The sequence below is a fragment of the Pseudoalteromonas sp. 20-MNA-CIBAN-0454 genome (assembly GCF_040308685.1).
Lineage (GTDB): Bacteria > Pseudomonadota > Gammaproteobacteria > Enterobacterales > Alteromonadaceae > Pseudoalteromonas > Pseudoalteromonas nigrifaciens.
On sequence record NZ_JBEOOB010000004.1, the window covers coordinates 1 to 115,343 of the forward strand.

A 115,343-nucleotide genomic window follows, 5' to 3' on the forward strand; every position below is an offset into this window, starting at 1 on the left:
GTGATGATGATTTTACCGACCTAATGCCGTGGAATGTGCAGCTAGACTTCGATTATAGCTAAGCGCACTGCTTAAATGCGCGCTTACGGAATAAATTTAATTTTTTAATGTCTGCTATTCGCTCATATAGTGAAATAGATTGCATTGCATAATTAAAGTTTTTATATTGAACGACAATATTTTATTAGGTATTAATAAAGCACTGTGTGCAAAGGAAAGCATGTGAATTATAAAAAAATATACTACCCAGTTAAAGGACTTGCTGTTTTATCTTTAGTTGCTGTTGCGATTAAATACTGGATGCCAACTGAAATTGGCTTTGCGTTTATGCTATTGCCTTATTTGCTTTTATATTTTTTAGCTAATGCTAAGAACTATCAAAATAAACGGCTCATTATTATTAGATTTATAGCTGCATTATTTACTATTATTTTAGCGCCAGTACTCATTTTTGGTATTGAACCTGACCCTCAGGCTGGAATGGGTATTATGTTTTTACTGATAATGCAGCTAGCTGCAATTAGTGCCTCTGAATTTATTATATTATTCTTTTATGTTGATAATGATTAAAAGCAAACTACTCATTTAAAGCTGTTACAGTGTAGTTGCGTTGCGGTTTGAAAAAACGAAGGGGTCAAACCTGACTTCATACATCACAATTTTTGACGGTCCGCTTCTCGCTCATACCCGAATTTTTTTGTAGCAAGCTAAGCTTAAAACTCCATAAACACCGGAGTACAACTAATGCACCAGTTAACTATATATCAGCCTAAAGAGCCTTGGAATAAAAATAAGCTTGTAGGACAAAAGTTACCTTTAAAATTACAGCAAATATGGGCTATCCGAATACGACTAGAACTTTTTCATAAAATAAGAGATCTAGCACTATTTAACCTAGCCATAGATAGCAAACTAAGAGGGTGTGATTTAGTTTCACTAAAAGTTAATGATATCGCTCATGGTAAAACAATCCAATCAAGGGCAATAGTCGTTCAAAAAAAGACTGGTATGCCTGTTCAATTTGAAATTACTGGAAATACAAGGAAATCAATTGTGGCGCTCATAGAGCAATTTACTCTCAATTCTTATGATTACTTGTTTAAGTCACGAATTCATTCCTCTGAACACCTTTCAACCCGTCAATATGGACGTATAGTTGATTCTTGGGTCACCTCAATTGGATTAGATAAGACTCAATATGGCACTCATTCTATGAGACGTACCAAACCATCACTAATTTACAAAAAAACTAAAAATTTAAGAGCCTGTCAGCTTCTACTTGGCCATAGAAAACTAGAGAGCACTGTCAGGTACTTGGGAATAGAAGTTGATGATGCGTTAGAAGTATCAGAACAGATCGATGCTTAAATTTGAACCTAAGCCAGACTCGAAGTTAGAGTCTGGCACGTATCAATTGTTATCACTCAGCAACGCCTAAATTTAGCGTGAGAATTCGCTCAGAGGGTTAAAGTCACGCCAGCGCTATTTGCTGGCGATAAGATTTGATTGTTAGCTGTATTACTTTACAGGCTACCTGATGACCATCTATTTTTTGCTTAGCTTCAAGTCCGTATTTTGCTCCTTGATCTCAGCGATAAAAATTGAATTATTGGCGACAGCCAGTTCCAGCGCACGCTCAGATGCAATTAACGCATCAGGTAAATTCTTATTCAAACTGTAAGCTGTTGCTAAACTATCCCACAGTATCTCTGAATTAGGAAAAGTCTCAGTACCTTTTTCCAAAATTTCAACGCCCCATGCTGGCTTATCTTCATACGTAGCTTTGAGCCCATAAACATTATACTGATGTGCCGATAAAGGGAATGCATAACCGAACTCTTTAGCTTTATCCTCATAAAATTTTATTAGGTTCGACAGAGGCATGATATCAATCTCAGGTACCGCATTCCAATCAGAAAAAATAGCTTGTAACCCTTTTGCCATTCCTACTACGGGAGTGGTGTCGTGTGTTTCATCGGGGAACCTTGCGTACTTATAATAAAGCCCTGATTTTGATTTTTTTTCCAATGCCAATAACATGCGATCAAAAGCTTCGGGCATTTCGTTCGGCTCACTTGCCATACTTAGAAACCATCGAAAAGTTTTTGCTCCACTGGTTGAGTGCTTCTTTTCAAAGTCTGTAACTATTGTAGCTTCATCCCACCAAAGACTTGGGCTAATGGATATCGCAGCATTAAATTTAGTATTACCTTTAACTGCAAGGTAACTGGTATATAGACCAGAAAGTGAGTGGCCTGCGATAACATAATAAGGCGCAACTCTATATTGCTTATTAAGTTGGTTTAATAACTCTTCTTGTAGGAAACGCGTGAGTAAGTCAGCTTTACCGGCTCGACCGACAAATGCTTCAGGCTCAGTATGAGTAAAAAATGCTAATCTATTTTTTAGACTTACACCTACAACAATCATTTCCGGTATTGCTGCATAAGTGCTGTAAAAATGCGCGCTAGCTGCCGCGTGATTGAATTGAGTGGCGCCATCTAATACAACTAGTACAGGGTATGAAAAGTTATCAGAATGTCGATAAGTGTCTGGTAACGATATCTGAACGGTAACGTCTTTTCCTAGGAACTCAGAATTTAGACTCAAGCGGTCATACTGCGCAAGAGCTTGAGTAGAATTTAAAAAAAATAAAACGATTAATATAAATCTCATTGGATACCTTTAAAGTTAACGGCTTATTCAACACCATTTAGATGGTTTATAACACACGAAAACAGCGGTTAATAATGTTATCAGACAAAATTAGGCTCCTACTCAAAGAAGTAGGAATAAATTTAACTTTTTCAGTGTCTGCTTTTCGCTCTAAGCTGACTATCAACGCTGCTAATTATGGGTATTTAGCTTCTAATCAGAGACTTCAAGATTGCAGGCTAAATTTAGCCTACAACTTATTAATTACGTGCTTAGCAACAGCAAGTGGCCTGCCAACTTTGCAACCCCCACCAAATCAAGTATTCAGTGATTGCTCGTTTTACTATGGGTCCTTCGCCTCGCACCTAAAATCACATCATCATCCACACTACAAATGCTACAGAAAAACCGACTAAGTACAGCAATCCTACCCAACTTAAGCTTTTAAGTAGTACGCCGTGTTTAATGCTGGGCTCGGAGCGCACTAGGCTAAAGTTAAGCCATGCAAATATAGGGGTGGTTACAAATGACAGTGTCATGGCAAAGGTAAGCATAGGGCCTAAGGCTGATTCAAAAAATAAAATAACCGCCATACCAGCAAGTGCTTGCAGTATTAGCCATGTATTTAAGCTGTGTTTTGATTGCTTAAAACCAAGTAATTTATGCGATTCGTTTAAAGTACGCGCATAACCATCTAGTACCGTTAATGTGGTGCCAAACATACATAAAAAAGCGATGGCTGATACTAGCGGCCTTGCCCACTCGCCAATGGTAAGTGCGTACATATCAATAAGCTGTTTGGCAAAAGCGACCCCACCGAGTTCTATATTACTGCTTTGCCCGTATTGCACTAATACACCTAAGCTAAAAAACACCAGCGCTAAGCCTGCGGTTAACCAGTAACCCACGTTAAAGTCGAATAAGCCTTCGCGTTTAGATATTGTTTGTTGTGTTTGTTTTTCTTTTAACCACAGTGAGCTAAGTGCGGATATTTCAATGGGGGCGGGCATCCAGCCCATTAGTGCCACCATAAAGCTAAGCATGGCTAACTCATACGGCGAAGGGCCTACATAGTCAGCAGGTGCCATTGGGCCATTACTAAAGGCAATAGCGAGTGCTATTAATGTTGCTAATGTAAGTAGCCCCATAATGCCTTTTGCCACGTTATCTAGCGCTTTAAAGTGCCCTAGCAAAAGTATGGTTAAGCACACGCCAAGTAAAATCCAACACAGCAGTGTTATTTCTATTGTGATAGGTAGTGCGTAATGCAACAAGCTTGCGGTGAGTAATAATACGCCTGCGGTATTAACGATAGCGGCAACAACATTTAGGACAATGAAGCTGTAAAAATAAAATGGCCCTTTGCTTTTATAACCCTCTACTAGGCTATTTTTGGTAGCGAGTGTGTACTCCATGCCAAAGCGAAAAAATGGGTACTTTAAAACGTTTACTACTAAAATAAGCCAAAATAATTGCCAGCCAAATATGGCTCCCGCTTGGGTTGATGCCACTAAATGTGAACCACCAATTGCAGCGGTTGCCATTAGAATTCCCGGCCCCAATGCATTTAAGCGAGTTTGCCAATTTGATACTACAGAGCGCATGTGTGTACTTACTGTTTATTTATAATAATGAATAAATTACAGAGTTTTAACGCAAAATGAAAGCTGAAAAGTATTAATAAATGAGGGGGTAAAACGAAGCTAATAAATAATGGTTTTAGGCCCTAAAAGTTAGGGCCTAAACTCTAAAAACGTTAACGAAGATCCATCTCTTGGATGATTTCGTGTGCAATTTCTGGGGTTGTTATTTCTGGTTTTTCATGCAAATTAGCTTTAATTTGCCCTTTGCGATGTTTTAGTGACGTATCTAGTTTTTTTGCGGCACTACTAATTGCTGGATACAGCACTTCGTTTTCGCCCTTAACCGATATACGTGCACCTTCGTAAATAGTGCTAATTTCCGCTTGAAGCTTGTTGTGAACTTTAGAAAGAATAATGTCGAGCGCGATCAAAGATGGAAAGTGATTCGCTATTTTTGAAAACTTTTCGTTTACGTGTTCTCTAATTGAATCAGTAACGTCAACATGGTGACCTGTAAGATTAATTTTCATTTTATATCCTTTTATGTGTTACTTCATAGTTAGTATTGGGGGCAATATGAATTAACACAAGGAGAAATGTAACTATTTAAGCAAATATTTGTTAGTAAAGCTGATTTAGATCACTCACTGAGCATTAAACATGCAAAAGCCCGCATTATACGGGCTCTTTAAGCGGTTAAATAACATACTAACCGCGTTGTATTTGTGCTATTAATCTGTGTATGAACAGCAATAATCAGCAAAATCGCTTACTTTTACCTTAAAGCTTACGTTTGCATCAACATTAAATGATTCGCCCGCATTAAATGTTTTCCACTCGCTTTCACCTGGCAATAAAATATCCCACTGCCCTGCTAATAATTCCATACATTCTTTTTGGTTAGTGTCGAACACAAACTCACCTGGTTGCATAAAGCCTAATGTTTTTGCTTCACCACTGCCTAATAAAACGGTTCGGCTTGACACTTTGCCATCAAAATACACATTGGCTTTTTTAATTACACTAACATTTTCGAACTTTGACATATTTAGCTCCTGCTAATAATTTAAGATTTTTATTTATAAATTTTATCGCACTACCTTGCCTGATAGCTTACTTTCTTGCAAGGAAAGCAGTATTGCTTTAAGTGAAGTTGTTTCATATTCGTGCATAAAAAAACCCGCAACATATGCGGGTTTTTCAATTGCTTACTTTATTTAATCAAAGGCGATTAAAAAAGTTCGTTTGCTTTGTTTACTATGTTCTCAACAGTAAAGCCAAAGTGCTCAAACAGCTCACCTGCAGGCGCTGACTCACCAAAGGTAGTCATACCTACTACTGCGCCATTTAGGCCAACGTACTTGTACCAGTAATCAGCAATACCTGCTTCTACTGCTACGCGGCGTGAAACAGATGCTGGCAATACACTTTCTTTGTATGCTGCGCTTTGCGTTTCAAAAGCATCAGTACACGGCATAGATACAACACGTACCTTTTTACCTTGCTTGCGTAGTTCGCTTGCAGAATCTTGTGCTAGTTGCACTTCAGAACCCGTTGCAATGAAAATAAGCTCTGGATTGCCGTCGCAGCTAAGGATGTAACCACCCTTTTTAACGTCGCTCAGTTGCTGTGCGTTACGTGCTTGTTGCTCTAAACCTTGGCGAGTAAAGATTAGTGATGTAGGACCGTCTTTACGCTCAATAGCTTGTTGCCATGCAATTGCCGACTCAACTTGGTCACATGGACGCCAGTTGTATAAGTTAGGCGTTAAACGCATGCTTGCAATTTGCTCTACTGGTTGGTGAGTTGGACCATCTTCACCTAAACCAATTGAATCGTGCGTGTATACAAAAATGCTTGGTTGCTTCATTAATGCAGCCATACGTACGGCATTTTTTGCATATTCAACAAACATTAAGAACGTAGCACCGTAAGGAATAAAGCCTTTATGCAGCGCAATACCATTCATAATTGCCGACATACCAAACTCACGTACACCGTAATAAATGTAGTTACCGCTTGCATCGTCGCGTGTTAAGCCTTTAGAGCCATCCCAAATTGTTAGGTTTGAGCCAGCTAAATCGGCAGAGCCACCCATAAATTCTGGTAATAACGGGCCAAATGCGTTTAATGCATTTTGCGACGCTTTACGAGACGCAGGGTTTGCTGGATTTGCTTGCAGCTCTTCAATGTATGCTTGAGATTTTTCAGCCCAATCGCCTGGCAGTTCGTTGTTAATACGACGCTTGTATTCTGACGCTAGCTCTGGGTATGCTTTTGCGTATGCTGCAAATTTTTCATCCCAGCTTGATTCAAGCTGTTGACCTTTTTCTTTGCTATCCCATTGTGCATAAATGTCTGCAGGGATTTCGAATGCATCGCCAGTCCAACCTAAAAATTCGCGAGACGCTTTAATTTCGTCCTCACCAAGTGGTGCACCATGGCAGTCGTGGCTACCCGACTTATTAGGTGAGCCGTAACCAATAATTGTTTTACAACAAATTAGTGATGGCTTATCGGTAACACTTTTAGCTTCTGCGATTGCAGCACTTATAGCATCGCTGTCGTGGCCATCAACACCACTAATTACATGCCAACCGTATGCTTTAAAGCGAGCTGGCGTATCATCGGTAAACCAACCTTCTACTTCGCCATCGATTGAAATGCCGTTGTCATCCCAAAATGCAACAAGTTTACCTAGGCCTAATGTGCCTGCAAGTGAACCAGCTTCATGAGAAATACCTTCCATTAAGCAGCCGTCGCCCATAAATGCATAGGTAAAGTGATCAACAATATCGTGACCTTCACGGTTAAACTGTGCAGCTAGCGCTTTTTCGGCAATTGCCATACCTACTGCGTTAGTGATCCCTTGACCTAACGGGCCGGTAGTAGTTTCGATTCCTGGTGCATAACCGTACTCTGGGTGACCAGGTGTTTTTGAATGCATTTGACGGAAGTTTTTAATTTCGTCTAACGGTAAATCATAACCCGTTAAATGTAATAAAGAATAAATAAGCATTGAACCGTGGCCGTTCGATAATATAAAGCGATCTCGGTCAGCCCACTCTGGGTTTGTTGGGTTATGTTTTAGATAATCGCGCCATAATACTTCTGCGATATCTGCCATGCCCATAGGGGCTCCAGGATGACCAGATTTGGCCTTTTGTACTGCGTCCATTGACAAGACACGAATAGCATTTGCAAGTTCTTTGCGAGATGGCATGAATTCTCCTACCTTAATATATTTTTGCGCGGGTATTTATGTATTCGATTATGCCGCCGTATAACTTGGCGACTAGTGTATAGTCCATTCTTACTTATTGTAGGGGCGGTGTGCAATTAAAAACCCATAATAATAGGTCATTATGAATATTTTTTGAGACCGAAAAGTTATTAAATATTTTATTTAGACGTCTAGGCGTAAAAACACTATGCAAGGTGTTTTGTTTTCGATAAAATACGCCCCTTAATTTTTAAGCGCTAATACCGACGTTTGTGAAGCGCAATATTTGTGAGCAGAAATACAATGGCAAAACATTTATTTACTTCTGAATCTGTTTCTGAAGGTCATCCGGATAAAATCGCCGATCAAATCTCTGATGCGGTACTTGATGCTATCCTTGAGCAAGATTCTCATGCCCGAGTTGCGTGTGAAACTTACGTAAAAACCGGTATGGTTATGGTTGGTGGTGAAATCACTACTAGCGCATGGGTTGATATCGAAGAAATTACACGTAAAACAATTCGCGACATTGGCTACACTAATTCAGATATGGGTTTTGATGCAGATTCATGTGCAATTTTAAACACTATTGGTAAACAGTCTCCTGACATTAACCAAGGTGTTGACCGTACTAGCCCAGAAGAGCAAGGCGCTGGCGATCAAGGCTTAATGTTTGGTTACGCATGTAACGAAACTGAAGTACTAATGCCTGCTCCTATTACCTACTCACACCGTTTAGTGCAGCGCCAAGCACAGGTTCGTAAAAGCGGTGAGCTTAACTGGTTACGCCCAGATGCAAAATCACAAGTTACGTTTGCATACGAAAACGGCAAGCCAGTAGGTATTGATGCTGTTGTACTTTCTACACAGCACAGCGAAGATATTTCACAAAAAGATTTAATCGAAGCGGTGATGGAAACTATCATCAAGCCGGTACTTCCTGCTGAGCTAATTACTAGCGCGACTAAGTTTTTTATTAACCCAACAGGTCGCTTTGTAATTGGCGGACCAATGGGCGATTGTGGCTTAACCGGTCGTAAAATCATTGTAGATACCTACGGCGGCATGGCTCGTCACGGTGGCGGTGCTTTCTCTGGTAAAGATCCATCAAAAGTTGACCGTAGTGCTGCCTATGCTGCACGTTATGTTGCTAAAAACATTGTTGCTGCTGGCCTTGCTGATAAGTGTGAGCTACAAGTATCGTACGCTATTGGTATTGCAGAGCCTACGTCTATAAGCGTAGAAACCTTTGGTACCAGCAAACTAGAAGAAAGCCGTTTAATTGAGCTTATTCGTGAGCACTTTGACTTGCGCCCTTACGGTTTAATTAAAATGCTTGATTTAGAGCGCCCTATCTACCTTCCAACGGCGGCTTACGGCCACTTTGGTCGTGAAGAGTTCCCTTGGGAGCGTACTGATAAAGCAGAAGCACTTCGCGCTGCTGCTGGCCTTTAAGCCAACATACTATTAAAAATATAAACGGCCCTTTTAAGGGTCGTTTTTATATCTAAAGCTTATTATTCAAGCCGTGAAACATAAATCACTCTCGAATTGTTTTGCACTTTCGGTATATACTCGTTTTACTATAAAAGCTTAGGGAATTAAAAATGGCCGACAACTTTCGTGTTACCTTTGTAGGACTCGCTGAGGGCGTTGACAGCAAAGCTGTTACTGCCATGCTTGCTACAAAATTAAAAACGTCAGATGAAAAAGTAGCTCTTTTTTTTAAAGGTAAGCCACTGTTTGCGCCAAGTAATAAAGACAAAGCCCTAAAGCAAGCCAAACTACTTGCCAGCTTAGGTATTAAAAGTAAGCTGCAGGCTGTTACCAACCCTAATAAAAATACTCAACTGACAAGTGCAACGAGTAGCCAGCGCGATGACAGAATTTTTGATGCGCTTGATTACATTACCAGTAGCTTAATTCGCCTTGAAGAAAAACTAGACGAGCTTGAACAGCGCCTACCCGAGGTTGAAGCCACAGCAATTACCGATGAACACATAGAGTGGCAAGACGATGATCTTATGCTTGATGATGAGTTGCTCACGCCACTGCAAAAACGCAGTAATGTGTTGTTATATTCACTCATAGCAACTGTGGTTACTTTGCTTATTTTATTAGCAATATATTTAACCGTCCCTAACTTATTCTCTTTTTAATTACGGGGTGAAATCCTAAAGTGAGCAATAAACGTGCAACAATAAGAGCGTCTGTCCGCGAACTGCGTAATAATTTATCAAGTAACCAACAATTAATTGCCGCCCAATCGCTAAAAGTGAATTTTATTCAATACTTAAATGGCAAAAAAAACACTAAAAAAGAGCATGTTGCCATTTATTTTAGTAACGACGGCGAGTTAGATACCTCATTGTTAATTAATGAATTATGGGATAAAGGGCACACCCTTTACCTACCTGTAATCCACCCCTTTAACGGGGCTAGTTTACTATTTCAGCGTTATGAAAAAAACTCACCCATGAAGGCAAACCGCTATGGTATCTTGGAACCTAAGCTCAATTGTACTCAAATATGCCCGTTACCAGAGCTTGATTACCTACTTATGCCATTAGTGGCATTTGATAACCAAGGTAATCGCTTAGGAATGGGGGGTGGGTTTTACGATCGGACATTGGCGCGGCTACACCAGCAACACTGGCAAAAGCCGCAACTTATTGGTTTAGCACATGAATGCCAAAAAGTAACAGCTTTACCCATAGAATCATGGGATGTGCCACTTAAAACAATTATCACCCCAAATAAAACCTACTGTTGGTAAAGCGTTACTTTGTATACCAGCAGAAATTTTTGACATAAATGAGCATAAAACAATGACACAAGACGAATTAAAAAAAGCAGCTGCTTGGGCAGCGTTAGAGTTTGTAAAAGAGAACATTATTGTAGGCGTAGGTACAGGCTCAACGGTTAATCACTTTATTGATGCACTAGGCTCAATAAAAGACACCATTAAAGGTGCGGTTTCTAGTTCAGAAGCCTCAACTGCTCGTTTAAAAGCGCTAGGCATTGAAGTATTTGAACTTAATGACGTTGATGTTTTAGATGTATACGTTGACGGCGCTGATGAAATTAACGCCCATAACGAAATGATTAAAGGCGGCGGTGCAGCCCTTACTCGTGAAAAAATAGTAGCAGCGGTAGCTAAACAATTTGTGTGCATTGTAGATGACACCAAATTAGTAGCAACCTTGGGTGGTTTTCCACTGCCGGTTGAAGTTATACCCATGGCACGCAGTTACGTAGCACGCGAATTATTAAAACTTGGTGGTGATCCTGTGTATCGCCAAGGTGTAGTTACCGATAACGGTAACGTTATTTTAGATGTACATAATTTAAAAATTACCCAAGCTAAACAACTTGAAACACAAATTAATCAAATTGTTGGCGTAGTTACCAACGGCCTATTCGCAGAGCGTGGCGCTGATAAAGTGATTATCGGCACTAAAAATGGGCCACAAATTAAATAGGATGAGGTTATGAGTAAGGTATCGTTGGCAAAAGACAAAATTAAAATTCTTTTGCTTGAAGGTGTTCACCAAAGCGCTGTTGAAACGCTAAAACGTAACGGTTATAGCAACATCGACTATGTTAAAACATCCTTACCTGAGGACGAGCTAAAAGAACGTATTAAAGACGTACACTTTGTGGGGCTTCGTTCTCGTACTCATATTAACCAAGCTGTGTTAGAAGCTGCTGAAAAGCTCGTTGCGGTTGGCTGCTTTTGTATTGGCACTAACCAGGTTGACTTAAATGCGGCGCGCGAACGTGGTATCGCAGTATTTAACGCACCATTTTCTAACACCCGCTCGGTTGCAGAGCTTGTACTTGGTGAAATACTGTTGCTATTACGCGGTATTCCACAGCGTAATGCTGCTGCACATCGTGGCGGCTGGTTAAAAACCGCAAACGGCTCGTTTGAAGCTCGTGGTAAAACATTGGGTATTATTGGCTATGGCCACATTGGTACCCAGTTAGGTATTATGGCCGAAAATATTGGTATGCATGTTGAGTTTTACGATATTGAAGATAAGTTATCACTTGGCAACGCTAAGCAAGTACATAATTTAACTCAGCTATTACAACGCTCTGATATTATTACTTTGCATGTACCTGAAACCCCACAAACTAAGAACCTTATTGGCACTGCCGAACTTGCGGTTATGAAACAGGGCGCTATTTTAATAAACGCTTCACGCGGTACTGTGGTTGATATTGACGCATTGGCAGAAGCGCTTACCGACAAAAAACTCAGTGGTGCAGCAATCGATGTATTCCCGATTGAGCCTAAATCTAACGATGAAGAGTTTGTATCGCCACTGCGTAATTTTGACAATGTTATTTTAACGCCGCACATTGGTGGTTCAACTCAAGAAGCACAAGAAAACATTGGTATTGAAGTAGCTGGAAAATTAGCTAAATACTCAGATAACGGCTCAACTATTACTGCTGTTAACTTCCCTGAAGTATCACTACCAGAGCTTGCTAATCGTAGTCGCTTACTGCATGTACATCACAACCGCCCTGGCGTATTAACACAAATAAACCAAGCGTTTGCACAGCACGGTATTAACATTGCCGCGCAGTACCTACAAACTGATGAATCAATTGGTTATGTAGTTATTGATGTAGATACCGACCACTCAGAAGTTGCCCTTAAAGAGCTAAGCGCTGTTGAAGGCACGATAAGAGCACGTATTTTACACTAACTAATTTAAGCTTTAGAAAATTTTAAGCCGCGTTTACTTTATAGTAAACGCGGCTTTTTTATTCCCCTGCTTAGCGGTAAAACTAATTAAAATAGGAATATATTTTAATTTTGATTAACTGCCTGCTCTATTCTTTTATCAGGCACTAACCATAGCAGCGCCACTGCCACATATATTACTTGTGCTAACCACGGTGCTACAAATGCTACACCAACTGCCGATAAGTAAAGCGCCATAGACACTTTGACTTTCCAATCTGCGCCGATTGCTTTGCGTAAAACAGAGCTGCAGCCATCTGTTGCCATTATGCTGCGTTGTAAAATATTATACGCAATCGCCGCCATAAACAGCACGGCACCATAAGTCGCGGTAGGTAGCGGCTCAAAGTGATTACCTCCCATCCAACTGGTCGAGAACGGGAATAATGATAACCAAAAAAGTAAATTTAAATTTGACCACAATACCCCACCCGAAACACTGCCAGCAGCGTGTAATAAATGATGGTGGTTATTCCAGTAAATTCCTACGTATACAAAACTTAAAACATAACTAAAAAAGTTAGGGAGCATAGGCACAAGTGCTTCAATTCCTGCGCCTTCAGGTATTTTTAGCTCCAATACCATAATGGTAATAATAATTGCCAACACACCATCACTAAAAGCTTCTAATCGACCTTTTCCCATCTGTAACCCCGTTCAACTTTAAGTAATTAGTTTGAGCCTTAATGGCTATTTAATACGATAAATAACAGCTTTTATAGTAATGAATACTAACGATTAAATAAGTACCGGTAAACTAATTGTTAATTCTTGAGCGTTAACACCTAGTATAAACGTAAAATTTACGCATAAAAAAGCGCGAGTTAAACTCGCGCTTTAATTATGTGCGTCGTACTATTATTTTTAACTGATAGCACGATTGCTAGAGCGACTTTTAGTCGCCTTTAACTTCTAAATTAATGTACTCTACAAGTTTTTCAGGCTGGCCTATTAGCATCATTATTTGTTGGTTAACTTCCATCATAGTTTTGCCTTCAGGTAGTTTTGCCGACACGCTAAATGAATTTAAACCTTTTACAAAGCCGCTAATCGCCTCTGCAATCTCTTCGGTTACTGGCGCTTGCTGTAGTTGCTGCTCAACCATCATTTGCATTTGCTCAACATTCATACCTTGCTTAACAAGCTCACTTTCTAGCAACGCTTTAAGCTCGCCTTGGTTATTAAGTTCAAAGTTAACACTGCGCGGCTCTAACTTACTCATGGCTTTCATTATTAGCGTTTGCTGCTGTAATTCTTGCTCATAAGTTAAAGGCTGGCTGCCCGCTGCTTGCTGCGCTTTACTAATCGCAAGCGATGCATCCATAAGTGCTTGTGTGTTTGCCAGTCCCATATTCATATTAAAGCTAACAATGTCTTTTGCATCTAACTTAACAACCACATCGCTGTCGCCCGACTTTTCATCGTAATCAAGTGATGAATGTAAATCGTAACTGGCCGACGCTAACATAGTATTTGTATCGGCTGGTAATTTAGCCACAAAGTCTTTATTAAATTGAAAGCTTTTTACATCAAATGTAGTGTGTGGTGAAATTTTATCGGTTTCGTAGCCTGTCACTTCAATGCTTTGAATACTGGCAACATTATCGCCTTCAGAACTAATGACTTCCATATTGCTAATTTCTACACTATTGGAAATAACACTAGCCGATAAGTCTGCATACTTAAATGTAGCGCCGGTTTGCTCGCTCACTAGTGCTAGTTGCTTATCTATTTCTGCACGTACTTCTTTAGTGGCTACGTGATTTGCATAACTTACGCCACCAACACCGGCAGCTACAATTGCTGCAGCTATAACTAACTTTTTCATGTTATTTCCTTATTTAAGTCTTTATATAAATTGTTTCAGCTCAAGAGTAACATTGCAGAACATCACCGATAAGCGTTTTTGCTAATTAATTAAACTAAGTAACTCATGTACTGTTTTTATCGGGGTGATCTTAGCGCCCAGCCCTTCCATTGATTTATGGTAATTACGAAATGGAATAAATATTTCCGTAAAGCCATGCTGCGCAGCTTCTTTAACGCGCGGTACGCCACTGTCTATTGGGCGTACGTCGCCATTTAAACTCAGCTCTCCCATAATACAAGTGGTACGTGGCACCACAAAATCATTTAAGCTGCTAAGTAGCGCAGCAACCAACGCTAAATCTATACAGGTTTCTGATTCATCAATTTTTAAGCCACCCACTATATTAAAAAACGTATCGTGAAATATTTTAGTTTTTGTGTGCTTACGCAGTATGCCGGTGAGCATTTTTATTCGGTTCATGTTTAAACCAACGCAAACACGCTGCGGAAATTCCGCCTCAATCTCAGTGGTTAAACATTGAATTTCGAGTAATAAATTACGATTACCTTTACGAATACACGTAATTGCAGAGCCAGGTGAATCTGTAGTTGAGCCTGATAAAAATATTTCGCTGGGGTTATCAACGCTGAGCATACCGCGTTCGCACATTCTAAAAATACCGACTGTATCTATATCACCAAAGCGGTTTTTATTTGCTCGTAAGGTACGAATTTGCCCATCGTTAGTATCTATATGCAATAGAGCGTCAACTATATGCACCAGCGTTTGCGGACCAGCTATTTCGTTGTTTTTATTTACATGGGCAATAATGAACATAGTGACATCATTTTGCTTACAGTATTGCGTAAGTGCTTGCGCGGCACTTTTCACTTGCGAAGGCGAGCCTGGGCTACCGTTAGCTGTGTCGGTGACCACTGCTTGAATGGAGTCTATTACTGCAAACTTAATTTTATTTTTATCGAGTTCTTCAATGATGGTTTCAACACTGGTTTCGGAAAGTAAATAAAGCGCATCAGGGTTATAGTTTAGCTTTAAGCGATTTACTCTGTTTTTAAACTGCGATAAAGATTCTTCTGCGGTACAGTAAAGTGAAGGCATACGTTGTGACATTCGCGCCACTAAATCAGATAACAAGGTTGTTTTACCGGCCCCAGGATCGCCTGAAATTATATTAACTGATCCCGTTGTTACACCGCCACTTAAAACACGATCGAGCTCGCCAATTTCAGTGAGCTGTTTTTCGGTTTCTGCGGTAGCAATATCATTAATTTTTTTAGAACCGCCACCAATCCCCCCAGCATAACCACCTACACTTACGCGTGCCGATGCTTTTTTACTTTGCCCTGCTGACGGTTTAAATTCTGCTAATGTGTTCCATGCACCACAGCGGCATTGACCTTGCCAACGTTGGTAGTTCATGCCACATTCGGTACAAACAAACTCTACTTTTGCCGCTTTAGCCATTTATAACTTTACCTACTATTCTTTAATTTTAAAAATACTTAATGTTAAGTGCTTATTTTATCATTTTAAACTTTCGCCTAACAATGAGTCATGCCAACAAGATAATTTAGCACTACTATTATTATCTATAAATGCTGTTTTCTTTTTTACTATACTTTAGGGCATACTTATTGCTTGAATAATAGTTTAAAGTAACTTGCCAATAAATTGGTATTTAACACATAATAACAAGCGCTAAACTGTAGTTACTCGAATAATCGTACCTATATTAATAACAATAACACGATACGACATTTATTGAGTTTTCTAATAAATGGATTTAATAGTATACCTACTTTTTTAATTAGACGGTGATGGTTTTATAAATGGCTGAAGACATACTGCTCAAGCACGAAGATCTTATATCTGAATTAAAACATTATTTAGGCAACCCTAAATTTGATTTAATTTTTAAGTCTAAAATAGCTGGGCTTACAAAGCCTGAACAGTTTTTAATGAAAATGGAAATGACACGCTTATCTCAGCCGATAGCGCGCTTTATTGACTTACGTGGTTTGGTGACTGGGCAGGTAAAGCCTTATGATCACAATGGCAAACAACATTTCATGGATGAAACAGCGATTGAAGTATTTGAAGCTGCGCTAAAACAACACGGTGGTTATACCCTTGCCGTTTATGAGGCAGTGATGAACACCGAAAATAATCATCGGGTGTTACAACGCAAAACCACAGAAAAAATTGCAGAGCAAGCCATTGATGACTCCCTTAATACAAATGTTATAAAGTTTGCCTCTTATGAAAGCCGCTCTGAAGAGCGAATGAACTATTCAATTAAAGTAACGGTTGAATACAACGACAAAAAAAGTATTGCTGCTAGCACTTCCGATATATCCCTCAGTGGTTGTAAAATAAAGCTAGCCACTCGTTATGTGCTAAAAAAAGGACATTTAATCGCCTTGCGTTTGGTAGGTTTAGAGCAAGACTTTGAGCTAGGTTTAAAAAATGGCATTCAGTATGAGGTTGTCGCCGTAGAAAATATTTCTAAAGAGTTTAATCATATTCGTTTAAAACGCACCTTTATTGAAAATAATGAAGCGTTTGATAATTTTTTAGAAAGCTTTATCCACGGTAATAAACGTCGCTATAAAGTAAACCTTGATAATACGCTCGATGCTGTGGTTTCTAAGGGTTACGAGCAATACTATATTCCACGCGTCACCTCTTTATATGTGTTTTTAAGTAAAAAAGACAATGTACTTTATCCTAGCTTAAGTCTAACCACCGAAAACAACATTTTTATTCAACGTTACTTTACCGATGAACGCCAAACCCCTTGTTTATACAGTGTGCTTAATGAGCAACGCATTAATGCATTACTTTTAAAACAGGCTCCAGTTAAAGAAGATTATTTATATACTTTTACTCATATTTCAGCGGGCAAAATTTATTATTATTCTGCAACACGTAATGAGCTTGAACAAAACCCTCAGCTAAAAAACTTATTTTTAGGTTTTGGCAGTCAAAAAGACACTTGGCAGTGCTTTAAAATACAAATTATGCCAAGCCATCCAGATGACTCATTTATTCCTTTATCGTTACCAAACACTGTAAGTAAAAATATTGAAAAGCTCAATAAGCCGCCTTCTCCTCGGGTAGAAGGGTTAGTGAAAAATGTAAAATATATGGTGGTACTAACTGCTATTGGTAATAAAACTGAACAGCAACACTATCAGCAATTAAATTACGATAAAGCTTTGATTAATCAATTGAAGAATTTTGGCCATAGCAAAAGTAAGTCTGCGCCTTATTTAGATATTGTACCTTTAGAGTATGTAAATCTTCGCTCTGATAAGCGCTACTTATATAAAACGAATGTGTCGATTAGCGTAAACGATGAGGTAGTACATGGCCTTACTCGCGACTTTTCGGTTATGGGCTTGCAGCTTGAATGCAAACAACCAGTAAGCTTAAAAAAAGGCGACATTGTTTTACTCTCGTTTCCTGACTTACAAAAAATAACCAAAACATATCAGCTTAGTGAGCTAAAGTACGAAGTGATGGCTGTAAATAAGTCGTTCACTATTATTAATTTAAAAGCCAGCCGAGTTGCCGACTTACCCCATGCTGGAGTGCTGTTTTTTACGCAGTTAATTAACAGTAATAAAGATAAACTAAAAGTGTCAGAAGAAGCGCCTAAAGTGCCAGGGCTCTCTACAGCACTTAGAAATATGGTAACTAAAAGCGTTTGCCAGTTCCCACTTTATTTACATAAAGAAGGAGCGCACTTTAAAGCAGGTGCAATTGGCTTTGGCTTATACCCTAGCCCACTACATGTGCTTTTACAAAACTTTGGTTTGTTGGGTAATAAAACCGATTTATCGAGCATTATTACTGATGAGCAAATCGTTAATGTGATCACCCCACAGATAAAAGATCTTAGCCGCCAAGATCCGCCAAGCGCCTTTACACTTGTGATTAATTTTGATCCCCGTAAGGGCAGTATTTCAGAGTCTACTACCAGTTATTGCATAGCAGGTGAGGATTATAATGATTTTCAGGAACAAATAAGCAAAGGCTTAAAGTCGAATCTTATTTTTGTTATGCGCTTGTATATATCACGTACTGGACGCCCAGATACCGATTATTTATCTAACGAACTAAAATATGTGAGTCAATATGCGCTGCATAAAGCAAGGGAATTAGAAGAGGCATTGTGGTCTGTAGCGGGTGTCGGTGATATTGTCGATATCACCGAAGAAGCCTTAAGCCATTTAAAACTTGAACAGCAACAAGTTGACCAAATGGGTCGCCGCAAACTACTTTGGCTAAACCGCCTGCGTTAAACAGTAGCCACACTATTTAATGGTATAGCTAGCATATACAGTAATTGTAATAACGAGCCTTGGCAAATAGCTGCTTGGGCTTGCTCAACCACTTTTGCTTTACCATGTACTGCTACACCTAGCCCTGCTGTTGCCATCATTTTTAAATCGTTAGCCCCATCGCCAATCGCCACTGTTTGCGACTTTATTAATCCCAGCTGTTGCTGTAATGACTCTAAAATAACGGCTTTTTGCTGTGCATCTACAATTGTTCCTAATACTTTACCTGTGAGCTTATTATCTTTAAATTCAAGCACATTAGCGTGTACTTCATCTAAATTGATTAACGCTTGTACTTGCTCTGCAAAGGGTACGAAACCACCCGACGCAATGGCTAAGTGCCACTGATGCTGTTTAAGTATTTGGCAAAGCATTTTAATACCCGGCATTAAAGGTAAATTATTTTTTAACTCATCTATTAAGCTTTTTTCAATTCCGGTAAGTTTAGCGACGCGCTGATTTAGGCTTTCACTAAAATCAAGCTTACCAGCCATTGCCAGTGCAGTTACCGAAGCAACCTCATCGTATACGTTAGCTAAGCGTGCAATTTCATCTATGCACTCAATAGTAATAGCGGTTGAATCCATATCCATTACCAATAAACCTGGCTCATACAAGTTGGGTGGGCAAGCTATTTGCACTAGCTGAAAATCAAGTGTGCTGGAAAATTGTTGTAATACTAGCGGGTTAATCGGCAGCTCTGCTTGCTTAATATAAAAACACAGTGCCGCTGGTAAACTTAAGTCGGGCTGATACTGGCAAAGCCCTGTAACGGTTTGATTATGCTTCGCAAAAAAATCTATTATGGCTTTAATATGGGTAATACTAAAATTGCCAGCAAAGGCAATACTAAATAAACCTTGGTGTTTATTAGGTAGGTTTTTTAACGGTAAAAACACCTCATCCTGATAGCTAAACCATTTATTTAATACTAACTGCGTTAATGGTTGCTCAGCACCAGGCTGTGCCATGTTCGTTTGCGACATGGATTCTCCGTGAATTTTTTTGTTATCCTGATAGCTACTTACAAAATGTTAAATATATTACTTGCGCTAAATTCGCCATCAGGTGGGGTTTAAGGTTATAGTATACCCAAACAACTTGGGTATAGCATTTGTAACATCAAATCAAAATGCTGTCAGTAGTATATACGGTGACTATGAAAAATAACCATCTTAAAAACCCTATCACTGCCTCACAAAAAAAACGCTTAGTGCGTTTATTGCTTGCTACTGCCTGCTTAATATTACTGAGCTGGGTGGGCGTTAATAGTAGTTTTCAAAGCCATCAATTACTTTATGACAGTGCCGATAGTACTGCAAAATCGCTTACCAAATTTATGGCATTAAATGCTAAAACCCCGTTAATTGAAAAAAACAAACCGCAACTTAATGCACTATGTAACAACATAAGCAAAGATGAGTTTGTACTTTCAGCCACAATTTACGACCAGCAAGGCATGCTTATAGCCAGTAGCGATAATTGGCAATCGTTACATATTAGCGGCCAGCTATCTGAATCAACTCCTGGTGTTAGCAAACTTAAAACACCATTTATAGAACCCGTCGTAAGTGACGACGACAGACCCGTTGGTTTTGTATCTGTTACTTACTTAACCCGTGCAGCAGTTACATCTAGTCATAATCATTTTCATGACTTAGGTCGCCAAGTGTTATTAATGTTAGTAATTGCATGTATTTTTACTTGGCAACTTGGTCGTGGCTTAAAAATATGGCAGGTTAATCGTTATATACAAAAAACATCACAACATGAGTCGTAAAGCTCTGTAGCTAGTTGCTCTTTGTGTTGTTTGGGCTTTAACTCACACAATACATCAAATACCCGCACTATTTGCAGCGGCGTATTGATCTCCCCTTGATAACCACATAGCGGCATTGATGGTGAGTCGGTTTCAAGCACTAGGTGCGATGTATTTATATTGGCAATTACATCGCGCGTTTTAACCGCTCGCGGGTAGCTAATAACACCGCCTACACCGAGCTTAAAACCTTGCTTAATATAATATTGAGCTTGCTGAAGTGATCCCGAAAACGCATGAATAACCCCTCCATACTTAGGCTTACAACGCTTAAACGACTGCGCTATTAAATCATGGCTTTGCCTATGATGCACAATTAACGGTAACCCTAGCTGATTAGCCAGTGCTATTTGTTGTTCAAATAAAAAGGTTTGTTTGGAGAGGTTTTCAATACTTCGATCTAGACCGCATTCGCCAATTGCCACCAGCTGGTTTTTATTGGCTGTAGCAAATGTAAATAGCTGTTCTATGTGTGATTCTTGGTGTTGATTTAAAAAGTAAGGATGCAGCCCTGCAGCTATTTTTACGCCTGCAAAGTTAATTTTAAATTCAAGTAATGCACGCGATTGGGCCAAACTAATACCGGGCACCACAAACTGCTCAACTCCCTTTGCTACACACTCGCTAATGAGTGACTCGCGGTTTGAGTCAAACTCTGTAAAGTCGAGGTGGCAATGAGAGTCAATAAATTGCATTGTTACTTACTCATCGATTTATTAAGGATTTAAGCGTGTAATTTGCCAGCTGTTGTCTGCTTGGCGCTGATACATAAAGCGGTCGTGCAGGCGGTGTGCCCCACCTTGCCAAAACTCAATTTTTTGCGGTACAACACAATAGCCACCCCAAAAGTCAGGTAAAGGAATTTCACCTTTAGCAAACTTGTTTTTCATATTGGCAAAGGTTTCCATCAACACTTTACGCGATGAAACTGGGCGACTTTGTGCTGATGCCCACGCTGCTAGCTGGCTTTCTTTAGGGCGAGATAAAAAGTACTTAGCCACCGCAGAAGTAGGTAAAGGTTTAGCCTCGCCATACACAATTACTTGGCGTTCCATAGGGTGCCAAGGAAAGTGCAGCGATATTTTATTATTACCTTTAAGCTCCTGCGCTTTGCGCGAACCTGTATTAGTAAAAAACACAAAACCATCATTATCTAAATGCTTAAGCAATACAATGCGCTGCGAAGGCTGCCCGGTATCATCAACTGTCGCCACTACCATAGCGGTTGGATCAGGTAAATTACTTGCTACAGCGTGCTCAAGCCAAGTTTCAAACTGTTTAAACGGATCATCAAGCAAGTTATCTTCGCTTAACGCGTTTTGCAGGTATTCACGACGGATATCTTCGAGTTTCATAATAAATCCTTTAAATAAAGCGTTAGAAAAGAGCTTAGAGTAACGAGCTTAAATAGTGATGCTAGTAACAACAAACATCAAGCTTTAGGTATATTCGATACCGGTAAACACAAAATTTTTAGTGTATGCGATAGCAATAAACATCGAGCTTTAGGTATATTCGATAGCAATAAACACAGAGTCTCAAGTTTATGCGATAACAATAAATACAGAGTATCAGGTGTATCGTTGGGTTTCGTTTCACTCAACCCAACCTCGGTGTAAAGCGTTACATCTGCAAGTGTAGGAGTGCTAGCAAGGCGGTAAAACTATTTATGCCAAGGAGCATACGGTTTGTATGTGACTTAGGCTAAATAGTTTTATCAACGCAGCTAAAGCGAACTACACGCAGCAGAAGGTGATTACATTTGCTCCATGACTTCAATGCCAAGTAAGTCTAATCCCGTCTCTAACGTTTTAGAAACCAAATTACATAACACTAAACGGCTATCACGTACGTTTGGCTCTACGCCTTCTTTAAGTACTGGGCAGGCTTCGTAGAACGTCATGTATAAGCTTGCTAGTTCATATAAGTAACCACATAGTACGTGTGGTGTGGCTTCAGTGATCATTAAATCAAGTACTTCTTCAAGCTGCAGTAACTTAAGCGCTAGCGCTTTTTCTTGCGGTTCTACGATAGTAACGTTTGAATTTAGTGTAGCTGCATCAACGCCTGATTTACGAAAAATACTGCGTATACGCGTATACGCATATTGTAAGTAAGGTGCTGTTGCGCCTTCAAAGCTTAGCATGCTGTCCCAGTTGAAAATATAATCACTGGTGCGGTGCTTAGAAAGGTCGGCATATTTAACTGCGCCAATACCTACTTTGCGGGCAATTTCGCTGCGCTCTTGCTCTGATAAATCAGATTCACGCTCGGCTAATTTTATTGCTGCGCGATTAATCGACTCTTCGAGTAAATCGGCAAGTTTAACTGTGCCACCGGTACGGGTTTTAAATGGTTTGTTGTCGGCGCCCATCATGGTGCCAAACGGGCAAAACTCATAGCTAGTTTCATCGCGTAAAAAACCAGCTTTACGTGCTGTAAGCTCTACTTGGTTAAAGTGCAGGCTTTGGCGCGCATCAACAAAAATTAAGATACGATCGGCACCCAACTTATTTGAGCGGTAATCACATGCGGCTAAATCTGTAGTTGCATATAAAAAGCCGCCACCCGATTTTTGTACAATAAACGCCGATGGTTCGCCATCTTTGTTTGCTAGTTCATCTAAAAATACTACCTGTGCGCCTTGCGACTCCACGGCAATATTTTTATCTTTTAATAAACTAATAATGTCATTTAGCTCAGCGTTGTATGCGCTTTCAGCCATAATATCAGCTTGTGTAAGCGTTACATTTAAGCGCTTATATACTTCTTCAGAGTGCTTAACTGAAGTGGCAATAAAAAGCTTCCACAGTTTTTCACAATGCGCGTCGCCGCCTTGTAATTTAACTACATAATTACGTGCTTTGTCGGCAAAGCCTTCTTCATCGTCAAAACGTTTTTTAGCGTCGCGGTAAAAGGTTTCTAAATCGGCAAGTGCTACTGTATCTAAATCTACGCCTTGGCTAATTTGATCTTCTAAATGCGCAATCAACATACCAAATTGTGTGCCCCAATCACCCATGTGATTTTGACGCACAACGCTGTCGCCTCTAAATTCAAGCGCACGCACAATCGCATCACCAATAATGGTTGAGCGTAAATGGCCTACGTGCATTTCTTTAGCAAGGTTTGGCGATGAGTAATCAACAACCACTTTTTGTGGATTAGCGTGTTCATTAACCGCTAATTTTGCATCACTGTTCGCCGCTTTAACGCTTTGTGCTAAAAATTCAGGCTTTAAATGAATATTTATAAACCCTGGACCCGCAATTTCAGTTTTTTCGGCAATGTCGCTTACATCTAGGTTATCAATAATTTTTTGCGCAAGCTCTCGTGGGTTGCTTTTCATTTTTTTAGCCGCGCCCATGGCAGCATTAATTTGGTAGTCACCAAATTGTGGACGAGTACTTTGTGTAACTGCTGGGTTAGTATCTGCTGGTAAGCCTACAGTTGTCATAGCGGCAATGGCTTTTTCTACTAAAATAGTACGAATGTTCATATTTTTTACCTTAATAAGCCCGCCAAAGCAGGCTTTTAAAATTTTACTAAGCTGGCTTTAGTTTTCGCGTGTATGGCTAAAGGTGACTTCTGGATAGCGCTCTACTGATAAATTAAGGTTTACACGGCTTGGCGCTATGTAAGTTAAATTATCGCCGCCATCTAAGGCTAGGTTGCTTTCACATTTACGCTTAAAGTCTTCAAACTTTTTAACGTCGTCGCTACTTACCCAGCGGGCTGTATTTACGTTAACCCCTTCGTAAATTGCATCTACGTTATATTCTGCTTTTAAGCGCGCTACAACCACATCAAACTGAAGTACACCTACTGCGCCTACAATTAAATCGTTGTTTATTAGCGGTCTAAATACCTGTACAGCACCCTCTTCTGAAAGTTGTACTAAGCCTTTTAATAACTGCTTTTGCTTAAGCGGATCACGTAAACGAATACGGCGGAATAATTCCGGTGCAAAGTTAGGAATACCACTAAACTTAAGCTTTTCACCTTGGGTAAAAGTATCACCTATTTGAATCGTACCGTGGTTATGTAAACCAATAATGTCGCCAGCGAATGCATCACCTGCGCGCTCACGATCGCCAGCCATAAATGTAACCGCATCAGAAATACTTACTTGTTTGCCAATTCGCACATGATTCATTTTCATGCCTTGGCTGTATTTACCCGACACTATGCGCATAAAGGCAATTCGGTCGCGGTGTTTCGGGTCCATATTGGCCTGAATTTTAAATACAAAGCCAGTAAAGTTCTCTTCAGTGGCAACTACTTGGCGGTCTTCTGTTTCACGTGGCAATGGCGTTGGCGCCCATTTAGTTAAGCCGTCAAGTACATGGTCAACACCAAAGTTACCTAGTGCTGTACCAAAATAAACTGGCGATAGTTCGCCGGCTAAAAACAGCTCTAAATCAAATTCATTTGATGCGCCAATAACCAGCTCTAGCTCATCGCGTAATTGCGCGGCAAGATCGTCACCAATAGCATCAACCAGTTCTGGGTTATCTATCCCTTTAATGGTGCGCACGTCTTGAATTTTATGACCTTGGCCAGTTTTATATAAAACCGCTTCATCGTTATGAATATGATAAACGCCTTTAAAGCCTTTACCACTCCCAATCGGCCAAGTAATAGGCGCACACGCTATTTTAAGCTCGGTTTCAACTTCGTCAAGCAGCTCCATTGGGTCGCGTATATCACGGTCACATTTATTCATAAAAGTAACAATTGGCGTAGTACGCAGGCGTGTTACTTCCATTAATTTACGCGTACGGTCTTCTACACCTTTGGCCGCATCAATAACCATTAAGCACGAATCGACTGCTGTTAGGGTACGGTACGTATCTTCTGAGAAGTCTTCGTGTCCAGGTGTGTCGAGCAGGTTAACCAAGGCGTTTTTATATGGAAACTGCATTACTGAGGTAGTAACAGAAATACCACGCTCTTTTTCCATGTCCATCCAGTCAGATTTAGCATGCTGGTTAGAGCCACGGCCTTTTACTGTACCGGCTTTTTGGATAGCTTGTCCGAATAAGAGTACTTTTTCGGTGATGGTGGTTTTACCCGCATCTGGATGCGAAATAATCGCGAAGGTACGTCGTTTATTAATTTCACTGAGGAGATTTTGCTCTGCCATTAAAAAAGTTCTTTTAGTTTGAATACGGACATTTATGTATGCTGACGTTTCAGAGCTAATATTGCTCAACCCCGAAAGCTCAACACACCCTAGGAAGAACCCAATTTGGCTCCTCACACGCGATCCGTTATGTTAATCGTAATTGAAGACTATTTTCGCTGATCTTCACTCTATAAACAATCAATGCTTAGTTATTAACTGATTCTTTTTTTATTAACTCTCCCAGAGCGCGTATTTACTCAATTATTGTCCTAAATTGTGCTTAGTTATAAATATTACCAGCACAATAAACAAACGCTAAGCTTGAGTAATATAGCTGTAAAACATATTATTACTAACATTACATGGAGGATGTGTTGTTTGGTAATGAAAACCAGTAAGTTAAGCATTAGGTTATTATGGTATATAACGCCGTTAGTTATACTTCCGCTGTTATTTTTAGGTGGTTTTACGCTAACTAATGTAACCAACTCAACACAAAAACAAGCTGATTTAATTATGAGCCGGTTTGTTGAACAACAACAACAAAAAGTATTTAACTATATTGACTCATTTCAATCCACTGCCAAGCTATTATCCACCTCACCCGTATTGAACGATTTTTTAGCTAACGATTTACATGCTGATGGTGGCTACACCTATCGCCTAGGTGCGTTAATGGATGTATTTGCCAGTTATAGCGAGGCCTATCCCGATATTATTAGCATTAACTTAATGTCGGTAAATGGCAAAAGCGATGCCTACTACTCAAGTAATTTAAGCATAGCGCCAAAATCGTATCCTTTTTTTGACAAAATACAGCAAAGTAATTTAAGCCAACAGCAGTTTATGATGCAAAAAGCAGATGGCACCACCAGCTTGTATTTTATTCAGCGTATTTATAGCATTGACTACTATCTTAAGCGCCCACAACAGCTTGGTTTTATAGTACTGCATATTGATCCTTCTATTCTTAACACCAGTATTTTAGAAGCCCCCTACAACAACACTCTCAACTTACTCGTTAGTAATGAGGGGAAAATTTTATTTAGTTCCGATTATAATATTCGTGGCCAATATATTAGCGAATTTGAGCTCAACCAAGTACATAACTTAGCCGACATTGGCTCTTTATCAACCATAGAGCTTTCGAGTATAGATAAAATAGAGCGGATGATTTTTGCGGTGCAAATGAGCGGTGGTTATTATGTATCGACTATTCCTAAAGCCGTTTTGCATCAGTCGGGTAAGGCTATTAGCTTAATTACCGGCTTAATTGTTATTATTTCGGTTATTACGCTGCCAATACTTATTTTTATTGTAGTGCGTAATTTATTACTTAATCCTATTGAGCTATTAGGTGCAGCTAGCCACCGTGTAGGTGATGGCGATTTAGGTGTTTCACTGCCCGCGCACACCGATGATGAAGTAGGCATATTGTTTAACGACTTTAATCACATGGTTAATCAAATTAGGCATTATCAAGAGCAGTTAGAAGAATATAAACATCACCTCGAAGACAAAGTAGAAAGCCGCACCAAAGCGCTAGAAACCATGAACAGCCAGTTAGAGCTTGCGATTGGCCAAGCAGAGCAAGCAAATCAACTTAAAAGTCGCTTTTTGGCTAATATGAGCCACGAAATTCGTACCCCACTCACCGCAATAATGGGCTTTACCGAACAGCTTTTACATAACGATAAAATCACCAACAACAAACAGCATTTAAGCACTATTTTACGCAACTCTAAGCATTTACTAGAGTTAATAAATAACATTTTAGATTTGTCTAAAATTGAAGCCGAAAAAATTGCTGTAGAGCGAGCCCCACTAAATGTAGTGCGCTTAATTCACGACATTGAGTCAATTATTGAACCGCTGGCACAACAAAAAAAGCTAAAGCTCAGTATTAATTATCAACTCCCGTTACCACACACTATAAACAGCGACGAAACCCGCTTAAAACAAATACTGATCAACATTGCCAGCAATGCAGTTAAGTTTACCGAGCAAGGCCATGTATCTCTAACGGTTCATTACCTACCAAGCCAAAAGCTGATGTTTGTAATACAAGATAGCGGAATTGGTATGGTTGAAAGTCAAATTAAGCGCTTATTTACTCCTTTTGAGCAAGCAGACGCTACCACAACCCGTCGCTTTGGCGGCACCGGGCTTGGGCTATGTATTTCAAAAAATTTAGCACAACGTCTTGGCGGTGATATAACCGTTAAAAGCGAATTAGATGTAGGTAGCTGCTTTACTATAACCATAGCCTGTAATTTACAAACGCCATTAGCCGACAACCTGTTTTTAGAGCAATCCAATCAACTCATTCCAGAAAAAGATCCGCTGCTTTCCTTCGCTAGTAATAATTTTGATGCACATATTTTAGTGGCCGAAGATAACCCCGATAATCAATTATTAATAAAGCTGCTGCTGCAAACTTGGGGATTAGAACCCGACATAGCAAACAATGGCGCTGAAGCGGTAGAAATGGCGCTAGTAAACGACTATCAGTTAATTATTATGGATATGCAAATGCCAGTAATGGGTGGCCTAGAAGCGACTAAAATATTACGCCATGCAGCATACGACGGCCCTATAATCGCACTCACTGCGAATGTAATGAACCATGACGTAGATACATATATTGCTGCAGGATGCGACAAGGCTCTGGCGAAACCTATAGATAAAGATGCCCTAGAAAGCGTATTAGTAAGTTACCTACACCTTGAAAAAGACAATCAAAATAAATGGGACGACATACTCAAAAGTGAAAAATTCCAACAAATAAATGCAAATTACGTCGCTAACCTGCCAACTTATTTAGCTGAAATAAAAAGCTTACAATTTTCGGGTAACTTAGTCGCATTACGCGCATTAGCACATAATATAAAAGGCAGTGCTGGGTGTTTTAACTTTGATGATATTTATCACTGTGCTGCGCGTTTAGAAGATCATTTAAAAAGCGATAGCAAAGCCGCGTTAAACGAATTAACAGCTAACTTAATTAACGCTATTGAGCAGGTTATTAGTGAGCAAAGTAAGCCGGTATAAGTTATCGGCTTACTGCAACAATATTCTTTATACAGTTATCACTGCAAACTCTTCACTACAAAATATTATTGAAAGTTTAAGCCCAGTGCCATGCCCATTAAAATAGCGTCTTCAAATCCGTTTTTAGCAGGATTGTCGCTTGGGTAATAGTTTTTACGCACTGACATTTCTATAAAGCCTGCATTTTCGTAGAGCTTTATTGCGGGGATATTTGATTCGCGTACTTCTAAAAATAAATTTTCAGCATTTTGCTGCTCACCATAATCAATAAACTGGTTCAGTAGCTGTTTTGCAATGCCTTTTCCTTGCTCGCTTGGGGCAATGCAAATATCCATCAAGGTAAAGTCGGGCCCGGCCTTTTCGCCAATATAAAAACCTACCATGGTACCGCCGTTAAACGCTGCTAAATTAAAATAGCGCCCACCAATACATGAGCTCATGGTATTTAACGTCCACGGGTGGCTGTGGCATGCGGTTTCTATAGCCATTAATTGCGGTATAGCGGTTGCGTCTACTGATTTAAAGTTTATCAAGATGGTCACTCATTAAAGCCCATAAAGCACGTTTATCGGCAGTACTGAGCTGTGAATTTGTTAAAACTAACTGATCGCCATGTAATTGCAGTTCCGTGCCTTGTATTACACTATTGATGGTAATGGGGGCTATGGCACGCTTTATATCTGCAAATAACTGGCTTGTGAGCGAAATAGGCTCAGGCGCGACGCTGTCTGCTTTAGTGTCAGTTGCTTTATTATTTATTGGCTGGTTATTAACCGTTTGATAATGCTGATTTAATTCGAGGTTTTCTATACCAAAAACAGCTGCGTAACGTGAATGCATAACGACTCGATGAAATTAGTAAGTAAGGTAATATAAGAAGTAATAAATTCGATGTAAAGAAGAAATGGCAGGGGCGGAGAGATTCGAACTCCCAACCGTCGGTTTTGGAGACCGCTGTTCTACCAATTGGAACTACGCCCCTGCAATACCGACGAATTATAGAGACCTTTGGCCAAAGGTAAAGAAAAAAATCATCTTTTTGGTTTGATTGCCTTTTAAATAAACAAAACGACGAATTAGCAGGCTAATTCTTCATTTTTTAATTACTTAGACTCAGGCAAATATTAATAGCCGAGCACTAAATTAATTATTTTTACGTTTTGTGAATAAAAATATAATAGCAATAAAGTGCTGTCGCTTACTTTATCTCACTGTGCTGATACTACTATTTGTTGTGGTTCAATAAAACTAGGCACTAATTTAGATAGTTTGCTAATAACTTACTGATAATTTGCTGATAATTTGCTGATAATTTGCTGATAATTTGCTGATAATTATTAGATGGTTTCTAGGCAGCTTTTAGATACTTTTTAAATAGTTTTTACAATTTGAATAACTCAAGCTCCCTGCCTTACTAATTTTAGCATGCTCTTAAATCTTCGCTATTCCCTTTAAACTTGCTCTTGTAGCTAAATTATCACCTTCAAACCATATTGATACCAACGAAGCGTACTACTATTCCGACCCCCTTTGGCTATCGCCTTTTGGCGCATTTTTAGAGCCATGCTGGTGATAATATTACCGGTTACACAAAATAAAATGTAAAGCCGATAGCATTGACACAGAGTCGGTTCCTCCTTACCATTGGAATAATAGACCAGTCGTTATAATTTGAGGTGTTTTAGTTATGAGTGAAAAAGTAAAGCCGAAAGACGTTCTAATTGAGACGGCATCACGCTTATTTAGAGTGCGCGGATATTGCGGAGTGGGCCTAAATGACATAATTGAAGAAAGTGGCGTACCTAAGGGCTCCTTGTATTACTACTTTCCAAAAGGCAAAGAGCAGTTGGCGACTGCTGCAATTAACAATACTAAAAGACTTGTTATGGAAGATATTCAAAAAAACTTTGCGGGTGTATCCAATCCAATAGATGCTTTTCAAGCTTATGTTTATGAATTATCCAGAGTGTTTGGACAAGGCGGAACCCCTCTTGGCTCTCCAATTGGCACTATTGCTGGAGAAAAACATTCCACTAGTGAACCTATTCGCTTGGCGTGTGAAGCTACCTTTAAAAGTTGGCAATCTATTTATACTGAAAAGTTTCTTGAAGCAGGCTACACAGAACAACAGTCCACAAGTTTAGCTACTGTTTTTCATGCGCTAACTGAGGGCGGTATTCTCTTAGCTTTAACAATGAAAACGGGCAAGCCGCTTGAAACAATAGCAGAGCAAATCCCCTCATTACTTATTAAAAAGTAAATTTAAAAAGTAAATAAAGTATCAACCAACACAGGTCAATTTAGTTAATCAGCGAAGAGAGTTTTAATGTCTACAATTGCATATGAACAAGATAAAACAGTTATAAGACCAGTCCCTATTCTAATATCCTTTTTAATTGCCGGATTCATTGGCTTATTTAGCGAAACAGCTTTAAATATGGCACTTGGCAATTTAATGAGTGAATTAGATGTTGTTTCCTCTACCGTGCAGTGGATAACAACAGGTTACTTACTGACTATGGGGATCCTTATTCCCGTTTCTGCACTATTAATACAATGGTTTAGTACTCGGCAATTATTCGTTGCTTCGTTACTTTTTTCGATTATTGGAGCGATAGTTTCCGGTATAGCCCCCTCTTTTAGTGTTTTGCTGTTAGGTCGTATTATTCAGGCAATCGGAACCGGTTTATTAATTCCCTTAATGTTCCATACAGCCCTCATCATTTTCCCTGTTCATAAAAGAGGCACTATTATGGGGTTAATTGGCCTTGTTATGATGACAGCACCGGCTGTTGGACCAGCTACTTCGGGGCTAATTATTGAGCTGTTGAGCTGGAATTGGATTCTTTGGTTACTCATTCCGTTTCTTGTTTTTTCATTAGTATACGGGCTGGCTTATGTGCAGAACGTTTCTGTTTTGAGTAAGCCTAAAATAGATGTGCTGTCAATTTTGTTATCGACTGTCGGGTTTGGTGGCATTGTATATGGATTTAGTATTGCAGGTGAAAAAGGATGGGGGAACTTACTGGTAATTAGTACCATTATAATTGCGCTAATCTCTCTTATTATATTTTCGTTAAGACAGTTTAAACTCGATAAACCAATGTTAGATTTACGTACTTTAAAATACCCAAAGTATACTTTAGGTTTATTGAGTGTATCTGCCACATTCATGATTATTTTATCAACCATGATTCTTTTGCCTTTATACTTACAAATTGGCCTTGGATTAACTGCGCTTACTGCTGGCCTTGTGCTTATGCCAGGTGGAATAATAAATGGGGCTTTGTCTCCGATCGCGGGGCGCATATTTGATAAGTTTGGCTCTAAGTGGCTACTTACACCTGGCTTTATTATTATGATTATTACGCTATGGAATCTGTCGAATGTAACCACAGAAACCTCTATTGCAATGGTTATCTTTTTGCATTCATCTCTCATGATTGGCGTAACATTAATTATGATGCCTGCGCAAACAAATGGTTTAAATGAGCTCCCCAGAGAACTATATGCTGACGGGACCGCTTTAATAAACACTTTACTGCAAGTATCAGGCTCAATTGGCACCGCCTTGGCGATTACAATCATGTCGGCTTCTCAAAATAGTTTTTTGGAAAACGTGGCCGATCCATCAGCGCCCTCTGCAGTAAGTAGCTCATTAACAGCGGGTGTACAAACAGCGTTTATTTTGGGAATTGTACTTGCGATTAGCGGGTTAATTATGTCGTTCTTTATAAAGTCATCTAAAAATACTTAAAGTAATATTAGCAACAAAAAAGCCCATGAAATCATGGGCTTTTATTTTTATATACTGCTAATACTAGCTAGTAGCTAACGCGCGATTATTCCCACTCAATAGTTGCAGGTGGTTTACCCGAAATATCGTAAACAACACGCGAAATACCATCAATTTCATTAATGATACGGTTTGAAACCACACCTAAAAATTCATATGGTAAATGTGACCAGCGCGCGGTCATAAAGTCGATAGTTTCCACGCAGCGCAGTGATACAACCCAATCGTATTTACGCGCATCACCCATAACCCCTACCGATTTAACCGGTAAAAACACAGTGAACGCTTGGCTTACTTTATGGTAAAGCTCTGCTTTGTGAAGCTCTTCGATGAAAATAGCATCGGCGCGACGCAGTAAATCACAGTATTCTTTTTTAATTTCGCCAAGTACACGCACACCTAAACCTGGTCCAGGGAAAGGATGACGGTAAAGCATATCGTACGGTAAACCTAGCTCTAGGCCAATTTTACGTACTTCATCTTTAAATAACTCACGTAGTGGCTCAACTAGGCCCATTTTCATGTCTGCTGGTAATCCGCCCACATTGTGGTGCGATTTAATTACGTGTGCTTTACCGGTGGCAGATGCCGCAGATTCAATTACGTCTGGATAAATTGTACCTTGCGCTAACCATTTTGCATTTTTAAGCTTTTTAGCTTGCTCATCAAATACATTAATAAACGTGTGGCCAATGGCTTTACGCTTATCTTCTGGGTCTGACTTACCAGCAAGGTCATTTAAAAATTGCTCTTCGGCTTCAACTTTAACAATGTTTAGGCCAAACTTATTACCAAACATGTCCATAACTTGCTGGCCTTCGTTTAAACGAAGTAAGCCGTTATCAACAAATACACAAGTTAGCTTTTCGCCAATTGCACGGTGAATAAGCATAGCCACAACCGATGAATCAACACCGCCCGAAAGACCTAAAATAACTTCGTCATCGCCAACCGTTTCTTTAATGCGCTCAATGGCATTATCGATAATTTTTGCTGCAGTCCATAATTTTTCACAACCACAAATATCAATAGCAAAACGCTCTAATAAACGCTGCCCTTGATGTGTGTGCGTTACTTCTGGATGAAACTGTACGCCGTAAAAGCGTTTTTCTTCATTCGACATTGCCGCATGCGGACACGTAGATGTTTTAGCTGTGGTTTTAAAGCTTTGTGGAATATCCATTACTTTATCGCCATGGCTCATCCATACATCTAGTACGCCATTGCCGCCGTCGGTGATATGATCTTCTATCGCATCAAACAACGCACAATTACCCACTTTTTCTACTTGGGCGTAACCAAACTCTTTTTTATCAGAGCTGTGTACACTGCCGCCAAGCTGAGCTGCCATAGTTTGCATGCCGTAGCAAATACCTAGTACTGGCACACCAGCATTAAATACATATTCAGGAGCGCGTGGGCTGTTTTCAAGTGTTGTCGACTCTGGGCCACCAGAGAGAATAATACCTTGTGGGTTGAACTCGCGAATTTGCTCTTCGGTCACATCCCATGCCCACAGTTCACAGTAAACACCAATTTCGCGCACACGACGGGCAATTAATTGAGTGTATTGTGAACCAAAGTCTAAAATGAGAATTCGTGAATCGTGAATGTCTTTGCTCATGGAGTATCTCGTAAAGTCAGATGCTAAATAATGCTACTGATATAGTGAGTAGCTATTTAAAAAGGGCTAGTAAAACTAGCCCATAAATTGATGTAATTACGGCTGATTAGCCTAAACGGTAGTTAGGTGCTTCTTTAGTGATTTGCACGTCATGTACATGCGACTCACCCATACCAGCTGAAGTAACACGTACAAACTGTGGTTTGGTGTTTAGCTCTTCAATAGTGGCACAACCGGTTAAGCCCATTGCGCTGCGCAGGCCGCCCACTTGCTGATGGATAATAGTTGCAATAGGACCTTTGTACGCTACGCGACCTTCAATACCTTCTGGTACTAACTTGTCGGCTTCGTTTGACTTTTGGAAGTAACGATCTGATGAACCTTCTTTTTGATCCATCGCGCCTAACGAGCCCATACCACGGTATGATTTGTAGTAACGGCCTTGGTAAAGCTCTACTTCGCCAGGTGCTTCTTCAGTACCAGCAAGCAAAGAGCCCACCATTACACACGATGCACCAGCAACAAGTGCTTTTACAATATCGCCAGAAAAACGAATACCGCCATCGGCAATTACCGGAATATCGCGGCCTTTTAAGCCATCAACAGCATCTGAAATAGCCGTAATTTGTGGCACACCACAACCCGTAACAATACGCGTAGTACAAATAGAACCTGGGCCTATTCCTACTTTAACCGCATCGGCTCCAGCGTCTGCAAGCGCAACAGCGCCTTCTGCTGTTGCTACGTTACCAGCAATAATTTGTAAGTCTGGGTATTCTTTGCGGGTTTTCGCAACGCGGTCAATAACACCTTGAGAATGGCCGTGCGAAGTATCGATAAGTAATACGTCAATACCTGCTTCTACTAATGCAGCAATACGCTCATCAGTACCTGCGCCAACACTCACAGCAGCACCTACACGCAAACGACCTTGGTCGTCTTTACAGGCATCTGGTTTTTCTTGTGCTTTTTGGTAATCTTTTACGGTGATCATGCCCTTTAGTTTAAACGCATCATCAACCACAAGAATTTTTTCAATGCGGTGTTCGTGCATTAAGCCTAAAATCTCTTCGCGCGCAGCACCTTCGTTTACAGTAACTAGCTTGTCTTTTTTAGTCATAACAGTAGAAACAGGCTGTTCAAGCTTAGTTTCAAAGCGCATATCACGCCCTGTTACAATACCAACAAGATTGTTATCGCTATCAGTTACTGGAAAGCCCGAAAAACCTTTTTCTTGCGACAGCTCAAGTGCATCTGCAATGGTTAAATCGGCAGTTACTGTAATAGGATAAGTAACAATACCCGCTTCATAGGTTTTAACTTTACGAACGTTTTTCGCTTGTTCTGCAATAGTCATGTTTTTATGAATAAAACCAAGACCACCTTCTTGCGCAAGGGCAATAGCTAAACGAGCTTCGGTAACAGTATCCATAGATGCTGAAACAAGCGGCAAGTTAAGTTTGATTCCACGCGTTAAGCGAGTTGAAATATTTGCCGTATGTGGCAAAACAGTAGAATGACCAGGTACTAAAAGTACGTCATCAAAGGTAAGAGCTTCTTTAGCGATTCTAAGCATTTTGGCAACTTCTCACATGGTGGATCTAAGATAAGGAATTGCGGCCAAATTTTAACAGCGTTGCTGGCACTAGTAAATCATATTTTGTAAATATTTATGATAAACTAGGGTTATAAATAGTTTTTGGTAGTTTTTTATGTTTTCGAAGCCTTTGCAAACGATTTACACCGTGTCACGCCTTAATAGAGAAATACGCGCCCTACTCGAGCAAGGCTTTGCCTCGCTGGTACTAACTGGCGAAATTTCGAACTTTATTACTCCGGCATCTGGGCATTGGTATTTTTCGTTAAAAGACGATAAAGCACAAATAAAAGCAGCCATGTGGCGCGGCAATAATCGTAACCAAAGTTACCGACCCATTAACGGTGCGCAGGTAACGGTAAAAGCGCGCGTTTCACTTTATGAACCACGCGGCGACTATCAACTTATTGTTGAACATATGGAACCTGCTGGCGAAGGACAACTTAAGCAAGAGTTTGACGCCCTAAAAATGCGTTTAGCCGCTGAGGGGCTATTTAGCTCGGTTTATAAAAAACCTCTACCGCAAAACATTAACCGTATCGGGGTAATAACCTCTGCAACTGGCGCGGCCATAAAAGATATTTTAACCGTACTAAAACGCCGCGCACCGCAGTTAGAAGTTATTATTTACCCTGCTATGGTGCAAGGTAAAGACGCACATCTGCAGTTAATTAAACAAATAGAGTTGGCTAATATTCGCAGCGAAGTAGACGTGCTTATTTTAGGGCGTGGTGGCGGCTCTTTAGAAGATTTATGGTGTTTTAACCATGAGCAACTTGCACGCGCTATATTTAATAGCCAACTGCCTATTGTGAGCGCGGTAGGCCACGAAATCGACACCACTATTAGCGACTATGTAGCCGACGTACGTGCAGCTACGCCTTCTGCGGCGGCAGAGCTGGTAAGCCCTAATACGCAAGAGTTACATAATAAAGTAACTCAGCTAGTTAACCGTCTTGCTAATGCGTTTAAACACGATATGAGCGAAAAGCGCGCTCAAGCATTACAACTACAGCACAGGTTAAATTTATGCCATCCGCGTAATCAGTTAAATCAAAAAGCGCAGCGCTTGGATGAACTAAGCATTGCACTACAACAAGCTATGCGTAATAGTTTATATCAACAAGAGCGCACCCTTAATAATTTAACGCCTAGATTAATGCGCCAATCACCCGACAAAAAGCTCACTCAAGCAAGTCACCAACTCGCACAATTACAAACTCGGCTTAACCAAGCAATACAGCAGCAATTACAGCAAGCTAATAACAGCTTAGCACTGCAGGCAAGTCGCCTAGATTCGGTAAGTCCACTTAATGTATTAGCGCGAGGCTATAGTATTACAAAAACAGATAAGCAAAAGGTGGTTAAATCGGTAGCGGATGTAAAAGTCGGAGATACTTTAATTACTGAACTGGTTGACGGCACGCTACACTCGCAAGTACTAAGTTAGCAGCGTTTTACTCTTTAGTACTCACTATAAAATCTATCTGTTCATCGGTTGAATTTGACGAAGTGAGCTTAAATTGCTGCCACCATGGCATTAGCGCTAATTTATCGTTCAGCTCGCGCCACTGCACATGCCCTTGCTGATTAGTTTTATCGGCAACTAGGCTAAACTTACAAAGTGTTTGTTTGCACTCTAAACTAGTTAGTTGCGCGGTATTACTTAAATCGCTGGTAATTAAAAAATCAGTTAGCGCGGTTTCTACTTCGTAGCTCCACTGGCTATTTTCATCCTCAGCTATAAACTTCTCTTCTAACTGCTTAGCAAAATCAAGCTGATCTAGTTGCGCTAATTTTAACGCTTGTTCAACGCGTTTAAGTTGTTTGGTTTTAAGCTCAAGCTCATTGGTAAGCGTGGCAATTTTATGCGTATATGGCGCAATACTCTCAGCCTGGGAGTTACCATCGGCAGGGTTAACATGCTCGTCAGTACTATTGAGTGACTCATCGTTAGCTTGCTTTATAACAATACTTTTATAAGGAAACGGCTGGCTTTGTTGCGCTTGAATAGGCATAGAATGTAAAAACAAAAAGTAACCACTGGTTAATCCTACGCCTAAAATAAAACAGCACAGGCCAAGTAAGTTACTTTTGTTTAGCATTTTAAATTGCTCATTACTTTATAGCATAGAGCTAGTATGCGATTCATTTTCAGGCTCAGGTTTAGCTAAAAAGTTTTGGTTCATACTTTTTGCAGGGCATTCGCAATCTGGGCGACCAATAATTTTTGCCGGTACACCTACCGCAGTCGTGTGTGGCGGTACATTACTTAGCACAACAGAGCCTGCGCCAATACGTGCGCCCGCACCCACTTCAATATTGCCCAATATTTTAGCCCCAGCACCAATAAGTACCCCGGCTCTAATTTTAGGGTGACGATCGCCTTGCTCATTGCCCGTGCCACCTAAAGTAACCGACTGCAGTATTGATACGTTATCTTCAATTACCGCCGTTTCACCAATAACAATACCGGTTGCATGGTCAAACATTATTCCTTTACCCACTTTACAAGCAGGATGAATATCAACGCCAAATACTTCTGAGCTACGGCTTTGAATAAAGCGCGCCAACTCTTTACGGTTTTGCGTCCACAAACAATTAGCTAAACGATGCGCCTGAATAGCATGGAAACCTTTTAAATTTAATATTACCGTAAGGTAAGTTTCGGCTGCAGGGTCACGATCTTTTACCGCTTTAATATCGTGAGCAACGTGCGTTAGCATACGCTCACACCTTACAAATGACTGATCAAATAGCTCACGAATAGTAAATGCCGACACCACCGCATCTGCCAATTTATTAGCAACAATAAAACTCAGCGCCGCCCCTAAACATTCATGGTTCAAAATACACGAATAAACATGGCTCGCTAAAAGAGGTTCGCGTTTTACTACTTCATTTGCTTCGCTGCGAAGCTGTTGCCAAATTTCATGTCGCATATTACTGCCTTTGTTGATCAAAAAGAGCCTTTTGCTAAGTTTAACGGATTTAGTCACTAAGGTGTTAATCCCTTAGTTATTTGTTGTGGTTATTAGATATAACTATTTTTATAAAACAAAAATGCCCCAACTATTTAAAACAGTTGGAGCATTTAGTTTTTTTAAGTTTAAACTTACTTAAATACTTTATCTACTGCTATTACTGCAATATTTTTTGCCGGAATAGCTAATTTGTAATCGGCAATCACTTTATCTTCTGCAACAAGCTCTGCTGGTTTATCGGTATTATAAACCATTGGCGATGTTTGCTCAGGCGCTAAACGCTTTTGCATATCAGCGCCGTCACCGGTAATAAATACATAATGGATATTATCGGTTTGTAGATTATCTTTAATAACGCGGTTTACATCCTTTACTGTTAGCGTTTTAAGTTTGTTAGTTACGTAACTTACAAAGCTGTCGGTATTGTAAAACTCGCTATCAAGTGCATAACCTAGTTGGCGATTTTGGCTTGCCACCATTTGCGGCACAAAGTTAATTAAAAAGTTACGCGTGGCTTCAAAGTCGTCTTCACTCATGCCATTTTTAATTAGCTTATCAAGCTCAAACAAGGCGGTACGAGTCGCAAAATGCGCATCGTTATTAGAGCGAAGTGGGCGTAACCACACTTGAAATATTTGCTCAGAGCGCCCTAGGTTTGCATCAGGCTTAGTTTGAAACATACCACGCGGAAAGTATTCAATGTACGCGTAATCGCCGTAGTTCATGCCACGGGTTTCACGAATACGCTCATATAAAAAGCTGTTAGAACTACGGTGCTCACCAAAGTAAGAACGCACTAACCACAGTGCAGTCCAGTCCTCACTACTTCTTATTGTATCAATTGGAAAACCAAACGATACCGCTGTCGACTGCGCACTCTTTTCAACAATAGTAGCATGATGGCCTTTAAGCTCAGGCGCATCAGGAATACTTAAACGGCTTTGCTCGCCTTTAGGCAGGCCTGCTAAATCAGCTAGCATAGTGGCTTTTAGTTTTTCCGGTACTGCACCAATTAAGCCAAGTGTTAGCTTAGATTGCGTAAGCTCTGTGTTATAAAACGTTTTAACATCATCAAGCGTAAGTGCTTCTAAATCTGAAATATCACCATAGTTGTAGCTTTCATAAGGATGGCCTTTGTAAAGCGCGCTGTAGAGTACTTCTTTACCTAGTTCTTCATCGTTAGATGCTTTTAAGCCCGATTTAATACCGTCAATTAGCTCTTTTTTAAGGCGCTTAAAGTCATCTTCTCTAAAACCGGGATTAAGTAACTGATCGCTCACTAATGCATACCACTTAGCAGCGTTATCTTTATGAATACGCCCTTGAAACGACAGCATTTCTTTATCTATTTGATAACCAAAGCTACCTGCCAGCGGATAAAGTGCTTGTTTAATATCTTTATAGCTTGTTGATTGTGAGCCACCTTGCGCCAGCATAGCTGCAGTTAATGCGCCAAGGCCTTTTTTACCTTGCGGGTCAGCAGCAGCCCCGGTATTGAATAAAAAGTTAACGTCGATTAATGGCGAGCTGTTAGTTTTATCTAGCACTTTAAATGCAGCAGCCTGAGGTGCTTGCTCCAGTTTTGCAACCAGTGCGTTTAAATCAACCTCTTGCTCAAAATTTGGCGCTTTATCAAGTGCCGACATAGTCACGGTAGTGCGTGCATTATCAACAAAATACTTGTTAGCAATTGCTTTAATATCTTCAGCTGTTATTTCATCTGAGGTTTTATATAGCTGGTTTATTACCCTAGGGTCACGCTCAAAATGCATATAGCTTGCAAGGGTTGCAGCAATTGCTTGCGACGAATCTAAACCATTTATAAAGCTGTATTTAAGGTTAGATTTTAAGTCGCTGAGTTTTTGGCTATCTACTAACTCAGTACGCGCTTGGGCGTAGGTACGATTGATTGCATCGCGTACTTTGGCTAAATCGTCTGCTTTTTCTACTTTTACAAATACATGCAGTAAACCCGGATCTTTGGTTTCTGGGTTATAGCTAAACATTTGGCTGGCAATTTGTTTATCTACCACTAGCTCTTGGTATAAATCTGAGTTGTTTGAAAAATAAAGCTGCGAGAGTAAATCAAGCGCAGCTCTGTCTTTTTTAGCCGGCTCCCACGCAGTGCCTTTATACGATACTAATAACCAATGCCCTGGTAAGCCTGGGTTTTGTTGATGACTATATTTTGGCGCTTGCTGTGTTGGCTCTGCTTTAATGTCGGCAACATAGTCACCCTTTTTCCACGCACCCCAGTGTTTTTTAACCATAGCCATAGTGGCTTTTGGGTCTACATCACCCACAATTACGAGTGATACATATTCGGGCTTATAAAATTTGGCAAAAAATTCTTTACCATAAGCCATTTGATCAGGCATGGCTTCTATGTCTTTAAAAAAGCCCATAGTGGTGTGTTTATAAGTGTGTTGCTCAAAGGCCTCTTCGCGTACTGCGCTAAGTAATTTACGCACTGGGCTGGCATTATTTTTTAAGTACTCGCCTTTTACCGTTTGCGCTTCGGTTCTAAATTGCTCTTCGGTATAGGTTAAGTTTTGAAAAATATCAGCTTCAAGTTCAAGTACTTTATCAAGATGCTGCTTTGAAAAGTTTAAATGATAGTTAGTGTAATCGTTGGTGGTGTAAGCGCGGTTATCAACGCCAGAATTTTTTAAAATACTTGAATACACAGCCTCAGGAAATTTTTCAGAGCCTTTAAACATCATGTGTTCAAAAAAATGCGCAAAGCCCGTTTTGCCCGCTTGCGTTTCATTACGTGATCCTACCGATACAGGAATTTGCAACGAGACTACATCAGGGTAATCGGTTTTAACCACCATAACGCGCAAGCCATTTTCAAGCTCTTCTAGTAAGTAGTCTTGTGAAAAAACGCCCTCGCCCGTAGTGTTTGTTTGTTGTTGTGTTACTGCTTGGCTCGTTTGATTTTGTTCAATAGCGCAACCCGACAGTGCCAGCGATACCGCTAAACTGGTTGCTAAAAATTTAAATTTCATTGTTTTTCCTTTTATAGCAATCAATTTTAATCGCTAAACGTTGAGCTAGTTTAATAAAAAGTACCATCTGATTATGCCGCAAAGCCGCCAATAATAAGAGCCTAAAGCGTTGTTATTATGTAAACAACTGTATCAAATTTACTAATTGGTAACGAGCTTGTATGAATAAACCTCACTACGATTGAAAAACTTTCATTAAATAAAGCTATCTAGCCATCTAAATGGCTGCTATATTAATTCCATCGTAACAAACTAAGCTGGAATGAGGATTATGGCTTTATCACTTCAAGAGAAAATAGAAGATAGCAATCAAGGCGTATACCTTATTGGTACTACGCCGCCAAAAATTGGTACCGATAAAGCGCAACTAAAAACCATTGCAGAAAAGCTATTGGGTCGCCTACACGAAATTGAATACGACGGCGTAATAATTTACGACATTCAAGACGAAAGCAGCCGTACTAATCAAGCGCGTCCGTTTCCATTTAGGCAAACTGTCGATCCACGTGAATACAGCAACCTATTACGTGGCTTATCGCACCTTGATGTAATTACCTATAAAAGTGTGGCGCAACGCAGTGCGAACGAGTTTAAAGATTGGCTAAGTGAAACTAAAAACGACTACGATTTAAAAAATATTGTTTTAGTAGGTAGCCCATCATCGATAGGCGATATAAAACTAAGCCTACCAGATGCGTATAAAACGCTGGCAGAGCAATCTGATGACTTCTTTTTAGGCGGCGTTACTATTGCAGAGCGTCATTCTAATAAACGTAATGAACACGAGCGACTAATAGAAAAAACCGCTCAAGGCTGTAAGTTCTTTATTTCGCAAGCGGTTTACGACGCACAAGCAACAATAGAGTTAATTACTAGCTATGCACGTAGTTGTAAAGCACAAGGGCTTGAGCCTAAGCGCCTTATTTTAACTTTTACTCCGTGCGGCGGCGAAAAAACCTTAGAGTTTATGCAATGGTTGGGGATCTCAGTGCCAGAGGCCACTAAATGGCGCATGCTTGATGCGAACAATACGCTGAGTGAATCGGTACGTATTTGCCGTGAAAATCTCGATTTAATACTTAAAAGCTGTGCGCATTTAAACGTGCCGCTGGGCTTAAATATAGAAAGCTTAACTAACCGTAAAGAAGAAATTGACGCATCAATTAACTTATACCGCTTATTAAAAGCCACCATGGAATTAAATCTAGCTGAAAAGTTAATAGCTTAAGGGCTAAGCATTTAATACAAAACCAGATTAATTAGTTACACTCTTTGGCAAGCCTTATAGCTTGCCTTTTTTTATTTTAAATTTGAGAAGTAACGTATTTAGTTAAAGGTAAGGGGAAATTAGCAGTTATGTGCTAAATGCATTTTGCGCTTTATTATCAATGTTAACTATGTTTACTTTTGTTGCTGGCCGCTTTTGTTACTAACCTTTTGCCCTGAATAGCTTTTTAACGCAGCTCCCATAGCAGCGCACATAACACCAAAAATAACTCCTTCGTTAGATATAAACCTAAAGCTGATAAAAATATCTAATAAACTTATTATTGCCAGCGATAAAACTAAACCTATGCCTGAATACAGCAACCATGTTTTAGTAACTTTGTTCATAAATTAATTCCTTTTAAATGCTAAATTTAGCCTAATACAACCCCGCGGCTATTTTTCGGGGTCGTATTATTTCACTGACAATTGAAAGCCAAAACTAAAAAACTGTTATTTACGTCTTCTACTTGGCTCTCTTTGTCCTGTAATGCGTTTTTTATCGCGGTCTTTTCGTGATTTATTGGTGTTTTTGCGGTTATCTTTTGGCTTTTTGTTTGGATCTGGCTCGTAGCCTGCTAGCCACTGTGGCGTTAAGCGGGTATCTAACAGTACTTCTATTTCTTCAAGTAACCATTGCTCGTCAATACTTACTAGCGACATTGCAAGCCCTTGCTCACCAGCGCGACCTGTACGGCCAATGCGATGTACGTAGTCTTCGGCTATGTATGGCAGTTCAAAGTTAATTACAAATCTAAGTGTTGGAATATCTAAGCCACGTGCGGCTACATCGGTAGCAACTAATACACGGGTAATGCCTTCTTTAAAGTTTTGTAGTGCGCGGTCGCGTGCGCCTTGTGATTTATCACCATGGATTGACTCGGTTTTTAAACCGTCTTTACACATTTCTTTAGCCAGTTGGTCGGCCATTTGTTTGGTGCGAGTAAAAATAAGCACTTGGCGCCAATTTTTCATGCCGATCATGTGCGATACCAGCTCGCGCTTGCGATCCTCGTCTACTGAGTAAATTACTTGCTCAACCTCAACTGCTGCTGAGTTGCGTTTATCAACTTCAACTAATTCTGGGTTTTTAAGTAGTTTTTTACTAAGCGCAAATACGCTGTCATCAAAAGTCGCCGAAAATAACAAAGTTTGGCGATCGCCTGGAATATGGCGCAATATACGTTTAATTTCGTCAATAAATCCCATATCAAGCATACGATCGGCTTCATCAAACACCAGCGAGTCAACACTTGAAAGCACCACACTGCCTTTAACAATATGATCGAGTAAGCGCCCCGGGGTGGCTACTATTACTTGCGCATCTTTTAGGGCTTTTATTTGTGGGCCTATGCTTGCGCCGCCATACGCTAATGCCCCTTTAATATTGGTGCCTTGGGCATATTTTTCAAAGCTGGCAAATACTTGCTGAGCAAGTTCGCGAGTTGGCGTTAAAATTACCACGCGAGCAACACCTGGCTCATCTTTTTTAGGGGTGTTTAAAAGTTTGTGTAGCAGTGGTAGTACAAACGCTGCGGTTTTACCTGTGCCAGTTTGTGCACTGCCCATTACATCACTGCCCGCTAAAATAGGCGGGATGGTTTTAATCTGAATTGCGGTAGGTTGAGTGTAATTATTTTGCTCAATCGCAGTTAATAACAACGGGTCGAGATTAAGTGATGAGAACGTAGTGGCAGACATAGGCTTAGCTTTAAAATGACAAAGAGCGCTATTGTACTCATATTCACTCATGCCGTAAATTAGAGTGCTTGAGAAAACTATTTAATCGTATTTATCTGCTTTTATTTGTGCCAATAAAAAAGGCGCTAAATAGCACCTTTTAAAATTCATCTCGTTTTTAAGCTGGTTTTAAATTTGCTTTGCGCTCGTTGTAAAAAGCAATCAAATCATCAACCGTAGCTTGGCAGTACTCGCGAATACCCGATACCACCATGTGCTTTTCACCAAAACCCACTTTTTTACCGTTTTCTAGCAAATTAAAGCGCAAAGTAATTTTGCCGCGTTTACCTGCGTATTCAAAACTAGGCTCTGCAAATTCAAGTGTCGGTGCACTAATTTCAACAGTATCAAGATTTATAATCATCGATTCGTAAATAATCATCGGGCGTGCAGGGTTAATCATTACCTCTTGCTTACCCATGAGCGGAATAATCACGTGCGGAAACGCCGCGCCTGAAAACTCAACATAATTTTTAATTAAGCTATTAGTAAGTGCTGGGCATTTGCTGGTTTTACCTTCGCGTTTTACCTTTAAAATTACTTTATCGCCGTTTGTTACATCAAACTCATCGGCCTCTGCTGGGAAGCTAAGTTTGGTATTTTCGTCAACCATACCCGCAAAAGTAAACTCCATGCGTTCACTAATACCGTAACGATCTAATACTAATGAAAAAAGTAAGTCTCCTGGAGCACAAAATTTCTTCGCATCTTTATCGTGAAGTGGGTTGTAATCATCAGCAATACACTTGGCGAAACGACAGCCTTGCTCACGAGAGATCGAAACATAATCAGCATGTTGCTGATAAAAAGGACTTAACATAGGGTGTTCACTACTTAAACGGCTTATAACCTGGCTATATTAACAGAAAAAATAAAATGAGAGGTCGAATCTGTTAGATTAGTTACTAAATAAAACAGAGTAATAAAAAAATAATGACTTTTTATTTATTAGCATTATCGATTATATGTGTTTTTCCGTACTGTAAAGTATCAATAATACGGCAACCACTTTGGCACTACTTAATGGCTTTAAGTGTTATATGTGCGTATTTTGAGGGTTATATAAATTTATATGGACTGCTCAGTATTGGGCTTTACGTTGCTTTATATCACTTTGTGCTTCATATAAAGCAAACAATAATACGCGCTATTTTAAGCACTGTTTTTATAGTTTCCTCATTGGCATTAGCGCTTCATTGGGTGCCTGGTTTTAACAACCTTCCTATTGCTATAAACGAGCATATTACCAGCGATGCAATTGCTTTTACCCTTTATGCTAATTTTGATAAAGCGATGGCTGGCCTCTTTCTTTGTGCTTACTTTTATTCAAATATAAAGCCTTTAAAAGCAGAGTCTAAAAAGACGACTTCATTAATTAACCCCCCTATTTTAATAATTATTACTACCATTTTAGCCGCACTTACTGCAGCTTTAATGCTTGGGCTGGTAAGCTTTAACCCTAAGGTTCCTGACTTCTGGTTAGCATTTATTGCTATAAACCTTTTATTTACCTGTGTTGCTGAGGAAGCTTTATTTAGAGGCTTATTACAAACCAAGCTTAGCCAAATTATTACGCCTACCCGCTTGGCAATATTTGCGCCTGTAATTACTGCAGGTATTTTTGCTTTGGCACATTTTGCTGGGGGAGTTAGCTATGTATTAGTTTCATTTATTGCAGGTTTGGGATACGGCTATGTTTTTTATAAAACGCAGCGTTTAGAGTGGGCTATTTTATGCCATTGGTTAGTAAATATTTGTCATTTCTTTTTGTTTACTTATCCTATGCTAAGTAAAACCGAGTGCATATAAAGTCATTTACAAATACTAACAATTTACTCAGTAGTAAACATTGCCCACATTCGATTTTGTTAGTAATTTACTACTTCAAACAATAAATTAAAGGACTAATAAATATGCTACGTTTTATGGCAATAATAACTGCACTGGCTACTTTAAGTGGTTGCTCAAACATGACTTTTCATACTGATATAGACAACGACGTTTTATCTCAAGAAATTGGTACCTACGTTAATAAAAGAGATTTGCAGCAGTTTTACAACGACCAAGAAGCACACGAAAGTGGCGCTACACTTTTAGGCCGAATAGCAGGTGAAAGCTGTGATGGCGATGGTATGGGTAACAATAATGTAAGCTATAACCGTTCTAAATCAAATGCTATTGATTTACTTAAAGCTGATGCCATGCGCAGAGGCGCAAATGCTTTTACTATAAACTCTTGTAGCGAAACCTCTGTATCGTATTGCGACCTATCTGTTTTATGTACCGGACAGGCCTACGACTATTAATAAATCATATATTAAGTGCAAAGCTCAGTAGCACACGCTTTCCAGACTCGATTTTAGATACGCTGTGTTCGTACTTATCGGGCCTAAATAAATACACCCTATTAAACCAGTTAATAATACATTTAGCGCATTTAAACACCCCACCGCTTTTAGGTTTTACTAACACAAAGTTGAGTTTGTAATAGCGCCCTTGCTGCACCGGATCAATGTGGTTCATTACGCTGTGATTAGTTGGGTAAGTAACAAGGTTTATCGAAAATGTATTACTGCTAAAAATGGCTTTGTTTTTAACGGTTGCAATCATACTGACTCCTATGAGTTTATATGCCGCATTGTAGCATTTAGTAAATTATGAATGCTTAGACTAAACAATATCAAAATACGATGTCATATAACTAAACAACCTGAAACAAAAAAGCCGAACTTATTTACTAAGCTCGGCTTTTAAAAATGCATTATTTAGCAATTATGCACTTGGGTATTCGCGGTAGGCACGTTCGATATTTTTAGCCTGCTTTTTAGAAATACCTAAATGCGCCAATGCTACACGTAAACGAGCACGCGATAGGTCAGATCCTAATATTTCCATAGCATCAAGCACAGAGGTAGATGACGTTTTACCCGTAATTGCCACAAAAATCGGCTCTAAAAAGTCTTTAATTTTAAGCTCGTGGAACGTTGCTACTTCTTTTGCAATGGCAAAAATAGCTGGTTTATCAAAGCTACGTAGGCCTTCTAGCTGCCATACAAAAAATTGTAGTGCTTGGCGAATTACGTCTTCATCGGCTTTACCCGCGGTTAATAGCGCAGGATCATAAGTAGGTATACCACCAACAAAATGCCCAGCTAAGTCAACTAAGTCCGACAATGTGTTAATACGTGCTTTGGCTTCTGGTAATACTTTAGCTAGCATTTCGCCATTAAACTTCCAATCAACAAAGCGCTGAATTAACTGCTCGTCAGTTAGGTTTTCGCGGATCCACATGCCGTTTAACCAGCTAAGTTTATCTACGTCGAATACTGGGCCACCTAGTGACACGCGCTTCATATCGAAGTTTTCAATCATTTCGTTAAGAGTGAATTTTTCACGCTCATCTGGCATTGACCAACCCATGCGGCCTAAATAGTTAAGCACGGCTTCTGGCAGGTAACCCATTTCTTTATAGTAGTTAATAGAGGTTGGGTTTTTACGCTTAGACAGTTTTGACTTATCTGGGTTACGCAGTAGCGGTAAATGCCCAAGTACTGGCGCTTCCCAACCAAAATCTTCGTAAAGTTTTAATAGCTTAGGCGCTGAGTTAATCCACTCTTCGCCACGGAAAATATGGCTAATTTGCATATGGTGGTCGTCAACTACGTTCGCTAAAAAGTAAGTTGGGAAGCCATCAGCTTTTAATAGCACTTGCATATCGACGTTTTCCCACGGGATCTCAATTTCGTCGCGTAGGTAGTCGTTAAATTTAAAAGTGCCTTCGCTAGGGATTTTCATACGTATAACGTAAGGTTTACCCGCTGCTAGGTTTGCTTTAATTTCGTCGTCTGTGTGGTTTAAGCCACGGCCGTCGTATTTAGGGCGTAGACCTTCTGCCATTTGCTCTTCGCGCATTTTATCCAGCTCTTCGCTTGTTGCAAAACAGTAAAATGCTTTGCCGTCGTCAACGAGTTGGTGTGCGTATTTTTTGTATAAATCGCTACGCTCAGACTGGCGGTACGGGCCAAACTCACCGCCCACATCTGGGCCATGATCCCACTCGAGTCCTAACCAACGCAAACTATCCATAATTGCTTGCTCTGACTCGGCAGTGCTACGTACTTGGTCGGTATCTTCAATGCGAAGTACAAATTCACCACCTTGCTGTTTAGCAAAACAGTAATTAAATAAGGCGATATAAGCGGTGCCAAGATGCGGGTCGCCAGTTGGCGACGGGGCAACACGGGTGCGAATTGTCATGGTAATGTCTCTTTTAATAAGTGAGATGGTAAAGTTATTTATGCTGCTACTTTGTTTATATAAGCAATAATATCGTTTGATTCGTATAGCCAAGTTACTTGGCCATTTTGCTCGATGCGCAGACAAGGCACTTTAACTTTTCCGCCTTGTTCTAGCAGTTCTTGACGATATTGCTCATTACTTTTTGCATCACGCGTTTCTATTTTAAGGCCTTCGCGCTTAATAGCACGGCGCACTTTTACACAAAACGGGCATGCTTTAAATTGATAAAGCTTAAATTGTGCGGTTTGCTGATCAAGCTGCTGTTGCACTTCTGGAGCACGTTTTTTACTACGTGGCGTAAATACAAAATTAAAGAATAAAATTATACTTCCTAATAACCAACGAACTAATTTCATTAACTGCACTCTATTTACAACAAATTTAAGGTGCCAGATTTTAACACAAAAATAGCAGCAAAAAAGCTCAAATATACTCAGCCAGTATATTTGAGCTTTGTAAGCTCAACCTCGGGTCAGGTTAATTATTTAGCTACTAAAATGGGAGCTTATTTATTCAGCTATACTGCTTTTTATTACAGTAAAATTAAGTCATCGCGATGCAGTACTTCTGCCCCGCCATCGTAATCAAGTAACTCACCTATTTGCTTAGAGTGCGCGCCTTTAATTTTATTAACTTCGCTGCTGCTAAAGCGGGTTAACCCACGAGCAATAAGTTGTTTGTCGCTATTTATTACACTTATTAGATCGCCGCGCTCAAATGCCCCCAACGCATTGGTCACGCCTTTAGCAAGTAAGCTTGCACCTTTAGTTTGCAGCGCGGTTATTGCACCGGCATCAATAACAATTTGCCCGCTACTTTTAGGTCCAGCGAGTAACCACTTTTTACGCCCTTCTTTTGGCGCAGTGAGCTTTAAAAAACGTGTGCCGGGCAGTTGCTCGCTCATACATTTTAAAATGACATTTTTACCCGCACCTTTGGCAATTATAACCTCAACCCCAGCACGCCTTGCAATGTCGGCTGCTTGCAGTTTGGTTGCCATACCGCCGGTGCCCAAGTTTGTGCCACTACCACCAGCAAGCTGGCGCAATTCGTCGTTAATATCACTCACTTCACCAATTAATGTGGCATCGGCATTAGTGCGCGGATCGCTGGTAAATAATCCTTCTTGATCGGTAAGCAATAACAGCTTATTGGCATTAGCTAAAATAGCCACCAACGCTGATAAATTATCGTTATCGCCTACTTTTATTTCACTAGTAGCAACCGCATCATTTTCGTTAATGATGGGCACTACATCGTAGTTTAATAATGCATTAAGTGTATCGCGGGCATTTAAATAGCGCTCTCTGTCGTTAACATCGGCGCGGGTTAACAGCATTTGCCCTACGTTTACACCATACAAAGCAAACAAGCTTTGCCAAATATGAATGAGCTGGCCTTGACCAACTGCTGCTAGCATTTGCTTATCTATTACGCTGCGGCCACAGGGCTTTAGTAATTGTTCTCGTCCGGCCGCCACGGCTCCGCTCGAAACTAAAATAACGTGATGCCCTTGCTTTTTAAGCTCACAACATTGGCGCACTAGTTCAACCATATGCGCTTTATCTAGCTTATCGGTGCCGCCAGTCAGTACACTTGTACCTAGCTTTACAACGATTACCTGATCCCTTTGCATTTATTTTTACTACTGAATAATTAAAGATGAATTTATTTATACCAGCTGGGTATTTTTCAACAAGTAAAATATATTCATGCTAGGATCTGATTTTATTCAATTGTGTAAATTACCTGCTATGCCTGCCAGTTTATGTTTAATTATTGCCACCTTTTTATGGGGTAGTTCCTTTATTGCACTTAAGTATGCCATTGCTATTTACGACCCTGCTTTGGTGATATTTTTACGCATGCTAACCACATTATTTTTATCGCTGTGCTTATGGCGCTATGTAATACGCTTTGAATACAGAGTTGGTGACTGGAAGTATTTAATTGCTATGTCGCTGGCTGAGCCTTGCTTGTACTTTTTATTTGAAGGCCATGCAATGGAATATACCTCGGCATCGCAGGCGGGGGTAATTGTGTCGTGCTTGCCTATTATTATTGCTGTACTGGCTTTTTTTATGCTTAAAGAATACATCAGTAAATCTATTATTATTGGCTTTACTTTTTGTATTGGTGGCAGCATTTTGCTCACTGTGCTTTCACCAAACTCCGATCAAGCGCCTAACCCATTATTAGGTAATTTTTTAGAACTTATGGCCATGGTATGTGCGGCGTTTTATACCGTTTGCATTAAACACTTAGCGAGTCGTTATTCACCGTTAACGCTTATAGCGCTGCAAGGCATTAGTGGCAGTTTATTTTTTGCACCGTTTTTGCTTTTTATCGACCTACCAAGCGAAAATCAACACAATATAACCGCTTTATTAAGTATTTTATATTTAGGCTCGTTTGTTACTTTAGGCGGTTATGGTATGTATAACTACGCTATTAGTAAGGTCTCGGTATTAACCGCAGCGGCTTATTCAAATTTAATTCCTATATTTACGCTGATTCTTTCGGCCATCATTTTAAATGAAGTGCTTAACTTGTGGCAGTGGCTGAGTATATTTGTGGTATTTGTTGGCGTAATGATCAGCCAACGTCATCAAGAATTAGTGGTTGATATCCCCAGCGCCGAGTCGGGCGAGGATATTTCCACCGATCTTACTACCTCCGATATCATATCGGCCGAAACCAATAGCCTAAATTCGGTTCCCGATGCTAACGCGTCAAAAGGGTAGCACGTTAGTAAATACAATTGTGCAGTGTGTAAAAATGTGTTTTCTGACTCATGAATTACCTCGCTGCCGGTTACTTTATAATGCTGCAAGGTGCCATTTTGTAATTGCAGGGTAAACTGCTCTCCCACTTTAACGTGCTGTAAAAAAGCAAAGTGAGTGTCGTTATGCCCTGCAATGAGTGCCCCAGCTTGTTTACTACCAAGCTCTGCTGCGGGTAAAAAGTGGCTGGGCGCAAAGGCTAAATTACGCCCGCTAGCACCTGCTAATACGGTGAGTTTTTCATTATGCGCCGGCCAATTTAATTGTGCGGTTACATAACTATCGGCGTAAAACCATGGCTTAACTTTTGCCTCAGGCGTTTTAAGAGCCTGCTGCCAGGCCTGTTCAATTAGTAATTGCGCCAGCCATGCTTTGCCTTGCATGTAAGCGCCATGACCAAATAACCCCAAACCAAGTATTAATAGCCCCGCGCTTAGCCACTTTTTCATTTAAAACGCCTTACTAGCACAAACCCACTTAACAATAAAATTCCTAATATTATATGTACTTTGCTTTGCCCGTCGGTTTGTGGCAAACGCATTGCCATACCCTGAGGAACTGCGTTAGTAGCATTAGCTGTTTGTTCTGCTATTGGATTAATTTGTGTTTGCTCTATTGCTATAAAAGCCGTAAATGGGCTGAGTAATTGATGAGTAAGCGCCAATTGTTGCACTTCGTCTTTAACTGCATTTTGTGAGTTATAGAGCAGCAACGACTTAATTTTTTGACGAGCCCACAGCTTAGCAATTCCTTTAGCATTTGAGCCTGCTTGTGTGTTTAGGTTAATACTAATAGGCCCTTGTGCAGTTTGCCCGTTTAATATTACATTACTGGTATTATTGAGCTTTATAGCCACCATTATTGGCTCATTAAAATAGAGATCTGGCAGTGGCGAAGGCCAAAAGTCTAGGCTATTACCGTTTTCATCGCTTAGCGCTAAATTAGTAATTGCAGGGTGTGCGAGCTTATCAAATAACTGCTGCATTTTAGGTTGCACCTCGCTAGTGCTGCCTATAAAAGTAAACGAGCCCTTGCCTACATCTGCCGCACGGCGCATAAAAAAGCTATTGGGGGCGCTGCCAATACCAACTGTAAATAAGCGGCTATCGCCTAATTTAGCTTGAATACTTTTAAACAGTGCATCTTCGTTGCTTACGCTACCATCGGTTAAAAATATTACTTGGCGTACAAAACCATCAAACTGCGAACCATCTAAAACGGCATCAAGTGCGCCTTGTATTTCTGTACCGCCGTCGGCTTGTAACCCATATATAAAGCGCTCTGCGCGGCGTAAATTAAAGCCACTTGCAACTAAAGGTTTATCGCTCATTAGGGTTACTACATTATCAAACCCTATAATGTTAAAACTGTCGTTACTGTCTAGCAGCGATAGCGCATAAAACAATGCGTTTTTAGCTTGCTCCATAGACTGCCCATGCATAGAGCCCGAAGTATCGACTACAAATACTGTTTCGCGGGCTAATCGCTGCGTTGTTATAAAGTTATCTGCAGGCGGCATTAGCATAGCGAGCCCGTAGCGCTCGCCATTTTCAAACTGCTCGGTAAAAAATGCAGCTTGGGCTTGCTCTTTTTGCAGTGGTTTAAACTCCAGCACAAAGTCGCGGTTTAGCGCATTTTGCTCATTTAACTCTATTGAGTATTGTCCAAATGCAGTGTTTTGAATATTTACATTATGAAATTTAGAATTTATATCTACCAGCTCTAAACCTACGTCTATATCTAAGTTTAAATTAAACTGACTACTTGGCTTATCGTCATTTTTTTGCGTGCTATAAACTGGGCTTAGCCAACCATGTGGTAGCGAGTTAGTTGGTTTTTGGCTTTCTTTATTTATGTCAATTTCACCTTGGGTTACATGATAACGCGGTGTGATTGTGCCCGGAAAGCGCACTGTAAAGGTGCCGCTGCTGTAATCAATTATTTCTTGATATTCCAGCTCAATAATAACCTGCTCCCCAGGGGCTATATTAGCTACGTTTGTAATAAACATATTAGCGCGTTGCTGGCGTACTAGTGCTGCTTGCTTGCCGGCCTGTTTGGCTTCTGCGTATTTTTTTTCGGCCGCCACTTTTTTATCAATTTGGCCCTTAATTACTCGCTCGCCAATACGCATGGTCATAGCATGTACTGCGCTTTCATCGGGCAGCGGAAACACATAACGCGCATTAACAGCAAACGGGTTTTGGTTTTGATAAGTTTGTTTAACTACAACATGATTTATAAGTCCGGTTAATGTCATATTTGCATCACTTTTTAATATTATTGCAGGGCCTGCTTGTGCGCCGCTGCTATCAAAAAGTTCTAACTTGGGAGAGTGTGCGTGGCTTTTAAAGCTCGCTAACATCACCAGTATACCCAGTGTAAAAAGGCTTACCCATTTAAGGGTAAGCACTTTGCTTGGTTTACTCAAAAAAAACATAAAATCACTCCATCGAAGGCTTTAATTTAATTACTTGCTGTTTGGCTATTTACAGGATTTATTAAACGAGTAGTAAGGGTTACCCGCCGATCAAACGTGTTGTCTTCTACTGTGTTAGTTTTAGCAAGTGTTTGCTGCTCACCAAATGCTTGCGTGCTTAAGCGCGTGTGGCTTACGCCCTGTTTTATTAAATAGCTTTGCACCGCATTTACACGTGCTTTTGAAAGTAAAAGGTTGGCTTGTTCATCACCGCGTTGATCGGCAAACCCACTTAAATCGAGCGCTAACTGTGGCTGGTTTTTTAAAAGCGTAACGAGTTGGTCTAACTGCAATGCAAAATGTGGCGCAATAACACGTGAGCCGGTTTTAAACTGTACTGTCATGGCAAGTAAATTATTAATTTGCGATTGTGTTAACTGCTCATTTTGATTAGCAAGCACTTCGATTTGTTGCTCTAACTGGCTGTTATGGCTAAGCAGGTGTTGGTAGTCGTTGGTTTTTTCTGTCATTACAATTATTGCACGCTGTTGCTGGGCAATTTTGTTATCAGCAACTTTTGCATCGCCTATTAAACCACCAGCAAATGCTCCCACAAAAGCACCAATAGGACCGCCTACTACACCACCTATAATAGCGCCCGCTCCTAAGCCTATTGCGGTTTCGGTGTGCGCTTCTTTTGTAGCCGTATTATTAGAGGTTGATGCTAATGCGGGGCCGCAAAAAACGGCCGCTAGGGTTAGCGCTATTAATGTCTTCTTCATGATTGATCCTTAAACTTACTTTTTAATTTGTGATGTTTTGTTTTGATGGGTGTATTAAAACAAGCTCAAGTGGCAACAAAGGGGAGCAAAAATGGCAAACCACTGAGCAATTGTGGCAAAAAAAAGGCAATTGCCTTTTTAAGCGTACTTAGCTTAAAAACTTCGTTATAGTGCGTTGGTAATAAAGAGGATAAACCCAGAAATGAAAAAAATAGCCATCATTGAAGATGAACCCGCCATTCGCGAAAACTACACTGAAATGCTCAGCGCACAAGGTTATCAGGTAACTGGGTATGCAAACCGTAGTAGCGCAGAAGCGGCGTTTAAAAATGCCCTGCCCGATTTAGCCATTGTTGATATTGGCTTAGGTAATGAAATAGATGGTGGTTTTTTGCTGTGCCAAACATTGCGATCACTGTCTAAAACGCTGCCTATTATTTTTTTAACCGCTCGCGATAGCGAAATAGACACAGTGTGTGGCCTACGTATGGGCGCCGACGATTACCTCACAAAAGATATTAGTTTGGCTCATTTAGCGGCGCGTATTGGTGCGCTATTTCGTCGTATGGAAGCACTTAAACAACCTGCCGACGAAAATGCACTTATAACTCGTGGGCCGTTAACGCTCGATACACAGCGCATGCAGGTGTTTTGGCAACAACTATTAGTTGATTTAACAGTAACCGAATTTTGGATGTTGCACTCCCTCGCACAGCGCCCCGGACATGTTAAAAGCCGTAATGAATTAATGAGTGATGCTAAAATTTATGTAGACGACAGCACCATAACTTCACACGTAAAACGTATTCGTAAAAAGTTTATAGCACTCGATAGTAACTTTGACTGCATAGACACAGTGTATGGCATGGGCTACAGGTGGGAGCAAATTTAATGTTGCGATTTGGCCTACGTAGTAAGTTTATTTTACTTTCTTGCTTTTTATTTTTATTGCCCTGGTTGGGCTACGAATATGTGTGGGAAATGGAAAAGTTTTTACGCCAAGGCCAAGAAAAAACCTTAGTAGGCACTACCCGTGCCCTCGCCACTGCCCTGCATGAACGCCCTGCATTATTTGATCAGCAAACTAGTTTTTTAGATCAAGTTGTAAAGGGCCGCGATCTATACGCGTACAACCTTAAAAATCCTATTCAACTCGATGGTAAGCTCACTGATTGGGAGAGCTATCAGGCATTATTTTGGCAATACGACAAACGCTACTTACAAAAAACCGACAACAAGCATCAAGCCAGCGATCTGTCGTTTGAGCACATGGTAGGAAAGTTTGATAATTACCTTTATGCACTGTTTAAAGTAACTGATAACCAACTCGTTTATCGGCCAAAAAACAGTTTAAGTATTACTAATAACGACCATTTAAAAATTGGCTTAAAAACACCTGATGGGCAGTTTAACCGCTACATTATTGCGCCACGGCAAGATGGCTGGGTAAACGCTTTTAATGCAGATAGCAAAGTACCCTTTACAAAAATTCAGGGCTATTTTAGCAGTACGGCGGCTGGCTACAATATTGAGCTACGCTTTCCTATTAGTATGCTTGGCAATAAGCTTGGCTTTGCCATTGTTGATGTAGATAACAAAGAGCCCTTGTTAGAACCTAAAATAATGTCGACCTCAAACTTAAATAACCCCAGCGATTTAGGTTCAGTACTTGTGCCCTCTCCCGAAATTAATCGTATTTTAAAAGGCATGGGCCACAGTGGCAGCCGTATTTGGGTGGTCGATAAGCATCATAGAGTATTAGCACAATCGGGCTCGATTCATCATGCCGATGGCGTATGGGCTGACGGCCTTGCCAATCAAGCTCCTGAAACTTGGTGGCAACAGTTTGAGCAAAACTACTTGCATCCCCTTTATTATAAAATTTTAACACGCCCCGAAAACGAATTTTTAGATACTCTGCACGACGTAGCAGCTATGCAAGGCAGTCATTTAGCCAAAGCACTAAAAGGCCAGCCTGCATCATCGTGGCGATTAACCCCCGACAGTAAAGCCGTTATTTTATCGGCTGCTTACCCTATTTGGATCCAAGATAAAGTAATTGGCGCGGTAATAGCCGAGGAAACTACCAATGGCGTACGTACACTGCGTAATAAATCGCTCGAAAAATTATTTAACGTTATTTTAGCCGTGATGCTTATTGGCACAGTAACGTTATTCTTTTTTGCCTCTCGAATATCGAGCCGTATTAGGCGTTTGCGCGATACTGCAGAGCAAGCTATAGATGCACAAGGGCGAGTTACTGGCAGTATTAATTACAGCGATGCTAATGACGAAATTGGCGATCTATCACGCAGTTTTGCTAATATAGTCAGCCGCCTTGGTGGCTATACCAACTATTTAGAAAATATGTCGTCGCGGTTATCGCACGAGCTGCGTACACCTGTTGCGGTAGTGCGCTCATCGCTCGAAAACCTACAAATGCAACCACAAAGCGAGCTGAGTCAAAAGTACTTAGATCGCGCCAGTGAAGGCGTTGAACGCTTAGGTAAAATTATTACCACCATGAGCGAAGCCACTCGCTTAGAGCAAAGTATTCAAAGCAATGAGCCTGAGCCATTCGACTTACAAAAAGTAATAAGTGGCTGCATGCAGGGCTACCAGCTTACTTACCCTAAGCAGCTGTTTACACTTGATATATGCCAAACTGCGCTTCCTATGCAAGGCGCACCAGAGTTTATAGCGCAACTGCTCGATAAGTTAATTAATAATGCAATTGAATTTAGCCACGCAGAAAAGCCAATTAGTGTTAGCTTAAAGCAAAACGACAGTGCAGCAATTTTAACCGTAGGGAATTATGGTCCATTATTACCTGTCGGTTTAACTGAGCATATTTTTGATTCTATGGTGTCGGTGCGTAGCCAGCAAATGCAGCAACAGCCACATTTAGGATTAGGACTCTATATTGTAAGGTTGGTGTGCGACTACCATAATGCCAGTGTAACCGCTAAAAACAATCAACAGGGCGATGGCGTAGTGTTTACTGTAAGCCTGCCATTAGTTAAGTAAAAGTGGGTTGTAATTTACTTAACTAATACTCGCCACTGGGTTGGCTTTTTTTGGGTTACAATTTAGTAAGAGTTAAAATGTAACTGTTCACTTTTAATTCAGTGGCAAAACCCTAACCTAGCGCTAATCACCCTAAGCTAAGGTTTAATCATGCACCCATTATTAGAGCAAGAAGAGTTAGATTTTATATTTGAATTATATAGGCCAACAACAAGCACTAAACCTGTAAGCGAGCAGAGCCAAAACCGCAACTATAAAAAAGTAACGCAGCGCCAGTGCAATAAAGATAACAGCACATCAAGTTACTTAATTTAATTACTTTTAATGCCCTACTCACTGTGCCTGTTTTTCTCGTGTTAAAAACGCTTTTACACAGTTTATTTCCGCTTGTTTAACTTCCTCGCCTATTTCTGGGCCTTTTTTGCCGCTGTTAAGTGCAGCTTGTACCACTTGTTTTTTATCTAGCTTTAATAGTTCTGCATGAATAGCACGCAGCTTAGCTGCTTGCGGGTAAGGTTTATCTACGAGTGTTTCGCCGCGCCCTTGTGCATCGCATTGGCATGCTTGAGTAAAAGCAATAAAACGTTGTGGATGAACCAAGGCGTTTAAATTAGTCACAATTAACTTATGAACCGTTTCGGGCCTTAATTGCTCTAATGTATGACAAAGAGTGTGATTATCGCTAGTAAGTACGCCAATATCGCGAAAGCAATTAGGTATTTTTAAACGTTCACAAAACTGTTCAACTACAGCAACCCCATCTCGTTCATGGCCACGTAAATTACCGCGTTTTTTAAAACTGATCGCTTTACCAAAGTCGTGAGTTAATGCAGCAAAACGCGTTGCTAAATCAAAATTCAAATCGGCTGCACGCCTAAGTACTAACATGGTATGCACAAACACATCACCCTCGGGGTGATGTTGTTTAGGTTGCGGCACATTAACCATTTTCTCAAGCTCGGGAAAAATCCCTAAGCCTTGCAACGCTTGAAAATAAAGTTCGGGATGCTTTTCACCCAGGGCTTTTTCGGTCTCTAACCATACTCGCTCTGGCACTAAATGATTAAGCTCGCCTTGCTGCTTAAGCTGTTGCATTAGTGCATAAGTGCTCGGATGTATACGCCACTCGCTGCCAAAACGGGCTAAAAAGCGAGCTATACGCAACACCCGCACTGGGTCTTCTACAAATGCATCTGTTGTATGGCGCAGTATTTTATCTTTAAGGTCTTGTTGGCCGTTAAATGGGTCAATTATATTATCGTTAGCATCGAGCGCCATAGAGTTTATAGTTAAATCACGTCTGGCTAAGTCTTCCTCTAGAGTCACATCTGGGCTGGCATCAACCACAAAACCGGTATAGCCTTTACCACTTTTACGCTCAGTGCGCCCAAGTGCATATTCTTCTTTGGTTTTTGGGTGTAAGTAAACCGGAAAGTCGCTACCTATCGGCACAAAGCCTAGCGCTTCCATTGCCTGTGGCGTTTCGCCAATAACAACATAATCGTTGTCATTTGATGCTCTTTTTAGCAGTAAATCACGCACTGCACCACCAACTAGGTAAACCTGCTCCAATGCTTTATCCACGTAACCTCCAAAAACAAATACCAAAACCGCAATTAATGGTACTAATTATACCCAAAACCATATTAAAAGTCTGAGTAGTTTGACCTACCGCTAACTTGCTCATTACAATAGCGCTTTATTTTTAGCTAAAGTCATAACAACAATGAAAAAGCACTCTGCAAAAAAAGAACTCATGCTACTGCCTATATTACTGGTGGTTATTTTAATGTGTGTGGTGGGGCACTTTTTTATGCAAGCGGATTATCAAGACAGTAACATGATTGAATACATGTTAGCAGCGCTGCCATTTGCAATGTTTGGCTTAGTGGTTGTAGCCTTTAAAATGGCGGCTAAAAGCGAAAAAGAAGAACAAAACGAGCAGGATTCTTAATCCTGCCTTATGTGTTTAAAGTACATGATAACCAAACCAATCAGGTTTTATTTTTTGTGCTTGCCCACTTGGGGTCAGTTTTATACTAAGCTGGCTGTCGAGTAAATCTATTGCAAAGCAATCGTCTACGTCGTGTAAATCATCTTTATGAATATGGCTAAAGCCAGCGAGTAAATCGTTTTTAGCGCGCTGTTTGGCCTCTTGACTACTGCTTGCTACATACAGTGCAAAGTCGTGTTGCTCAGCCATTAAATCGCTTCTGTAGGCGCCTAAGTTTACAAAGTAAAGCTGTTTAGTTTGCTCAACTGGCGTGTCGCTTACTGTAACTTTATAACCATCTATGTGGTTAATTGCCATGTAGCTATCCATATGCACGCTGTTTTTGTCGCCCACCCATTGGCTTTTTAATTTAGTATAGGTTTGCTCAATGTTTTGCCCAACTACAAAACGAATGTCGTGCATTTCTATATGACAGCCCTGAATTCGCCCACCTAAATACACCATGAATAACTGCATGTTTAGTTCCTATAAATTGGTTATTTAAGCTAAATTATCAACATCTATATTGTGCTTTTTAATCAGTTTATAAAAATCTGAACGGTTACGTTTAGCTAGTTTTGCGCCTTCGGCGACATTTCCACCAGCCATTTTAAGGGTGTTTATTACGTAGTCGCGTTCAAATTCTTTTTTAGCGTCGTTTAGCGACAATGGCTCTACATTTTTTTCGTTGCTATTTAATGCACTTAGCACTAAATGCTCTGAAATAACTTCGCTTGGGGTAAGTGCTACAACTTGCTCTACCACGTTTTGAAGTTGGCGAATATTACCTGGCCAGTCGTAACGCACGAGTGCGTGCATGGCGTCGTTGGCAAAGTGTTTTTCGCTTTGCTTCATTCGCTTTGCAATACTGGCGCTAAAGTATTGTGCAAGTAGACTTATATCTTCGCGACGCTCGCACAAAGGAGGGAGTTTTAAATTAACCACGTTTAAGCGGTAGTATAAATCCTCCCTAAACTGCTGATTTATAATCGCTTCGGGGAGGTTTTTATGAGTTGCCGATACAATGCGAACATCTATGGCTATTTCTTCTTGAAAGCCGACTGGACGTATGGTTTTTTCTTGCAATACGCGCAGTAACTTAACTTGTAAATTAAGCGGCATATCACCTATTTCATCTAAAAATAAGGTGCCTCCCTCAGCTTGTTGAAACAGTCCTTGGTGATCTTTTATTGCCCCAGTAAACGAACCTTTTTTATGACCAAATAATTCTGACTCTAGCAGTTCACCCGGTACTGCGCCGCAGTTTATCGCTACAAATGGGCCTTTACTTACATGGCTATGCTGATGAATAGCTTGAGCTAATAACTCTTTACCCGTACCACTGGCTCCCGATATTAATACGTTAACTTGCGTTGGCCCTAGCAGTTTAACTTGCTCTAGCAAATGTAGCATAGCGCCGCTACGGGTAACTATATTGCTAGTGGGTATTATTTCATCGGCATTTACGCCGTGTATTTCTATCGCTTTTGCTAAGCTGTCGAATAACTCGTCTTTATCTATTGGTTTGGTAATAAATGCAAAAATGCCTTGTTTGGTAGCCTCTACCGCATCAGGAATAGAGCCATGCGCTGTCATCATAATAACGGGCAATGCCGGATAGCGGCTTTGCAATTGGCGGTGCAGTGCCATGCCATCCATTTCGTCCATGCGCAGGTCGGTTACTACGGCATCGAACACTTGGCTTTTTAATATTTGTAACGCAATTAGGCCGCTCTCGCAGGTGGTAACCTCGTAGCCTTTTGATTCGATACGAATAGCGAGCAATTTTAATAAGCTGGCATCGTCATCCACTAATAATACTTTTGCACCTTGCGGTTTTATTGCTGGCATAACTACTGCTCCTTAGTTTCTTCGCGTAATAACAGTTGCTGCTCTATGGTTGCTAATGACGAGAGCGTTTGTTGCATTTTATTATTAAGTGCTTGCTGCTCTTTTTTAGCATTTATTTGTAGTGTTACTTGTTGTTTTTGTAGCCATAAATACTGTTTTATATCGTCTGGCCAATAGTAAGCTTGGTCAAGTTTAAGTAACTTACTCATTACCGTATTAGGATCGCTACTAGTGTTTAAACACATAAATTGAAAAAAGTTTTTTAGTTCTTTTTCGCCAACAAAATCTTTGTTATCCGGGGTTAACTTAAAACCACCACATTTATTAGCATGCCAGGCTATTACTTGCTCCGCAGGGGGATACATAGGATCGCTTTTAGGCCGAGGCTTTGGGCTTGGCTGGCTGTTTTTATCGCTCGTTACTTTAGTTTGAGTTTGCGCCACTGGGCTATCAACCACTTGCTGTTGGGGGTTATTAGTTTTGCACCCCGATAAAATGATGGCACTGCCACACACACATAAAATAGCCATTAAACGCGAGGTCATGCTAGTTAACTCCTTGATTTGTTATTATGGGAAGCGTAATTAAAAATCGACAACCTTGGGGTTCATTTTGCTCTATTAATAATTGTCCGTTTAATTGCTCTACTGACTCTTTAACAATAGTTAAGCCTAAGCCACTGCCTTGTAGCGTAACATTTTTGCTATGCTTACCTTGATAAAATGCGCTAAAAACATGTGCTTTTTCGTGCTCTTTAATTCCGCATCCCTCGTCGCTTATCGCCATTTTTAGCTTACTGTGCTCAAAGGTTAACGCTATAGATACTGCCTGCCCGTGTTGTGAAAACTTTAAGCCATTAGAAATTAATTGCACTAAAATCATTTCAATTAACTCCCCAGGTAACGCAAGCGCCTTATTAGGTAAGTTGTTATGCCAAATAAGGGTTTGCTCTCGGGCTGTTAGGCGGTGCTCAAAATGACTATTAATTTTATTAATTAAATGATTAAACTCAACCTCACTTACGCTGTCTTTACTAGTACGAATCGCGTTATAACTAAGTAGGCTGTCAATCATAGTACGAAGGCGCACCATAGACTGGCTAATAAGCTCAAGTACAGCGCGTTGCTCTTTAGTTATAGGGCCAACTATTTCATCGCTGAGCAAGTCGGTGCCCTCGACCATTGAGGCTAGAGGTGTTTTAAGTTCGTGGGTAACGTGGCGTAAAAAGGTGTCTTTTTGCTGCTCAAGTATATGTAACTGAGCTTGCACCCATTGTAATTTATTACCTAATTCAACTAGCTCTGCTGAGCCTTGCACGGCTATTTTTTGTTGCCAGTCACCTTGCCCTAATTTACCAATAATTTTAGTCAAGCTTTTTAAGCGGCCACTTATACGCCACAAAAAACCGCCTCCTACTAAGAGTGTTAGCGGAATTAGCGCCACCAGCCAGTTAATAAATGAAGTTTGTAACTGCGCTATTTCTTTTTGATTATTAGTAATTTGGGTTTCGCTTTTATCGCGTAACCATAAGGTAAGTTCGGCGAGTAAATCGCTAATAGGTAAAAACAAGGCTACCTGCTGTTGTTTTTGTTCAACAAGTTGAGTGTGTGCTAGTTGCAGAGTATTCGTTAAACGCTGCCATTGTGCGGTGTGACTTTTACTGGGCGCTATACGTGTAAGATCTTCAATACTTTGTAGCGATGCTTGCCACTTATCAACTATGAGCGTATCGAGTGACTCACTTTTTAGTACCCAATTTTGCCGAGTAGCGCGCTCTAAACTATTGAGTTCTTGTTTTAAAATATTAAACGATTTAGTTACTTGGTAGTTATTACTAACAATTTGCTGAGTTACAGCTAACTGCTTATTAAGCGCATTTAAAAATACAATAACCACTAACGATAAGGGTAATAACGACAGCAGCATACTCATTACAAACTGGCTAATTAAATTAGGGCGCCAATTAAGTATTGCTTTGTATTTTTCAGCCATCGCTGCTGGCATTGCATCCATCCTTTAGTAACTTTAAACAGCCTATTATTAAGCGTTTAAGTTATACACTAGCTGAATCAATTTATATATCTGTTATTCGTACTGTAAAGCCGCCTGTTGCCAAACAGCAACAACTCAACTCTTTGATTTGTATTGCTTCTTTATTTATAAGCCAAATTTCGTTGCAAAAAACACACAGATACCTGTAAAACTTGCTTAACCTATAACACCAAAAACCATAAGCAACTGAATTTAAAAGATAAAAATAATTGGCATCGTTTTTGTAATAGTTAATCTAAGTTTATCTTATAAGGAAATGACCATGAGTAATCGCTTTTTAATTATTATGCCAATCGTTGCGCTAGGCTTTTTGAGCGCTAACGCGCTGGCAATGGATGTACAAGCTACTTTTAATGAACTTGATAAAGACAGTAACGGTACTCTCAGCGAAGCTGAAGCTGGTGAGGACGCCGTACTTCATGAAAACTTTTCACAAATAGATACTGATCAAAATGGTCAGCTGTCGCTAGATGAGTTTAAACAGTTTATTAAGTAACTAACCTAGTAACCAAAGGAGTTTTTTATGAAACAGCTTATAGCCGCATTTTCGTTACTGTTTTTAGTTATTAGTGCTACTGCCCTGGCTTCATCGTTTAATGCTCGTTTTGCTTTTTTAGATAAAAATATGGATGGAAAAATATCTATTACCGAAGCCAAAAAAGATAAAGAAGTAATGAAACAGTTTTCTGATTTAGATGTAAATAACGATGAAATGATCTCTAAAAAAGAGTTTGAGGCGTTTAAGCCTTAAGTTTAAATTCAAGTTTGGTCTTGTAAAATTAACTAAAAGTATTTGCTATAACCCCTGAGGGAGTGTGTAAATGGATTTAATGTTGGGCGTTAAATTATGGCAAGTACTTTATTTTATTACGAATGACATTAAAATGAGCTTTGCGAAGGAGCACCATGAAGATACGCGCTTGTTTAGTTAGTTGCTTATTATTACTAAGCTTTAATTCATTAGCACTTGATGTAAAGCAACGTTTTGATCACCTTGATACAGATCAAAGCGGCTATTTAATTCACCATGAGCTTGAGGCTCAACCGCACTTACTAAACAACTTTAGCAAATGGGATAAAAACCAAGATAATAAAATTTCATTGGTTGAATTTAAAAATTATCTTACGAATAACCTCTACTGAGTAATTTATGAAAAATATAAGCTATATAGCGCTCGTTGCGCTTAGTATTTGTAGCACACCAAGCTTTGCCAGCAGCAATAACATTGCCAAGCAATTTGAAAAATTTGATCGTAACCAAAACGGCTTATTAAGCCGAGCAGAAACAGCCAGTGACCCTGCCCTATGGTCTCGTTTTGCAAGTTACGATAAAGACAAAGACGGCCACCTTTCTTTAAGCGAATTTACACTTTATGCAAGTCAGTAATTAATTTACCAATAAATTAACTGGCTTACTCTGCACAAATAACAATCCAACCACCTCAAGTGGTTGGTATTATAAAAGTGAGTTTGTTATGTTAAAGCCATTAACAATAAAAATAAGCTCACTATGCCACTCAAAAAAATAATCAAACCATTGCTACTCGCTTGCCTTTGCGCAGGCTCAAGCCTTGCGGTTGCGCAAACTAAAGTTATTTACAACGCCAACGGCTACACACCTTTGTACAAAGGTGAAGTGCAGCAGTTTTCTACTTTAGTTATAAAAAACGGTAAAGTAGTTAAACTTGGCGGCGATACGCTAAAAAATAGCTTTCCTGATGCCAAGCTTATTGACGCTCATGGCAATACGCTATTACCGGGTTTAATTGACGCACACGGTCACATTATTGGTTTAGGTAATAACCTGTCACAATTAGATTTACGCGGTGCGCTTTCTATTGATGAAGTTACTAATAAACTCAAGGTATTTGCAAATAACAAACAAGGTTGGATTATTGGCCGTGGCTGGAATCAAGAGCTGTGGCAAAAAAAGCAGTTTCCTACCGCTGCCGATTTAGACAAAGTAGTGAGCGATCGCCCTATTGTACTATCGAGAATTGATGGCCACGCTATTTGGGTAAATAGCAAAGCCCTAGAGCTTGCGGGCATTACTGCAAACACCCAATCGCCAGAAGGCGGCGAAATTATTAAAGACGAATTTGGCAATCCTACTGGTATATTTGTAGATAAAGCAGAATCGTTAATTAAACAATTTATGCCAAAACCATCAAAACAAACTCTTAGTGACTCTTTAGATGCTGCCGGTAATCATTTATTAAGTTTAGGGATTACCTCAACCCATGATGCGGGTATAGATAAAACCACTTGGGAATTATACAAAGAACGCGGTGAACTAGGCAATTTACCACTGCGTATTGTGGCAATGCTCAGTGGCGCGAGTCCTGATTTAAAAACCATGTTAAAAGCAGGTCGATACCAAGATGCCAACGACTTTATGTCTATTCGCAGCGTTAAGGTTTATGCTGATGGCGCATTAGGTTCGCGTGGCGCGGCGCTAATTGAGGATTATGCCGATAGAAAAAACCACCATGGCTTAATGCTCGAAACCCAGCAAAAACTAGAAGAGTTATTTACGCTTAGTTTTAAAAGCGGTTTTAGTGCCAACACCCATGCAATTGGCGACAAAGCTAACCACGTTGTATTAGATGCTTATAAAAATGTATTTAAAGCAACCGGCGGAATTTTACTACGTAACCGTATGGAGCATGCACAAATAGTAACGCTTGATGATATTAAGCGCTTTAAAACATTAAAAATTATTCCTTCAATGCAACCAGTGCATGCCACCTCTGATATGCACATGGCAGAGCAACGCTTAAGCGAAAAGCAATTAGCGGGTGCTTATGCATGGCAAACCTTTTTAAAACAAGGGTCAGTGATTGCAGCAGGATCTGACTACCCAATAGAATTGGCAAATCCTTTTGATGGCTTGTATGCAACAATTACTCGTATGGATCACAACCAACAACCAACCCAGGGCTGGCGCGCTAGCGAAGTATTAAGCCGTGAAGACGCACTGCGTGCTTTTACCCTAGGCGGCGCTTATGCAGCGCATCAAGAGTTTAAAGTGGGTAGTTTAGAGCAAGGAAAGTGGGCCGACTTTATTTTAATAGATAAAGATTATTTTAAAGCCCCGGTTGATGAACTATATAAAATAAACGTATTACAAACATGGATTGCAGGCAAACTTCGTTACGAAAAAGAGGCTGTGACTGCGCAATAAACTGAATACAAACTGAAAATAACAAATTAATGATAAAATTTAATTAAAGTAATCAAAAAGTGTGTCGATAAAGTGGGGTATTTAAAAATCCCCTTATGTTTCAGGAAGAAAACATGTTATCTAAAAAAATATCTCTTACTTTATCGGCACTTTTTACCCTTTCACTTTCAGCTTGTTCTAGTCACCCTGTTTACAATGGTCACGCTCCTCATAATGACTATTCTCATAACAAAAGGCACGTTCAAAATGACTCGCCTCGCGTGAGTAACTGGCAGTTTCCAGAAAAAAATTACCGCCCAATAAATAGCAGTAAATTACTTAGTAATTACACCGAACAATTAGCCATGAAGCTAATTGAAAATATGAATTACATAAATAGTAATACCCCTATTGCCATTACTTCTTTTGTAAATTTAGATGATAACCTACAAACAACTAATATTTTTGGAAACCATTTAGCTGAGAGCTTTATTACTGAACTACAAGAGTTTGGATTATCTGTTGTAGATTACAAACACACAGGTACTGTACATGTAACCCCAAATGGCGACTTTTCATTTAGTCGTAATGGTCGAGAAATTAAAGGCTACCCGCATATTGAATACACTTTAACTGGCACACTTACTTATACCAATCGCGGTGTTATTGTAAACGCACGTATTATTGGCGCTAAGTCAAAGGTAGTGGTGTCTTCGGCTAAAGGATTTGTGCCTAGTTTTGTGGTTGAGTCGTTATATCCCACTCGCCGCGTTGACGGCATAGCGCTTGACGCAATCTTATAAAAACCAAAAAGGATTAGCTTAGGCTAATCCTTTTTAGGCTCTGGCTGTTTATTACGGTATAATTTAATAATATGATACGCGTTTACAAACGCGAGTAAGCCGTTAGTAAAGGCAACGGGTACTGCACCAATAGCTAAGCCATAAATAGTAAAGGCGATACACCCAAATAAATTATACCAACGCAGCTTTACCACGTCGGTCATTGTTAACGATGCAACCAGTAAAGCAGATGCTATATAACCTAAATATTCCCAACTCAATTGTTCTCTCCTAGGCTTTAGGTTAGCATTGCATATTAAACTTTAGTACATTGAATCTGTACAGCAACGTAACAGCTAAATAAAAGTTAACCTATAAATGGCTTAAAACTCTGTTGGTTATCAGCAGCTATACTGCTCAAATAATTAGTCCAACAGTGCCAGCCCATTATATTAGCAGCACCTGATATGTTAATTAATTTAACATAATTTCTTAGAGCTTTGATGCTATCGCCATTAAGGTGCAATAAATAGGACAATTGTCCGAAGAGTATGATTGATGTTTCAATACCATTTTTCCAGTTATCTTGTTGAACAACTACTTACCTTTGCCGGTAGTAGTTATCAGCAATCAAAAAAAGAAATATTAATACAACAAGACCAACCTTTAACTAAGTTGGTACTTGTGCGCAGCGGAACTGTGTCGTTTAGTTACGATGTAGGTAACGGACGACGCCTGCTGCTTGGTCAACTCGATTGCAATAACACCCTCATTGGTGAAATAGAAGCGCTCAATAATAACCCCTGTATTTATACAGTAACCTGTTTTAGCGATGTAACTTATAATTTAATTGAGTTAAAGCATTGGCGTGCGTTATTACTTGAAAAACCTGAGCTGAGTTTATACACAGCACAAACTATAGCGGCTAAATTTCAAGAAAATCAAAAAATAAACCTAGATAAATTATTACTGCCACTGAGCTATAACATAGCTAAAGACTGCCTACTAAGAGCCGAGAACAACAACCCTACACTGCTGCGTGCATACCCTACGGTAAATGCCGAAGCAGAACGTTTTGCAACCACTGAGCGCGCTTACAGGCGCGTTGTAACAGAACTCGTAGAAAAAAGCTTAGTACAAAGAAGTACCCAAGGTTTATTAGCAGTAGATATACCGCGCCTAAGCCAATATGTAGATAGCTTTGCGCAATTGTAATTTATTACATCAGGTTACATAGGTTGAAACGTTAAGTTTTATCCATAAAAAAAGGCCTTAATGGCCTTTTTTTTATTTATGCAGGTTGATTATTTTTCTAGCAAAATGTCATGTATTTTTGCTAGGTCTGATTTGCCAGCAATAATTTCATCCGGTGTTAAACCCGATAACTCATGCGGAAACACTAGCCATTCTTCAGACTCATGAATATAGTAATCTGGCTTCATGTCTACTTTAGAGTTTTTAGGCTTGTAGTAAGGGCATGCAATACGAATATCGCGCGGTAAGTTTAAACGCATTAGCTCTGAAAGCTTTTCTTTTAATGCAAAAATACTGCGGCCAGAGTCAAACACATCATCAACAATGAGTAATGAGTCACCTGCATTAGCATTTTCTACAATGTAGTGTAAACCGTGTACTTTTATCTCTTTAGATTGCTTTCCAATGCCATAATAAGACGATGTACGTACCGCAATGTGATCGGTTTCAATGCCTTTGTAATCGTAAAATTCTTGCACTGCAATACCTATGGGTGCACCACCTCGCCAAATACCAATAATGAAATCTGGACGAAAGCCATCATTATACACTTGCGCTGCTACGCGAAATGAATCTTCAAGTAATTGTTGAGCCGTGATATAGCACTTATCTGACATAGTTAGGATCCCAGTGGTGAGTACAACATTTGAGCGCAGCTTAGATTAAAGCTGTAAATGAAACGTTCAAACATCTAAGGCGAGGGATTTTACCGTAATTTAAATCAAAATGCTTGTTTGCAGCACAAAAAAAATAGGCACCAAACGGTGCCTATTATAATTTTTTAATAAACTAACTCTGCAAATATTACGCTTTTTCTAACAAGGTGCGAGCAACAGTACGCATGCCTTGTGTGGTAGCGCCTGCAGCCCATTGGTTAGTGCTGCTCATATTAAATGCAGCTGCCAGATCAATATGCACCCAGCCTTTGCCATCATTTGCTACAAAGCGCGATAAGAAACCAGCCGCATTTGATGCACCACCATAACCACCGCCTTTTTGCGCACGGCTGTTAGCTGTATCGGCATAAGCCGATGGGCAGTTTTGCTGATGCCACTTTTCAAGTGGTAATGGCCACGCTGCTTCCATTTCTTGAGAAGCAAAGTCTTCAACTTCACGTACTAGCTCTTTATCAAGTGCAAACAAAGCATTGTACTCTTGGCCAACAGCAACTAGCGCAGCGCCGGTTAGTGTTGCAGCATCAATAATTAATGGCGCACCACTCTCACCTGCGGCCATTAAGCCGTCAGCTAATACTAAACGCCCTTCAGCATCAGTATTTACAATTTCAACTGTAGTGCCATTTTTATACGTTAAAATGTCACCTAATTTATAAGCATGGCCAGAAATTAAGTTTTCTGCACAGCATAAAAACAGCTTAATACGTTTTTCAATACCGCGATTAATAGCCAGTGCCAAACCAGCCGTTACTGTAGCAGCACCGCCCATATCGCACTTCATGCCTAGCATACCTTCGCTTGACTTAATTGAGTAACCGCCTGAGTCAAACGTAATCCCTTTACCTACAAGCGCAGCGCTTACTGGCGCATTTGCGTCGCCTGTTGGGTTGTAATCAAGCTCAAGTAAAACTGGCGGGCGAACACTACCACGGCCAACAGCATGAATACCGATCCACTGTTGCTCTAATAATGCATCGCCTTTAATAATTTGGTAGCTCACATGCTCAGGCGCTAACGATTGAATAAATTCAGCGGCTTTTTCAGCAAGGCTTTCTGGGTAAATGTCATCGGCAGTACCGTTAACCATTTCGCGAGCCCAAATAGCTGAGGTTTTTAAGTTACCTAGCTCTTTAATATCTGACTGTGCGTTGTCAACAAAGGTAACGCCATTTAACGATTTAGGCGTTACAAACCCTTGATAAAACGCCCACTGGCTTTCGGTACACCAAGTATCGCCAGTTAGTTCAACAGCTTTTACGCCTTGAGTAGCAATAGTACGCGCTGCTTTTTGAACATTTTTTAATGTTTCTTGCTCAGATAAATGAACGGTTGCCCCGTGTTCATTATAAGATAACGACGCGTTTTCGCCCCAATGGCTTGGTGCTGACTGCTCGCTTAGTTGAACAACAAATTTTTCACTCATGTTAGAATATCCTTGCACTTAAATGTGCCACCGAGTTTACTATAGAGCGCTTGAGTTCCCAACAGCTTGAGATAAATAACATAAATTACGCTACGGAAGTTATTATGAAGTACCAACCTGCCCTGCAATCAGCCACCTTATTAAAACGCTATAAACGTTTTTTAGCTGATTTACAGCTCAGTGATGGCTCAGAGTTTACCGCCCATTGTGCCAATACAGGTAAAATGACTGGCTGCGCTGAACCCGGTTTTAATGCTTTTTACTCCACCAGTACTAATAGCAAACGCAAATACCCGCAATCGTTAGAGCTCACCCAAAATAGCTTATCGCAACTTATTTGCGTTAATACCGCAGTGGCAAATAAAGTGGTTGCTGAAGCTATAAATGCCAATCTTATTAGTGAGCTGAGCAATTATGAGCAATTACAAAGCGAAGTTAAATATGGCAACGAAAACAGCCGTATCGACTTTTTACTAACCAGCGATGAGCGTCCTAATTGCTACGTTGAAGTTAAATCGGTAACGCTATTAAGCCAAGATAACCCCCGCAGTGGCCAAGGCTACTTTCCTGATGCACCAACTCTGCGCGGGCAAAAACATATTCGCGAATTAATAGAGATGGTAGAGCAAGGTCATCGTGCAGTATTGCTTTTTGCTGTACTGCACCAGGGAATAAACCAGGTAAGCGCTGCTGCTCATATAGACAATAAATATGCACAGTTACTAAATGAGGCAATTAACCAAGGCGTTGAGGTATTAGCATATAAAGCAGATATTTCTACCAACGAAATCATCTTAAAAGAGAAGCTCCCTTTTATATAATCATCATTTAATACAAAGTGTTGTAATTAGGTTTTGGTAAATACAAATATAAAGCAGCGGTAATGGGCTAAATATATAAAGTAAACTTTAAGTAACACCTTGTTTTTTAAATTTTAGCCCACATATATAGGCAAGTTTAGAAACCGATAGTGCGATTAAAAAAAGTACAAATATTACTTATCATACTTTTAAATCAATAAACGTGGTTACAGCTAATTCGATTAATTAAAAATAAATTTGCCTAGGGTATGAGATTCTGTTATTTATACCGCCGGCTAATGCTGAGGCATTAAATTAAGGATTTAGGAGAGAGTTATGCCAAACCAAAATAGATTAGGATTATTGGCTCAAGCCGGTTTAGAACCATACCAAGAAAAACCAGGTGAAGAGTATATGAATGAAGCACAACGTGTTCATTTTAAAACAATTTTAGAAACTTGGCGTAACGATTTACGCAACGAAGTTGATCGTACTAAATCGTATATGCAAGATGAAGCTGCTAACTTTCCTGATCCAGTTGACCGTGCTGCGCAAGAAGAAGAGTTCTCTTTAGAACTGCGTACTCGTGACCGCGAACGTAAACTGATCAAAAAAATTGAAAAAACAATCAACTTAATTAAAGAAGATGATTTTGGTTTTTGTGAGTCTTGTGGTATCGAAATTGGTATTCGCCGCTTAGAAGCGCGCCCGACTGCTGATTTATGCGTAGACTGTAAAACACTTGCAGAAATTAAAGAAAAGCAATCTGGACGTGGCTAATTAACTTATATTAATTAGTTATGTTTACTACAGCCGTTATTACGCCAACGCGTAAATACTGCGGTCGCTTTGCACCGTCTCCTTCTGGGCCATTACATTTTGGCTCATTAGTAGCGGCTGTAGGTAGCTATCTTGATGCTAAAGCTAACCTAGGGAAATGGTTAGTTCGCATCGAAGATATAGACACCACTCGCGTTGTAAAAGGCGCCGACACCGACATTCTAAATACCTTACAAGCCTATTCTCTGCACTGGGATGAAAACGTCGTTTATCAAACACAACGTTTAGATTTATACCAAGATGTTGTTAATTCTTTACACAATAAAAACCTTATTTATGCCTGTAGTTGCTCGCGCAAACAAATTAAAGCTATTGGCGGAATTTACCAAGGTCATTGTAAAAACCTGCACCAAGATATAACCCACAGTGCCCTGCGCCTTAGCCAAAGCTTTGCCACCAACCAATTTAACGATTTAATTCAAGGCGACATAAACGTTAATAACGCCTTTGCTGCTGAAGATTACATAATAAAGCGCAGCGATGGTTTATTTGCCTACCAGCTTGTCGTGGTAATTGACGATATAGACCAAGGGATCACGCGCATTGTTAGAGGGGCTGACCTAATTGAGCCTACCGTTCGTCAGATCAGTTTGTTTAAACAACTTAATAGCCCAGTCCCCCAATTTGCTCATTTACCCTTAGCGGTTGCAAAGCCAGGCTTTAAGCTCTCAAAGCAAAATTATGCGCCAGCAATTTGTAAGCAAAACCCTAAACCGGTACTTATCGATGTGTTCGCGTTTTTAGGCCTAGCAGTCCATAACCAGCTTATGGACTTAAATATTGAGCAACTACTTGCATGGGGGGTAAATAACTTTAGCTTAAATCAAGTGCCAAACCTTGCTGAAATTCAAATTTAGCAGTCCACAACTCCCCGCGCGCAATAATTTAGACCTTGAAGTAAATAAAAATCGCTAAAAATGGCTTAATTTCAGTGCAGCAACTTAATTTTTAAACCTTGCTGGTATATGATAGCCGCCTAAATATATGCTATTTACATTAATCAGCCAGTAATAGGTTATAACACCTACATTTGCTGTAATTTTGATTGCAATGGCAAGTCAATCAACACCTTCTAGGAGACAGACTATTATTTCCAAGCTTTTTCAATTTTGTCGACAAATAATCGGCCCAAATGCCAGTGCCGAAAACACGGCAATAAGCAGCGAACCGCTAGTGATCTCACGAGGTGAACATGGTATTTCTCGTAAACAATTTAGCCCAAATGCAATCAAAGTTTTATACCGTTTAAAAGACGGTGGTTTTGACGCCTACCTAGTTGGTGGTTGTATTCGCGATGTATTGTTAGGTCAACAGCCAAAAGATTTTGACGTGGTAACAAATGCCACGCCAGAACAAGTTAAAAAGTTATTTAGAAACTGTCGTTTAATTGGCCGCCGCTTTCGTTTAGCTCACATTGTATTTGGTCGTGAAATAATAGAAGTAGCTACCATGCGCGGGCACCACGAAGCGCCAGAGGACAAAAACCAAATAAGCCAATCGAGTGAGCAAGGACAATTGCTACGCGACAACGTATTTGGCAGTATTGAGGAAGACGCAGAACGCCGTGACTTTTCAATCAATGCACTTTATTACTCAATTAACGATTTTTGTATTTACGATTACGCCAATGGTTTAGCCGCAATAAAAGCTAAACAAATTGAGCTAATTGGCGATCCAGAAACGCGTTACCGTGAAGATCCGGTGCGCATGCTACGTGCGGTACGCTTTGCCACTAAGCTAGATATGAAAATTGCACCAAACAGCGAAAAGCCGATGACTGCTTTAGCAAGTTTGCTAGATAACATTCCACCGGCGCGTTTGTTTGAAGAAATACTCAAACTGTTTTTAAACGGCAAAGCACAAGCTAACTACTTAATGCTGCGCAAATACGGCCTATTTAACTCACTGTTTCCAGAGCTAAACCGTATTTTAGATAATAACCCGGGCGGGCTTGAAGCCACTTTTATTGAAAACATGTTTAAAAATACAGACGATCGTATTAACGCAGATAAAAAAGTAACCCCTGCGTATGTATTTGCTGCGCTACTTTGGTTTCCGCTATTAGAGCGCACTAAAACAGTACAAAATGAAGAGCAGCTCTCTGAATACGATGCATTTTCGCAAGCAATTAATAGTGTACTTAGCGATAACGCCCAGCACATAGCTGTTCCTAAACGCTTTACTTTAGGCGCACGCGACATTTGGCATATACAGCATCGTTTAGATAAACGTGCCGGCCAACGTGCATACAGATTAACGCAGCAACCTCGCTTTAAAGCCGCATACGACTTTTTATTAATGCGTGTAGAGGCAGGCGAAACACAACATAGCGAGCTTGCTCAGTGGTGGACACAATATTTGAGCCTAGATATTAATGGCCAAAAAGAAATGGTAAGAACCTTGGGTCAGCCTGCGGGGCCAAAACCACGCAGACGCGCTCGCCGTCGTACACCTAAAAAGCCAACAGAGTAACTTCTATGCACTGTGTTTATTTAGGTTTGGGTGCCAATTTAAACTCACCAAAAAAGCAGCTTGATAACGCTATTGCCGCGCTTAAAAAGCTGCCAGATTGTGAATTTATAAGTGTTTCGCATTACTATGCGAGTAAGCCCATGGGCCCACAAGACCAACCTGACTATATTAACGCCGTTGCCTGCATAAACACTACGCTTAGCCCTGAAAAGCTGCTTGATTTAACCCAAGCAATTGAGCTTGAGCATGGCCGTGTTAGAAAAGCCGAGCGTTGGGGGCCACGTACTTTAGATATAGATATGTTATTGTTTGACGCACAAACAATTAATACCGAGCGCCTTATAGTGCCTCATTATGGTTTAACTGAACGTGAGTTTGTTGTGTATCCACTGCTAGAACTTGCGCCAAAACTTATTTTACCCAGCGGCATTGCACTACACACTATTGCAAATACATTACCGCTTAACAATTTACAACAATTACCACAGTAATTAACTAAGGCTTATGCCGGTGAGAAAATTATGTCTAAAATAACAGTTTCAACTTTAAATAAAATGAAAGCAGAAAAAAATAAAATTACTGCTTTAACAGCTTATGATGCCAGTTTTGCTAAGTTATTTCATGATAACGGCGTTGAAGTTATTTTAGTTGGCGACTCTTTGGGTATGGTATTACAAGGCGGCGACGATACACTTGGCGTAACTAATCAAGATATTGCCTATCACACTCGTTGCGTACGTGCGGGTAGCCGTGAGCTGTTTGTTATTGCTGATATGCCGTTTATGACTTATTCGAGCCCCAACGACACCTGTAAAAATGCCGCTGAGCTAATGCGTGCTGGTGCTAACATGGTTAAGTTAGAAGGGGGTGAATGGCTTTTTGAGAGCATTGAAGCCCTAACTCAACAAGGTATTCCTGTGTGTGGTCATTTAGGCCTAACGCCGCAGTCGGTACATGTATTTGGTGGTTTTAAAGTACAAGGGCGTGCAGAAGAGCAAGCACTAAAAATAATTGCCGATGCAAAAGCCCTTGAAGCGGCTGGCGCACAATTATTAGTACTGGAATGTATTCCAAGCGCACTGGCAAAACGCGTTACCGAAGCATTAACTATTCCTACTATTGGCATTGGCGCGGGTAATACTACCGATGGTCAAATATTAGTAATGCACGACTTAGTAGGTATTTCTGCTGGGTTTATTCCTAAATTTTCGAAAAACTTTTTACTCGAAACAGGCAATATGCCTGAAGCCGTTAAAAAGTATTGTACCGATGTAAAAAGCGGTGCCTTTCCAAGTGCCGAACACGAGTTTAAATAATGCAGTCAATTACTGAAATTAAATCATTACGTAGCCAAATTAAAGCATGGCGTCAAGCCGGATTAAGCATTGCCCTAGTACCCACTATGGGCAACTTGCACTTAGGCCACTTTTCGTTAGTCGAAAAAGCAAAAATGATGGCCGATAAAGTCGTAGTAAGCATTTTTGTTAACCCTATGCAATTTGGCGCTAATGAAGATTTAGACAATTACCCTCGTACCCTTGATGAGGACAAGCGTGGCTTAGCCGACCTTGAAACTGATATTGTATTTACGCCAAGTGTAGAGACTATTTATCCTAATGGTTTAGCTGCACAAAGCTTTGTAGATGTACCTGATATTTCATTAGGTTATTGTGGTGGTTCACGCCCAGGGCACTTTAGAGGTGTGGCAACAGTTGTTACTAAACTCTTTAATTTAGTGCAGCCAGATTACGCTTGTTTTGGCGAAAAAGACTTTCAGCAGCTACAAGTAATTAAAACTATGGCTCGCGACTTATCGATTCCGGTTGAAGTTATTGGTGTATCAACTATGCGTGAAGTCTCTGGGCTTGCTATGAGTTCGCGTAATGGTTACTTATCGAATGAGCAAAAAGACAGTGCCACCGCACTTTTTAAAGTGCTTAATAACTGCGCTGAGCAACTTAAAAGTGGTAATACAGACTTTGCTACGCTGGAAGAAACAGCCAAACAAAGTTTACAGCAAGCTGGATTAAAACCAGACTATTTTTCGATAGCTCAACGAGATACGTTAAAAGCTGCTACACTCGATGATAACAAATTTGTTATTTTAGCCGCGGCCTATTTAGGCAGTGTTAGATTAATCGATAACCTTCAGGTTGAAGTTTAATATAACCGCGACTTTCATTTAAGGATAAGCATGCATACTTTAATAAAAATGAGCGCAGTAGCCCTTACATTTATGCTATTAGCAGGTTGTCAGAATAACGCTGGAAATCCAGAGTTAAATCAATGTGCACAACAAAACTATCAATGCGAAAGTAGTTGTGAGCAACAATCAACTGGCGAAGGTTTAAAGCAGCAAGTATGCTCAGCTAAGTGTGTTGAGAGCTATAATCAGTGTAAAGCACAAGCCGAAAACTTAGGTAACATATAAGTATTAGGCTTGTACCTGAACAGTAAATATAAAAAAACCGCTCAATGAGCGGTTTTTTATTGCGTATAATTTAGTGACTTAATTTAAGCCTAACTTTTTAAGCTCAACTTCAGCCAATTTGGCTGAAAGCGGTACATAACCGTCTTTTTCTACAATTTTCTGCCCATCTTTCGACAATACCATTTTTAAAAATTCAGCTTCAATTGGTGCTAATGGTTTATTCGGGTGCTTGTTCACGTAAAGGTATAAAAAGCGCGACAGCGGATACTTACCTTGTGCTACATTTTCAAGCGTTGCATCAACAAAGTGGCTGCCTTTTTTGGCCAGTGGAACTGTGCGTACACCAGAGGTTTTATAGCCAATTCCTGAGTAGCCAATCGCGTTCAATGAAGATGAAATAGACTGCACTACAGATGCTGAACCCGGTTGCTCATTTACGTTATTACGAAAGTCGCCTTTACACAGTGCTTTCTTTTTAAAGTAACCATAAGTGCCTGATACCGAGTTACGCCCATACAATTGAATATCTTTAGCAGCCCATTCTCCAGTTAAACCTACGTCACTCCAGCGGTTAACTTGCTGCGTTGCACCGCACTTACGAGTAGATGAAAAAATAGCATCTATTTCATCAATACGTAGCCCTTCTATAGGGTTGTCTTTGTGTACAAATACCGCAAGTGCATCGATGGCAACCCGTACTTCTGTGGGTTTATAACCATGGCGTTTTTCGAATGCTTCAACTTCTTTTGATTTCATTTTACGGCTCATTGGCCCTAAATTTGCTGTGCCTTCGGTTAATGCCGGTGGCGCAGTTGATGAGCCAGCTGCTTGTATTTGAATATTTATATTTGGATAAATACGTTTATATTCTTCAGCCCAAAATGTCATCATGTTCGCTAATGTGTCTGAACCTACCGATGAAAAGTTCCCTGAAACACCACTAATTTTTTGATACTCAGGTAGTGCGTTATCCAAAGCGACTGCTTGTGCAGATACAAACGTTGTAACAGCCACACCCATTGCGGCAACTAAGTTTTTAAATTTCATGTGGGGTTCTCCAATTTGTTCGTCCCATTTTTTAACTGTGTTCACTGTAAATTGTGTAGATGACAGTGATATTACCCTTAAATGACACTTTTATGACTTGCCACTTGTTTGTACTGTGCTGCTCATAGGTACTATTTTATTACTTGAAAAATCAAAAGAAAAACACGAACCTTGACCCAAAACACTACTAATATTTAACTGGCTATTGTGGCGAGTTAATACGTGTTTGGTAATTGCGAGCCCAAGGCCTGAACCACCTGTAGTGCGACTGCGCGCTTTATCTACCCGGTAAAAGCGCTCCGTTAAACGATTTATATGCTCAGGCGCAATACCATCACCATTATCGGTTACGCTAAAGCAAGCTCGATCGTTTTGACGCTGCCAACATATTGTTATTTTCCCGCCTGGTTTAGTGTAATGAATGGCGTTAAAAACTAAATTAGAGAATGCACTGCGCAGTTCATCTGCTGATCCGCTAATATCTAAGGAAGTATCAATATTAAAAATAAGCTGATGCTTTTTTTGCTGATTAATTGAGTTAGCTTCTGTTTGAATATAGTTAAGTAGTAAGGGTACATTAACCGCTTTATCGTTATTTTGCTTACGCGCACCTTCTATACGTGATAGTGATAGCAGCTGAGTAACTAAACTGTCCATGCGTTTGCATTGCTCAAGCATAGTATTTTGGGCTTTATTCCACATTGCGGGCGGTGGCATCATGTCGCTATCCATCATCTCAAGATAGCCTGTAACCACCGTGAGCGGGGTTCGCAGTTCATGCGACACATTGGCAACAAAGTCTTTGCGCATTTGTTCTAGTTGCTTTAAGCGGGTTACATCGCGTACTACTACCATTAACTGTGTGCTGGCATAGGGCATAACTCTAAACTCAAGTATTTGCTCTATGTTATGACCACTTTCAAGCTCCAGTGGCTCGGTAAATTGGCCGCGGTGCATATACTTAGCAAATTTAGGTTCACGAATTAAGTTATCCAGACGCTGCCCTTGATCTGTAGGCCACTGCAAGCCTAATACTTTTAATGCCAGTTGATTACACCAATAAATAGTTAAATCATTTTGCAGCACTATCACCGCATCAGGAATGGCTTCAGCACCATCACGAAAGCGATGAATTAATGCCGATAGTTCATTACGCTTTTTACGATTACGATGCTGCAGCTGATAAATACCTTCGAATACCTGCTCCCATGCGCCCTCTCCTTCGGGCGGGTTAAAGCTTTGTTGATTAAGCAACCAATCACTTAAACGATAAAGTTGGTAGTAGTGCCAAATAAGTAGCGAAAATGAGCCTAAAAATAACAACAAAAATGGGGCACCTACTAACAGCCCTATTAGCAGTAAAGGTATAAAATAGATAAACAGCCGTTTAACTAAGGTGCGTTTATTAATAACTCTATACATACACTGTTACCTTAAAGTCGCTATCCATTGGTACTTAGTTAAGCTGCAAGTACATTATAATTTACTTGAAAAGCGATAACCTGCTCCGCGTACCGTTTGCACTAAGCGGTCATGCCCTAAGGGTGAAATAGCTTTACGTAAGCGGCGAATGTGTACATCAACCGTACGGTCTTCAACGTATACGTTAGTACCCCAAACTTGATCAAGTAATTGCTCACGGCTATATACGCGCTCGGTGTGGGTCATAAAAAAGTGTAGTAATCTAAATTCGGTAGGCCCCATATCAAGCTCACTGCCACCTGAGGTAACGCGGTGCGAAATAGGATCAAGGCGCAGGCCATGTACGTCAATTGCTTCTTCTAATGAGGTGGGCGACACACGACGTATAACCGCTTTAATGCGGGCCATGAGTTCTTTGGGCGAAAATGGCTTAGTAACATAGTCATCGGCACCTACTTCTAGGCCGCGTACTTTGTCTTCTTCTTCGCCACGAGCGGTGAGCATAATAATGGGAATAGCGCGTGTGTATTCATTTTGTTTAAACTTTTTAGCAATTTGAATTCCGCTACCCCCTGGTAACATCCAATCGAGTAATACCATATCTGGGTATGGCTCTACCATTGCCGCAATAGCAGAGTCGTAATCTTCTGCTTCAATTGCCTGAAATCCATTTTGTTCTAAAACAAAAACCAACATTTCTCTGATCGGTGCTTCATCATCAACGACTAATACTTTACGTGACATTCCATTTATCTCTTAGCTATCGAATTTGTTTTCATTATTATGACTAAGTATGACACTTTTATGAAAACCTAGCGCGTAAGTTAATATAACAGTAAAAAAACACAAAATAGTGACAAAATAAATATTTACACGCAATTATAGCGATAAAGCAAAGCGTATAGCAGGATCATTATTTTACTAACATTGTGTGTTAAAGCAGCCAACTTTGCTCACTTAAATAGCATACGCTAACCTAGTAATACAATTATGATCTGCATTGTGATGATCTTAAATTAAAAGATCAGAGTTTTATTAAGCAGATCCGTTTTGGGATCACTATTATACCCAGTGAAATAGCTAAGCTGATGATTGTTTGTACTATTCTTTTATTTAATAATGAATTTAAGTGTCAACTAGGGCTAAAATACCCGTTTACTTAGTAAAGTAATGATCTCAAACTGATCACGTTAGTAATTCAGTGATCCTAATTACCTGCTGTTAGTAAGATATTGATCCCTAAACGGCATAAAAAAAGCCAGTGACAATGCAACTGGCTTTAGTAAAAAGTCTAAAATGATCAATTATTTAATGCGTGGGTCTAACTCGCCGCTTAAATACTTAAGATGCATTTCATCTAATGAAATTGGTTTAATTTTGCTAGCTTGGCCTGCTGTACCAAACGACTCATAACGCGAAATACAAATATCGGTCATGGCTTGAGTTGCTGCCGCTAAAAATTTACGCGGATCGAAGTTTGCCGGATTAAGCGCCAAATGGCGACGCACCGCACCGGTAGATGCTAAACGTAAATCTGTATCAATATTAACTTTACGTACGCCAAACTTAATCCCTTCAATAATTTGCTCTACTGGCACACCGTAAGTTTCTGGAATTTCGCCACCGTACTGATTAATTATTTCTAACCATTCTTGTGGAACCGATGATGAGCCATGCATTACTAAGTGAGTATTTGGAATACGTGCATGAATTGCTTTAATACGATCAATCGCTAAAATATCATCCGTTGGTGGACGAGTAAATTTATACGCACCGTGCGATGTACCACAAGCAATTGCCAGCGCATCAACATGGGTTTTATTTACAAAGTCAGCCGCTTCTTCTGGATTAGTTAGCATTTGCTCAGTGGTTAATTTACCCTCTGCGCCAATACCATCTTCTTCGCCTGCTTCACCTGTTTCAAGCGAACCTAAAACACCCAGTTCGCCTTCAACAGAAACACCACACGCATGTGCCATTTCTACAGTTTTACGGGTTACTTCTACGTTGTATTCGTAGCTTGAAGGTGTTTTACCATCGCTCAATAATGAGCCGTCCATCATTACTGATGAAAACCCAAGTTGAATTGAACGCTGACATACACCCGGTGATGTACCGTGATCTTGATGCATAACCACTGGAATATGTGGCCATTCTTCAACCGCTGCTAAAATCATATGACGAATAAATGGGGCACCAGCATAAGCACGTGCGCCTGCAGAACCTTGCACAATTACAGGGCTATTGGTTTTGTCAGCCGCTTCCATTATTGCGCGCATTTGCTCTTGGTTGTTAACGTTAAAAGCAGGTACGCCATAACCATGCTCAGCGGCATGATCCAGAAGTTGTCGCATACTGATTAAAGCCATTGGGTTTTCTCCAATTTTTTGATAGCAGTTCTCTGCCATCTAGTTTGAACGGATGTGTTAGTTTGGCGCAATCACTGCGCCACGAATTAGTACTGATAAACAGTAACTAACGCGTAAAATTAATTATTAAATTAGGGTGAGAGGTATTTAATAATTAATTATTGCGGATGAAGTAACCTCCATCCGCTTACGCCTAAATAAAATAAATTACTTAGCGCGCGATTCTAGCATCTCAACTGCTGGTAGCTTTTTGCCTTCTAAAAACTCTAAAAACGCACCACCACCAGTAGAAATATACGATATTTTATCGCTAATGCCGTACTTATCAATTGCCGCTAAGGTGTCGCCACCGCCTGCAATCGAAAACGCATTTGAATTAGCAATAGCTTGGGCAATAGCACGAGTACCGTTACCAAATTGGTCAAACTCAAACACGCCAACAGGGCCATTCCATACTACAGTACCTGCATTAGCAATTATTTTTGCCAGCTTGTTTGCTGTATCTGGGCCAATATCAAAAATCATATCGTCGCTGGTAACTTCACTTACATCTTTAAGTGTTGCTACTGCTGAGTCTGAAAACTCATTACCTACAACAACATCAGTCGGTACTGGAATTTCACCATTGTTAGCAACAGCCGCTGCGCATAAGCGATTCGCTTCATCCATTAAATCAGCTTCGTAAAGCGATTTACCAACAGGATAACCCGCCGCCGCAATAAAGGTATTAGCAATACCGCCACCGGTTACTAGCTGATCAACAATTTTTGATAGTGAATCAAGCACTGTTAATTTAGTAGACACTTTTGAACCACCCACAATCGCCACTAATGGGCGAGCTGGGTTATCAAGTGCTTTGCCAAGAGCTTCAAGCTCTGCCGATAATAATGGCCCTGCACACGCAACATCTGCAAATAAACCTACGCCATGGGTAGAGGCTTGTGCGCGATGCGCCGTACCAAATGCATCCATTACGTAAACATCACATAATGCTGCAAGTTGTTTAGATAGCGCTTCGTCGTTATTTTTTTCGCCTTTGTTAAAGCGTACGTTCTCAAATACCACCACTTCGTTATCAGCAAGTTCAACACCGTTTAGGTAGTCTTTTTCTAAACGTACTGTTTGCTCTAGGGCATCGTTTAAGTAATTAACGACAGGAGCAAGAGAAAACTCTTCGTCATATTCCCCTTCCGTAGGGCGGCCAAGGTGTGACATAACCATTACTTTTGCGCCTTTTTCAAGGGCTAACTTAATTGTTGGTAGCGCCGCACGAATACGCGCATCTGACGTCACTTTACCTGCTTTAACGGGTACATTTAAATCTTCACGAATTAATACACGCTTGCCGTTTAAATCTAAATCTGCCATTTTTATGACCGACATGAACATCTCCTTAGTTAACGATACTAAACCCAATAAAAGGCGGTTATTTTATATTAGTTATTTTTTCTAACGCGACCATTGCACGCGCAGTGTCGAGCATTCGATTAGCAAAACCCCACTCGTTATCGCACCAAACTAGTAACTTTATCAGTCGTTTATGACTAACTCGTGTTTGGGTACCATCTATAATACAAGAATGTGGATCATGATTAAAATCAATCGATACTAGTGGCTCTGCGGTGTAACTTAAAATGCCTTCAAGGCGATCTTTAGCTTGTGCTTTAAGCGCGTTATTTACTGCATTTAAATCTACATCGGTATTAACCGTTACACTTAAATCCATAGCCGTTACGTTAATAGTAGGCACGCGTACAGCAATGGCTTCAAAGCGGCCTTTAAATTTAGGTAAAATACGGTCTATACCGCGGGCTAGTTTTGTATCAACTGGAATAATAGATTGGCTGGCTGCGCGTGTACGGCGTAAATCGTGGTGGTAGGCATCAATTACCGGCTGATCGTTCATCGAGGCATGTATTGTGGTAATAGCACCCGATTCAATACCAAATGCATCATCTAACACTTTAATAACCGGCACTACACAGTTAGTAGTACACGAACCATTAGAGACGATAGTGTGCTCTGGTTTTAGCTCATCGTCGTTAATACCATAAACAATAGTGGCATCAACATCGTTATCAGCAGGATGCGAAAACAACACTTTTTTAGCGCCTGCGGTTAAATGTAGCTGTGCATGTTCGCGCGAGTGATAAACCCCAGTACATTCAAGTACTACGTCTACACCTAAGGTTTTCCAAGGTAATTCCGCCGGATTTGGCTCACAGAAAAGAGCAATAGCATCGCCTGCTACGCTAATGGTGTCCTCACCAAGCTTTACAGGAAAAGAGAAACGACCATGAGAGGTGTCGTATTTTAATAAATGAGCAATAGCTTCAGGGTCAGCAAGTTCGTTAATCGCAACAATTTTTATCTCGTTGCTCAAACCTGATTCGTATAACGCGCGGACAATATTTCGACCAATACGACCAAAACCATTAATTGCAAGTTTGATTGCCATGAAATATAAAATCCACTCTTTTTGCGTGCAGATAAAGGCAATGTGCCTTTTAGATGGCGGTATTGTAATCGACCTTGAGCTTTATTATAAGAGGGAGCGATTAGAAACTTTAAATAAATGATAAGTTAAATATGTAACTCGCGGCCATTCGTTGTCAGAACTTTGCTTAATAAATTGCTCCCAGAGCAAAACAACGCCTGCCATTTTCACGCTAGCAATAACGCTACTATAAACAAAGCTAGTCGCCGTTAGTAACCAACCAGCAAAACCCTATAGATTTAAGCTACTGTTAAATATAGCATTATTAATTTTTCAATCGCTATTTTATTTTAATATAAAAAACTTTAACTGCATATTTTGACGCTACAGCTGGATACTTATCCATTTAGTATCTACTGCGCATAAGTAAAAAATGTCCCCCTGCCACTCTGGTTGTTTTTTGAACAATGTTGACTATTATATAATTACTGCTACGCACATTCGCTTAAGCAACACTTTAAGGAGCAAGGTTATGAACAGTAGTCATGTTTCACTCTCCAACAGGTTAGTTTTACATCAGTTTCTAGCCATTTTTATTGCTATATGCGCATTTAATACCAACGCACAGCAAACCAAATCAGAAAAAAATGAATTGGCACGCATGCAAGCACAATTGAATGCTGAGGTTATGTCTAGACCCTTTTTGGCTGAAAAGCCTGAAGAGGTCGATGCTTATATAAAAAGTATGCTAGAGAAAAATATTAAACCTGAAGAATACAAAGGCACTTATTGGCGTAACGGCTATACCTGTCGAGATCTACTCAGATATAACTGGACTCAGTATCGTAATTGTCGTTACTACTACCGTTATCACGGCCGGTATTATTAGAGTAATGATTTTAGTTAATCTGTCTGATCCATAAATTCAAATTAGAAGGAAATTACTATGATAATGCATCAAATATATATTGTACTGTTTGCTGTTTTTACGCTTTTTATTTCGGGTTGTGGAGCAATTCATACCTCAATAGCTAAAAAAGATTTGGATGTACAAACCAAGCTCAGCACTTCTATCTTTGTTGATCCTGTTCCATCACAACAGAGAAAAATTTATATGGAGGTTCGATCTGCAGTAATGGAATTTGATCGTAATGTGTTTAGACAATCCCTGATCACTCAAATAGAGAGTAGTGGTAATGGCTATCAAATTGTCGATAGCCCTAGTGATGCGCAATACAGTATGAGTGTTTTTGTACGTAACTTAGAAAAGGCCTCTCCTACAGCAGCTGAAAACTATTTAAGCAGGGGTTACGAAGGCGTTGCTGCAGGTTCTGCAGTAGCATTTGCATCTGGTAGTGGATATCGCGGGGCCGCAGCCGGTGGCATAATTGGTGGCTTAGTTTCAACTGCCACAAATGCGTTTGTTAAAGACGTAACCTATCTTTTGGTGGCCGATATTCAAATAAAAGAGCGAGCTCGTAGTGGCGTAATAGTGCGTCGTGATTCAAAGACCAATACTAAAATATCTGACGATGGCGCAACAACTCAAACTTACTCAGAAGCAACTGATCAAAAAGAATACCGAACCCGTGTGGTCACCACGGCTAATAAAGCAAATTTAGAACTTGAGGAGGCCCAGCCACTTATGTTTGAAAAAACAGCCTACGCAATGGCTTCTTTTTTCTAATAATAACTAAAAGTACGGCATTATAGTGCCGTGCTTTTATTTTACTTCTTGATTATCTAATCTTAATTACTCTCTAATCTCTAGGCATTTTCAAAACAAATGTAACTACAAAATAAAACTGGCACCCAATAATTTAAATTATTGATGATAAAGTAAATAATAATTAATTATTGCCTTAAGGGTAGCCCCTAAGGCTTATATAACAGTTATTTATCACCTAAATACTCTGCCATTATTTGTTCAATTTTTTGATCTTCTGCAAGCCTTAATAAAACTAAGTTAACGTCGTTAACTAGTTTACTGTCGGCTCTAAATGCGAAGCCGTAACCTTGCTTATAATACTCCGCACTTGGAATATGAATATTCTCTGCTTTATGTTTATTTTTATAAAACAACAATTGTGGACGGTCAAAAACAACGCCATCAACACTTTTATCTTTTAGTCTTTCCATGGCTTGGCTTAGGTTATTTACCAATACTTTTTGGCCTTGATGTTCTTCAATAAAGCCTATAGCTGGCGAGCCTGCTGATGCTGCAATTTTTTTACCTGGAAATTGTTCAACTTGTGTAATAGTAGAACTGCTAAAGCTTGATACGGTAAGAGTACTGGCAATACCTGCAATCATTGATGTAGCAAAAATTAATGAAATAATCATCCAACAACCAGCTACAACTCGGCCTTTTAAGCTCACCGGTGCCATGTCGCCATAACCTGTTGTACTCATAGTCACTATGGCTAGCCACATACCGTTAGCTATCCCTCTTTTTGGATCTGCAGGAAACTGCTCTGGAGAATGTTTGCGCTCAGCAAGCCAAAAGAGCAGCCCAACAATGGCTAGTAAAGATAAAAATATGGCAACAGCAATTAGTAATTGCATGCTAAAAAAGGGTTTTATTTTACCCCAAATACTGGCATTTTCATCGCGCGAGGCAATAGTAAGACTCGATTGGTAATAAGGCTGAGAAAACAGAAACTTTTCCACTCGCTCCGAGGTAATACTAATCGGCCCAGCAAGTAAATCAACTTCGCCTTGCTGCAAAGCGGTAAGTGCCTCATCAACCGTAGTAAAATATTTATATTGGTATTCCCAATTTTTTTTATCGGCTATATTTTCCCAAATTGTAAGTGAAATCCCCTCTAGTGAATTATTTTGGGGATTGTGTATAACAAAGGGAGCATCCCCCGCTACACCAACGGTCAAACCTGTCTCTGGCAAAGCACTTTGAGCATGCACCGATAAGGTTAAAATTGCCATAAGGCTTAAAGCGCCTACACGTAATGAATTTAATATTTTTGTTAGCATAAAAACTCAATTGTTTGGGGTGATGTGAATAGCTTATAAGCTCACAAACATACTAATAGAATATGTATAAGGTTACGAAAGTGTAAAATAATTTCAAGCTAAGGTCAAAAATAGCTTGATTTAGCGCTTAATTTTCAGATGGTAGCCTTAGCTTTCAGATAAAAATAAAAGCCAAGTACGGTGTTTAAAATGCATAAACACTATTTATTAAAGAGGTTAAGAGTGCATAAAGTAGTGATTTAAATCGTAGCAAATAAAGCTAGCAACTAAACAAGCTCCCTCACTTTTAATCCTCTGCCACTACTTATTTGATGGCACTGCGCCAAAAATAACTCTGCTGTGGCTTGTGCGTCGGTAAGTGCGTGATGACAATGATAACTAGGCAGTTCGTAGCGATTACGACATTCGTTTAACGTTAAATCATCTTGCTTTATTTCGACGCCTTGATGTTGCAGGCGCTTTTTTTCTATTTGTAAGGTGCAGAGTATTAGTTTTGGCCGCGTAGTAATATTGGCATTTTTAAGCGCTGGTTTTAAAAAACCCCAGTCGAGCATGGCATTATGAAACACTAAAATACAGTCATTAAAGTGCTCACTAAGGTGCTCTAAAATACTATGTAAACTTTGCCCTGCAGCTACATTATCATTATTAATGCCGTGATAAACTGGGCTTTGTGCCAAGTTTTTAACCTCTTTATTAATTAAATGCTGCGACTGACTCATTTTTATACATTGATTTTCTATAACCACCCAAGCTAGCGACACTATTTCGTGCTGCTTGGCGTCAAGCCCAGTTAGCTCTAAGTCAATCACTAGGTAGCGCTGCTTTAAAGCAGCATGTGCCAGTAGCTGTCGCCTTTTAAAATAACGGGTAATTAAGCGCTTAACCATAATGTTTATTACTCGCTTTGTGCGCCGCTTTTTTATAAGCAGCCATGCTATAAGCTACCACGGGCAAATTTAAACACAGCGGCTTGCTGCGCTTGTTTTACCAGATAAAATGCTTCTTTTAGTTGGTGGCGCTCTAAAGAGTTTAATTGGTCGGGGTTAATACAATTACTGGGCAGCCCTTCTTGATTTATTTGCGTGCTTAATCGCAGCTGGGTTAAAAAACGCCAGCAATCTTTTAGGTTATAAATATCTTCTTTGCTGAGTAAAGTGTGTTTTAACAATGCGTCTAAACGCTCTTGGGTATTGGCACGGCGAATCCCCGCTCTTAATGCATATAAACGCACTATGTCGTTAATTATTACTACGCCACGTTTTTTTAAGTCGATATATTTATAGTTTTTTTCTGTTTTTTCGGTTTTAAAATTATTAAACAAGCCTATAGGCACGCTGTTTGAGTCAATGTCGTTGGCCATGGCGGCGTAAAATAATTCGTTGCGTGACATGTGCGTAAGTTGCTCATAAAACTTACTATAAAGTGTGTGTGAGCCTTCGATAAAGCGTAAATCAAAAAATATTTTACAGTTGAGCATGGCTTGAGGGGTTGGGCTGCTTATCCATTTAAAAAAGCGCTCGCGCCAGTCACTAATACTCATTCGGCACAACTCGCTACTGGCCATTATATTGCCAGGGCAACGTCTAATGCCGCACTCTACTAAGTTTTCGCAAACATATTCCCCCATGCCTTTAAAGTAGGCTAACTCATCGTCATTTAAACCATCGGGTAATAATAAGCCATTATCTTGATCTGAATGTAGGGTTTGTTCTTCACGGGCTTGCGAGCCAAAACAAATAAAACTAAAACTACTTGGTGCTACTCCATGTTCTTGTTGATACAAATAAATTAGCCGCGAGGTGAGTGCATCGGTTAGGCCACTGAGTAATTTGCCAATTAGCGATATGTCGTCAATATTATACGAAAAGCCGCGCAGCAACTCTGGGATCTCTTTGGCGTAGCGTTTTAAATCGACAATAGCGCGCGCTTTATAAATACGACCTATAAGTTGTACCGGGTCGCTTTTTTGCTGGCGTAATAAATCGGTACTGGTGATCATTCCCAAAGGTTTGTGGTTTTCGTCAAGTACTGGAATATGATGAATATTATGTTTAAGCATTAGGTGCAGCGCTGAAAAAACCCGGTTATTTTCAAAAATAAACTTGGGTTTTGCTGTCATTATGCTGCTTACGCTTTGCTGTGGATCAACTTCATCTGCCAGTACCCGATTACGTAAGTCGCGGTCGGTTACTACCCCAACTAAGTGCGCATCTTGGGTGATCATAATAGATGACACACCATACTCTTGCATTTGTTTTGCCGCGTGGCGAATACTCGAATCTGGCGTTAAAGTAATGGCTTTTCGGGTCATTAATTCCGATATTTTTCTCTCCGACCAGCTTTCAGTTTTACTTTTATAATGTGATGAGAGTAAGCGGTTTGCATGAGCGCGAACAAAATATTGCTCAAACGGTTTATATTCACGGCGCAAATAATCAAACGGCTCCTGAGGCAGCATATACACTATGCCCTCTTTTTGTACTTCCAACCTGTTTTGCATCGCCTCACCGGTTAATAACGATGGAAAACCAAAATAATCACCTTGTGCTAAACGCGTAACTATATCGCCTTTACTATCCACTAAATCGTATAAGCCTGAGCGAATTAAAAATAACTTAGGATGCTCACTTTGCAGCCATTGTGCTTGGTTTTCACGGTTGAGGTAAGCAATATCAAGGTGCTTTACAAAATAACTGCAAGCACTCGCCTCAAGCATGCTAAACGGGGCCTGCATAGTTACAAATTGGGTTATATCTTGCTGCTCTGCACTCATAGTTACGCTCGTTAAGTGATTTATATAAGGTTTAATGTAATCATTTATTAAACAAATAAAAAGCCCGACTTAAGTCGGGCTTTTGGTACTTTTATTGCCTGTTAAGCAAATAGATTTAGTGATCGTGAGCTTCACTAGACCCTTTAGGATTACGAATACCTTCAACCAACTGCTGAATTTCCAGTGGTGTCGGTTTAGTAAATTTAAGTACTATTGCAGCAACTGCAAAGTTAATTATCATACCTACTAAGCCAATACCTTCAGGCGAAATACCTAAAAACCAATGCTCGGCACTATTAAGCTCTGGGCTAACAAACTTAAAGTAAATAATATAACCGGCGGTAAAACTAATACCCGTTACCATGCCAGCAATTGCGCCTTCTCTGTTCATTGCTTTAGAGAATATACCCATAATAATAGCTGGGAAGAAACTCGCTGCCGCTAAGCCGAAGGCAAATGCGACCACCGATGCCACAAACCCTGGCGGGTTAATCCCAAAGTAGGCGGATATAACAATAGCGACCATGGCAGCTAACCTCGCTGCGAGTAATTCTTGCTTATCGCTAATATTGGGCTTAAGGGTTCGCTTGAGTAAATCGTGCGATACGGAGGTAGAAATAACTAACAGTAAACCTGCGGTTGTTGATAATGCTGCTGCAATACCACCGGCAGCAACTAGGGCAATAACCCATGCTGGTAAGTTAGCAATTTCAGGATTAGCAAGTACCATAATATCGCGGTCAACATCTACTTCATTAGCACTGTTTGGATCGTCAATGCTGCCTGAAGTGTAAAACATTTTGCCATCACCATTTTTATCATTAAAGGTAATTAAGCCGGTACGTTCCCAGTTTTTGATCCACGTTGGTGCTTGTGCATACTCAGTACCGCTACCATCTTTACCGTTAATTGTATCAACCATGTTTACGCGAGCAAATGCAGCAACTGCTGGTGCTGTAGTATAAACAATAGCAATAAACACTAAGGTCCATGCCGCTGATATACGCGTATCTTTAACGCGAGGTACAGTGAAAAAGCGAACAATTACATGTGGTAAACCTGCAGTACCCACCATTAATGCACCGGTAATAGCAAATACATCAATCATGCTCTTAGAGCCTTCGGTATACTGAGAAAAGCCCAATTGCGAACTTATGCCATCTAGCTTATCAAGCACATAAGCACCTTCTCCGCCAATTAGTGTGGCACCAAAACCAGTTTGTGGCAGGAAGTGACCTGTCATCATCATAGAGATAAAAATGGCCGGTACTAAGTAAGCAAATACCAGCACACAATACTGTGCAACCTGCGTATAAGTAATACCTTTCATACCACCTAAAACAGCATAAAAGAATACAATAACCATACCTATGTATACACCGGTTTCAATTTCTACTTCTAAAAAGCGAGAAAAAACCACGCCTACACCACGCATTTGCCCTGCAATGTAGGTAAAACAAATGAATATGGCACATACAATTGCCACTAAACGTGCGGTACGTGAGTAGTAACGGTCGCCAATAAAGTCTGGCACAGTAAACTTGCCGAATTTACGTAAGTAAGGCGCTAAACACATGGCAAGTAATACATAACCACCTGTCCACCCCATTAAGTAAACGCCGCCGTCGTAACCCGCAAACGAAATAATACCCGCCATTGAAATAAACGACGCCGCGCTCATCCAATCGGCAGCGGTTGCCATACCATTAGCTAAAGGAGGTACGCCGCCGCCCGCTACATAAAACTCTTTAGTTGAACCCGCTCGGGCCCAAATTGCAATGCCGATATAAAGCGCGAAGCTTAAACCAACAATTAAAAACGTGAGTGTTTGAACATCCATTGCTTAGCTCCTATTCGTCTACGCCATATTTTTTATCTAACGTATTCATTTTGACTACGTACACAAAAATCAAAGCCACAAAGGTATAAATTGAACCTTGCTGGGAGAACCAGAAGCCAAGTTTAAACCCAAAAAAACGTACTTCATTAAGTACATCAACCAGTAATATGCCAAAACCAAATGACACGACAAACCACACTGCTAATAATTTAAATAACAGTGAAATATTTTCCGCCCAATAAGCTTTTGCTTGTTCTTCATCTTTAAAAGCCATTTTTATTTTCCCCTTTAAGCATCACTAAAAAGTAATGAGTGGTTTATTTTTCATCTACCAATTTAGCAACGCAATGCAAATATTGAATTGCGACCATAGTCGTAACAGCCTGTTAACCTTTAAGTAAAAAATCAGCATTTAGCAGATATTAAAATTAAAAATCATTATTTTTCAGTTATTTAAAAAATTAATTAGAGAATGTTTGTTAATATTTTGCAAGAATTTAGATTGCATGCGACATTAGTCTTATACTGTATTGCTATAATTTAATGTTTATAAATAGTATTTAAAAACAACAACTTAAACTTAAAAATAAATATCGCACCCACACTTAATTCAAGCTCTGGTATTGTGTATAGTCCATGCTAGTTGAGTGCATATTCAAAAAGGTTTAATAAATACATGACTGCCGTACTAATTTTTGTTGCTTTGAGCTATATAGGGGTGCTGTTTTGGCTCGCAAGTTGGGGCGATAAAACCACGCCTTTGGCTAAGCGTATTAGTCACCACCCTTTTGTGTATGCATTTTCACTGGGTATTTATTGTACATCTTGGACCTACTACGGCTCGGTAGGAACTGCAGCCACAAGCAGTTGGAGTTTTTTGCCAATATTACTAGGCCCCGCATTATTATTTTTTTTCGGCCAAGGCTTTTTACGTAAATTAGTTTTAGTGAGTAAAAAGCAAAATATTACTACCATTGCCGACTTTATTTCTGCCCGTTATGGCAAGCGCCAAACCACCGCTATTATGGTGACTTTAATCGCGCTACTAGCGACTATTCCGTATATTGCGCTGCAATTAAAAGCGCTCAGTTCGAGCTTTTTACTGCTGCAAACAAGTAATAAAATATCTGGAGATATAGTCGCCCTGTCGGCAACTTTAATTATGGCGTTATTTGCGATATTTTTTGGCACTCGAAAAGTTGATGTCACTGAATATCGCTCAGGGCTAATGCTTGCTGTAGCGTTTGAATCTCTCATAAAATTAATTGCACTCATGGCGGTGGCTGGGCTGGCTGTGTATTCTTTATTTAACTTACCTGAGTCTTATGCTAATCAAGTAGACGAGCCTTTGTGGACACACTGGGCCGACTTTGACTTTTTTAGTTTTAACTTTATTGGCCAGTCATTAATGGCTGCGGCGGCTATTATTTGCCTACCGCGTCAGTTTCATGTAACCGTGGTCGACAATCAAGACAAGCGTCATTTATTTACCGCGCGCTGGGCGTTTCCACTGTACTTATTACTTACCGCTGCAATGATTTTTCCAATAGCAACTGCCGCTATTCACCCAGAAATAGGCCGTAGCTTTTCACCCGACAGCTTTGTTTTAGCCCTGCCAATGCTGCACTATAATGCCTTTTTAACCACCTTCGTTTTTATTGGTGGCTTGTCGGCTGCCACTGCTATGATAGTGGTAGCAACACTCACTTTAAGTACTATGATTTCAAACGATGTAGTACTGCCCCTAATACTGCGTCGCAAATTTAAACGCAACTTAATAACCACCAGCTATAGATCGAGAATACTATTAGTACGACGCTTTGCTATTGCCGGTATTTTAACCTTGGCTTATTTTTATCAGCATTGGTTTGGTCACGGAAGTGCATTAGCAAGCATGGGCTTGGTGGCATTTTCGTTAGTAACCCAATTATTACCCGCTATTGTAGGTGGTTTATATTGGCGAAAAGGCCATGCTTATGGCGTTTATGCGGGCTTACTTGCAGGCTTTATATGCTGGGTGCTGTTTTTAATGCTGCCTATTTTAGATGCTGGCAACACGCTAAATAACGAGCTACAACAAACCCTTATGACCCGCGGCACGCTGATTGCGTTATTTGCTAACATAGGTTGTTATATTAGCTTTTCGTTAGGGGCTGAGGAGCGATTAATTGATAAAATTCAGGCTGCTGCATTTGTTAACCCAAAAGATCAGACTATTTTATCAAAGCGTTTAAATAAAGATGTTAAAGCCACAGTATACGACTTTAAAATACTGCTACAGACCTTTTTAGGTATTCAGCGCAGCCAGCAAGTATTAGCCAATTATGCCCTAGCCCATCATTTAAGTGACAACAACGCGCACCCCAAACCTGAGTTTATTGCTTATTGCGAACGTGCGTTAACCGGTGTGCTTGGTGCATCGTCGGCTCAGGCATTAGTGCACACTGTATCGTCTGGTAAGCGCATGGCATTTGAAGAAGTGGTTAACTTTTTTGATGAAACCACCCAAGCACTGCAATTTAACCAAAACTTATTGTTTACCTCGCTTGAAAACTTAAGCCATGGTCTTTCTGTGGTCGACAAAGATTTAAAACTTGTTGCTTGGAATAAACGCTATAGCGAAATGTTTAATTACCCTGAAGGCTTTTTAGAAGTGAGCCAACCGGTAGAAGACATAATACGTTATAACGCAGAGCGTGGTGAATGTGGTCCAGGCGAAATAGAACGCCATGTAGATAAGCGGGTTCGTCATTTAAAAAATGGCACCTCGCATCATTTTATTCGCCACCGCCGCAACGGCCAAGTGTACGAAATGATAGGTAACCCTTTGCCTGATGGCGGCTTTGTTACCAGCTTTTCAGACATAACAACACATATTAATACTCAAAATGCGCTGGAAGAAATTAATATCGATTTAGAAAACCGCATTGAGGCGCGTACTCAAGAAGTACAAACCATTAATAAAGACCTTCAAGCGCAAATAGATAGCCGAGTTCAAACTGAGCAGGCGCTAACTTTAGCTAAACGTGAGGCTGAAAAAGCCAACGACAGTAAAACCCGCTTTTTAGCACTGGCGAGCCACGATATTTTACAGCCATTAAATGCCGCGCGCTTATACCTTGCCGCCATTGACGAAAAGCAGCTCAATAGCACTAATCAAAATAATCTTGATAAACTAGGAGACAGCCTAGACTCTACCGTGCATTTAATGTCGGCTCTGCTCGAAATAGCCAAGTTAGAACAAGGCGCAATGGCGCCTACACCACGCCACTTTTGTATTGACGATATTTTGCAACCGCTTAAAAGCGAGTCGAGTATTTTACTCAGTGTAAAAGGGTTATCGTTCAAAGTGCTTTCTAACCAACAAATAGTGCACAGCGATATTACTTATTTACGACGCATTATCCAAAACCTGCTCTCTAATGCAATTAAGTACACACAAAGCGGTAAAGTTTTAATTGCCTGTAGAAACCGTAAACATAGCCTGCGCATAGAAGTATGGGATACAGGACAAGGGATCAGTGAAGCAGAGCAAGCTAAAATTTTTAATGACTTTTACCGGGTTGAGGCTGGCGACAATAAAGGCATAGGCTTAGGTTTAGGAGTAGTAAAAAGAATGGCTGACTTACTCAGCTTACCGCTTGATGTATGCTCAGTGCCTAATAAAGGCAGCCGCTTTAGTATTGAAGTACCTTATGGTGATGCAAAATTTGTACAGCATAAAAGTATTGCTAATAGTGTAATGGAAAACCGCGCCGCCATTAATATTGTTGCCGTTGACGACGATCCTGCCAATCTAGCTGCCATGGCAAGCTTACTCAACAAATGGCAAGCCAATTACACCTTATTTGATAACGTTGAACAGGTGCTTGCGCACGCTAATGAGCACAGCGCACCCGATGTGATTTTAATGGATTACCAGTTAGGTAATGATTGCGACGGCATAACACTTATAAAAACCCTGAGAGATATTTGGCAACACCAAGTCCCTGCTATCTTAATAACAGCGGTGCGCGATGAAGAGCTTAAACTAGAAACTAAAGCGGCTAATATTCATTACCTAAGTAAGCCTATTAAACCGGGCAAACTAAAAGCGCTGCTAAATCACAGCACTTAAATATTACACCCAGCCTGCTAGTAATAGCGGGCTGGGTTTTCCTTTGCTTTATTTTATAAAGGCTTAAGCCAGATTAGCGCGGCTTCTCAGCTTTTGAAACAACCAGCTCAGCCCCACTAAAGATAACCCTAATCCAATAAACGATATCGCTTTTAGTAAACCTGTTAAGTTTGCCATATCGATTAAAAATACTTTTAAAATAACCGCGGCCAATAAGCCTAAACCTACTTTTTGTATTAGTAGCTGATTTTTAAGATGGCCCACTATAACCGTACTTGCTCCTAGTACCAGCCAAATAATAGAATAGCTGTAAAGCTCAGCGTTACCTACCCCCTTAGATAAGTAAATATACGCCCCTTGCCAATATTGACGAATTAAACTGTTAATTGCCAAGAAGGTAAATGCCCCCGCAATTGCGAGAACTATTGCAATTACCTTAGTATTTATAGCTTTGCTATTTATAGCTTTAAGCAACCTTGCTAACCATAAAGTTAATCCTGCAGGTACTAACCATAATAACAATAACCAGTTAAATATTGGCGTTGCACCAATATCTATTGCACTCAATAACGGATTGTCGTCAACTAAGGTTTTTAGTGCAAACACACCAGCTAAGCCCGCCAATGCAAAGCCGCCAATGCGATACAGTTTTGCTAAACTCCCTGCTATTCGCGCGCGATATAAATACACACAACCTAACCCAAGCCAGTTACAAACCAGTAATACTTGCTCGTAAAAACTCAATGAATCAAATTGTGGATAATGCCCTACTAGCTGATAACTGGTTTCGGTGGTAATAAATAATGCCAAGCAATGCAGCGCTGCACCTTCTAGCCATAACTGCATTTTTGATGTGTTAAAACATCTTGCTGCAACATAAAATAGCACCGTACACAGCGGGTACACCACTATACTCCAGTGCAAACCAAAAATAGTAAGAGCCTCGTAACTTGGTGTCCACGGTGAGAAAGTTAGTCGCAATAATAATGCTGCCACCAGTGCTTTAATAGGCCAATGTGGCATAGGTATGCTGTGGCGTTTGATCAGCAAGCTAATCAATAACACTTGAATAGCCAGCGCTATGGTTAAGCCACTGTCGTTTAATAGCATAGTAATCGCGAGCGTAATATTAGCATTTGCTGCTATCCAGTAGGTAAAACGCTGATACAAACTAGCACTGTGCTGCGCACTTTTTATTAAAACAGCACTACCAACAAGTAATATAACTGCCCAAAGCGGATACGCTGTACTTAACGCTGAATTAGGAATAAGTGCGTATAACGTGGCTATCATTAAAAAGAAACTAAATGCGCCGGTAATATGAAATGCCAAGCGCTTAGGAAACTTACGACCAAAATAAAGGCCATAAGCAGTCAAAGTAAAACCTAGTATTAAACCTAGTCCATATTCTTGTTTAAATATAAACAAGGCATCATCAAAATCAAAAGTTTGCTGGGTACTGACTAAAACGACCAGGGCTATGACTAAACACACAGCTTGCCATAAATCCCAGCGGCTATTTTTTAATACTAAAAACAGCATTAGCACTAAAGTTATTAAGCTAAATATCTGAAACTGCACGTCGAACCTATGCAATAGCATCATCAAAATAAACGGTGCGGTAAACACTAACATTAACGGGTGATCGGGCAGTACATTAATTAAACGCTTTAAGCTGTGCGGGCGAAACTCAATTAGTGTAAACCTTACCCCTAAACGAGGGATAGCTACGAGGCCAATAATACTGGCGACTGCATAAACACCCAGTAACCAAATGGTGCTGCTTTCGAGTAAAACAAAACCCGCTAAGTACCAAAAAACATGCCCAGCCCAGAGTAAATACCACAGCCAAATACGCTGTACTTGGTGCGCCACTATGGCGGCAAATAAACTAACAAAGCCAACATACATAAATAAAGAAAATAAATTAACGCTATTACTACTAACCCAAATAGGCACGCTGTAGGCACCAATAATGCCCAAAACAGCAAGTAAAGGGCCAAACTTAATTGCCATAACGCTTGCACTTAAAGCTATAATCGCCAATAGCACAAATGCAACAGTGGAGCTAAGCATGGCGTAGTTACTGTAAGCAAGTAAGGCTAACGCAAAGCAGGTAATAAAGCCGCCACTAGCAAGGGCTGCCGGAATATAGTTATTAAACCCTTCAAATACAATGCGTTTATAATGTAAATACCCAGCAGCTGCTATTAAACCAAGGCCAAATAGTGCACCTAAACTCAACCGCATAACGGGTGAAAGTAACCCAGCTTCTAAGCTGTATTTTGCTAAAAAAATACCGCCAAACGCAAGCGCTATCGCGCCTATCCAGGTCATCCAGTTTTCTTCAAATCCTGCACGTAATTTATTAAATAATGTATGTAAAACGCTAGGTTTTTTAGGGAAGGTATTTGTTTTAGCTGTTTTAGTAACTGCAGCTTCATTGCCGCTTATAGCCGCAGTTTTTACCTGCGTTGAAACAGTTGCTGGTGTGCTTACTTGGGGTTGTGGTTGCGCTTGTGGTGGCGCTTGCTTACTAGCAAGCGGTACTAATTGCTCTTGTTGCTGGAGTAAACTATTAACTTTAGCCGTTAACTGCACAACTTGTTGCCTTAAACTTTTAAGCTGTGTAAGTGCAATAAACCCGCAAATAGCGCCTGCTATTATCGCTAATATAAATAGCCCTACTAACCCAATCAACTCATCCATGGCATGCTCTTATTATTTTATTTAATATAAATTAGCGGTATTAAATTACCGTCGTTAACCACCATATACCGATTACAAAAACAGTTAAAGTAATCATGGCTTTAGTTTTATGTTTACTAATAAGTTGCTCGGCTTTATTACCGGCGTAATACACAACTACCGCTAAAGCAAAATATCGTATAGCACGCGAAATTGCGCTGGCTAATAAAAATAACCCGAGGGAATATTTAGTCGCCCCCGCTGCCAGCATGGCTATTTGAAATGGAATAGGCACTATGCCTAGCGTTATTACAAACCAGAAGCCTTGATTGTGCATTTGTTGTTTAACATTTTCAAACTGCTCGGGGCTTGAGAAACTATTAATAACCCAATCGCCAACTGCATCAAATAAGTAATAACCCAGCGCATAACCAAATAACGCCCCCACAATACATCCCAAAGTGGCCATTAAAGCAATAAGCCATAATTTTTCACGACGCGCTTGCATTAAGGGTACTAAAACAGCTTCAAGCGGAATAGGTACTATGGTCGACTCTAAAAACGACGCCACGGTAATGCCACTGAGCATATGTTTAGATTCAATAAAATTACGTGTTTTTTGTTTAAGCTTTTTTTGAATCGCCATAGTAAATCCTTTTCACTTATAAATAAGAACAAGAGTATTCAATGAGCTAATAATTACATATTTAGGTTAATACACGCTGAAAACACTGTGCTAAATTTATCAGGTCCTAGGGCGTATTAACAAATTAGTAATATCCATAAGAATATTTTATTATGTGCCCATGCAGTTAGATTCCCTATCACAGTAGTTATTAATTTATGCAAAGTGCGCGTTTTATTCCCTTTAGAAAGCAAGATATTGTTGATATGTGTAGCGAAGAGCTCAATAACAGCACACAACAAACATCGTTTAAACAGTTTTGTGATTTACTAGCTAGCCTTATTCATTACGATTACCACGCAACACTTGAGTCACTTAAAAACAACTACGCCCCTTTTGATCCCAACAGTGACACGCGATCGTTAGCCCCCGTATCGGCGGATCAAAAAGCGCAGTGCCAACATGAGTTTGCTAAAGACTTTGCCAAGGTACTTAACGCCGCTAATTTTGAAGTAATCACCAATGAAGACTTACAAGACGCATTAAACGAAGAATCACTATTTAAGGTGCGCCTTGAAGTTGAATTTGACGACTTTGAAGAAGTGGTATTTTATCGCCGTGGCGAGTCGCAGCTCACTGAAACGATTACCAGCTTTTGGGGTTTGCGTAAAAAACCGCTGCACTTTACTAATTACGATCGTGTTGCGGTGTTTATTCGCTTTAAAGATAGCGCTTATTTTAAAGCTAAAAACAAAACGCCACTGGGATTTGAGCCAAGTTCAACCATAGTAAAGTTGTTTCAAAATGTGCCTAAGGCCGATCTCGAAATGCTATTTCCTAATAGCGAAGTGCGCATGCGCCCTATTGATAAGGTCATTATTGGATCGTCTGCTTTAGTTGGCGGTGCGGTGGTACTTATTACTAAATTGGGCGCATCAATCGTATTATTGCTTGCTCTGTTTGCTTTTTGGGGTGGTTTTAGAAGTGAAGCTGTAGAAATGACCCAACAACACTTTATTACCTTTGCTATCGGTATGGGGGTTTTTGGCAGCTTTATTTTTAAAGAATGGAGTAAGTTTAAAAACCGCAAAATAAAATTTATGAAAGCCCTAAGCGATAACCTCTACTTTAAAAACCTCGATAACAACGCGGGCGTATTTCACACGCTTATTGATGCCGCCGAAGAAGAAGACATAAAAGAAGCCTTGCTGGCGTATACCTTTTTACTAAAATCGGAAAGCGGATTAAGCGCACAAATGCTTGATGAGCAAATAGAGCATTGGTTTAAAAGCAAATACCAGTGCGTTCTTGATTTTGAAATTAGCGACGCGCTTGAAAAGCTGGTACGTATGCGTTTGGTAACGTGTAGTAACGAAATAGAAGGTAATGAAGTGTATAGCGCGCTGAGTTTAGAACATGCAAAAACCATTTTGGATGAGCGCTGGGATAATCTTTTTCAATATAATTAATGTAGTATTTTTACTAAATAATACTCAAAAAGAGCAGCTGTAAATACAGCTGCTCTTTTGATCAAGCTTTAAATAGCGAGTACTTAAGCTAACTCAGCTTCTGCTTTTTTAGTAAATTTAGAATGCACTAACTTATAAAGCGCAGGCAATATTAATAGTGTTAGTAGAGTTGATGAAATAATTCCGCCAACCACAACCGTTGCTAAAGGTTTTTGCACCTCAGAACCCGTCCCCGAATTAAGCGCCATAGGTATAAAGCCTAAACTTGCCACCAGCGCCGTCATCAGTACTGGGCGCAGGCGCTGTAATGCGCCGCTGTGAATTGCATCAAACAAACTTAAACCATCGCTTCGTAACTGCTTAATAAACGACAGCATAACCACGCCGTTTAATACCGCTACACCACTTAGGGCAATAAAGCCGACACCCGCTGAAATTGAAAGCGGCATATCGCGCAGCAATAACGCAAGTACACCACCCGTTAATGCCAGTGGCACACCACTAAATATAATTAACGAATCTCGAAGCGATCCAAAGGCGCTATAAAGTAAGCCAAATATAAGCAGTAAAGTGACCGGCACAACTAATGATAATCGCTTACTTGCCGATTGTAGCTGCTCAAACGTGCCGCCATATTCAAGCCAATAGCCACTTGGTAAGTTAAGTGATTCATTCATGCTCGCTTGCGCATCACTTACAAAGCTTGCTAAATCGCGCCCCTCTACATTGGCAGTTACCACGACGTTGCGCTTACCACTTTCGCGGTTTATTTGATTAGGCCCTTTTTCAATGCTGATTGTCGCTACTTCGCCAAGCGGTACAAATGCAAGTTCTGGGTTGCTATCTTTAGGTAAAGCAACTGGCAAACGGGCAAGTGCTGATACATCGCTCGACCAACGCCTATCAAGGCGCACTAATAACGAAAAGCGTTTATCGCCCTCAAAAATTAGCCCGGTTTGCACACCACCAACAGCGGCGGCAAGTGTTTGTTGAATGTCGTTTACACTTAAGCCTAATAACGCCATGTGGTCGCGCATTGGTGTTACCGAAAGCGTTGGCAACCCTTCCATTTGCTCCAAACGTACATCGGTAGCGCCTGCAATATTACGCATTAAGCCTGTGGCTTTTTCGCCAAACTCTTTAAGTACGCTTAAGTCGTCACCGTAAATACGCAGTGCTACATCGGCGCGCACACCAGCAATTAACTCGTTAAAGCGCATTTCTATTGGTTGTGTGAATTCGTAATTATTACCGGGTACATCGTTAACACGAGTACGAATTTGCTGAACCAACTCTTCTTTAGTGAGTGCTGGATTTGGCCATTGTTTTTGAGGTTTTAACATTAAAAAAGTATCGGCTACGTTTGGCGGCATAGGATCGCTTGCCACGTCAGCAGTACCAATTTTTGAAAAAACGTTAGCGACTTCGGGTTGCTTTAAAATGGCTTGTTCAAGCTCTTTTTGCATTTGTACCGATTGCTCAATACCGGTGCCAGTAATGCGCAGCGCATGCATAGCAATATCGCCCTCATCAAGCTGCGGTAAAAATTCTGCCCCCATATTTTTAACTTTAAAACCAAGCACTAATACTAATGCAGTGGCAATACCCACCATAAGCCACGGTAATTTAAGCGATATACCAAGTAATGGCTTATACACTTTTTTAACGCCGCGCATGACTGCGTTTTCGGTTTCATTAACCTTACCGCGAACAAATACCGCAATAGCAGCAGGTACAAAGGTAACGCCAAATATAAGCGCGCCTATTAATGCAGCAACTACAGTAAACGCCATTGGCTGAAACATTTTGCCTTCAACGCCGCTTAGTGCAAATAAAGGTAAGTAAACCAGCATAATAATAACAATACCAAATACAGCCGGTGTAAATACTTCTTTGGTGGCGGCGGTCACTACATTTAGACGCTCATTTAAGGTAAGTAGCCTGCCATGTTTATGCTGAGCTACACCGAGTTGGCGCAGGCAGTTTTCAACAACAATTACAGCGCCATCAACAATTAAACCAAAGTCGATTGCACCTAAGCTCATTAGGTTACCCGATACGCGATTACCCACCATACCTGTAACGGCAAACAACATACTCAACGGAATAACCATTGCCGTAATAAGCGCGCCCGTTACATTGCCCAGCAGTAATAGCAAAACTACTATCACTAAAACGGCACCTTCAAATAAGTTGGTTTGCACGGTTGCTATGGTTTTATCAACAAGCGTAGTACGGTCGTAAACCGCTTCAACAATAACGCCAGCGGGTAAGCTTTTTTGCACATCAACTAACTTATCAGCCATAGCTTTTGCCACCACGCGGCTGTTTTCGCCAATGAGCATCATGGCGGTGCCGAGCACGGTTTCTTCGCCGTTATAAGTCGCCGCACCGGTTCTAAGCTCTTTACCTAAAAGCACGTTAGCCACATCTTTAATGCGTACAGGTGCGTCGTCGCGCTTAGCAACAACGGTATTGGCTATGTCTTCTAGCGTTTTAAGCTGCCCTGGCGAGCGTACTAAATATTGCCCATCAAAGCGCTCAATATAGCCTGCGCCTCGGTTACTGTTATTAACCTCAAGTGCACTAATCACATCGCTAATAGTAAGCTTATAGGCAATGAGTTTTTCGGGCACTGGCGCTACTTGGTATTGACGCTCAAAACCACCTTGGCTGTTTATTTCGGTTACGCCTTTTACTTTTAAAAGCTGCGGACGAATAACCCAATCTTGCAAAGTACGTAAGTCTTCGGCGTTGTAGGCGGTGCCATCTTCTTTTAACGCATTAGCCGCGGCGTGCACACTATAAGTAAATATTTCGCCTAAACCACTGGCAATAGGGCCCAAGTTTGGCTCTACGTTATTAGGTAAGTCGGAGCGAATACTTTGAATACGCTCACCTATTTGCTGGCGCGCCCAATAAATATCGGTGCCTTCATCAAAAATAACCGTTACTTGCGAAAGCCCATAACGCGAAAGCGAACGGGTATAATCAAGCTTAGGTATGCCCGCCATGGCGGTTTCGACTAAGTAGGTAATGCGTTGCTCTACCTCTAATGGCGTAAACCCCGGCGCTTTGGTATTAATTTGCACTTGTACGTTAGTTATATCGGGTACTGCGTCTACCGCTAAATTTTGAATGTTGTATACACCAAATCCAGCAAATAAAAATGTAAGCGCAAGCACCAGCATGCGGCGTTTAACCGCAAAAGAAACTATCCAATTAATCATGGTGCCTCCTAGTGAGCGTGGCTTGCGCCGCTTTTTAAAATATCGGCTTTAATTACATAACTATTGTCTGTTACGTATTCGCTACCCGCGTTTAAGCCTGTAAGTACTTCTACCCACTCGCTATTTTTTGCACCTAAGGTAACGGGGCGTACTTCAAATACATTATTTTTACGAACAAACACACTTGTTTGACCGTTAAACTCTTGAATAGCGTGTGGCTTAACACGCACGCTGGCATTTATTTTAGCCACACTTACATCGCTATTTATATGCATGCCTGGGCGCCAATGCCCGTCTGGGTTATTAAGCTCTATACGGGCACGCGCTATGTGCCCGCCAGTCATCATTGGGGCTATAAAAAACACTTTACCTTGCGTATTTAAATGATGATGTAAGTCGTACACTTTAGCGCTTTGCCCTATGGCTAGCTTTTCAATGTTTTCGGGAAAAGCCGACAGCTCAACCCATACTTTATCAAGGTTAACTACTTGCATCAGTGCGCTGGTGCTTGCAAGCTCGCCACGCTTTAAGTATTGCTCGGTTACAACGCCGCTAATTGGGCTTTTAATAGCGTAATTTTGCAGTGTTTCGCGGTTGGTTACATTGGCAAGTACTTCGCCTTTTTTAACGTTTTGACCAATGCTTACAAAAATATCGCTGATCAATCCTGTATACGGCGCCATTACTTCTACCGTGCCGTGCTGCGTTGGTGCAATAACGCCAAAAAGCGTATCGGTAATATCCACTTTACCACTTTGCGCTATCTCAGTTTTAATACCTGCGCGCTCAATAGCTCGCTCTGTTAACGTGGTACGGCCTTCGTGTTGCTCGTACTCATAGCTAATACTCTCACCGTTATAATTAGCAGTAACGGCAAGTACAAATGAATGCGGTTCGTTAATTGATTGCGTGCTTACAAGGTAGTCGCCCTCTGTTATGAACTGTATATTTTGCGGCGCTTCAACTAATCGTTTTAAACTCATTGTTATGTTTAAATCACTTATATTAATTGGCTTGCTTTGCTTGTAAGCGTATATACGCAGCTCAACATCACCGGCAAATTCTTGCAGTTTAAGCTCAAGGGTTAATTTAGGATCAACTAATAAAAAACCACCGTGTGGACCTTGCTTTTGCTCGTGTTGTTCTGTTTCTTTATGACCTGACTCGCCATGCTCAGCAGAGGCAAATACATCTGTGCTTAACACGCTGCCAGCAAGTGAAAGTGATACTAATAATGCAATTATATTTTTATTCATGATTGGTAAGTCTCAATTAAAGATTGGCCAGTTAAACGCTCAAGAGTAAGTAGCACTTGGTACAGCTCTGCGTGGGTTGCAATGAGTGCGCGTTTAGAGTCAAAGTGTGCTTGCTGGGCATCGAGCAACTGCAACACCGAAATTTGCCCGCGTTGATAGCTGTTTAAGCTTTGCTCAATCAATGTTTGTGTCTGAGGAATTATTTGCTTATTTAATAACGTGGCTTGATTTGCTATCCCTTGATAATAAGCATACAGAGTACGTACTTGCTGGCGTAACTGAACTCGCAACTGCCCTTGCTGCTGGTTTAAAAGCGCAAGTTCACTTGCTGCTGCAGCAATATTACCGCTATTAGCATTACTGATTTGCAGTGGCATAGAAAACGAAAACAACAATGAGCTAGAGTCATTTTTTTGGTTGTAACGCACACCACCACCTACATTAATATCGCTTTGCCCATTGGCTTTTTGCAGCGCTAAGTTAGCCGTTTGCTGTATATATTGCTGCTGAAGTAAGGCAAATTCAGGTGCTAAATTTACCGCATCTAAAAGCGCTTGCTGTGACTTAAGCGGCGTGATGACGTTAATATTTCCCGCTAAAAAAGCACTACTTTGCTCATCAATCCAAAGCTCATTAAGTAATAAACGCGCGCGCTCAAACTCACTTGTTAGCTTTACTTGCTCAAGCTCTACTTGGCTAAGTGCATAACGCATACGACTTACATCGGCTTGCGATACAGCCCCGGCATTTGCTCTTTGCTCAATTGTTTTGAGCGCCTGTGTTACAACGCTTTTTCGCTCAACATTTAATGCTAATAAGGTTTGAAATTTAAGTGCGCTATAGTAACGCTCTGCGGTGGTAGCTAATAACGCTAAACGAGTATTTTGATACTGTATAGCCTGCGCTTTAATATTTGCAGTAGCAAAACCTACTCTACTTTGGCGTTTATCGCCCAGCTCAATAAGTTGGCTAAGCCCGAGCGTTATTTCAGCGCCTTTTACGCCACGCGCATCATTGGTGCCTAACACGTTTTCAACCGCAACACTAAGCACAGGGTTTGGCGAAAGTGTGGCTTGTGATTTAAGCGCGCTCAATATTTTTTGATGATAGGGGTAGCGTTTTAATATCGGATTTTGTTGCTCGGTATTACTCAGCGCTTGCTTAAGCGTGAGTATATTTTCACTAGCACTAACATTAGCCAGCGCATTAAATACCGGCAGCACGCAAAGTAGTGCCACCAGCATAATTGGTTTTTTATTCATATAGCTTGTCCGTTTTTTAACAAACAGGGTTAACTTACAAAATAATTTAAAATTAAAAATCGCAATGTAAATTTGTAAGCAACCTAAATATGCATATAACACAGCCTATATAGCGTCTAAACGCAGGCAGTAAAATGCACCATATTTTATTAAGGTAAATTAAAACTAGCTAAGTGAAATAGGAGGGCGCGACATAGGTGGATAAATTAATCCACAATAGCGTACAGGTAACGCGGGGTTACTCTGCTCAGGGCTGATTGAATGATTTACTGTACTGTAATAGCCACTATGACAATGTTGGTGGGCATGAATTTCGGCAGAGGCTTGAGCCTCATTTTGGCTACCATCGGCAGTTATATTACTTTGTAACTGCGCGCTGGTTATGTGATCCACGTCTTCTTGTAAATGATACGCAGCACCATCACAGCTAATAAAGCTGTGTACAAGTACTAAAAGTATCACTATTAAAAAACGCTTTGAATGCATTGTCTGCCTACAAACTCTAAAAAGAAGTCCCTTCTAAATACTTGAATATAAAAGGAGTCAGCAGCATAATAAACCTTCTAGTTACTGGAAGGTCAATATGCAAATCAAGCAACTTGCTCACTTAGTTAATATTAATGCAAAAACAATTCGCTATTACGAACAAATAAACCTTATTCCTGCTCCAAAAAGAGAGAGCAACGGCTATAGAACCTACACCCAAGCAGATACAGAGCGTCTTATTTTTATTCGACGCTGTCGCGATTTACAAATTCCAATAGACGATATTAAAACTCTACTTGTTGCGCAATCAGACGGCGATAAATCGTGTGTTGAGGTTGACGATATTATCGAAAACCAATTAATTAAAGTACGAGCGGCACAAAAAGAACTTAAAAAGCTCGAGGTATCGCTTGCCAGCTTATTAACTAACTGCACCGCAAATACTATAAACGACTGCCAAATAATAAAAGAATTAAATAGTTAATACATATAAAAAAACCGCTAACCTGTAAGGCTAGCGGTTTTTATTAATAACACTTTAAATTAAGCGACTGCTTGTTCTAAAATTTCACGACTTTCTTTTAGCGTGATTGCTTGGTTTTCACCAAGGGCAAGCATGCCATGCGCTTCAAGTTTGCCAATAATATTGTCAATCGCTGCTGCTTTATCTTCACCATGTTCAGTAAGCTGCGTAGCTACATCAAGGCTATGGTAAAACGCTTCAATTGCTTGAATTGTTAGCTCTGCTAAATCGTCTGATTGTGCAAGGCCAAATACGTTTTTACCCATTTGCTCAAGTTTTGCTTTTTTAACTGCAAATTGATTGCGTAGTAAAGAAGGCTGAACTATTGCAAGCGAACGTGCATGGTCAACACCGTATGCAGCTGTAAGTTCGTGACCAATCATGTGGGTTGCCCAATCTTGCGATACGCCAGAACCAATCAAACCGTTTAATGCTTGATTCGCTGACCACATAAGATTTGCACGCCATGCGTCATCTTGGTTTTCAAAGTTATCGCCAAGTACTTTAAGTGCTTTAAGCAATGCTTCAGCGTAACCATCTTGTACTAATGCACCTTCAGGGAACGTTAAGTACTGCTCACAGGTATGCACCCATGCGTCTACTAAACCATTTACAAGTTGACGCTGTGGTAATGTTTTCATTACATCAGGGTCCATAATCGCAAATTTAGGTTGTACTGCTGGTGACATAAACGGGAGTTTTTGTTTTGTAGCAGCTTTGCTTACTACTGAGCCTTGGTTAGACTCTGAGCCAGTAGCTGGTAATGTAAGTACTGCACCAATTGGTAATGCGCTAGTTACTTTATGCTTACCAGTAGGAATATCCCAACCTTCGCCATCGTATACTGCTGAAGCTGCAATGTATTTAACGCCGTCAATTACTGAGCCGCCGCCAACACCTAGCACAAAGTCGATGTCTTGTTCTTTACAGATTTTTACTGCTTGATCTAGTACTTCAATTGTTGGGTTAGCGCCAACGCCCGAAAACTCTACCCAATCAAAACCTTCAAGTGCTGCTGCAACTTGGTCGTATACGCCGTTCTTTTTAATTGATCCGCCGCCGTACACAACTAGTACTTTTTGATCTTTTGCGATCAAATCAGTTAGTGAGGCTATTTGTTGTTGGCCAAATTGAATTAGTGTTGGATTTACGTAGCTAAATTTCATTATTTTATCCTAGGGTGACGATTAAATATGGTTCAACTTACTTAGTTACTAACTAAGTAAATTTTCAATGAGTGCATATTACTGGCAAAACAAACATAAAAAAAGCCCAATAACGCGCAAAAGCTTGCCTAAAACTATCAAGATTGTTATTTTACGTAAAAGTCAGCCATGTAAAGATGCTTTTATGTCCACCATTGCCAATATGTTGCAGCAGTACGCAGAACAAAATCAGTTACTCAGTTTTGAAGGCACGATGGAAACCATTATTACTGGGGTTTATTTTCATCGCGCCAGTAAAAGCTCGCCGCGACAGCCGCTTATTTATAACTCTGGGATTATTGTGGTCGGGCAAGGGCATAAAGTAATTCATTTTACAGATCATAAAATACAATATGGTGCGGGGGATTATTTAGTATTGGGCGTTCCTGTACCGCTAGAGTGCGAAGCCTTTACTGATGGCGACTTACCAGTGCTTGGGATTGCTGTTGATATTAACCCTGCGTTATTGCACAAACTCGTTAACCAAATGACTGAGCATAAACAATTTGCTCTGCCACCAACATGCGGGCAAATGAGTGGCGTGCAATCGGCTAAACTCGATAACGCGATGGAGCTGGTAACTAAGCGTTTATTGACCGTGTTAAATAACCCACTTGAAGCACAAGTATTTGGCGAAGATATAGTAAAAGAATTAGTATACCGTGTACTTTGCGGCCCCCAAGGACATACCTTGTTTGGCCTTGCTATGCACGACGGCCACTATGCACGTATAGCGCGCACACTGTCTATTATGCATAGTAATTATGCCAACCCCATCACAGTAGAAGGGTTAGCAGAGGACGTAAATATGAGCATTTCGTCGTTTCATCGCGCCTTTAAACAAGTGACTTTTGAGTCGCCGTTACAATATTTAAAAAAGCTGCGTTTAGCCAAAGCAAAAGCACTTATAACCGCCAGTGGCAGCAAAGCCAACGAAGCCGCATTAAAAGTAGGCTATACCAGCCCATCGCAATTTAGCCGAGAATTTAAACGCCACTTTAATAAAACACCAAAAGAAATGTTACTCTAAGCAAACCGCTAAAGCTGCGTTTTAGCGGTATTAAAAGCAACCGGATTAACATATTTACGGTTTATAAAATGGCTAAAAATAAGCGTAAACAACACCGAGCTAATAGTCGCTACTGTATAAACTTGCCAAATTAAAATATCGTATTTTAATAGCAATGCAATGGCGGCAAAAAATATACACCCACCTAATGAGCCAATAATACCGCCGTTTAGTATTTTAAACGCTGAGTCTTTTTTATCACTGATATACGCTATGCTGCCCATTACCGCTAAAATAACCGGAAAAGTAGAAAGCAACCCACTCCATGCCGAGCCAATATGCTCAGAAATAAAGGTAACCAACATAATAAAACTAGTTACTAACACTATTTTTATTGGCAGCTCCCATTTTGAATTTAAAGGCTTTGCATCTATCGCTACTTTTAATTTTGTAGTAGCAAAAGTTAAAGCCAATAAAGTACTAATAGAGAACAAGCACGCTACAAAAATATTAACCGGTAAAAATAATGTCAGCATGCTAAATAAACACCACACACTCAGCGCTATTAACAACGACTTTGCTAAGCCACACTTATACGAAACCGCCATATACACAAAGCAAAATAAACCAATACCACTCATGCCATATAAAGCGCCCACCGCTGAGTTAGCTGCAAACAGCTTTCCTTGCTCTATAGCAATAAAATATGAAATAGGCCCAGAGGTGATTGGCAGGCCAGGAATAATACCGCTTATAAAACTACCAAACTTTTTTTGCGCGTAAGAAATAAAGAGCAGTAATAGCGGAGCAACCATTAATTTAACTAACATGACTAATAATAAAAGATGAGTAATGGCGCAAATTCTACTCACTTAGTTAATACAGTCAATCAATATTGAGTTGAATTTAAATCATCTCATCAGGGCGTATTTATCTTTTTATGACTAATTTATAGCTACTTTTTAATAACTTAAAATTATTTACTCAATTGAGTAATGAATTGGCATTACAATTAAGCAGCTAAAAAACAAAGGTTGCAATAATTGGTAATATAATAATTGCACTTTGGTATGTTAAGTTGGTTTTAAATACGTTACAGTCATGTGCAACAATGTAAATATTTAACTTTATACCGAGGTACTAATGAATAAAAATAACATTACACATCTTATTAAGCCCGGCGCTTTAATTGCCCTCACTACCTCTTTGGTTATTGGTTGTGTTAGCCAACAACCAAAAAGCACTGAGCAACAAGCTAACCCATTAGTACCCGCCTCTAAATTTGATTTATCTCATTGGAAAATTAATGTACCGGTTGATTTAGATAACGACGGTAAAATTGATGAAATAGATGTTAAAGAAATTCAGACTTACTCACATCCTGATTTTTTCTACCTGGATGAAAAAGGTTACATGGTATTCACCTCGCCAAACAAAGCACTCACCAGTGCCAATTCTACCAATACGCGCAGTGAATTTAGGCAAATGCTCCGCGGAGCAAATACAAAAATAAAAACCAAAAGTCCTAAAAACAATTTTGCTCTTGCTGTACACCCACTATCGGATCGATTTGCCTCTATTGGTGGCAAAATGGAAGCAACGCTAAAAGTAGATCATGTTGCATTACGTGCTACTGATCCAAGTAAAAATGCGGCCTACTCTGTTGTTGTGGGGCAAATTCACGCAGGTAAAGATCAGGCGCTTATTGACACTAAGCTTGGCTATGGCTGGGGCAACGAGCCACTAAAAATATATTATAAAAAGTGGCCTGGACATAAAACGGGATCGGTTTTTTGGAACTACGAGCGTAACTTACCAAAAACAGATCCTAACCGTACTGATATAGCTTATCCTGTTTGGGGTAACACATGGGAAAACCCTAACGAGCCAGGCAATGCTGGTATCGCATTAGGTGAAGAGTTTAGTTACACAGTAAATGTGTATAAAAATGTGATGCACCTAACATTTAGCACAGCAGGCAAAAACGATGTTAGCTACTCTATTAACTTAGGTAATAACGTAGATGCGTATGGCAACGTAGACGAAAAAGATCACCCGCATGGGTATGCAGCTGATTGGCACTACTTTAAAGCCGGGGCGTATAACCAATGTAGTACCAAAAATGCTAAAGGTATTTGGTATCCGGGCTGTTTAGGTACGGGCGACTGGGCTACAGATAAACAAAACGGTGACTATGCACAAGTGAGCTTTAGTAAACTTGTATTAAGCCCCGCTAGTCCACAATAAAGGTAACTAAATTATTACTGCCCCGCTTGTTTGCCTTATTTAATAAAGTAAACAAGCGGGATAAGGGTCTGTTGATCTTTCAAGGTTGAATTTGCAGCAGTATGTTTGGTATTTAGGCAAGGCAGAGCCTATGTGGTGTGGTTATTCCCCATAAATAGGCGATAACGTAGCATTAATGCCAAACATGCGCTGCCCGAAGGGTTCTGCCTAGGGGCGATTGACTCTTTGTTGCTCAGTTTTTACTTATTCTTACATGGATGTAAGCCAGTAGAATAACGCAGGAGCAGTTATCGAGCCCACTAGGTTACAAATCTCGCGCCGTGATTAAATCGCCCCTAGTTTGAACAAATTTAACTGTAAAGGTCAACAGACCCTAACTTTTCTTAAATAAAACCTCGGGGTTAACCATGGTTTTCATTTCGAGTACGTTACCGTTAGGATCTTCTATAAAAAATGTTTCTTGTTCAAACTCATCTCCTATAAAACGGCGATATGGCTTATCTAAATACTCCAAGCCCGCGCTTTCAATACGTTGCTTTAACGCATTAAATTCGTTTTCAGATAAATGAATGCCAAAATGTGGTACGGCAACTGCGCCCATATCAACATCATGACGAACTGTAGGTAGGCGCTCAACACTTTGGTGCAGTGTTAACTCGTTACCCCAAAAATCAATATCTATCCAGCGTCCTTGCTCGCTATTTCCGGTTTTACAGCCAAGCACATCGCAATAAAAAGTTTTAGCTATATTTAAATCACCAGCCGGAATAGCCAGATGTAAACAGTTAGACATAAATTACCCTTGATAATAGCTTTTAATAAATTAAACAGTCAGCATTATACATGCTTTGTAATTTATAGAACATTAACGAGTATATTTTAGCATTTACAGCCCTTACAACTATTAGGCTAATAAAATGATTAAATTCTGACACCTACTATTTTTGGCAATTAGCTATTATTAGTTATGCTATAAAATTCTAGCTTTGAGCTATCAAACATAAAAGTGTTACTTTATTATACGCACGCTATAAGGTACTAATTTGCGCGCTATGATTAAATTTTTATTATTAAAGTCCATCACATTTTTTGCCGGCTGTATGTCGTGCTTTGTAATGCATACAACATTTGCATTACCACTTGTTATATCTGCAGCATTAACCGGGCTAGTTGGCTCGTTTATTCCTTTTCCTAAGCTTTATCAAAACCACCCTTATGCGGCCATATATGCAGGTAGCTTTGCCGGTATGTGCTCAACTAGCTTAATTACTAGCTACTGGGAAGTGGCGATAATCTCAATTATTGGCGCAACGCTGTACACCCTTACCTTAAATGCATTTGCTGGTTTTGGTGGCCGATTAGGCAGCGTAGCCTTTGCAAGTGTTGCTTTGTATTCTTTAGCTAAAGGCTTAGTGTAATGAGTATTGAATATTCTATATTAGCTTTGATAGGCGCTTTTTTAACATTTTATTTAGCCAAGCATAGTCGTTTTGATGGTATTAGAGCTTCTGCGGCCTTATCTATAGTTACTTACTTAATTTTTTACTGGCTTAACCTTGATCCTGAGTTATACAGTGTTGTGTTTTTTGGTGGTACTTTTATTGGTATGAGCGCCCCACACCGCTTTGGCATATATACGCTTGCCAGCTCCGCTGTTATATTTTCGTTATTATTTGAGTACTTAGTACCCATACTCGACGGCTACGGCGGTGCTTTAGGTGTGAGTGCATTTTTGTCGGTATGTATTTGTCACTTATTCATTATATTAGGTGCACCACGCAGTAAAAACATTTCCTTTCGACGTGTTAAATAAGCAGTTAATTGGAACTTGTAGGGTAGCCAAATATCACTTTTAGCTTTGCCGTTACCCCTTTTGCTTTAAATGCACTTTTTACTAAATAAGCCCATTGATGAAAAGTTATGGTCAGTGGGTTGTTACTATTTAACTGCCCAACAATACCGTACTTACACGGTTTATCGGCTTTTTCCTCGGCGTAAGTGCCAAATAACTTATCCCAAATAATGAGTACACCGGCAAAATTTTTATCTAAGTAGCCGGGGTTAATAGCATGATGTACTCGATGATGCGATGGGGTGTTAAATACCTTTTCAAACCAGCCTAGTGTATTTACCGTTTGGGTATGCACAAAAAACTGATAGGCCAAATTAAGCGCCACTACGGTAAATACACTCAGCGGATCAAAGCCGATTAATATCATTGGCAACCAAAATAACCACATACCCGCAAGCGGATACATTAAGCTTTGCCTAAATGCGGTTGAAAAGTTCATTTTAGTTGAACTGTGATGCACCACATGGGCAGCCCATAACCAATGAATATGGTGTGACGCTTTATGAAACCAATAATACAAAAAATCTTGTAGTAAAAAAGCGCCAAATATCGTCAGCACCGACAGTTCAATATCAAATAACCTATATTGATGCAGCCAATAAAAAAATGGCATTAGCACAATTAAAGCAATCGCATCGCACCCTTGGTGCATAAGCGCCAGTGCTGTATTCGCCAAGCTGTCTTTTATGTCGTAATAACGCCGATATTTAATAAATTCATAACTTACAAAAATAATAAATACAGGACTAAGGGCAAGTAAAATTATTTCTATGCTCATGATATGTTGCCCTTAAAGTTGGCTTTTAGTTTATTAAGCGCTTGTGCTATATCTTTTTTAATAAAAAATTTAATCACTAGGCTTGGCAGCCACCAAGGTGTTTTACAGCGTATGTTATAGGTAACTTCGGTGCTTGTTGGGGCATTGTCACTAACGCAAAAATAAATATCGCCACGATGCTCTGCAACTGGTTTATTACCTATTATTTGATAACTAATATGATTGCTATCGGCGCTAATTATACGCTCTTCAA

104 protein-coding genes, 1 tRNA gene and 1 pseudogene (1 of these 106 running past the window's edge) are annotated in these 115,343 nt (G+C 40.2%); 45 read left to right on the forward strand and 61 right to left on the reverse strand.

The window, feature by feature from the left end; translation table 11 throughout:
* Window positions 1-222 precede the first annotated feature (222 nt).
* Together AAEZ22_RS02665 and AAEZ22_RS02670 are read left to right on the forward strand one after the other, a co-directional pair.
* Window positions 223-570: a hypothetical protein gene (locus AAEZ22_RS02665; RefSeq protein WP_182194560.1), complete on the forward strand. Its 348-nt coding sequence runs from the start codon at window positions 223-225 to the stop codon at window positions 568-570.
* A 174-nt stretch (window positions 571-744) separates the two neighbouring features.
* Window positions 745-1,368 (forward strand): tyrosine-type recombinase/integrase, encoded by a 624-nt coding sequence (locus AAEZ22_RS02670; RefSeq protein WP_010388419.1) that lies wholly within the window; start codon window positions 745-747, stop codon window positions 1,366-1,368.
* 177 nt (window positions 1,369-1,545) lie between these two features.
* On the opposite strand, the gene AAEZ22_RS02675 is transcribed toward AAEZ22_RS02670, so the two are convergent.
* From AAEZ22_RS02675 to tkt, 5 genes are all read right to left on the reverse strand, one after another.
* Window positions 1,546-2,676, reverse strand: a complete 1,131-nt coding sequence (locus AAEZ22_RS02675) for an alpha/beta hydrolase (protein ID WP_290190703.1) — start codon at window positions 2,674-2,676, stop codon at window positions 1,546-1,548.
* A gap of 350 nt (window positions 2,677-3,026) precedes the next feature.
* Window positions 3,027-4,199, reverse strand: coding sequence for an NRAMP family divalent metal transporter (locus AAEZ22_RS02680; RefSeq protein ID WP_011327371.1), 1,173 nt, complete (start codon window positions 4,197-4,199; stop codon window positions 3,027-3,029).
* A gap of 212 nt (window positions 4,200-4,411) precedes the next feature.
* Entirely contained in the window at window positions 4,412-4,768 is a 357-nt protein-coding gene (gene hpf / locus AAEZ22_RS02685; protein ID WP_011327370.1) for a ribosome hibernation-promoting factor, HPF/YfiA family, read from the reverse strand.
* Window positions 4,769-4,969: 201 nt separating this feature from the next.
* A complete protein-coding gene (gene ppnP / locus AAEZ22_RS02690; RefSeq protein WP_011327369.1) occupies window positions 4,970-5,284 on the reverse strand; it encodes a pyrimidine/purine nucleoside phosphorylase in 315 nt (104 codons plus the stop codon).
* Between the two features lie 185 nt (window positions 5,285-5,469).
* Window positions 5,470-7,461: a transketolase gene (gene tkt / locus AAEZ22_RS02695; RefSeq protein WP_089367825.1), complete on the reverse strand. Its 1,992-nt coding sequence runs from the start codon at window positions 7,459-7,461 to the stop codon at window positions 5,470-5,472.
* A 303-nt stretch (window positions 7,462-7,764) separates the two neighbouring features.
* Here tkt and metK point away from each other — a divergent pair, with 303 nt between their 5' ends.
* From metK to serA, 5 genes are all read left to right on the forward strand, one after another.
* A complete protein-coding gene (gene metK, locus AAEZ22_RS02700; protein WP_011327367.1) occupies window positions 7,765-8,916 on the forward strand; it encodes a methionine adenosyltransferase in 1,152 nt (383 codons plus the stop codon).
* A 152-nt stretch (window positions 8,917-9,068) separates the two neighbouring features.
* Window positions 9,069-9,620 (forward strand): hypothetical protein, encoded by a 552-nt coding sequence (locus AAEZ22_RS02705; RefSeq protein ID WP_352296075.1) that lies wholly within the window; start codon window positions 9,069-9,071, stop codon window positions 9,618-9,620.
* A 20-nt stretch (window positions 9,621-9,640) separates the two neighbouring features.
* Window positions 9,641-10,237 (forward strand): 5-formyltetrahydrofolate cyclo-ligase, encoded by a 597-nt coding sequence (locus AAEZ22_RS02710; RefSeq protein WP_352296078.1) that lies wholly within the window; start codon window positions 9,641-9,643, stop codon window positions 10,235-10,237.
* A gap of 52 nt (window positions 10,238-10,289) precedes the next feature.
* A complete protein-coding gene (gene rpiA / locus AAEZ22_RS02715) occupies window positions 10,290-10,943 on the forward strand; it encodes a ribose-5-phosphate isomerase RpiA (protein ID WP_352296081.1) in 654 nt (217 codons plus the stop codon).
* Between the two features lie 9 nt (window positions 10,944-10,952).
* The gene (serA, locus tag AAEZ22_RS02720) at window positions 10,953-12,182 is read left to right on the forward strand and encodes a phosphoglycerate dehydrogenase (protein WP_182677728.1); all 1,230 of its coding nucleotides are present in this window, start codon (window positions 10,953-10,955) and stop codon (window positions 12,180-12,182) included.
* Window positions 12,183-12,286: 104 nt separating this feature from the next.
* Here serA and AAEZ22_RS02725 read toward each other — a convergent pair whose 3' ends face one another.
* From AAEZ22_RS02725 to radA, 3 genes are all read right to left on the reverse strand, one after another.
* A complete protein-coding gene (locus AAEZ22_RS02725; RefSeq protein WP_192531707.1) occupies window positions 12,287-12,865 on the reverse strand; it encodes a TMEM175 family protein in 579 nt (192 codons plus the stop codon).
* Window positions 12,866-13,115: 250 nt separating this feature from the next.
* Window positions 13,116-14,048, reverse strand: a complete 933-nt coding sequence (locus AAEZ22_RS02730) for an aq_1923 C-terminal domain (RefSeq protein WP_182677724.1) — start codon at window positions 14,046-14,048, stop codon at window positions 13,116-13,118.
* Window positions 14,049-14,129: 81 nt separating this feature from the next.
* The gene (gene radA, locus AAEZ22_RS02735; protein WP_011327360.1) at window positions 14,130-15,515 is read right to left on the reverse strand and encodes a DNA repair protein RadA; all 1,386 of its coding nucleotides are present in this window, start codon (window positions 15,513-15,515) and stop codon (window positions 14,130-14,132) included.
* A gap of 365 nt (window positions 15,516-15,880) precedes the next feature.
* Here radA and AAEZ22_RS02740 point away from each other — a divergent pair, with 365 nt between their 5' ends.
* Window positions 15,881-18,358, forward strand: coding sequence for a PilZ domain-containing protein (locus AAEZ22_RS02740; protein ID WP_182677722.1), 2,478 nt, complete (start codon window positions 15,881-15,883; stop codon window positions 18,356-18,358).
* Here the strand turns inward: AAEZ22_RS02740 and serB are convergent.
* Window positions 18,355-19,383: a phosphoserine phosphatase SerB gene (gene serB / locus AAEZ22_RS02745; protein ID WP_182677720.1), complete on the reverse strand. Its 1,029-nt coding sequence runs from the start codon at window positions 19,381-19,383 to the stop codon at window positions 18,355-18,357. The two genes, AAEZ22_RS02740 and serB, sit on opposite strands and share 4 nt — an antisense overlap.
* Window positions 19,384-19,556: 173 nt before the next feature.
* On the opposite strand from serB, the gene AAEZ22_RS02750 reads away from it, so the two are divergent.
* A complete protein-coding gene (locus AAEZ22_RS02750) occupies window positions 19,557-20,177 on the forward strand; it encodes an AhpA/YtjB family protein (RefSeq protein WP_352296086.1) in 621 nt (206 codons plus the stop codon).
* Here the strand turns inward: AAEZ22_RS02750 and AAEZ22_RS02755 are convergent.
* The 4 genes from AAEZ22_RS02755 to prfC form a co-directional block, all read right to left on the reverse strand.
* A complete protein-coding gene (locus tag AAEZ22_RS02755; protein WP_197182197.1) occupies window positions 20,144-20,911 on the reverse strand; it encodes a TatD family hydrolase in 768 nt (255 codons plus the stop codon). The two genes, AAEZ22_RS02750 and AAEZ22_RS02755, sit on opposite strands and share 34 nt — an antisense overlap.
* 21 nt (window positions 20,912-20,932) lie before the next feature.
* Window positions 20,933-21,571 carry a pyridoxamine 5'-phosphate oxidase gene (gene pdxH, locus AAEZ22_RS02760; RefSeq protein WP_011327355.1) on the reverse strand — a complete coding sequence of 213 codons (639 nt, stop codon included), beginning with the start codon at window positions 21,569-21,571 and terminating at the stop codon, window positions 20,933-20,935.
* Window positions 21,572-21,972: 401 nt separating this feature from the next.
* Window positions 21,973-23,715, reverse strand: coding sequence for an arginine--tRNA ligase (gene argS, locus AAEZ22_RS02765; RefSeq protein WP_011327354.1), 1,743 nt, complete (start codon window positions 23,713-23,715; stop codon window positions 21,973-21,975).
* A gap of 57 nt (window positions 23,716-23,772) precedes the next feature.
* Window positions 23,773-25,362, reverse strand: a complete 1,590-nt coding sequence (gene prfC, locus AAEZ22_RS02770) for a peptide chain release factor 3 (RefSeq protein WP_011327353.1) — start codon at window positions 25,360-25,362, stop codon at window positions 23,773-23,775.
* Between the two features lie 366 nt (window positions 25,363-25,728).
* On the opposite strand from prfC, the gene AAEZ22_RS02775 reads away from it, so the two are divergent.
* Window positions 25,729-28,395, forward strand: a complete 2,667-nt coding sequence (locus tag AAEZ22_RS02775; RefSeq protein WP_352296089.1) for an ATP-binding protein — start codon at window positions 25,729-25,731, stop codon at window positions 28,393-28,395.
* A gap of 65 nt (window positions 28,396-28,460) precedes the next feature.
* Here the strand turns inward: AAEZ22_RS02775 and rimI are convergent, their stop codons facing one another.
* The 3 genes from rimI to AAEZ22_RS02790 all read right to left on the reverse strand — a co-directional run bounded on the left by rimI (window position 28,461) and on the right by AAEZ22_RS02790 (window position 29,377).
* Window positions 28,461-28,928 (reverse strand): ribosomal protein S18-alanine N-acetyltransferase, encoded by a 468-nt coding sequence (gene rimI / locus AAEZ22_RS02780; protein WP_352296167.1) that lies wholly within the window; start codon window positions 28,926-28,928, stop codon window positions 28,461-28,463.
* Window positions 28,915-29,235 (reverse strand): hypothetical protein, encoded by a 321-nt coding sequence (locus AAEZ22_RS02785; RefSeq protein WP_182683801.1) that lies wholly within the window; start codon window positions 29,233-29,235, stop codon window positions 28,915-28,917. The genes rimI and AAEZ22_RS02785 overlap by 14 nt, the downstream gene beginning before the upstream one ends.
* Window positions 29,236-29,300: 65 nt before the next feature.
* A tRNA-Trp gene (locus tag AAEZ22_RS02790) sits at window positions 29,301-29,377 on the reverse strand.
* A gap of 705 nt (window positions 29,378-30,082) precedes the next feature.
* On the opposite strand from AAEZ22_RS02790, the gene AAEZ22_RS02795 reads away from it, so the two are divergent.
* Complete coding sequence (locus AAEZ22_RS02795) at window positions 30,083-30,655, forward strand: TetR/AcrR family transcriptional regulator (protein ID WP_011327349.1); 573 nt, start codon at window positions 30,083-30,085, stop codon at window positions 30,653-30,655.
* A 66-nt stretch (window positions 30,656-30,721) separates the two neighbouring features.
* Window positions 30,722-32,152 (forward strand): MDR family MFS transporter, encoded by a 1,431-nt coding sequence (locus AAEZ22_RS02800; RefSeq protein WP_011327348.1) that lies wholly within the window; start codon window positions 30,722-30,724, stop codon window positions 32,150-32,152.
* An 85-nt stretch (window positions 32,153-32,237) separates the two neighbouring features.
* On the opposite strand, the gene guaA is transcribed toward AAEZ22_RS02800, so the two are convergent.
* A complete protein-coding gene (gene guaA, locus AAEZ22_RS02805) occupies window positions 32,238-33,815 on the reverse strand; it encodes a glutamine-hydrolyzing GMP synthase (RefSeq protein WP_011327347.1) in 1,578 nt (525 codons plus the stop codon).
* A gap of 106 nt (window positions 33,816-33,921) precedes the next feature.
* A complete protein-coding gene (gene guaB / locus AAEZ22_RS02810) occupies window positions 33,922-35,391 on the reverse strand; it encodes an IMP dehydrogenase (RefSeq protein WP_011327346.1) in 1,470 nt (489 codons plus the stop codon).
* A 136-nt stretch (window positions 35,392-35,527) separates the two neighbouring features.
* On the opposite strand from guaB, the gene xseA reads away from it, so the two are divergent.
* Window positions 35,528-36,862 (forward strand): exodeoxyribonuclease VII large subunit, encoded by a 1,335-nt coding sequence (xseA, locus tag AAEZ22_RS02815; protein WP_089367813.1) that lies wholly within the window; start codon window positions 35,528-35,530, stop codon window positions 36,860-36,862.
* Window positions 36,863-36,869: 7 nt separating this feature from the next.
* Here xseA and AAEZ22_RS02820 read toward each other — a convergent pair whose 3' ends face one another.
* The 3 genes from AAEZ22_RS02820 to AAEZ22_RS02830 form a co-directional block, all read right to left on the reverse strand.
* Window positions 36,870-37,517, reverse strand: coding sequence for a hypothetical protein (locus tag AAEZ22_RS02820; RefSeq protein WP_086997834.1), 648 nt, complete (start codon window positions 37,515-37,517; stop codon window positions 36,870-36,872).
* A gap of 18 nt (window positions 37,518-37,535) precedes the next feature.
* Window positions 37,536-38,354, reverse strand: coding sequence for a serine O-acetyltransferase (gene cysE / locus AAEZ22_RS02825; RefSeq protein WP_011327343.1), 819 nt, complete (start codon window positions 38,352-38,354; stop codon window positions 37,536-37,538).
* Between the two features lie 173 nt (window positions 38,355-38,527).
* Window positions 38,528-41,407 (reverse strand): M16 family metallopeptidase, encoded by a 2,880-nt coding sequence (locus AAEZ22_RS02830; protein ID WP_086997831.1) that lies wholly within the window; start codon window positions 41,405-41,407, stop codon window positions 38,528-38,530.
* A gap of 271 nt (window positions 41,408-41,678) precedes the next feature.
* Here AAEZ22_RS02830 and AAEZ22_RS02835 point away from each other — a divergent pair, with 271 nt between their 5' ends.
* Entirely contained in the window at window positions 41,679-42,635 is a 957-nt protein-coding gene (locus AAEZ22_RS02835) for a methylenetetrahydrofolate reductase (protein ID WP_011327340.1), read from the forward strand.
* Between the two features lie 173 nt (window positions 42,636-42,808).
* Here the strand turns inward: AAEZ22_RS02835 and AAEZ22_RS02840 are convergent, their stop codons facing one another.
* The 3 genes from AAEZ22_RS02840 to AAEZ22_RS02850 all read right to left on the reverse strand — a co-directional run bounded on the left by AAEZ22_RS02840 (window position 42,809) and on the right by AAEZ22_RS02850 (window position 45,233).
* A complete protein-coding gene (locus AAEZ22_RS02840) occupies window positions 42,809-43,021 on the reverse strand; it encodes a hypothetical protein (protein ID WP_041454345.1) in 213 nt (70 codons plus the stop codon).
* Between the two features lie 105 nt (window positions 43,022-43,126).
* Window positions 43,127-44,374, reverse strand: coding sequence for a DEAD/DEAH box helicase (locus tag AAEZ22_RS02845; RefSeq protein WP_041454344.1), 1,248 nt, complete (start codon window positions 44,372-44,374; stop codon window positions 43,127-43,129).
* A 157-nt stretch (window positions 44,375-44,531) separates the two neighbouring features.
* On the reverse strand, window positions 44,532-45,233 hold the full coding sequence (locus tag AAEZ22_RS02850) for a DUF3581 domain-containing protein (protein WP_011327338.1): 702 nt from the start codon (window positions 45,231-45,233) through the stop codon (window positions 44,532-44,534).
* Between the two features lie 203 nt (window positions 45,234-45,436).
* Here AAEZ22_RS02850 and AAEZ22_RS02855 point away from each other — a divergent pair, with 203 nt between their 5' ends.
* On the forward strand, window positions 45,437-46,222 hold the full coding sequence (locus AAEZ22_RS02855; RefSeq protein ID WP_352296094.1) for a CPBP family intramembrane glutamic endopeptidase: 786 nt from the start codon (window positions 45,437-45,439) through the stop codon (window positions 46,220-46,222).
* 104 nt (window positions 46,223-46,326) lie between these two features.
* The gene (locus tag AAEZ22_RS02860) at window positions 46,327-46,719 is read left to right on the forward strand and encodes a hypothetical protein (protein WP_352296097.1); all 393 of its coding nucleotides are present in this window, start codon (window positions 46,327-46,329) and stop codon (window positions 46,717-46,719) included.
* Between the two features lie 4 nt (window positions 46,720-46,723).
* Here the strand turns inward: AAEZ22_RS02860 and AAEZ22_RS02865 are convergent, their stop codons facing one another.
* The 4 genes from AAEZ22_RS02865 to proB form a co-directional block, all read right to left on the reverse strand.
* Complete coding sequence (locus tag AAEZ22_RS02865; RefSeq protein ID WP_011327334.1) at window positions 46,724-47,023, reverse strand: hypothetical protein; 300 nt, start codon at window positions 47,021-47,023, stop codon at window positions 46,724-46,726.
* Window positions 47,024-47,185: 162 nt separating this feature from the next.
* Window positions 47,186-48,670: a glutamate--tRNA ligase gene (gltX, locus tag AAEZ22_RS02870; RefSeq protein ID WP_011327333.1), complete on the reverse strand. Its 1,485-nt coding sequence runs from the start codon at window positions 48,668-48,670 to the stop codon at window positions 47,186-47,188.
* Window positions 48,671-48,708: 38 nt separating this feature from the next.
* A complete protein-coding gene (locus tag AAEZ22_RS02875; protein WP_011327332.1) occupies window positions 48,709-49,068 on the reverse strand; it encodes a glutaredoxin family protein in 360 nt (119 codons plus the stop codon).
* 176 nt (window positions 49,069-49,244) lie between these two features.
* Window positions 49,245-50,348 carry a glutamate 5-kinase gene (gene proB / locus AAEZ22_RS02880; RefSeq protein ID WP_011327331.1) on the reverse strand — a complete coding sequence of 368 codons (1,104 nt, stop codon included), beginning with the start codon at window positions 50,346-50,348 and terminating at the stop codon, window positions 49,245-49,247.
* A 118-nt stretch (window positions 50,349-50,466) separates the two neighbouring features.
* Here proB and AAEZ22_RS02885 point away from each other — a divergent pair, with 118 nt between their 5' ends.
* On the forward strand, window positions 50,467-51,456 hold the full coding sequence (locus AAEZ22_RS02885) for a DMT family transporter (protein WP_041454657.1): 990 nt from the start codon (window positions 50,467-50,469) through the stop codon (window positions 51,454-51,456).
* Here the strand turns inward: AAEZ22_RS02885 and AAEZ22_RS02890 are convergent.
* The 3 genes and pseudogenes from AAEZ22_RS02890 to pdsO form a co-directional block, all read right to left on the reverse strand.
* Window positions 51,456-51,944, reverse strand: a pseudogene (locus tag AAEZ22_RS02890) (class GN sortase); the annotation flags it as partial. The gene AAEZ22_RS02885 and the pseudogene AAEZ22_RS02890 sit on opposite strands and share 1 nt — an antisense overlap.
* Complete coding sequence (locus AAEZ22_RS02895) at window positions 51,941-53,935, reverse strand: marine proteobacterial sortase target protein (RefSeq protein WP_352296100.1); 1,995 nt, start codon at window positions 53,933-53,935, stop codon at window positions 51,941-51,943. The gene AAEZ22_RS02895 and the pseudogene AAEZ22_RS02890, both read right to left, overlap by 4 nt.
* 26 nt (window positions 53,936-53,961) lie before the next feature.
* Window positions 53,962-54,696 (reverse strand): sortase-associated OmpA-like protein PdsO, encoded by a 735-nt coding sequence (gene pdsO / locus AAEZ22_RS02900; RefSeq protein WP_011327327.1) that lies wholly within the window; start codon window positions 54,694-54,696, stop codon window positions 53,962-53,964.
* Between the two features lie 202 nt (window positions 54,697-54,898).
* On the opposite strand from pdsO, the gene pdsR reads away from it, so the two are divergent.
* The 3 genes from pdsR to AAEZ22_RS02915 all read left to right on the forward strand — a co-directional run bounded on the left by pdsR (window position 54,899) and on the right by AAEZ22_RS02915 (window position 58,038).
* Window positions 54,899-55,588 carry a proteobacterial dedicated sortase system response regulator gene (gene pdsR, locus AAEZ22_RS02905; RefSeq protein WP_011327326.1) on the forward strand — a complete coding sequence of 230 codons (690 nt, stop codon included), beginning with the start codon at window positions 54,899-54,901 and terminating at the stop codon, window positions 55,586-55,588.
* Window positions 55,588-57,723, forward strand: coding sequence for a proteobacterial dedicated sortase system histidine kinase (pdsS, locus tag AAEZ22_RS02910; protein WP_350627788.1), 2,136 nt, complete (start codon window positions 55,588-55,590; stop codon window positions 57,721-57,723). Before pdsR ends, pdsS begins: the two co-directional genes overlap by 1 nt.
* A 150-nt stretch (window positions 57,724-57,873) precedes the next feature.
* Window positions 57,874-58,038 carry a hypothetical protein gene (locus tag AAEZ22_RS02915; RefSeq protein WP_011327324.1) on the forward strand — a complete coding sequence of 55 codons (165 nt, stop codon included), beginning with the start codon at window positions 57,874-57,876 and terminating at the stop codon, window positions 58,036-58,038.
* An 18-nt stretch (window positions 58,039-58,056) separates the two neighbouring features.
* Here AAEZ22_RS02915 and AAEZ22_RS02920 read toward each other — a convergent pair whose 3' ends face one another.
* Entirely contained in the window at window positions 58,057-59,307 is a 1,251-nt protein-coding gene (locus AAEZ22_RS02920) for a multifunctional CCA addition/repair protein (protein ID WP_197107917.1), read from the reverse strand.
* Window positions 59,308-59,449: 142 nt separating this feature from the next.
* Between AAEZ22_RS02920 and AAEZ22_RS02925 the strand changes: the two genes are divergently transcribed.
* The gene (locus tag AAEZ22_RS02925; protein WP_011327322.1) at window positions 59,450-59,677 is read left to right on the forward strand and encodes a hypothetical protein; all 228 of its coding nucleotides are present in this window, start codon (window positions 59,450-59,452) and stop codon (window positions 59,675-59,677) included.
* A 15-nt stretch (window positions 59,678-59,692) separates the two neighbouring features.
* Here AAEZ22_RS02925 and AAEZ22_RS02930 read toward each other — a convergent pair whose 3' ends face one another.
* Genes AAEZ22_RS02930 through AAEZ22_RS02945 form a run of 4 tightly spaced genes read right to left on the reverse strand, consistent with a single transcriptional unit; the run spans window position 59,693 to window position 63,571 of the window.
* The gene (locus AAEZ22_RS02930; protein WP_011327321.1) at window positions 59,693-60,193 is read right to left on the reverse strand and encodes a DUF1543 domain-containing protein; all 501 of its coding nucleotides are present in this window, start codon (window positions 60,191-60,193) and stop codon (window positions 59,693-59,695) included.
* A 24-nt stretch (window positions 60,194-60,217) separates the two neighbouring features.
* Entirely contained in the window at window positions 60,218-61,567 is a 1,350-nt protein-coding gene (locus tag AAEZ22_RS02935) for a sigma 54-interacting transcriptional regulator (RefSeq protein ID WP_011327320.1), read from the reverse strand.
* Between the two features lie 2 nt (window positions 61,568-61,569).
* The gene (locus AAEZ22_RS02940) at window positions 61,570-62,112 is read right to left on the reverse strand and encodes a hypothetical protein (protein ID WP_011327319.1); all 543 of its coding nucleotides are present in this window, start codon (window positions 62,110-62,112) and stop codon (window positions 61,570-61,572) included.
* A gap of 1 nt (window position 62,113) precedes the next feature.
* Window positions 62,114-63,571: a HAMP domain-containing sensor histidine kinase gene (locus AAEZ22_RS02945; protein WP_350627786.1), complete on the reverse strand. Its 1,458-nt coding sequence runs from the start codon at window positions 63,569-63,571 to the stop codon at window positions 62,114-62,116.
* Between the two features lie 310 nt (window positions 63,572-63,881).
* On the opposite strand from AAEZ22_RS02945, the gene AAEZ22_RS02950 reads away from it, so the two are divergent.
* The 6 genes from AAEZ22_RS02950 (at window position 63,882) to AAEZ22_RS02975 (ending at window position 67,585) form a co-directional block, all read left to right on the forward strand.
* On the forward strand, window positions 63,882-64,115 hold the full coding sequence (locus AAEZ22_RS02950) for an EF-hand domain-containing protein (protein ID WP_011327316.1): 234 nt from the start codon (window positions 63,882-63,884) through the stop codon (window positions 64,113-64,115).
* Between the two features lie 27 nt (window positions 64,116-64,142).
* On the forward strand, window positions 64,143-64,370 hold the full coding sequence (locus AAEZ22_RS02955; protein ID WP_058372653.1) for a hypothetical protein: 228 nt from the start codon (window positions 64,143-64,145) through the stop codon (window positions 64,368-64,370).
* 155 nt (window positions 64,371-64,525) lie between these two features.
* Window positions 64,526-64,762 (forward strand): EF-hand domain-containing protein, encoded by a 237-nt coding sequence (locus AAEZ22_RS02960; RefSeq protein WP_011327314.1) that lies wholly within the window; start codon window positions 64,526-64,528, stop codon window positions 64,760-64,762.
* A 7-nt stretch (window positions 64,763-64,769) separates the two neighbouring features.
* On the forward strand, window positions 64,770-65,006 hold the full coding sequence (locus AAEZ22_RS02965; protein ID WP_011327313.1) for an EF-hand domain-containing protein: 237 nt from the start codon (window positions 64,770-64,772) through the stop codon (window positions 65,004-65,006).
* 123 nt (window positions 65,007-65,129) lie between these two features.
* Entirely contained in the window at window positions 65,130-66,803 is a 1,674-nt protein-coding gene (locus AAEZ22_RS02970; RefSeq protein ID WP_089367802.1) for an amidohydrolase, read from the forward strand.
* A gap of 113 nt (window positions 66,804-66,916) precedes the next feature.
* Window positions 66,917-67,585 (forward strand): FlgO family outer membrane protein, encoded by a 669-nt coding sequence (locus AAEZ22_RS02975; RefSeq protein ID WP_011327311.1) that lies wholly within the window; start codon window positions 66,917-66,919, stop codon window positions 67,583-67,585.
* A gap of 23 nt (window positions 67,586-67,608) precedes the next feature.
* On the opposite strand, the gene AAEZ22_RS02980 is transcribed toward AAEZ22_RS02975, so the two are convergent.
* Window positions 67,609-67,845, reverse strand: coding sequence for a YgjV family protein (locus tag AAEZ22_RS02980; protein ID WP_011327310.1), 237 nt, complete (start codon window positions 67,843-67,845; stop codon window positions 67,609-67,611).
* Between the two features lie 277 nt (window positions 67,846-68,122).
* On the opposite strand from AAEZ22_RS02980, the gene AAEZ22_RS02985 reads away from it, so the two are divergent.
* Window positions 68,123-68,779 carry a Crp/Fnr family transcriptional regulator gene (locus tag AAEZ22_RS02985; RefSeq protein ID WP_011327309.1) on the forward strand — a complete coding sequence of 219 codons (657 nt, stop codon included), beginning with the start codon at window positions 68,123-68,125 and terminating at the stop codon, window positions 68,777-68,779.
* Window positions 68,780-68,868: 89 nt separating this feature from the next.
* Here AAEZ22_RS02985 and AAEZ22_RS02990 read toward each other — a convergent pair whose 3' ends face one another.
* Both AAEZ22_RS02990 and pepB read right to left on the reverse strand, forming a co-directional pair.
* On the reverse strand, window positions 68,869-69,435 hold the full coding sequence (locus tag AAEZ22_RS02990) for a phosphoribosyltransferase (protein WP_011327308.1): 567 nt from the start codon (window positions 69,433-69,435) through the stop codon (window positions 68,869-68,871).
* Between the two features lie 187 nt (window positions 69,436-69,622).
* Complete coding sequence (gene pepB, locus AAEZ22_RS02995) at window positions 69,623-70,918, reverse strand: aminopeptidase PepB (RefSeq protein WP_350627782.1); 1,296 nt, start codon at window positions 70,916-70,918, stop codon at window positions 69,623-69,625.
* 104 nt (window positions 70,919-71,022) lie between these two features.
* Here pepB and sfsA point away from each other — a divergent pair, with 104 nt between their 5' ends.
* From sfsA to AAEZ22_RS03035, 8 genes are all read left to right on the forward strand, one after another.
* Window positions 71,023-71,739, forward strand: coding sequence for a DNA/RNA nuclease SfsA (gene sfsA, locus AAEZ22_RS03000; RefSeq protein WP_089367800.1), 717 nt, complete (start codon window positions 71,023-71,025; stop codon window positions 71,737-71,739).
* A gap of 315 nt (window positions 71,740-72,054) precedes the next feature.
* Complete coding sequence (gene dksA / locus AAEZ22_RS03005; RefSeq protein WP_011327305.1) at window positions 72,055-72,498, forward strand: RNA polymerase-binding protein DksA; 444 nt, start codon at window positions 72,055-72,057, stop codon at window positions 72,496-72,498.
* A gap of 20 nt (window positions 72,499-72,518) precedes the next feature.
* Window positions 72,519-73,415, forward strand: coding sequence for a tRNA glutamyl-Q(34) synthetase GluQRS (gene gluQRS, locus AAEZ22_RS03010; RefSeq protein ID WP_350627780.1), 897 nt, complete (start codon window positions 72,519-72,521; stop codon window positions 73,413-73,415).
* 193 nt (window positions 73,416-73,608) lie between these two features.
* Entirely contained in the window at window positions 73,609-75,030 is a 1,422-nt protein-coding gene (pcnB, locus tag AAEZ22_RS03015) for a polynucleotide adenylyltransferase PcnB (RefSeq protein WP_080516806.1), read from the forward strand.
* A 5-nt stretch (window positions 75,031-75,035) separates the two neighbouring features.
* Complete coding sequence (gene folK, locus AAEZ22_RS03020; protein WP_011327302.1) at window positions 75,036-75,521, forward strand: 2-amino-4-hydroxy-6-hydroxymethyldihydropteridine diphosphokinase; 486 nt, start codon at window positions 75,036-75,038, stop codon at window positions 75,519-75,521.
* A 30-nt stretch (window positions 75,522-75,551) separates the two neighbouring features.
* Window positions 75,552-76,346, forward strand: coding sequence for a 3-methyl-2-oxobutanoate hydroxymethyltransferase (panB, locus tag AAEZ22_RS03025; RefSeq protein ID WP_306287496.1), 795 nt, complete (start codon window positions 75,552-75,554; stop codon window positions 76,344-76,346).
* The gene (gene panC, locus AAEZ22_RS03030; RefSeq protein ID WP_011327300.1) at window positions 76,346-77,194 is read left to right on the forward strand and encodes a pantoate--beta-alanine ligase; all 849 of its coding nucleotides are present in this window, start codon (window positions 76,346-76,348) and stop codon (window positions 77,192-77,194) included. The genes panB and panC overlap by 1 nt, the downstream gene beginning before the upstream one ends.
* Before the next feature lie 30 nt (window positions 77,195-77,224).
* A complete protein-coding gene (locus AAEZ22_RS03035; RefSeq protein WP_011327299.1) occupies window positions 77,225-77,461 on the forward strand; it encodes a hypothetical protein in 237 nt (78 codons plus the stop codon).
* A gap of 78 nt (window positions 77,462-77,539) precedes the next feature.
* Here the strand turns inward: AAEZ22_RS03035 and AAEZ22_RS03040 are convergent, their stop codons facing one another.
* The 6 genes from AAEZ22_RS03040 to epd form a co-directional block, all read right to left on the reverse strand.
* Window positions 77,540-78,508, reverse strand: a complete 969-nt coding sequence (locus AAEZ22_RS03040) for a PstS family phosphate ABC transporter substrate-binding protein (RefSeq protein ID WP_011327298.1) — start codon at window positions 78,506-78,508, stop codon at window positions 77,540-77,542.
* Between the two features lie 90 nt (window positions 78,509-78,598).
* The gene (phoR, locus tag AAEZ22_RS03045) at window positions 78,599-79,930 is read right to left on the reverse strand and encodes a phosphate regulon sensor histidine kinase PhoR (RefSeq protein ID WP_089367798.1); all 1,332 of its coding nucleotides are present in this window, start codon (window positions 79,928-79,930) and stop codon (window positions 78,599-78,601) included.
* 54 nt (window positions 79,931-79,984) lie between these two features.
* On the reverse strand, window positions 79,985-80,674 hold the full coding sequence (gene phoB, locus AAEZ22_RS03050) for a phosphate regulon transcriptional regulator PhoB (protein WP_011327296.1): 690 nt from the start codon (window positions 80,672-80,674) through the stop codon (window positions 79,985-79,987).
* Window positions 80,675-81,234: 560 nt separating this feature from the next.
* The gene (gene fba, locus AAEZ22_RS03055; protein WP_011327295.1) at window positions 81,235-82,299 is read right to left on the reverse strand and encodes a class II fructose-bisphosphate aldolase; all 1,065 of its coding nucleotides are present in this window, start codon (window positions 82,297-82,299) and stop codon (window positions 81,235-81,237) included.
* Between the two features lie 207 nt (window positions 82,300-82,506).
* Entirely contained in the window at window positions 82,507-83,682 is a 1,176-nt protein-coding gene (locus tag AAEZ22_RS03060) for a phosphoglycerate kinase (protein WP_011327294.1), read from the reverse strand.
* Window positions 83,683-83,725: 43 nt separating this feature from the next.
* A complete protein-coding gene (gene epd, locus AAEZ22_RS03065; protein ID WP_089367797.1) occupies window positions 83,726-84,757 on the reverse strand; it encodes an erythrose-4-phosphate dehydrogenase in 1,032 nt (343 codons plus the stop codon).
* Between the two features lie 511 nt (window positions 84,758-85,268).
* On the opposite strand from epd, the gene AAEZ22_RS03070 reads away from it, so the two are divergent.
* Complete coding sequence (locus AAEZ22_RS03070) at window positions 85,269-85,625, forward strand: hypothetical protein (RefSeq protein WP_011327292.1); 357 nt, start codon at window positions 85,269-85,271, stop codon at window positions 85,623-85,625.
* Between the two features lie 57 nt (window positions 85,626-85,682).
* Complete coding sequence (locus AAEZ22_RS03075) at window positions 85,683-86,423, forward strand: complement resistance protein TraT (protein ID WP_011327291.1); 741 nt, start codon at window positions 85,683-85,685, stop codon at window positions 86,421-86,423.
* 206 nt (window positions 86,424-86,629) lie between these two features.
* Here the strand turns inward: AAEZ22_RS03075 and AAEZ22_RS03080 are convergent, their stop codons facing one another.
* From AAEZ22_RS03080 to AAEZ22_RS03100, 5 genes are all read right to left on the reverse strand, one after another.
* Window positions 86,630-87,727: a transporter substrate-binding domain-containing protein gene (locus AAEZ22_RS03080; RefSeq protein ID WP_115121833.1), complete on the reverse strand. Its 1,098-nt coding sequence runs from the start codon at window positions 87,725-87,727 to the stop codon at window positions 86,630-86,632.
* Window positions 87,728-87,993: 266 nt separating this feature from the next.
* Window positions 87,994-88,617 carry a 3'-5' exonuclease gene (locus AAEZ22_RS03085; protein WP_011327289.1) on the reverse strand — a complete coding sequence of 208 codons (624 nt, stop codon included), beginning with the start codon at window positions 88,615-88,617 and terminating at the stop codon, window positions 87,994-87,996.
* A gap of 47 nt (window positions 88,618-88,664) precedes the next feature.
* Window positions 88,665-90,503: a putative nucleotidyltransferase substrate binding domain-containing protein gene (locus tag AAEZ22_RS03090; RefSeq protein ID WP_089367795.1), complete on the reverse strand. Its 1,839-nt coding sequence runs from the start codon at window positions 90,501-90,503 to the stop codon at window positions 88,665-88,667.
* Between the two features lie 115 nt (window positions 90,504-90,618).
* On the reverse strand, window positions 90,619-92,343 hold the full coding sequence (locus tag AAEZ22_RS03095) for a sodium:solute symporter family protein (RefSeq protein ID WP_306287499.1): 1,725 nt from the start codon (window positions 92,341-92,343) through the stop codon (window positions 90,619-90,621).
* 10 nt (window positions 92,344-92,353) lie between these two features.
* On the reverse strand, window positions 92,354-92,617 hold the full coding sequence (locus AAEZ22_RS03100) for a DUF4212 domain-containing protein (protein WP_011327286.1): 264 nt from the start codon (window positions 92,615-92,617) through the stop codon (window positions 92,354-92,356).
* 402 nt (window positions 92,618-93,019) lie between these two features.
* On the opposite strand from AAEZ22_RS03100, the gene AAEZ22_RS03105 reads away from it, so the two are divergent.
* On the forward strand, window positions 93,020-96,460 hold the full coding sequence (locus tag AAEZ22_RS03105) for a PAS domain-containing hybrid sensor histidine kinase/response regulator (protein WP_352296108.1): 3,441 nt from the start codon (window positions 93,020-93,022) through the stop codon (window positions 96,458-96,460).
* Window positions 96,461-96,523: 63 nt separating this feature from the next.
* Here AAEZ22_RS03105 and AAEZ22_RS03110 read toward each other — a convergent pair whose 3' ends face one another.
* A complete protein-coding gene (locus AAEZ22_RS03110) occupies window positions 96,524-99,169 on the reverse strand; it encodes a DUF2339 domain-containing protein (protein WP_352296111.1) in 2,646 nt (881 codons plus the stop codon).
* A gap of 40 nt (window positions 99,170-99,209) precedes the next feature.
* On the reverse strand, window positions 99,210-99,794 hold the full coding sequence (locus AAEZ22_RS03115) for a YqaA family protein (protein WP_011327283.1): 585 nt from the start codon (window positions 99,792-99,794) through the stop codon (window positions 99,210-99,212).
* Between the two features lie 197 nt (window positions 99,795-99,991).
* Between AAEZ22_RS03115 and AAEZ22_RS03120 the strand changes: the two genes are divergently transcribed.
* The gene (locus AAEZ22_RS03120) at window positions 99,992-101,242 is read left to right on the forward strand and encodes a TMEM143 family protein (RefSeq protein ID WP_352296115.1); all 1,251 of its coding nucleotides are present in this window, start codon (window positions 99,992-99,994) and stop codon (window positions 101,240-101,242) included.
* Window positions 101,243-101,325: 83 nt separating this feature from the next.
* On the opposite strand, the gene AAEZ22_RS03125 is transcribed toward AAEZ22_RS03120, so the two are convergent.
* From AAEZ22_RS03125 to AAEZ22_RS03140, 4 genes are all read right to left on the reverse strand, one after another.
* Entirely contained in the window at window positions 101,326-104,472 is a 3,147-nt protein-coding gene (locus AAEZ22_RS03125) for an efflux RND transporter permease subunit (RefSeq protein ID WP_352296118.1), read from the reverse strand.
* Between the two features lie 8 nt (window positions 104,473-104,480).
* Window positions 104,481-105,728 carry an efflux RND transporter periplasmic adaptor subunit gene (locus AAEZ22_RS03130; RefSeq protein WP_352296121.1) on the reverse strand — a complete coding sequence of 416 codons (1,248 nt, stop codon included), beginning with the start codon at window positions 105,726-105,728 and terminating at the stop codon, window positions 104,481-104,483.
* Window positions 105,725-106,990, reverse strand: a complete 1,266-nt coding sequence (locus AAEZ22_RS03135) for a TolC family protein (RefSeq protein ID WP_041454652.1) — start codon at window positions 106,988-106,990, stop codon at window positions 105,725-105,727. The genes AAEZ22_RS03130 and AAEZ22_RS03135 overlap by 4 nt, the downstream gene beginning before the upstream one ends.
* A 165-nt stretch (window positions 106,991-107,155) precedes the next feature.
* Complete coding sequence (locus tag AAEZ22_RS03140; RefSeq protein WP_011327276.1) at window positions 107,156-107,476, reverse strand: hypothetical protein; 321 nt, start codon at window positions 107,474-107,476, stop codon at window positions 107,156-107,158.
* 97 nt (window positions 107,477-107,573) lie between these two features.
* On the opposite strand from AAEZ22_RS03140, the gene AAEZ22_RS03145 reads away from it, so the two are divergent.
* Window positions 107,574-107,960 (forward strand): Cd(II)/Pb(II)-responsive transcriptional regulator, encoded by a 387-nt coding sequence (locus AAEZ22_RS03145; RefSeq protein WP_352296125.1) that lies wholly within the window; start codon window positions 107,574-107,576, stop codon window positions 107,958-107,960.
* A 59-nt stretch (window positions 107,961-108,019) separates the two neighbouring features.
* On the opposite strand, the gene AAEZ22_RS03150 is transcribed toward AAEZ22_RS03145, so the two are convergent.
* A complete protein-coding gene (locus AAEZ22_RS03150) occupies window positions 108,020-109,165 on the reverse strand; it encodes an iron-containing alcohol dehydrogenase (protein WP_011327274.1) in 1,146 nt (381 codons plus the stop codon).
* A gap of 184 nt (window positions 109,166-109,349) precedes the next feature.
* On the opposite strand from AAEZ22_RS03150, the gene AAEZ22_RS03155 reads away from it, so the two are divergent.
* On the forward strand, window positions 109,350-110,234 hold the full coding sequence (locus tag AAEZ22_RS03155) for an AraC family transcriptional regulator (RefSeq protein ID WP_041454651.1): 885 nt from the start codon (window positions 109,350-109,352) through the stop codon (window positions 110,232-110,234).
* Between the two features lie 8 nt (window positions 110,235-110,242).
* Here AAEZ22_RS03155 and AAEZ22_RS03160 read toward each other — a convergent pair whose 3' ends face one another.
* Window positions 110,243-111,043 (reverse strand): hypothetical protein, encoded by an 801-nt coding sequence (locus AAEZ22_RS03160; RefSeq protein ID WP_352296128.1) that lies wholly within the window; start codon window positions 111,041-111,043, stop codon window positions 110,243-110,245.
* A 313-nt stretch (window positions 111,044-111,356) separates the two neighbouring features.
* On the opposite strand from AAEZ22_RS03160, the gene AAEZ22_RS03165 reads away from it, so the two are divergent.
* On the forward strand, window positions 111,357-112,460 hold the full coding sequence (locus tag AAEZ22_RS03165; protein WP_352296131.1) for a polysaccharide lyase family 7 protein: 1,104 nt from the start codon (window positions 111,357-111,359) through the stop codon (window positions 112,458-112,460).
* 373 nt (window positions 112,461-112,833) lie between these two features.
* On the opposite strand, the gene AAEZ22_RS03170 is transcribed toward AAEZ22_RS03165, so the two are convergent.
* Window positions 112,834-113,253: a VOC family protein gene (locus AAEZ22_RS03170; protein ID WP_011327270.1), complete on the reverse strand. Its 420-nt coding sequence runs from the start codon at window positions 113,251-113,253 to the stop codon at window positions 112,834-112,836.
* Between the two features lie 259 nt (window positions 113,254-113,512).
* On the opposite strand from AAEZ22_RS03170, the gene AAEZ22_RS03175 reads away from it, so the two are divergent.
* Both AAEZ22_RS03175 and AAEZ22_RS03180 read left to right on the forward strand, forming a co-directional pair.
* Window positions 113,513-113,878 (forward strand): hypothetical protein, encoded by a 366-nt coding sequence (locus AAEZ22_RS03175; protein WP_176359692.1) that lies wholly within the window; start codon window positions 113,513-113,515, stop codon window positions 113,876-113,878.
* The gene (locus AAEZ22_RS03180; protein ID WP_011327268.1) at window positions 113,878-114,273 is read left to right on the forward strand and encodes a hypothetical protein; all 396 of its coding nucleotides are present in this window, start codon (window positions 113,878-113,880) and stop codon (window positions 114,271-114,273) included. The genes AAEZ22_RS03175 and AAEZ22_RS03180 overlap by 1 nt, the downstream gene beginning before the upstream one ends.
* A gap of 4 nt (window positions 114,274-114,277) precedes the next feature.
* On the opposite strand, the gene AAEZ22_RS03185 is transcribed toward AAEZ22_RS03180, so the two are convergent.
* Both AAEZ22_RS03185 and AAEZ22_RS03190 read right to left on the reverse strand, forming a co-directional pair.
* Window positions 114,278-115,090 (reverse strand): sterol desaturase family protein, encoded by an 813-nt coding sequence (locus AAEZ22_RS03185; protein ID WP_352296134.1) that lies wholly within the window; start codon window positions 115,088-115,090, stop codon window positions 114,278-114,280.
* Window positions 115,087-115,343: the 3' portion of an SRPBCC family protein gene (locus tag AAEZ22_RS03190; RefSeq protein WP_089368931.1), read on the reverse strand. The gene runs 187 nt beyond the window's last position; 257 of the gene's 444 nt are visible here — the last part of the coding sequence; its start codon lies beyond the right edge, outside the window; it ends in the stop codon at window positions 115,087-115,089. The genes AAEZ22_RS03185 and AAEZ22_RS03190 overlap by 4 nt, the downstream gene beginning before the upstream one ends.

What these genes read in the sequence shown, in the direction of transcription:
- AAEZ22_RS02670 (WP_010388419.1), top strand. Translation starts at nt 745, where the DNA reads ATGCACCAGTTAACTATATATCAGCCTAAAGAGCCTTGGAATAAAAAT.
- AAEZ22_RS02675 (WP_290190703.1), bottom strand. Translation starts at nt 2,676, where the DNA reads ATGAGATTTATATTAATCGTTTTATTTTTTTTAAATTCTACTCAAGCT.
- AAEZ22_RS02680 (WP_011327371.1), bottom strand. Translation starts at nt 4,199, where the DNA reads ATGGCAACCGCTGCAATTGGTGGTTCACATTTAGTGGCATCAACCCAA.
- hpf (WP_011327370.1), bottom strand. Translation starts at nt 4,768, where the DNA reads ATGAAAATTAATCTTACAGGTCACCATGTTGACGTTACTGATTCAATT.
- ppnP (WP_011327369.1), bottom strand. Translation starts at nt 5,284, where the DNA reads ATGTCAAAGTTCGAAAATGTTAGTGTAATTAAAAAAGCCAATGTGTAT.
- tkt (WP_089367825.1), bottom strand. Translation starts at nt 7,461, where the DNA reads ATGCCATCTCGCAAAGAACTTGCAAATGCTATTCGTGTCTTGTCAATG.
- metK (WP_011327367.1), top strand. Translation starts at nt 7,765, where the DNA reads ATGGCAAAACATTTATTTACTTCTGAATCTGTTTCTGAAGGTCATCCG.
- AAEZ22_RS02705 (WP_352296075.1), top strand. Translation starts at nt 9,069, where the DNA reads ATGGCCGACAACTTTCGTGTTACCTTTGTAGGACTCGCTGAGGGCGTT.
- rpiA (WP_352296081.1), top strand. Translation starts at nt 10,290, where the DNA reads ATGACACAAGACGAATTAAAAAAAGCAGCTGCTTGGGCAGCGTTAGAG.
- serA (WP_182677728.1), top strand. Translation starts at nt 10,953, where the DNA reads ATGAGTAAGGTATCGTTGGCAAAAGACAAAATTAAAATTCTTTTGCTT.
- AAEZ22_RS02725 (WP_192531707.1), bottom strand. Translation starts at nt 12,865, where the DNA reads ATGGGAAAAGGTCGATTAGAAGCTTTTAGTGATGGTGTGTTGGCAATT.
- AAEZ22_RS02730 (WP_182677724.1), bottom strand. Translation starts at nt 14,048, where the DNA reads ATGAAAAAGTTAGTTATAGCTGCAGCAATTGTAGCTGCCGGTGTTGGT.
- radA (WP_011327360.1), bottom strand. Translation starts at nt 15,515, where the DNA reads ATGGCTAAAGCGGCAAAAGTAGAGTTTGTTTGTACCGAATGTGGCATG.
- AAEZ22_RS02740 (WP_182677722.1), top strand. Translation starts at nt 15,881, where the DNA reads ATGGCTGAAGACATACTGCTCAAGCACGAAGATCTTATATCTGAATTA.
- serB (WP_182677720.1), bottom strand. Translation starts at nt 19,383, where the DNA reads ATGTCGCAAACGAACATGGCACAGCCTGGTGCTGAGCAACCATTAACG.
- AAEZ22_RS02750 (WP_352296086.1), top strand. Translation starts at nt 19,557, where the DNA reads ATGAAAAATAACCATCTTAAAAACCCTATCACTGCCTCACAAAAAAAA.
- AAEZ22_RS02755 (WP_197182197.1), bottom strand. Translation starts at nt 20,911, where the DNA reads ATGCAATTTATTGACTCTCATTGCCACCTCGACTTTACAGAGTTTGAC.
- pdxH (WP_011327355.1), bottom strand. Translation starts at nt 21,571, where the DNA reads ATGAAACTCGAAGATATCCGTCGTGAATACCTGCAAAACGCGTTAAGC.
- argS (WP_011327354.1), bottom strand. Translation starts at nt 23,715, where the DNA reads ATGAACATTCGTACTATTTTAGTAGAAAAAGCCATTGCCGCTATGACA.
- prfC (WP_011327353.1), bottom strand. Translation starts at nt 25,362, where the DNA reads ATGGCAGAGCAAAATCTCCTCAGTGAAATTAATAAACGACGTACCTTC.
- AAEZ22_RS02775 (WP_352296089.1), top strand. Translation starts at nt 25,729, where the DNA reads ATGAAAACCAGTAAGTTAAGCATTAGGTTATTATGGTATATAACGCCG.
- AAEZ22_RS02785 (WP_182683801.1), bottom strand. Translation starts at nt 29,235, where the DNA reads ATGCATTCACGTTACGCAGCTGTTTTTGGTATAGAAAACCTCGAATTA.
- AAEZ22_RS02795 (WP_011327349.1), top strand. Translation starts at nt 30,083, where the DNA reads ATGAGTGAAAAAGTAAAGCCGAAAGACGTTCTAATTGAGACGGCATCA.
- AAEZ22_RS02800 (WP_011327348.1), top strand. Translation starts at nt 30,722, where the DNA reads ATGTCTACAATTGCATATGAACAAGATAAAACAGTTATAAGACCAGTC.
- guaA (WP_011327347.1), bottom strand. Translation starts at nt 33,815, where the DNA reads ATGAGCAAAGACATTCACGATTCACGAATTCTCATTTTAGACTTTGGT.
- guaB (WP_011327346.1), bottom strand. Translation starts at nt 35,391, where the DNA reads ATGCTTAGAATCGCTAAAGAAGCTCTTACCTTTGATGACGTACTTTTA.
- xseA (WP_089367813.1), top strand. Translation starts at nt 35,528, where the DNA reads ATGTTTTCGAAGCCTTTGCAAACGATTTACACCGTGTCACGCCTTAAT.
- AAEZ22_RS02820 (WP_086997834.1), bottom strand. Translation starts at nt 37,517, where the DNA reads ATGCTAAACAAAAGTAACTTACTTGGCCTGTGCTGTTTTATTTTAGGC.
- cysE (WP_011327343.1), bottom strand. Translation starts at nt 38,354, where the DNA reads ATGCGACATGAAATTTGGCAACAGCTTCGCAGCGAAGCAAATGAAGTA.
- AAEZ22_RS02830 (WP_086997831.1), bottom strand. Translation starts at nt 41,407, where the DNA reads ATGAAATTTAAATTTTTAGCAACCAGTTTAGCGGTATCGCTGGCACTG.
- AAEZ22_RS02835 (WP_011327340.1), top strand. Translation starts at nt 41,679, where the DNA reads ATGGCTTTATCACTTCAAGAGAAAATAGAAGATAGCAATCAAGGCGTA.
- AAEZ22_RS02840 (WP_041454345.1), bottom strand. Translation starts at nt 43,021, where the DNA reads ATGAACAAAGTTACTAAAACATGGTTGCTGTATTCAGGCATAGGTTTA.
- AAEZ22_RS02845 (WP_041454344.1), bottom strand. Translation starts at nt 44,374, where the DNA reads ATGTCTGCCACTACGTTCTCATCACTTAATCTCGACCCGTTGTTATTA.
- AAEZ22_RS02850 (WP_011327338.1), bottom strand. Translation starts at nt 45,233, where the DNA reads ATGTTAAGTCCTTTTTATCAGCAACATGCTGATTATGTTTCGATCTCT.
- AAEZ22_RS02855 (WP_352296094.1), top strand. Translation starts at nt 45,437, where the DNA reads ATGGCTTTAAGTGTTATATGTGCGTATTTTGAGGGTTATATAAATTTA.
- AAEZ22_RS02860 (WP_352296097.1), top strand. Translation starts at nt 46,327, where the DNA reads ATGCTACGTTTTATGGCAATAATAACTGCACTGGCTACTTTAAGTGGT.
- AAEZ22_RS02865 (WP_011327334.1), bottom strand. Translation starts at nt 47,023, where the DNA reads ATGATTGCAACCGTTAAAAACAAAGCCATTTTTAGCAGTAATACATTT.
- gltX (WP_011327333.1), bottom strand. Translation starts at nt 48,670, where the DNA reads ATGACAATTCGCACCCGTGTTGCCCCGTCGCCAACTGGCGACCCGCAT.
- AAEZ22_RS02875 (WP_011327332.1), bottom strand. Translation starts at nt 49,068, where the DNA reads ATGAAATTAGTTCGTTGGTTATTAGGAAGTATAATTTTATTCTTTAAT.
- proB (WP_011327331.1), bottom strand. Translation starts at nt 50,348, where the DNA reads ATGCAAAGGGATCAGGTAATCGTTGTAAAGCTAGGTACAAGTGTACTG.
- AAEZ22_RS02885 (WP_041454657.1), top strand. Translation starts at nt 50,467, where the DNA reads ATGCCTGCCAGTTTATGTTTAATTATTGCCACCTTTTTATGGGGTAGT.
- AAEZ22_RS02895 (WP_352296100.1), bottom strand. Translation starts at nt 53,935, where the DNA reads ATGTTTTTTTTGAGTAAACCAAGCAAAGTGCTTACCCTTAAATGGGTA.
- pdsO (WP_011327327.1), bottom strand. Translation starts at nt 54,696, where the DNA reads ATGAAGAAGACATTAATAGCGCTAACCCTAGCGGCCGTTTTTTGCGGC.
- pdsR (WP_011327326.1), top strand. Translation starts at nt 54,899, where the DNA reads ATGAAAAAAATAGCCATCATTGAAGATGAACCCGCCATTCGCGAAAAC.
- pdsS (WP_350627788.1), top strand. Translation starts at nt 55,588, where the DNA reads ATGTTGCGATTTGGCCTACGTAGTAAGTTTATTTTACTTTCTTGCTTT.
- AAEZ22_RS02915 (WP_011327324.1), top strand. Translation starts at nt 57,874, where the DNA reads ATGCACCCATTATTAGAGCAAGAAGAGTTAGATTTTATATTTGAATTA.
- AAEZ22_RS02925 (WP_011327322.1), top strand. Translation starts at nt 59,450, where the DNA reads ATGAAAAAGCACTCTGCAAAAAAAGAACTCATGCTACTGCCTATATTA.
- AAEZ22_RS02930 (WP_011327321.1), bottom strand. Translation starts at nt 60,193, where the DNA reads ATGCAGTTATTCATGGTGTATTTAGGTGGGCGAATTCAGGGCTGTCAT.
- AAEZ22_RS02935 (WP_011327320.1), bottom strand. Translation starts at nt 61,567, where the DNA reads ATGCCAGCAATAAAACCGCAAGGTGCAAAAGTATTATTAGTGGATGAC.
- AAEZ22_RS02940 (WP_011327319.1), bottom strand. Translation starts at nt 62,112, where the DNA reads ATGACCTCGCGTTTAATGGCTATTTTATGTGTGTGTGGCAGTGCCATC.
- AAEZ22_RS02945 (WP_350627786.1), bottom strand. Translation starts at nt 63,571, where the DNA reads ATGCCAGCAGCGATGGCTGAAAAATACAAAGCAATACTTAATTGGCGC.
- AAEZ22_RS02950 (WP_011327316.1), top strand. Translation starts at nt 63,882, where the DNA reads ATGAGTAATCGCTTTTTAATTATTATGCCAATCGTTGCGCTAGGCTTT.
- AAEZ22_RS02955 (WP_058372653.1), top strand. Translation starts at nt 64,143, where the DNA reads ATGAAACAGCTTATAGCCGCATTTTCGTTACTGTTTTTAGTTATTAGT.
- AAEZ22_RS02960 (WP_011327314.1), top strand. Translation starts at nt 64,526, where the DNA reads ATGAAGATACGCGCTTGTTTAGTTAGTTGCTTATTATTACTAAGCTTT.
- AAEZ22_RS02965 (WP_011327313.1), top strand. Translation starts at nt 64,770, where the DNA reads ATGAAAAATATAAGCTATATAGCGCTCGTTGCGCTTAGTATTTGTAGC.
- AAEZ22_RS02970 (WP_089367802.1), top strand. Translation starts at nt 65,130, where the DNA reads ATGCCACTCAAAAAAATAATCAAACCATTGCTACTCGCTTGCCTTTGC.
- AAEZ22_RS02975 (WP_011327311.1), top strand. Translation starts at nt 66,917, where the DNA reads ATGTTATCTAAAAAAATATCTCTTACTTTATCGGCACTTTTTACCCTT.
- AAEZ22_RS02985 (WP_011327309.1), top strand. Translation starts at nt 68,123, where the DNA reads ATGTTTCAATACCATTTTTCCAGTTATCTTGTTGAACAACTACTTACC.
- AAEZ22_RS02990 (WP_011327308.1), bottom strand. Translation starts at nt 69,435, where the DNA reads ATGTCAGATAAGTGCTATATCACGGCTCAACAATTACTTGAAGATTCA.
- pepB (WP_350627782.1), bottom strand. Translation starts at nt 70,918, where the DNA reads ATGAGTGAAAAATTTGTTGTTCAACTAAGCGAGCAGTCAGCACCAAGC.
- sfsA (WP_089367800.1), top strand. Translation starts at nt 71,023, where the DNA reads ATGAAGTACCAACCTGCCCTGCAATCAGCCACCTTATTAAAACGCTAT.
- dksA (WP_011327305.1), top strand. Translation starts at nt 72,055, where the DNA reads ATGCCAAACCAAAATAGATTAGGATTATTGGCTCAAGCCGGTTTAGAA.
- gluQRS (WP_350627780.1), top strand. Translation starts at nt 72,519, where the DNA reads ATGTTTACTACAGCCGTTATTACGCCAACGCGTAAATACTGCGGTCGC.
- pcnB (WP_080516806.1), top strand. Translation starts at nt 73,609, where the DNA reads ATGGCAAGTCAATCAACACCTTCTAGGAGACAGACTATTATTTCCAAG.
- folK (WP_011327302.1), top strand. Translation starts at nt 75,036, where the DNA reads ATGCACTGTGTTTATTTAGGTTTGGGTGCCAATTTAAACTCACCAAAA.
- panB (WP_306287496.1), top strand. Translation starts at nt 75,552, where the DNA reads ATGTCTAAAATAACAGTTTCAACTTTAAATAAAATGAAAGCAGAAAAA.
- panC (WP_011327300.1), top strand. Translation starts at nt 76,346, where the DNA reads ATGCAGTCAATTACTGAAATTAAATCATTACGTAGCCAAATTAAAGCA.
- AAEZ22_RS03035 (WP_011327299.1), top strand. Translation starts at nt 77,225, where the DNA reads ATGCATACTTTAATAAAAATGAGCGCAGTAGCCCTTACATTTATGCTA.
- AAEZ22_RS03040 (WP_011327298.1), bottom strand. Translation starts at nt 78,508, where the DNA reads ATGAAATTTAAAAACTTAGTTGCCGCAATGGGTGTGGCTGTTACAACG.
- phoR (WP_089367798.1), bottom strand. Translation starts at nt 79,930, where the DNA reads ATGTATAGAGTTATTAATAAACGCACCTTAGTTAAACGGCTGTTTATC.
- phoB (WP_011327296.1), bottom strand. Translation starts at nt 80,674, where the DNA reads ATGTCACGTAAAGTATTAGTCGTTGATGATGAAGCACCGATCAGAGAA.
- fba (WP_011327295.1), bottom strand. Translation starts at nt 82,299, where the DNA reads ATGGCTTTAATCAGTATGCGACAACTTCTGGATCATGCCGCTGAGCAT.
- AAEZ22_RS03060 (WP_011327294.1), bottom strand. Translation starts at nt 83,682, where the DNA reads ATGTCGGTCATAAAAATGGCAGATTTAGATTTAAACGGCAAGCGTGTA.
- epd (WP_089367797.1), bottom strand. Translation starts at nt 84,757, where the DNA reads ATGGCAATCAAACTTGCAATTAATGGTTTTGGTCGTATTGGTCGAAAT.
- AAEZ22_RS03070 (WP_011327292.1), top strand. Translation starts at nt 85,269, where the DNA reads ATGAACAGTAGTCATGTTTCACTCTCCAACAGGTTAGTTTTACATCAG.
- AAEZ22_RS03075 (WP_011327291.1), top strand. Translation starts at nt 85,683, where the DNA reads ATGATAATGCATCAAATATATATTGTACTGTTTGCTGTTTTTACGCTT.
- AAEZ22_RS03080 (WP_115121833.1), bottom strand. Translation starts at nt 87,727, where the DNA reads ATGCTAACAAAAATATTAAATTCATTACGTGTAGGCGCTTTAAGCCTT.
- AAEZ22_RS03085 (WP_011327289.1), bottom strand. Translation starts at nt 88,617, where the DNA reads ATGGTTAAGCGCTTAATTACCCGTTATTTTAAAAGGCGACAGCTACTG.
- AAEZ22_RS03090 (WP_089367795.1), bottom strand. Translation starts at nt 90,503, where the DNA reads ATGAGTGCAGAGCAGCAAGATATAACCCAATTTGTAACTATGCAGGCC.
- AAEZ22_RS03095 (WP_306287499.1), bottom strand. Translation starts at nt 92,343, where the DNA reads ATGGATGTTCAAACACTCACGTTTTTAATTGTTGGTTTAAGCTTCGCG.
- AAEZ22_RS03100 (WP_011327286.1), bottom strand. Translation starts at nt 92,617, where the DNA reads ATGGCTTTTAAAGATGAAGAACAAGCAAAAGCTTATTGGGCGGAAAAT.
- AAEZ22_RS03105 (WP_352296108.1), top strand. Translation starts at nt 93,020, where the DNA reads ATGACTGCCGTACTAATTTTTGTTGCTTTGAGCTATATAGGGGTGCTG.
- AAEZ22_RS03110 (WP_352296111.1), bottom strand. Translation starts at nt 99,169, where the DNA reads ATGGATGAGTTGATTGGGTTAGTAGGGCTATTTATATTAGCGATAATA.
- AAEZ22_RS03115 (WP_011327283.1), bottom strand. Translation starts at nt 99,794, where the DNA reads ATGGCGATTCAAAAAAAGCTTAAACAAAAAACACGTAATTTTATTGAA.
- AAEZ22_RS03120 (WP_352296115.1), top strand. Translation starts at nt 99,992, where the DNA reads ATGCAAAGTGCGCGTTTTATTCCCTTTAGAAAGCAAGATATTGTTGAT.
- AAEZ22_RS03125 (WP_352296118.1), bottom strand. Translation starts at nt 104,472, where the DNA reads ATGATTAATTGGATAGTTTCTTTTGCGGTTAAACGCCGCATGCTGGTG.
- AAEZ22_RS03130 (WP_352296121.1), bottom strand. Translation starts at nt 105,728, where the DNA reads ATGAATAAAAATATAATTGCATTATTAGTATCACTTTCACTTGCTGGC.
- AAEZ22_RS03135 (WP_041454652.1), bottom strand. Translation starts at nt 106,990, where the DNA reads ATGAATAAAAAACCAATTATGCTGGTGGCACTACTTTGCGTGCTGCCG.
- AAEZ22_RS03140 (WP_011327276.1), bottom strand. Translation starts at nt 107,476, where the DNA reads ATGCATTCAAAGCGTTTTTTAATAGTGATACTTTTAGTACTTGTACAC.
- AAEZ22_RS03145 (WP_352296125.1), top strand. Translation starts at nt 107,574, where the DNA reads ATGCAAATCAAGCAACTTGCTCACTTAGTTAATATTAATGCAAAAACA.
- AAEZ22_RS03150 (WP_011327274.1), bottom strand. Translation starts at nt 109,165, where the DNA reads ATGAAATTTAGCTACGTAAATCCAACACTAATTCAATTTGGCCAACAA.
- AAEZ22_RS03155 (WP_041454651.1), top strand. Translation starts at nt 109,350, where the DNA reads ATGTCCACCATTGCCAATATGTTGCAGCAGTACGCAGAACAAAATCAG.
- AAEZ22_RS03160 (WP_352296128.1), bottom strand. Translation starts at nt 111,043, where the DNA reads ATGTTAGTTAAATTAATGGTTGCTCCGCTATTACTGCTCTTTATTTCT.
- AAEZ22_RS03165 (WP_352296131.1), top strand. Translation starts at nt 111,357, where the DNA reads ATGAATAAAAATAACATTACACATCTTATTAAGCCCGGCGCTTTAATT.
- AAEZ22_RS03170 (WP_011327270.1), bottom strand. Translation starts at nt 113,253, where the DNA reads ATGTCTAACTGTTTACATCTGGCTATTCCGGCTGGTGATTTAAATATA.
- AAEZ22_RS03175 (WP_176359692.1), top strand. Translation starts at nt 113,513, where the DNA reads ATGATTAAATTTTTATTATTAAAGTCCATCACATTTTTTGCCGGCTGT.
- AAEZ22_RS03180 (WP_011327268.1), top strand. Translation starts at nt 113,878, where the DNA reads ATGAGTATTGAATATTCTATATTAGCTTTGATAGGCGCTTTTTTAACA.
- AAEZ22_RS03185 (WP_352296134.1), bottom strand. Translation starts at nt 115,090, where the DNA reads ATGAGCATAGAAATAATTTTACTTGCCCTTAGTCCTGTATTTATTATT.